General features: G+C 59.2%; 81 protein-coding genes and 1 pseudogene (1 of these 82 running past the window's edge). 42 read left to right on the top strand and 40 right to left on the bottom strand.

The genetic code is table 11. The annotated features are described in order from the left end of the window. Positions 1–127: 127 nt before the first annotated feature. On the bottom strand, positions 128–508 hold the full coding sequence (gene acpS, locus H6B51_RS00685) for a holo-ACP synthase (protein WP_158099467.1): 381 nt from the start codon (positions 506–508) through the stop codon (positions 128–130). Positions 509–540: 32 nt separating this feature from the next. Next, a complete protein-coding gene (locus tag H6B51_RS00680) occupies positions 541–2,094 on the bottom strand; it encodes a PucR family transcriptional regulator (protein ID WP_087327818.1) in 1,554 nt (517 codons plus the stop codon). 234 nt (positions 2,095–2,328) lie between these two features. Here H6B51_RS00680 and buk (H6B51_RS00675) point away from each other — a divergent pair, with 234 nt between their 5' ends. From buk (H6B51_RS00675) to H6B51_RS00635, 9 genes are all read left to right on the top strand, one after another. Next, positions 2,329–3,441 (top strand): butyrate kinase, encoded by a 1,113-nt coding sequence (gene buk / locus H6B51_RS00675; protein WP_087327821.1) that lies wholly within the window; start codon positions 2,329–2,331, stop codon positions 3,439–3,441. Positions 3,442–3,499: 58 nt separating this feature from the next. After that, positions 3,500–4,240, top strand: coding sequence for an acyl-ACP thioesterase domain-containing protein (locus H6B51_RS00670; protein WP_140397289.1), 741 nt, complete (start codon positions 3,500–3,502; stop codon positions 4,238–4,240). 60 nt (positions 4,241–4,300) lie between these two features. Beyond that, a complete protein-coding gene (locus H6B51_RS00665; protein ID WP_087327828.1) occupies positions 4,301–4,588 on the top strand; it encodes a 4Fe-4S dicluster domain-containing protein in 288 nt (95 codons plus the stop codon). Then, positions 4,588–6,339, top strand: a complete 1,752-nt coding sequence (locus H6B51_RS00660; RefSeq protein ID WP_087340252.1) for an FAD-binding protein — start codon at positions 4,588–4,590, stop codon at positions 6,337–6,339. Before H6B51_RS00665 ends, H6B51_RS00660 begins: the two co-directional genes overlap by 1 nt. Positions 6,340–6,353: 14 nt before the next feature. Next, entirely contained in the window at positions 6,354–8,105 is a 1,752-nt protein-coding gene (locus tag H6B51_RS00655) for an NADH-dependent [FeFe] hydrogenase, group A6 (RefSeq protein ID WP_204881835.1), read from the top strand. Between the two features lie 109 nt (positions 8,106–8,214). Then, entirely contained in the window at positions 8,215–9,513 is a 1,299-nt protein-coding gene (locus tag H6B51_RS00650) for a thiolase family protein (protein ID WP_087327837.1), read from the top strand. A gap of 19 nt (positions 9,514–9,532) precedes the next feature. Further along, a complete protein-coding gene (locus H6B51_RS00645; protein ID WP_070103852.1) occupies positions 9,533–10,606 on the top strand; it encodes a phosphopantetheine-binding protein in 1,074 nt (357 codons plus the stop codon). Positions 10,607–10,608: 2 nt separating this feature from the next. Continuing rightward, positions 10,609–11,619, top strand: coding sequence for a phosphate acyltransferase (locus tag H6B51_RS00640; RefSeq protein WP_087327840.1), 1,011 nt, complete (start codon positions 10,609–10,611; stop codon positions 11,617–11,619). Between the two features lie 65 nt (positions 11,620–11,684). Continuing rightward, positions 11,685–12,974 (top strand): MFS transporter, encoded by a 1,290-nt coding sequence (locus H6B51_RS00635; protein ID WP_087327843.1) that lies wholly within the window; start codon positions 11,685–11,687, stop codon positions 12,972–12,974. Between the two features lie 577 nt (positions 12,975–13,551). Here the strand turns inward: H6B51_RS00635 and H6B51_RS00630 are convergent. Next, on the bottom strand, positions 13,552–13,740 hold the full coding sequence (locus H6B51_RS00630; RefSeq protein WP_087327846.1) for a hypothetical protein: 189 nt from the start codon (positions 13,738–13,740) through the stop codon (positions 13,552–13,554). A 54-nt stretch (positions 13,741–13,794) separates the two neighbouring features. Next, complete coding sequence (locus H6B51_RS00625; protein WP_335342077.1) at positions 13,795–14,472, bottom strand: ParB/RepB/Spo0J family partition protein; 678 nt, start codon at positions 14,470–14,472, stop codon at positions 13,795–13,797. A gap of 126 nt (positions 14,473–14,598) precedes the next feature. On the opposite strand from H6B51_RS00625, the gene H6B51_RS00620 reads away from it, so the two are divergent. The 8 genes from H6B51_RS00620 to H6B51_RS00585 all read left to right on the top strand — a co-directional run bounded on the left by H6B51_RS00620 (position 14,599) and on the right by H6B51_RS00585 (position 22,802). After that, a complete protein-coding gene (locus H6B51_RS00620) occupies positions 14,599–15,291 on the top strand; it encodes a primase-like DNA-binding domain-containing protein (RefSeq protein WP_204881834.1) in 693 nt (230 codons plus the stop codon). 211 nt (positions 15,292–15,502) lie between these two features. Continuing rightward, the gene (locus tag H6B51_RS00615) at positions 15,503–15,817 is read left to right on the top strand and encodes a hypothetical protein (RefSeq protein WP_204881833.1); all 315 of its coding nucleotides are present in this window, start codon (positions 15,503–15,505) and stop codon (positions 15,815–15,817) included. Positions 15,818–16,232: 415 nt separating this feature from the next. Continuing rightward, positions 16,233–16,499 carry a hypothetical protein gene (locus H6B51_RS00610; protein ID WP_204881832.1) on the top strand — a complete coding sequence of 89 codons (267 nt, stop codon included), beginning with the start codon at positions 16,233–16,235 and terminating at the stop codon, positions 16,497–16,499. Between the two features lie 72 nt (positions 16,500–16,571). Beyond that, positions 16,572–18,080 carry a tyrosine-type recombinase/integrase gene (locus H6B51_RS00605; protein ID WP_204881831.1) on the top strand — a complete coding sequence of 503 codons (1,509 nt, stop codon included), beginning with the start codon at positions 16,572–16,574 and terminating at the stop codon, positions 18,078–18,080. A gap of 365 nt (positions 18,081–18,445) precedes the next feature. Further along, positions 18,446–19,828, top strand: coding sequence for an MATE family efflux transporter (locus H6B51_RS00600; protein ID WP_243421071.1), 1,383 nt, complete (start codon positions 18,446–18,448; stop codon positions 19,826–19,828). A gap of 121 nt (positions 19,829–19,949) precedes the next feature. After that, the gene (locus H6B51_RS00595) at positions 19,950–20,315 is read left to right on the top strand and encodes a BlaI/MecI/CopY family transcriptional regulator (RefSeq protein ID WP_204881830.1); all 366 of its coding nucleotides are present in this window, start codon (positions 19,950–19,952) and stop codon (positions 20,313–20,315) included. 37 nt (positions 20,316–20,352) lie between these two features. Continuing rightward, positions 20,353–22,248 (top strand): M56 family metallopeptidase, encoded by a 1,896-nt coding sequence (locus H6B51_RS00590; protein ID WP_204881829.1) that lies wholly within the window; start codon positions 20,353–20,355, stop codon positions 22,246–22,248. After that, positions 22,245–22,802, top strand: coding sequence for a hypothetical protein (locus H6B51_RS00585; protein ID WP_204881828.1), 558 nt, complete (start codon positions 22,245–22,247; stop codon positions 22,800–22,802). The genes H6B51_RS00590 and H6B51_RS00585 overlap by 4 nt, the downstream gene beginning before the upstream one ends. 104 nt (positions 22,803–22,906) lie before the next feature. Here the strand turns inward: H6B51_RS00585 and H6B51_RS00580 are convergent, their stop codons facing one another. The 15 genes from H6B51_RS00580 to H6B51_RS00510 all read right to left on the bottom strand — a co-directional run bounded on the left by H6B51_RS00580 (position 22,907) and on the right by H6B51_RS00510 (position 40,282). After that, positions 22,907–23,275: a cupin domain-containing protein gene (locus tag H6B51_RS00580; protein ID WP_204881827.1), complete on the bottom strand. Its 369-nt coding sequence runs from the start codon at positions 23,273–23,275 to the stop codon at positions 22,907–22,909. 30 nt (positions 23,276–23,305) lie between these two features. Continuing rightward, positions 23,306–24,817, bottom strand: coding sequence for an FAD-dependent oxidoreductase (locus H6B51_RS00575; protein ID WP_204881826.1), 1,512 nt, complete (start codon positions 24,815–24,817; stop codon positions 23,306–23,308). 45 nt (positions 24,818–24,862) lie between these two features. Continuing rightward, a complete protein-coding gene (buk, locus tag H6B51_RS00570) occupies positions 24,863–26,035 on the bottom strand; it encodes a butyrate kinase (RefSeq protein WP_204881825.1) in 1,173 nt (390 codons plus the stop codon). A 54-nt stretch (positions 26,036–26,089) separates the two neighbouring features. Beyond that, the gene (locus H6B51_RS00565; protein ID WP_204881824.1) at positions 26,090–27,703 is read right to left on the bottom strand and encodes an FAD-dependent oxidoreductase; all 1,614 of its coding nucleotides are present in this window, start codon (positions 27,701–27,703) and stop codon (positions 26,090–26,092) included. Positions 27,704–27,751: 48 nt separating this feature from the next. Next, a complete protein-coding gene (locus H6B51_RS00560; protein ID WP_204881823.1) occupies positions 27,752–28,999 on the bottom strand; it encodes an MFS transporter in 1,248 nt (415 codons plus the stop codon). 75 nt (positions 29,000–29,074) lie between these two features. Next, positions 29,075–30,307 (bottom strand): M24 family metallopeptidase, encoded by a 1,233-nt coding sequence (locus H6B51_RS00555; protein WP_204881822.1) that lies wholly within the window; start codon positions 30,305–30,307, stop codon positions 29,075–29,077. Between the two features lie 30 nt (positions 30,308–30,337). Beyond that, positions 30,338–31,579 (bottom strand): M24 family metallopeptidase, encoded by a 1,242-nt coding sequence (locus H6B51_RS00550; RefSeq protein ID WP_204881821.1) that lies wholly within the window; start codon positions 31,577–31,579, stop codon positions 30,338–30,340. Positions 31,580–31,623: 44 nt separating this feature from the next. Beyond that, positions 31,624–32,268 (bottom strand): NADH-ubiquinone oxidoreductase-F iron-sulfur binding region domain-containing protein, encoded by a 645-nt coding sequence (locus H6B51_RS00545; RefSeq protein WP_204881820.1) that lies wholly within the window; start codon positions 32,266–32,268, stop codon positions 31,624–31,626. Positions 32,269–32,272: 4 nt separating this feature from the next. Then, positions 32,273–34,408, bottom strand: a complete 2,136-nt coding sequence (locus H6B51_RS00540; protein WP_204881819.1) for an FAD-dependent oxidoreductase — start codon at positions 34,406–34,408, stop codon at positions 32,273–32,275. Between the two features lie 16 nt (positions 34,409–34,424). Continuing rightward, positions 34,425–35,021 carry a PduL/EutD family phosphate acyltransferase gene (locus H6B51_RS00535; protein WP_204881818.1) on the bottom strand — a complete coding sequence of 199 codons (597 nt, stop codon included), beginning with the start codon at positions 35,019–35,021 and terminating at the stop codon, positions 34,425–34,427. Continuing rightward, positions 35,018–36,208, bottom strand: coding sequence for a thiolase family protein (locus H6B51_RS00530; RefSeq protein ID WP_204881817.1), 1,191 nt, complete (start codon positions 36,206–36,208; stop codon positions 35,018–35,020). Before H6B51_RS00530 ends, H6B51_RS00535 begins: the two co-directional genes overlap by 4 nt. Beyond that, on the bottom strand, positions 36,205–37,125 hold the full coding sequence (locus H6B51_RS00525; RefSeq protein WP_204881816.1) for a 3-hydroxyacyl-CoA dehydrogenase NAD-binding domain-containing protein: 921 nt from the start codon (positions 37,123–37,125) through the stop codon (positions 36,205–36,207). The genes H6B51_RS00530 and H6B51_RS00525 overlap by 4 nt, the downstream gene beginning before the upstream one ends. 14 nt (positions 37,126–37,139) lie before the next feature. Continuing rightward, positions 37,140–37,934 (bottom strand): SDR family NAD(P)-dependent oxidoreductase, encoded by a 795-nt coding sequence (locus H6B51_RS00520; protein ID WP_204881815.1) that lies wholly within the window; start codon positions 37,932–37,934, stop codon positions 37,140–37,142. Between the two features lie 21 nt (positions 37,935–37,955). Next, entirely contained in the window at positions 37,956–38,825 is an 870-nt protein-coding gene (locus tag H6B51_RS00515; RefSeq protein ID WP_204881814.1) for a beta-keto acid cleavage family enzyme, read from the bottom strand. A 32-nt stretch (positions 38,826–38,857) separates the two neighbouring features. Continuing rightward, entirely contained in the window at positions 38,858–40,282 is a 1,425-nt protein-coding gene (locus H6B51_RS00510; protein WP_204881813.1) for an MFS transporter, read from the bottom strand. 353 nt (positions 40,283–40,635) lie between these two features. On the opposite strand from H6B51_RS00510, the gene H6B51_RS00505 reads away from it, so the two are divergent. Then, positions 40,636–41,547, top strand: a complete 912-nt coding sequence (locus tag H6B51_RS00505; protein ID WP_204881812.1) for a LysR family transcriptional regulator — start codon at positions 40,636–40,638, stop codon at positions 41,545–41,547. 169 nt (positions 41,548–41,716) lie between these two features. Next, entirely contained in the window at positions 41,717–42,415 is a 699-nt protein-coding gene (locus tag H6B51_RS00500) for a D-lyxose/D-mannose family sugar isomerase (protein ID WP_204881811.1), read from the top strand. Between the two features lie 102 nt (positions 42,416–42,517). On the opposite strand, the gene H6B51_RS17545 is transcribed toward H6B51_RS00500, so the two are convergent. The 3 genes from H6B51_RS17545 to H6B51_RS00490 are packed head-to-tail and all read right to left on the bottom strand — an operon-like array spanning position 42,518 to position 44,764. Further along, positions 42,518–43,621 (bottom strand): aldehyde ferredoxin oxidoreductase C-terminal domain-containing protein, encoded by a 1,104-nt coding sequence (locus H6B51_RS17545; protein WP_335342076.1) that lies wholly within the window; start codon positions 43,619–43,621, stop codon positions 42,518–42,520. A 20-nt stretch (positions 43,622–43,641) separates the two neighbouring features. Then, positions 43,642–44,217: an aldehyde ferredoxin oxidoreductase N-terminal domain-containing protein gene (locus H6B51_RS17540; protein WP_243421070.1), complete on the bottom strand. Its 576-nt coding sequence runs from the start codon at positions 44,215–44,217 to the stop codon at positions 43,642–43,644. A 1-nt stretch (position 44,218) separates the two neighbouring features. Continuing rightward, positions 44,219–44,764 carry a 4Fe-4S dicluster domain-containing protein gene (locus tag H6B51_RS00490; protein WP_204881810.1) on the bottom strand — a complete coding sequence of 182 codons (546 nt, stop codon included), beginning with the start codon at positions 44,762–44,764 and terminating at the stop codon, positions 44,219–44,221. A gap of 396 nt (positions 44,765–45,160) precedes the next feature. Here H6B51_RS00490 and H6B51_RS00485 point away from each other — a divergent pair, with 396 nt between their 5' ends. The 10 genes from H6B51_RS00485 to xdhC all read left to right on the top strand — a co-directional run bounded on the left by H6B51_RS00485 (position 45,161) and on the right by xdhC (position 58,301). Then, on the top strand, positions 45,161–45,460 hold the full coding sequence (locus H6B51_RS00485) for a putative quinol monooxygenase (RefSeq protein ID WP_204881809.1): 300 nt from the start codon (positions 45,161–45,163) through the stop codon (positions 45,458–45,460). Between the two features lie 113 nt (positions 45,461–45,573). Next, entirely contained in the window at positions 45,574–46,797 is a 1,224-nt protein-coding gene (locus tag H6B51_RS18275) for an MmgE/PrpD family protein (protein WP_204881841.1), read from the top strand. A gap of 574 nt (positions 46,798–47,371) precedes the next feature. After that, positions 47,372–48,370, top strand: a complete 999-nt coding sequence (locus H6B51_RS00475; protein ID WP_204881808.1) for a LacI family DNA-binding transcriptional regulator — start codon at positions 47,372–47,374, stop codon at positions 48,368–48,370. 160 nt (positions 48,371–48,530) lie between these two features. Beyond that, positions 48,531–50,489 carry an oxidoreductase gene (locus H6B51_RS00470; protein WP_204881807.1) on the top strand — a complete coding sequence of 653 codons (1,959 nt, stop codon included), beginning with the start codon at positions 48,531–48,533 and terminating at the stop codon, positions 50,487–50,489. Positions 50,490–50,689: 200 nt separating this feature from the next. After that, the gene (locus H6B51_RS00465; RefSeq protein ID WP_204881806.1) at positions 50,690–52,627 is read left to right on the top strand and encodes a beta-galactosidase; all 1,938 of its coding nucleotides are present in this window, start codon (positions 50,690–50,692) and stop codon (positions 52,625–52,627) included. A 156-nt stretch (positions 52,628–52,783) separates the two neighbouring features. Then, a complete protein-coding gene (locus H6B51_RS00460; RefSeq protein WP_204881805.1) occupies positions 52,784–53,740 on the top strand; it encodes an L-lactate dehydrogenase in 957 nt (318 codons plus the stop codon). A gap of 151 nt (positions 53,741–53,891) precedes the next feature. Further along, the gene (locus H6B51_RS00455) at positions 53,892–54,593 is read left to right on the top strand and encodes a Crp/Fnr family transcriptional regulator (protein WP_204881804.1); all 702 of its coding nucleotides are present in this window, start codon (positions 53,892–53,894) and stop codon (positions 54,591–54,593) included. Positions 54,594–54,606: 13 nt separating this feature from the next. Next, on the top strand, positions 54,607–56,892 hold the full coding sequence (xdhA, locus tag H6B51_RS00450; RefSeq protein ID WP_204881803.1) for a xanthine dehydrogenase subunit XdhA: 2,286 nt from the start codon (positions 54,607–54,609) through the stop codon (positions 56,890–56,892). A gap of 16 nt (positions 56,893–56,908) precedes the next feature. Further along, positions 56,909–57,796 (top strand): xanthine dehydrogenase subunit XdhB, encoded by an 888-nt coding sequence (xdhB, locus tag H6B51_RS00445; protein ID WP_204881802.1) that lies wholly within the window; start codon positions 56,909–56,911, stop codon positions 57,794–57,796. Next, a complete protein-coding gene (gene xdhC, locus H6B51_RS00440; RefSeq protein ID WP_204881801.1) occupies positions 57,789–58,301 on the top strand; it encodes a xanthine dehydrogenase subunit XdhC in 513 nt (170 codons plus the stop codon). Before xdhB ends, xdhC begins: the two co-directional genes overlap by 8 nt. A 50-nt stretch (positions 58,302–58,351) precedes the next feature. Here the strand turns inward: xdhC and H6B51_RS00435 are convergent, their stop codons facing one another. Next, on the bottom strand, positions 58,352–59,905 hold the full coding sequence (locus H6B51_RS00435) for an L-lactate permease (RefSeq protein ID WP_204881800.1): 1,554 nt from the start codon (positions 59,903–59,905) through the stop codon (positions 58,352–58,354). Between the two features lie 373 nt (positions 59,906–60,278). On the opposite strand from H6B51_RS00435, the gene larA reads away from it, so the two are divergent. The 10 genes from larA to H6B51_RS00385 all read left to right on the top strand — a co-directional run bounded on the left by larA (position 60,279) and on the right by H6B51_RS00385 (position 71,837). Continuing rightward, the gene (gene larA / locus H6B51_RS00430; protein WP_204881799.1) at positions 60,279–61,553 is read left to right on the top strand and encodes a nickel-dependent lactate racemase; all 1,275 of its coding nucleotides are present in this window, start codon (positions 60,279–60,281) and stop codon (positions 61,551–61,553) included. A 64-nt stretch (positions 61,554–61,617) separates the two neighbouring features. Next, positions 61,618–63,039 carry an FAD-binding oxidoreductase gene (locus H6B51_RS00425; protein WP_204881798.1) on the top strand — a complete coding sequence of 474 codons (1,422 nt, stop codon included), beginning with the start codon at positions 61,618–61,620 and terminating at the stop codon, positions 63,037–63,039. A 22-nt stretch (positions 63,040–63,061) separates the two neighbouring features. Further along, the gene (locus tag H6B51_RS00420) at positions 63,062–63,868 is read left to right on the top strand and encodes an electron transfer flavoprotein subunit beta/FixA family protein (protein WP_204881797.1); all 807 of its coding nucleotides are present in this window, start codon (positions 63,062–63,064) and stop codon (positions 63,866–63,868) included. Positions 63,869–63,882: 14 nt separating this feature from the next. After that, positions 63,883–64,887 (top strand): electron transfer flavoprotein subunit alpha/FixB family protein, encoded by a 1,005-nt coding sequence (locus H6B51_RS00415; protein WP_204881796.1) that lies wholly within the window; start codon positions 63,883–63,885, stop codon positions 64,885–64,887. 137 nt (positions 64,888–65,024) lie between these two features. Beyond that, positions 65,025–66,167: an acyl-CoA dehydrogenase gene (locus tag H6B51_RS00410; RefSeq protein ID WP_204881795.1), complete on the top strand. Its 1,143-nt coding sequence runs from the start codon at positions 65,025–65,027 to the stop codon at positions 66,165–66,167. A 207-nt stretch (positions 66,168–66,374) separates the two neighbouring features. Beyond that, positions 66,375–67,088 carry a FadR/GntR family transcriptional regulator gene (locus tag H6B51_RS00405; RefSeq protein WP_204881794.1) on the top strand — a complete coding sequence of 238 codons (714 nt, stop codon included), beginning with the start codon at positions 66,375–66,377 and terminating at the stop codon, positions 67,086–67,088. A 136-nt stretch (positions 67,089–67,224) separates the two neighbouring features. Beyond that, entirely contained in the window at positions 67,225–68,703 is a 1,479-nt protein-coding gene (locus tag H6B51_RS00400) for an S-layer homology domain-containing protein (RefSeq protein WP_204881793.1), read from the top strand. Positions 68,704–68,807: 104 nt separating this feature from the next. Beyond that, positions 68,808–70,244, top strand: coding sequence for an NAD(P)/FAD-dependent oxidoreductase (locus H6B51_RS00395; protein WP_204881792.1), 1,437 nt, complete (start codon positions 68,808–68,810; stop codon positions 70,242–70,244). Beyond that, positions 70,237–71,496, top strand: coding sequence for an NAD(P)/FAD-dependent oxidoreductase (locus H6B51_RS00390; RefSeq protein ID WP_204881791.1), 1,260 nt, complete (start codon positions 70,237–70,239; stop codon positions 71,494–71,496). Before H6B51_RS00395 ends, H6B51_RS00390 begins: the two co-directional genes overlap by 8 nt. Further along, on the top strand, positions 71,493–71,837 hold the full coding sequence (locus H6B51_RS00385; protein WP_204881790.1) for a DUF1667 domain-containing protein: 345 nt from the start codon (positions 71,493–71,495) through the stop codon (positions 71,835–71,837). The genes H6B51_RS00390 and H6B51_RS00385 overlap by 4 nt, the downstream gene beginning before the upstream one ends. A gap of 72 nt (positions 71,838–71,909) precedes the next feature. Here H6B51_RS00385 and H6B51_RS00380 read toward each other — a convergent pair whose 3' ends face one another. The 12 genes from H6B51_RS00380 to H6B51_RS00325 form a co-directional block, all read right to left on the bottom strand. After that, positions 71,910–72,863, bottom strand: a complete 954-nt coding sequence (locus H6B51_RS00380) for a phosphotriesterase family protein (RefSeq protein ID WP_204881789.1) — start codon at positions 72,861–72,863, stop codon at positions 71,910–71,912. A gap of 2 nt (positions 72,864–72,865) precedes the next feature. Continuing rightward, a complete protein-coding gene (locus H6B51_RS00375; RefSeq protein ID WP_204881788.1) occupies positions 72,866–73,750 on the bottom strand; it encodes a beta-keto acid cleavage family enzyme in 885 nt (294 codons plus the stop codon). Between the two features lie 93 nt (positions 73,751–73,843). Then, positions 73,844–74,857, bottom strand: a complete 1,014-nt coding sequence (locus tag H6B51_RS00370; RefSeq protein WP_204881787.1) for an enoyl-CoA hydratase/isomerase family protein — start codon at positions 74,855–74,857, stop codon at positions 73,844–73,846. 41 nt (positions 74,858–74,898) lie between these two features. Continuing rightward, positions 74,899–75,915, bottom strand: coding sequence for an enoyl-CoA hydratase/isomerase family protein (locus H6B51_RS00365; protein ID WP_204881786.1), 1,017 nt, complete (start codon positions 75,913–75,915; stop codon positions 74,899–74,901). Positions 75,916–75,964: 49 nt separating this feature from the next. After that, positions 75,965–77,137 (bottom strand): thiolase family protein, encoded by a 1,173-nt coding sequence (locus H6B51_RS00360; protein ID WP_204881785.1) that lies wholly within the window; start codon positions 77,135–77,137, stop codon positions 75,965–75,967. Position 77,138: 1 nt separating this feature from the next. Beyond that, a complete protein-coding gene (locus H6B51_RS00355; RefSeq protein ID WP_204881784.1) occupies positions 77,139–77,789 on the bottom strand; it encodes a CoA-transferase in 651 nt (216 codons plus the stop codon). A gap of 15 nt (positions 77,790–77,804) precedes the next feature. Beyond that, the gene (locus H6B51_RS00350) at positions 77,805–78,458 is read right to left on the bottom strand and encodes a CoA transferase subunit A (protein WP_204881783.1); all 654 of its coding nucleotides are present in this window, start codon (positions 78,456–78,458) and stop codon (positions 77,805–77,807) included. 1 nt (position 78,459) lies between these two features. Next, positions 78,460–79,689, bottom strand: a complete 1,230-nt coding sequence (locus H6B51_RS00345; protein WP_204881782.1) for an L-lactate MFS transporter — start codon at positions 79,687–79,689, stop codon at positions 78,460–78,462. Positions 79,690–79,701: 12 nt separating this feature from the next. Further along, entirely contained in the window at positions 79,702–80,664 is a 963-nt protein-coding gene (locus tag H6B51_RS00340; RefSeq protein ID WP_204881781.1) for a 3-hydroxyacyl-CoA dehydrogenase NAD-binding domain-containing protein, read from the bottom strand. A 250-nt stretch (positions 80,665–80,914) separates the two neighbouring features. Continuing rightward, positions 80,915–81,196: a hypothetical protein gene (locus tag H6B51_RS00335; protein WP_204881780.1), complete on the bottom strand. Its 282-nt coding sequence runs from the start codon at positions 81,194–81,196 to the stop codon at positions 80,915–80,917. Further along, complete coding sequence (locus H6B51_RS00330) at positions 81,180–82,457, bottom strand: DUF362 domain-containing protein (RefSeq protein ID WP_204881779.1); 1,278 nt, start codon at positions 82,455–82,457, stop codon at positions 81,180–81,182. The genes H6B51_RS00335 and H6B51_RS00330 overlap by 17 nt, the downstream gene beginning before the upstream one ends. Positions 82,458–82,488: 31 nt before the next feature. Then, positions 82,489–83,760 (bottom strand): MFS transporter, encoded by a 1,272-nt coding sequence (locus H6B51_RS00325; protein WP_204881778.1) that lies wholly within the window; start codon positions 83,758–83,760, stop codon positions 82,489–82,491. A gap of 190 nt (positions 83,761–83,950) precedes the next feature. Here H6B51_RS00325 and H6B51_RS00320 point away from each other — a divergent pair, with 190 nt between their 5' ends. Continuing rightward, positions 83,951–84,877: a LysR family transcriptional regulator gene (locus H6B51_RS00320; RefSeq protein WP_204881777.1), complete on the top strand. Its 927-nt coding sequence runs from the start codon at positions 83,951–83,953 to the stop codon at positions 84,875–84,877. A gap of 57 nt (positions 84,878–84,934) precedes the next feature. Here the strand turns inward: H6B51_RS00320 and H6B51_RS00315 are convergent. Further along, positions 84,935–86,360 (bottom strand): annotated as a pseudogene (locus tag H6B51_RS00315) (MATE family efflux transporter). Between the two features lie 373 nt (positions 86,361–86,733). Here H6B51_RS00315 and H6B51_RS00310 point away from each other — a divergent pair. After that, entirely contained in the window at positions 86,734–87,468 is a 735-nt protein-coding gene (locus H6B51_RS00310; protein ID WP_204881776.1) for a LytR/AlgR family response regulator transcription factor, read from the top strand. Then, positions 87,462–88,721, top strand: coding sequence for a sensor histidine kinase (locus H6B51_RS00305; protein ID WP_204881775.1), 1,260 nt, complete (start codon positions 87,462–87,464; stop codon positions 88,719–88,721). The genes H6B51_RS00310 and H6B51_RS00305 overlap by 7 nt, the downstream gene beginning before the upstream one ends. Positions 88,722–88,784: 63 nt before the next feature. Here H6B51_RS00305 and H6B51_RS00300 read toward each other — a convergent pair whose 3' ends face one another. From H6B51_RS00300 to H6B51_RS00285, 4 genes are all read right to left on the bottom strand, one after another. Next, positions 88,785–89,918, bottom strand: coding sequence for a S41 family peptidase (locus tag H6B51_RS00300; protein WP_204881774.1), 1,134 nt, complete (start codon positions 89,916–89,918; stop codon positions 88,785–88,787). A gap of 79 nt (positions 89,919–89,997) precedes the next feature. Beyond that, positions 89,998–91,266, bottom strand: coding sequence for a murein hydrolase activator EnvC family protein (locus H6B51_RS00295; protein WP_335342075.1), 1,269 nt, complete (start codon positions 91,264–91,266; stop codon positions 89,998–90,000). Positions 91,267–91,298: 32 nt separating this feature from the next. Next, complete coding sequence (locus tag H6B51_RS00290) at positions 91,299–92,705, bottom strand: murein hydrolase activator EnvC family protein (protein ID WP_335342074.1); 1,407 nt, start codon at positions 92,703–92,705, stop codon at positions 91,299–91,301. A 44-nt stretch (positions 92,706–92,749) separates the two neighbouring features. After that, positions 92,750–93,555: the 3' portion of a murein hydrolase activator EnvC family protein gene (locus H6B51_RS00285; RefSeq protein ID WP_204881773.1), read on the bottom strand. The gene runs 517 nt beyond the window's last position; the window shows 806 of its 1,323 coding nt (coding positions 518–1,323); its start codon lies off the right edge, out of view; it ends in the stop codon at positions 92,750–92,752.

Below are 93,555 nucleotides of genomic sequence, written 5' to 3'. Positions count from 1 at the left end.
GTAAAACGCCGTAAATATTTGGAGACCTCTGATTGCAAATAAACGAACCCGGTAGGATTGCAAGTCCTACCGGGTTTTGACTGTATACGGGTGGTTATTGAGCGCTTACTAATGTCAGGTCATAAATTCACGATTCTGCAACAACAAAAGCAGTGGCCATGCCGCCGGTTGTTGTGATGGAAACGAAAAGCGATGTGATCTCGGCACAGTCCAATATCGCTTGGAGAAAGCTGTCAACATAGATATATGGGCTTCCGTCCTCATTGTTTCTCGTCTCGATTCGGCGGTAGTCAAATCCCTTGTCAGCCAGCCTTGGGGCAATTGCTTTAAACGCAGCCTCTTTTACAGCAAATCGGGAGGCAAGATATTCTGCCGGGCCTGCCTTTTCTTGGGCGGCGGACAATTCTCCCTGGGTAAATACTTTGGACAGAGTGCCTTTGCTCATACGTTTTAACAGACCCTCGACGTCTCCGATGACGACCGTATCAATTCCGATCCCCCTGATCATGGCCATCTCCTCCTGCTCCCCTGTATGTTTACTCAACATTCCAGCGCGGAATTTTGAAACTGATACGAAAGGATATAATACTGCCGTTCTGTGGCAGATTCAGGTAGTTCTCCCAAAAGCTCGTTGATTTTTTCAAAACGATAATTGAGGGATGAACGGTGCATATTCATCGCCTTTGCCGTTTGGACTAGATTTCTGTCGTTCAAATAATACATATAGAGGGTATATGCCAGTTCAGTGTTGTTTTTTTGATCGTGTGCAGAGAGACATTTCAGTGTGGGGCAGAGGAAAACCTCCAGAGGCTCCTTTTGCAGGAACAAATTTTTCAAATGCACAAGATAATAATCTTCGTATCGGTAACAGCCGGGCACGTCGTGAATGGCCCGTGCCGCTTCCAAAGCCCTCAGTGCCTGAATATAGTAGGAACGGATCTCCATAATATTGGAAAAATGGTTGCTGAGGGAGGCATAGAGTTTATTTTTCACACAGAACGTGCAAAACGATTTGAGCGATGCTTCCGAAAGCCTGCCGTTGGGCATGACCGGGACCAAGGCGAGGAGCTTTTTCTCATAAACGACAATCCTGCTGTTGGCAAAGAGGTATTCAAGCTGATTGCGTATTTGCAGCATATTGACAGCGCCCGGCGTCAGCTCTGTTGAAATAACAAGGCAGCGCATATTGCCGGGGAAGGTGCGGTCCAGCTGATAAATAAATGCCTGATAGGCGCCGCTCACGACCACCGCCTCATCCAGCAGATCGAGGATAAAATGCTCAGACGGCCGTTTCCCATTTTGGTGCAGAAGCTCATCGTGTTTCATTTGCAAATAGATATAGCTGCGCAGAACCATCAGAAGCTCCCTGTCCATCTCAGTAAAGGTGTGCTCGAACTCATTGACCACGATATGGCCGTAATCCTTCTCGGCGCAGACAGATACCAGCAGCTGGTTGATCTGCATCTGCTCATGGAATGCCATGATCGGAATTTTGCTCTTTTTGACCCGGCTGTGGAGTGCCCCGCGATTTGCGAACGTGTAATCCCCGCTGGAAAATCCCCCGTTTTCAAGCAGCAGATCTGTAACCTGCATTTCTTGGGCCTGAAGTGCCTGTCTGGTAAGGCCAGCGATCCAGTAGGAGGAATCGAAAACCACGAGAGGGTTCCGCAGGAACGGATAGGCCGCATCCACCAGCGTCTGAACCCTTGCGCCCCCTGTCAAGGCATCCAAAAGCACAGCGCTCATGGCGCTTTTTTGATCCTCTATGAGAAAGCGTTCCCGAATGGTTTGGACGATGCGCCCTGTCTGTTCTGTTTGGATGAACAAAATGCAGCCCTGCCATGCGTTCAGCAACTGCGCTTTCTCAAATGCGGGGCCGGTGCAGAACACCAGATGGCCACAACCGCTCTGCGTCTGCCGCTTAACCGCCTCCAAGCTGTCGCTGATATACACCGTGTCCGGTAGCGGAGAGACATTCTGCTCCCGAAGGATCTCCCAGCGGGTCAGGCGGTCGTCTCCGAGGGGGGCGCCCAACAGCTCGGTTTTATCATGGGCGTCGAATAATTTCTGAAGCAAACTGACGGTAATACACATGAAACCTTCCTCCTCTGGAAAACTCTCATGCCGTTTTCTGTCGTATCTTTGTAATTATAGCAAATCGGTTGCCTACATTCATCGTACAAGTTTGTAGGAAACGGGTTTGCTTTTTCCAAAAGCTATGTATGTGGCATTTAGGGACAACCCGATTATAATTATATTATTCAAAAACGAACTGGTTCGCAACAAAAAATTCGTGGAAGTTTATAGGGGAACAGGAGGAACATGCTGATGAAAAACGCCTACACGATTCTAACGGTGAATCCCGGTTCGACGGGGACAAAGCTCGGGCTGGTCCGTGGGGACGAGATTTTGCTGGATCTGAACGTGGACACCCCGAAAGGGATGTTTCAGGACTGCCCGAATTTCGAGGATCAGGTACCCAAGCGTGAGCAAATGATTTGGGATATGCTGCGGGAGGCAAAGGTCGAACTGGAATCCATTGACGCCGTATCCGGTCGGGGCGTAGGCGTCCATTCCTGCACAGGCGGTACATATCTCATCAACGACCTCGCGTATGAGCACGCGCTGCACGACGTGGAAGGCATCAATCATCCTGCCACACTGGGCATCGTGCTTGCCGCCAAAATCGCGGCAAAGCTGAATGTGCCCGCCTACTTCGTAAATCCCATGAGTACGGACGAGTTGAGCGATGTGGCCCGGATGACCGGTATCCGAGATTTGTACCGGCCCTCCCACGCCCATCCGCTGAATATGAAGCAGGTGGCCATTCATCACAGCGAACTGATGAAGAAGCGCTATGAGGACTGCAATTATGTGATCCTGCACATGGGCGGCGGGACAAGCATCGCCGCCCACGAGAAGGGGCGGGCTGTGGACAGCACCCGCATCGGGGACGGCCAAGGTCCGATCTGCCCGAACCGGAGCGGTGATCTGTGCATTGACGATGTGATGACCCTGATCCGAAGGGGCATGACGCCGGAGGAGATTAACGAGATTGCCTCCCGCCGGGGCGGGCTCATGCAGCTGTGCGGTACCGACGATGTACGGAAAATCCGCAGCGAACTGATTCCTGCCGGAGATCAGCGGGCTAAGCTGGCGCTGGATGCCATGGAATATACGATGGTCAAATGGGCCGCCATGATGGCCGGGGCCCTGCGGGGGCAGGTGGACGCCATCCTGATGACGGGCGGCCTTGCCAACGACAAGGTCTTGGTGGAACAGCTCACCAAGGATCTGAGCTGGATCGCCCCCGTCTACGTCTATCCGGGCAGTTTCGAGACCGAGGCGCTGGCATCCGGGGCAATCCGTGTCCTGAGCGGCGTGGAGGAAGTCAAGACGTACACGGGCAAGCCGGTATGGAGCGGTTTTGCGTTTGACTGAGACAGGGCGGGCACAGTTTCCCGCGTTCACGGCGCACTGTCCCGAGGGTGTGCTGGAGATGAAGCTCACTGTCTCCCACTGTCACATAGACTCGTCCGGGCGGATGCCACCCCATGTGCTGGCCAAAGTGATGGAGGCCGCTGTAAAACGGCAGATGGAGGCGTACGGCTGGGACAGGGAAACGGTGGAGAAAAAGAATATCGCCTTGGTCGTCGGGTGGACCTCCATTCACATCAAGCGGCTGCCCCGTTTGGATGAGAACCTTTTGGTGCGGATCTGGCCGGGCCGGAAAAAATGCTCCATGCACGTTCGGAAATACGCGTTTTTCGCCGATACGGGCGAGACGCTGGTCAGTGCCGCGGTGTTGTTTCTGCCCATGGATCGAGCCAGTCGGAAGCTGACGGCGGCAGAAATCCCGGTTCTGCCGGAGGTGGTGATATCCGGAGAGGCAGATGTCCCCAGCCTGCGCAGGGCGTTCCCCGAGGAACTGCCCAACCGATTTGTACGGACAGTCTGTGCCTATGAAATCGACGAGAATGGGCATATGAACAACACTTGTTATCTGCAATGGGCCGATGAGCTTTGGGCGGGCGGTCACCATGGGCAGTATGAACCGCGCTCCATCTGGATGCAGTATATCAACGAGTTGATGGAAGGCCAGACGGTGGCGCTGGGCTACGCCGTAGAGGGACAGTGCCTGTATGTGCGCGGGAGCGTTAACCAAGTGGATTCGTTTCTCGCCGTGATCCAATATGAATCCTGTGACGTTCCTGCCGGCGGCAGGGATCGTCTACAGTAGATAAAATACACCGAAGGAGAAACACAAACAAAACTATTTTGAACGGAGGGGCAAGGAAGAATGGTCGTAGAAAACAGAGGTCAACAGCAGAGCGTGCGGTATGTGGTGGATACAGACCGCTGCTGCGGGTGCAGGCGGTGCATCCGCAGGTGTCAGGAGAACGTGTGGCAATGGGACGAGGAGCACCATCACGCATATCCGAAGTACCCGGATGAATGTGTCCTGTGCTATCAGTGTGAAATGGATTGCCTGAACAACGTCATTGACATTCAGGCAATCGCTACGCTGCAGGTCGATCCGCTGGAGTACAGTGCGGAGTTGATGAAGAAAAAGGAGGCGGAACAGTAATGGCAGATGTGAAGGATTACGGTGAACTGTTTACTGCGGATATCTTGGTTGTCGGCGGCAGCATGGCCGGCCTGACCACTGCCATCCGAGCCAAGGAAAAGAACCCGGAGCTGGATATTCTGGTGATCGACAAGGGCGTCATCGGCTGGAACGGGCAATCCACAAAAGCCGGCAACGGGATCCGAGCCACCTCAAAGCATCCGGACGGCGTGATGAACGCCTTGGGTTATCTGGTGAACGCCCACACCCCGTTTTTGAACGATCAGGAATTCCTCAAGCGGTACTTAGAGGTTCATCGGGACAACATTGACTACATGAAGCACTGCGGCGTCCAGCTCTCCTGCGATGAGCAGGGCAACGCCACGCCGCTGCCGTTTATCCCTGACGCACTGGATATGGCGGGCATCTCCATCAACGTCAACGCTCAGCTCCGGTCCTTTGCCCTGAAGCTGGGTATCCGCTTGATGAGCCGTGTCAACATTTTTGAACTGCTGACCAGCAAAACTGGCAAGGTCATCGGCGCCATCGGCTTTGATATGGACCACGGCGAATGCAAGATCTTCCACGCGAAGGCGGTAGCTATGGCCACGCAGGGCTGCCATTTCAAGAAGATCGGTTTGGAGTTTATGGGATACGGCACCGGCGTAGGCGCCATGTACCGCGTCGGCGCGGTGATGCGGAACGTGGAGTTCTCCACCCAAGTGGACGTGGTATTCAAAAAGACCAACACGCCCATCTATGGCGGTTTTAACATGATCTGCAACAAGCACGGGGAGAACCTGACCCAGAAATATATCGGCCACATCGAGTGGGAGGTGACCCCCACCTTGGTCAACGCCATGGTGCAGGAGATTGCGGCGGGCAATGGGCCGCTGTGGGTGGATCTGGAGAAGCCTGACGAGGTCCGTATGATGATCGGCGGCACGGACATGGACGAGTCCACCCAGCGTATGCTGCGCGACAAGATGGCGTGGGAGCATTTGGTGTTCACCAAGACGGCGAAAAACATCGGCGATGTGGGCACGAAACCGGAGGCCACCATCAAAACGGTCATCCAAGTGGAGCCAATCAAAGTGGATACCGACATCAAGACAGATGTGGAGGGCCTGTGGGCCCCCGGCAAGGTCTCCACCCAAGGCAACGCTTACTTCGGCTGGACCCGGGGCGACGGCTTGGGCAACGCCGCCACTACCGGCATGATGGCCGGCGACAGCATCGCTCCCTATGCGGCGGCCGCGGACTGGGATGAACTTGACCTTGCGCAGGTAGCCGCACTGAAGGAAAAGATTTACGCTCCGCTGAACCGTCCCAACGGGCGGCAGCCGAAGGAGATCTATGATATGATCGAGCGCTATATCTTCGATGTCAACAAGTGTGTCCTGAAAAGCGAGGCTGAGATCCATAAGGTCTATCAGGACATTGCGGAGATGAAAAAGCTGATCCCCCAGCTCACGGCGGACGACCCCCACACGCTCTCCAAGTGCTTGGAGGCGGCGGACACCATCCTGTGCTTGGAAATGATCTTCCGCTCCGCGGATATGCGCAAGGAGAGCCGCGGCATCATGTATCCCCACTACCGGACGGACTATCCCGAGACGGATAACGAAAACTGGCTGAAGTGGATCAATATCCGTCAGGGCAAGGACGGCGAGATGGAGCTGTTCACGGAGGACATCCCCATGTGGAGATATCCCATCCGCCCGGAGGGGTACCAGATCCCTGAAGGCCATGTGGAAGAATACTACAAATAAGGAGGGGTGCGGGAATGAACACAGTCAATATCAAAATCAACGGCTATGACTATACCATGAAGCGTGGGATCACAATCTTGGACGCGTCCTTTGAGACACTGAAATTCCAGCGGGAGTTTTTACAGCAGCCGATCCCCACCCTTTATTACCTGAAGGGCGTCGTCGATGTGGACGATTCCGGCGTCTGCGTGGTGGAAGTGGACGGCAAGCTGATGAACGCCTCCACCACCCGCATCCGTGAGGGCATGGAGATCCAGACCCGGAGTGACGCGGTGATGGCGGCGCGGCGGGAGGCGCTGGCCAAGATCTTGGCGATCCACAACAAGTCCTGCGTCTATTGTATGCGCTCCACCCAGTGTGAGCTGCAAAACCTGCTCCATGAGTACGGTTTTACAGACGAGGCGGAGCTGCCCATGAGCAGCATCCAGCCCTTAGACCTCTCCTCGGTGGTGCTGGTGCGGGACAACAACAAGTGCATCCGCTGCGGACGGTGTATCAACGTCTGCGCCAAGGTTCAGGCGGTGTCCGCCATCTGCGCCACCGGCGAGGGGCTGGACAAGACCATCGCCCCCGCCTCCCCCAAGGGCCTGGCCGCCGCCAGCTGTGTCAACTGCGGCCAGTGTGTGGCCGTGTGCCCAGTGGGCGCCCTCACTGAGAAGCCCCAGTGGGAGCAGGTGAAGGAGGCCATCGCCGATCCTGAAAAGTTCGTGGTTGTCCAGGTGGCGCCCGCTGTCCGGGCCGCTCTGGGTGAGACCTTCGAGTTCCCCCTAGGTGTGGACACCGAGGGCCGTATCGCCGGTGCGCTACGGAAGCTGGGCTTCGATAAGGTGTTCGATACCAAGGTGGGCGCCGATCTGACCATCATCGAGGAGGCCAACGAGCTGATCGAGCGGATTGAGAACGGCGGTGTGCTGCCTATGCTGACCTCCTGTTGCCCCGGCTGGATCAAGTACGCGGAGCACTTCTACCCGGATATGCTGGACAACCTGTCCTCCTGCAAGTCTCCCCACACCATGTTCGGCGCGCTCATCAAGTCCTGGTACGCGGAAAAGATGGGTATCCCCAAGGAGAAGATCGTCACCGTCAGCGTCATGCCCTGCACGGCGAAAAAGTTTGAGATCACCCGCCCCGACGAGTGCGGCGCGGATGTGCCGGACGTGGACTATGTGATCACCACCAACGAGCTGGGCACCATGCTCAAGGACGCCGAGATCCAGTTGGAGGCCATCTCCCCCTCGGAGCGATTTGATGAACCTCTGGGTGAGGGAACCGGCGCGGGTGTGATCTTCGGCGCCAGCGGCGGCGTGATGGAGGCCGCCCTGCGCACCGCTGTGGAAAAGCTCACCGGGAAGCCTCTGGAGAACCTGGAGTTCACCGACGTGCGCGGCATGAACGGCATCAAGGAAGCCTCTTACGACCTCAACGGCACCCAGGTCAAGGTGGCTGTGGTCTCCGGTCTGGCCAACGCCAACGCCCTGCTGACCCGTATCAAGACCGGTGAGGCGGACTATCAGTTCGTGGAGATCATGGCCTGCCCCGGCGGCTGCGTCAACGGCGGCGGACAGCCTCACCAACCGGCGGTGGTACAGGCACTGCAGGATGTCCCCGCAGTGCGGGCAGCCGCGCTCTATCTCAACGACGACCAGAGCGTCCTGCGCAAGTCCCATGAGAACCCGGAGCTGAACAAGATCTACGCGGACTACCTTGGAAAGCCCGGCAGCGAGAAGGCCCACAAGCTGCTGCACACCAGCTACATCATGCGGTAAATCAGGCAAGGCCGGAAAACTCAATGGAACCATGCGGCGATCCGACTTGCCGCATGGATCCATTAACTTCCAACCAATCAATTCTATCAGACAGGAGGCTAGAAACGAAATGAGTTTCAACGATAACGTCCCGAAACTGAAGCCCTATTCCAGAAGCGTATCCATCATCGGCGTGGGCGCCACTCCATTTGTGCGCGTCCTGGACGACCCCGCCGTAGACGGCCTGTGTGAACCGGAACTCTTTGGCTACGCCGCCCGGGACGCCATGAAGGACGCCGGGATCGACGGCAGCGACGTGGAGTTCTACATCCACGGTCAGGCCGGCCCCGGCTGGACCAGCAACTACGCCACCCCCAATATGCACGTCGCCAACTGGATCGGTATGAAGGCCAAGGGTTCCTACCACCACAGCGAAGCCTGCGCCACGGGCTATGTGGCTCTGGAGACCGCGGTGCAGTTAGTGGCCTCCGGGCAGTATGACATGGTGCTGAGCGGTTGCATCGAGATGCCCTACTCCATCGCCTATCCCACCCGCGTGCTCACCAAGCGCCGCTTCGGCACCGACGCCATCTTCCATGAGACGCTGTGCTCCACCCTGCCCCGGGATTATACCCTGTTCACCCGCGGCGCCCTTCCCTTCAACTCCGAGTCCTGGCTGGACTATTACGTCAAAGAGAACAATATCAGCCCCGAGGACGTGGACGCCTTTATGACGGCGCTGTCCATTCACAGCCGCCGGGCCGCCGCGCTGAATCCCCTGTCCGCCATCACCAGCAAAACCTACGACGAGCTGGCCGCCGAGGCGGGCATGGACTCCGCTTATGAGTACCTCCACTCCAAGTTCAACCCACTGATCGGCAAGTATATGCGGGGTGCTCACTTTGAGCAGCGATGCGACGGCGCTGCCGCCGTAATCGTCTGCCCGACGGAGAAGGCTTACCAGTACACAGACCATCCCATCGAGGTGCTGGGCGTGGGCCACTCCTGTCTGGAGAACAGCAACCCGAGGCTGGAGATGCAGGCCACCACGAACGCCTACCGCCAGATGAAAGAGCTGACCGGCCTGACCGGCGCGGATATGGATCTATTCCTGACCAACGATTTCTATAACCAGTCCCAGATGCTGGCCGCCGAGATCTGCGAGTATCTGCCCAAGGGAGAGGGCTGGCAGTATGTCCGGGATGGCCGTATCGCCTTTGACGGGGACCGCCCGGTGAACTCCAACGGCGGGCGCTGCCATTACGGCCACGCGGCGGGCGCCTCCGGTCTGCACGATCTCTACGAGGCCGTGCACCAGATGCGCGGCGACGCCGGGGCCACCCAGGTGAAGCACGAGGTGAAGCGCACCATGCTCCGCGGCTTCGGCGGCGCGCAGAACCTGCTGAATATCATGTTGGAGAAAAAGTGAGATGGGAGGAAACGCTGTCATGACAAAGTATGATTTGAAGCCCATCGTAAAGACCTTTTATGACGCACTGGAAGAGGGCACGATATTGGGCCGCAAATGCCTGCGGTGCGGACACATCGAGTTTCCCCCGTTCCTCTGCTGCAACGCCTGCGGCGGTCTGGACACCGAGTGGGTGGATCTGACCAATGTGCGGGGCGTGGTCAAGCAGGCCCTGCCCACCAAGGGTGCTTTCGGCGACCCTGATTTCCGCAATCAGCACGGCGACTACTTCGCCGTCGAAGTGGAGATCCCCGGCGCCGACCCCTTTAACACCAGCCTTCTGCATGTGGATTACGACAAATACGCGGAGTTCGACAAGGCGATCAGCGAAAAGCCCGTGGCGGTCAAGCCGCTGATCATCCAGGACGAGGATGTCAAGGTCGTGGTGTGGGAGATCGACGGGGAGAGCGAGTTCAAGAAGATCCCCGAGTTGAAGCCCGCGAAGAAGGCCGAGGAGTCCGCCCCCGCGGCGGTCCCAGTCCCAGCTGGACCCGCCGGCGCGGACGATGAGATCGCCCAGACCGTCATCAGCTGCGCGGCGGAGGCCTACGGCGTAGACAAAGCGGCCATCACCCTGGACACCGACATCCGCGAGGACCTCTCCAACGAGTCCATGAAGATGATCGTGATGATCTCCGAGATTGAGGAGCGGCTTCAGGTCACCATCGAGATCCAGGAGGCCAGCCTGCTCAACACCGTCGGCGAGTTCGTCGCCACGGTAAAGGAGCGGAAGGGCATCACTGTCGATCCTCAGCCCGCGGGGACGCCGAACGCACCCCAGGCCAAGGAAAGCGCCGCGAAACGCGCCGCCGCCCCCGTGGACGACCCGGTGGGCCAGACCGTTATCGAATGCGCGGCCGAGGCCTACGGCGTGGACAAGGAGACTATCTCTCTGGACACGGACATCCGTGAGGACCTCTCCAACGAGTCCATGAAGATGATCGTGATGATCTCTGAGATCGAGGAGAGGCTCCAGGTCACCATCGAGATCCAGGAGGCCAGCCTGCTGAATACCATCGGCGAGTTCGTCGCCAAGGTGAAAGAGAGGCTTTGAGCATGAGCTTTATTGATTCGATTTATGAAAAGGCGAAGGCCGATGTAAAAACCATAGCCATTCCTGAGTACGACAACGACTACATGATGAAGGCCGCTGTAAAGGCCCATCACGACGGGATCGCCAATATCCTCCTGGTGGGCCCCGCCGCCGAGGTACAGGCGCGGGCGGACGAGCTGGGCCTGGACATCGCCGGCATCCCCATTGCTGACCCGGGGGACGAGACCTTTGTCAGCGCCCTTCTGGATCGCTATGCCGCCCTGCCGGAGAAAGTGATGCCCAAGAGCTTCATTGCCAAACGGATCACCAGCCCCCTGTACCTGGCTCTGGTGATCGAGGCCGTGGGCGACGCGGACGGCACGCTGGCCGGGGTGAACGCCACCACCTATGAGTTCATCATGGCGGCCAACAGCACCATCGGCCTGAAGCCCGGAGTCCCCACCGCGTCCGGCATGCTGATCGTGGAGGCGGAGGACTTCGGCGGCCAGCAGGGTACCTGCTTCGGTATGTCCGACGGCGCGGTCTGCATTTCTCCTACGGTGGAGCAGCACGCCAGCATCGCCATTGCTTCCTGTGAGACGTTCCGCGCAATTACGGGCGTCGAACCCCGGTGCGCGTTCCTCTCCTACTCCACCGACGGCAGCGGCGGTTCCAGTGAACCTGTCAAGAAGATCCGCGATGCGCTGGCTTTGGCGCAAAAGCTGCGCCCGGATCTCAAGATCGACGGAGAATTCCAGACGGATGCCGCCATTGACGAACGCGTCGGGGCAAAGAAGGTGAAACGCCCCAGCGAGGTTGCCGGCAGGGCCAATGTGCTCATTTTCCCAGATGCGGCAGCCTGCAATATCGGCTCGAAGCTGGTGCTTCGCTTTGCGAAAGGCGTGAAGCAGTACGGGCCTCTATATCAGGGGTTCCGCCTTCCAATCTTGGATTGCTCCCGGAGCGATACTGATGTGACTCTCTACAACAACATTGCGCTGCTCAGTGTGCTTGCGGCGGATCAGCAATCGTAATAACGCAGTGTAGCGCCAATTTAGAAAGGACCGTCTGGATATCTTGACAAGGGAGGAACTTCACTATGGACAGTAAGCAGTTGACCAACAACCGCTTCGGCAAATGGGGCTGGAGCATGATCATCTACACACTCCTGCTCTACTATATTTACGCAGGACTCTGTGTAGACAGCATGAACCTTTACCCGGATGTGTTTGCGGGTATGTATGGAATGGACCGAAACCTGCTTCTGGGTTTGGCCACCCCTGCCGGTGTCATTGGTGTATTGGGCGGTGTGGTATTTGGCCACATCTGCATGAAAACAGGTGTCCGCCTGATGTCCGGCATATCATTGATTATCGCCGGTATCCTGTATATCATCTTTGGTTTTGCCAGCACCCCCGTTTTATATTTGATCGTACTCACTGCGCTGTGCTTTGTGGCCAACGCTTTCGGACTCATTTCTACCGCCACCCTGATGGGCAACTGGTTTCCCCGCAAGAAAGGCATTGCGCTGGGCTGGGCCACCATGGGCGCGCCTTTGGCCACAGCCACCTTTGTAGCCCTGTTGAGCACCCTGTACGGTGCCATCGGTCTGCCAATGACTTCTGCGGGCGTGGGTATCGTGGTGATGCTGATGGGAATCATCACCTTCTTCTGGGTAAAGGATTATCCGGAGGAGGTAGGAGTCTATCCCGATAACATCAAAGAAGGCGGCGAACAGCTGTCTGCTCAACTCAACGAGATGAAGTCCTACAAGAGCAGCTTCACTGTGGGACGTCTGCTGCGGGATAAGGATATGTGGCTCATTGCCGTCGGCTTTGGCCTCCTGTGGATGGTCACTGTAGGGATCGTGTCCCAGTTTGTGCCCCGGATGATCAGCGTGTGGGCTCCCGCTATGGGAGCTGAAGCGGCCCAAGGCAAGGCTATGCTCATGCTCACCGTAGCCGCGTTGATTGGGCTGGTCGGCTCCTATTTTTGGGGTTGGTTGGACCAGAAGGTGGGGACCAAGCCCGCTTCTTGTGTCTACTCCCTGTCTTATATCGCCGCCCTACTGTTGCTGATTTTTGCACAGGTGGAGATCCTCATCTATATTGCCGTTCTCTTTGTGGGCTTTGGCATCGGCGGCCTGCTGAATCTGATGCCTTCTCTGGTCATTTCCGTGTATGGCCGGCATGATTTTCAAGCTGCCAACAGTTTGGTATCTCCCATTGCCTCTCTGCTGCAAAAGGCTGCTTTCGCCTTGATGGCTGTTCTGCTCACAATTTCCAATGGTGATTACACACTGCCCTATGCTGTATTTATCGGGGTGGATGTGCTGGGATTGATCCTGCTGCTGTGTGTCACCAATCAATGTAAGGGCCGGCAGGATTGAATTGATTGACCAATCCTGTTCTCCTCTCTTAGCCCCCCGTATGCTCTTTATACGGGAGGGCACCCTTTTATCGAGCACAGCAGTTTCCGATTAACCAGAAAATCAATACCATGTGGTCTGGCCGGCAGCTCAGCATCCAATGCTATGATTAATACAAGAAAAATATAGCAATGAAAAGAGAAAAAATATATGGTGCTGCTGATATACGTGCATCCAAAACGCAGGTTGCTCTGCGAAAAAACATTATACGTCTGTTCCTTTCTTGAAATCCGATGTTTCTGTGAAACATCGGATTTCTGTTTTTGTCGAGTTTTGATGGTTCATGTCGAAAAATTGTGCAGCTGGGACGACACCACAGTGTGGCAGCCCTATATCGCCAAATACCCATGATCACCAGCCTCAGAGTTCCACCTAAGAGGTCTGAAGCTGGTAACCATGTGCAGGTTGGCCAGCGCAGACCCCACAGCCTTTTTGCCACGATCTCCAACCTCAGATCCTCCAAAATTCTGAGATTGGAGACTATACATATGAGCTATGACATAACTGAAAGTGGGAAGCGTATTCGCCAACTCTGCATTCAAAAAGGATGCACACAAGAAAAAATGCACGAACGCTGAATATTGACAGAAGTTTTTATGGCCGCATTGAATCTGGGAAAAAGGGTTGCTCTGTGGATCCCAAGACGCCGGGCCGCTGCCGCCCCGCCGATCTCGTCCGCCAGCTTCAATGCCTCTGCTCGCTCCTCCGCAGTGTACCTCTTTCCCATGTTGAGCCCTCCTCAGCTTTCTCTATTTTACCATCTTTCCTTGCGTTCCGGGACTCAACTTTTATGATAATACTCCATTTTGAATTGCTCCACCTGATTTGGCTTTTCCTCCTGCATGATGGACAGGATCACATCCGGGTTTAACTTGCCTTGCTCTGAAAAGCTCCGTATTTTGATGGCCTGGGCATGGGACGGAGTGCGGTCCTCGCCCTCCATAACCTCCAGCAAGGCGGTCTGCTCACTTTCTGGCAGATAGGACAGCTCCACGGCGGGGCGCAGGGCCATTTGCGGCTTGCCCGTTTCTTTCAGCACAGTATTGTCAACCATGCTCAAAATTAGGGGAATCAGGTTTATTAGGCGGATATAGCGGTGGATTTGCCTGGAACTATCGGGGGCTTCCGCGGCTAAATCGTTTCTGGAATTGATAGTAGCAGACTTTTGGCCCACTGGGCCAAAAGTTAAATCTGTGCATTCTCCCTGTCGCTTCATGGCATCCAGCTTCATTTTGTAGGCAAACGCTTTTTCTGATGGTAAGACCTGCTCCCGCTGAAGGTTGCTGTCCACCATGACGATGATGGCTTCATCGTCGGTCAGCTCCCGGACAAAGCAGGGAACCGTGGGCAGGCCCACCAGCTCTGCAGCCAGCTTGCACCGGTGGCCGGACACCATTTGATAGCTGTTGTCCGGCATGGGCCGCACCAGCACCGGGGAGAGGATGCCCCGTTCCTTCACACTATCTTCATTGACAGTAATTTTAGGCCATATATTCCACCCAGGGATACAGCAGCTTGGGGTAGGTTACGCCTATTCCCGTTTGAGCAGGTCATTACCCAAAAGGACCCCACCCTAAAAAGCAAGTTGGAGCAAGAAAAAGCAGGTATTTTCAACTGGATGCTGCAGGGGTTGTCCTTGGTCTTAGAGGAAAAAGAGATTTTTGAGACCGATAGTATGCAGGCTTATAAGGGTGAGTACAGAAAGGAAATGGATATAACAGAACAATTTATTGAGGATTGTCTGGAAAAAAGTGAAAATTCAACTGATAGAATACAGACCACATTGCTTTTCTCTACTTATAAAAATTGGTGTAGGGACAACAACTTTAAGCCCACTATCCGTAACAAATTCTATGAGGAAATAAGTAGGTCATTTGAAAAGAAAAAGAGTGGTATAGAGTATTTTGTTGGTGTGCGCCTAAATGAAATGGGTGTTCTATATGCTAATATGGAGGAGAAAACCTCACAGCAGTTTGCCAAAGACAAAAAGAAGTTACTTGGTGGAGAGGGTGTAGGACTGACTTATGAAACCCTGAAATACGCTCATTTCAACAATTCCAAAGGTTGGTTTATCCAAAATATCAGGTCTGAGTGTCAGTTTCACGATAAAGGCAGTATGTATGATAGGTACAATGAATGGTGTATAGAACATCACCTGATGCCCATAAAGAAACCTGATTTTATCGCAAAGGTCAGTTATCTGTTTGAAAATATGGCTGGCTCTACCGTATCAGCAGACGATTTGGAAAAGGTCAAGGAGATCTGGAGTCAGAGTTGAGGATTTGAATATGTATATTCAACACTAACCCCACGCCGGTACCGGCGTGGGGTTCATCTTTGTCAGCAGCACTACCCACTATTTGTTCTTTTCTCAGAAAAATGAAGGGCATAAATGGAAAAGAAAGACACAGTTATAGGAAATGTGGGACAGTAATTTTTATATTGAGTAGTGGTTCAGGAAGATGGACTAAGAAAAAGAGGTGGTGTTTATGGAAAAAGCGGTAATCGCTTTGAAAGTCAAGAGTGATAAAAGTGGTATTAGGACAGCAGTTTATCAGGCCTGTCAACTCGCTATGCAGGCTTGGAAAAGTAATATTGAGGTTATTGATTGTATTGTAACTTTTGGTGGTTCAAAAGATATTCTTAGGGAAGTCAAGGTAATTGACGCAAAAGCAAGGTTTGACACGCTGCTGATTTACTCACCCAGTCAGATATGTAAAGATAAGATTGAATTTTTAGAGTTTGAAAATTTTATGACTGAGTGTTTCAAAGTGCAGACTAAGTTTCTACGCTCAGGAACTTAATGAGTGTGTCAAAACCTTATGGGATTGGGGATGGTTCTGTTATCCTTTGGATTGTAGTCCTTCCCCTTTTCCCTGATGGGTTACGGGAAAGTGTCAAAGTCCATTGGGATTTTGGTCATAATTCAATTTATAACCAAAATGGGATGAATATGGGAATTTAAATTATTTCCGCATTCTCAAGGGAATAAAGGCAAAAATATTTATTTTTTGAGCATCTAAAGTGTTATTTACCTATATTTTATGGTGCTGAAAATATTAGATGCAAAAAATCAGCAAATATTTTTATTTATTACCAAAACCCCTTAGATTGTGGTCATAAATCCAAAATGTCAAGGGATTTTGATACAGTTTTCATTGTGTAGGGAATACGGGAAGTTCCCCTATTCCCTCTTAATAACAGGAAGGGGGTGTACCTATGGTTTGGGCCTATGTGATGGAAAATGGGAATGGTGTAGAAAAGCACAGCAATCAACCAGTTTTTCAACTGATCCAGAAGATGGGGCTTACAGATGAACAGCTTGTCTTTGACCAGGATAATAACAGGGGTGAATTCTGCAAACTTTTGGAGAGTATGGATGTAGGCGATAAGTTAATTATCAGGAGTGTCGCAGATTTGGCAGATGATTTGATGAATTTGACATATACACTTCAAAAAGAACACAAAAAACGAAAAACACACTAAAACGATGACAGTTTTCCTTAATCAATGCAGAAACAAGTGGTTTCTATAAAATTGGTTAAGGAGATTTGATATATGAATAATAGTTTATTGATAAGTGTACCTTCAGCAGCAAAGAAGTTGGGAGTTCCCAAGAAAGCAGTCCTGTCAATGATTAATACGGGTGTTCTGGTAGGTATCGCCGCAGCTGGCGATACCTACATTACCACGCAAAGCATAGAAAGCCTTGCGGGACAAAATTCAACTGTTGATTCTGGGCAACATCCCAGTGGATATCCAGAACCCCAGGAGGTATCATGCCTGTTGACCAAAGATGATGTAGTCGTTGAGCCAGAGAAAGCAGGTGCAGGTATGATTTATAAGGGGTATATTTCAGCCCTAAAAGATGGTAGGTTTATGGTGCAGATAGACCTTGGGAAGACCCCTGATGGCAAGAGGAAAAGAGAGAGCAAGAGTTCCAAGTCTCAGAAAGAGGCTGATGCCTACCTTGCTAAGAGGTTACAGGAATTGAATGGGGTTCAGGTAGTCAGCACACCTTTTGTTCCTGCTCAACCTATGGCATCCCTTGCCCTCTCCCAGTACACCCAACTGACCTTTGAGGAATACGCTATTGAACTGTTGAATTCTGGTGTTGGCAAAGCCACAACCCGCACGATTGAAAATTACAGACGAGGAAGCAAGATGATGCTGCCATACATAGGCAGCAAGAAGATGGTAGAGATTACAGAACAGGATATCAAAAAGGCTTTTGAAAAAATCAGGTACGCTTACGCTAAAAGTGGCGTAAGACACAGTTTCAATACAACCAAACTGATTTTTCAGACAGCCCTTGATAACAACGATATACCAGTAGATATTATGAGAAGATTAAGGTGTCCTACCAGTAAAAAGCCTGTCGCCAAAGACAAATATCCTACTTTCTCAGACGAGGATATAGATGTTCTGTTTCAAACCAGCAGAAAATACAGTCTGGAACTTTACACCATTTTTGCAGTTTTAGAGTGTACTGGAATGCGTCCTGGGGAATTGAGGGCTCTGGAATGGGATTCATTCGACCCACTCCAAAAGACAATCCGAATTCAGCAGGCTGCAACCGTGCAGTATGAAGAAATTACTACTTTGAAACGACAGGCAAAGCATAGGGACATCATCTCCACCCCTAAGTCTGAGTATAGTGTAAGGACACTCCGACTGTCTGATCTGGCCGTAAAAGCCTTACAGGAGTGGAAGCAATTTGTCAGTAGGAGCAGGAGTGCAGGCAAGCGTAACAGTCAATTTATTTTTTCAGATAAGGTAGGTAATGTCAGGTCAGAATCATCCTATCAATCTCTGATTCAAAGATACAGAAAGCAGTATCATATTGAGGATATGGGAATCAATCTCTATAAATTCAGACATACGATGTGTACTCGCTTGATCCTATCTGGTCAGCCAATCTCAGTCATCCAAAGAATAATGGGTGACAACACCCCAGATATTATTATGAAGATTTATACCCACGTCAACGATGAAATGGCTATGAAAGCAACAGAGGGTTTTTATGATGAACTCAATCGAAAAAATGCCAACAGGATGGTAGTGTGAGCATAAGGGTGGTCAACAGACCACCCTTCATTTTTTGTTGACATCCGATGTCAAAGACGGTACAATAAGTGTGATTTTTGACGCAATTTATGTCATCATGCCAACAAAAACACATTTTGTCAACAAGTTAATTTCTTTACCATATCTCCCCAAAAGGGTGTTTCAGGCAGCGCTCGTAATGAGAAGGTTGTGGGTTCGATTCCCACCAGTAGCTCCAAGAAGAAGGGCATCCGCCGGGGTGTCCTTCTTTTTGAATTTTTGGCGCTGATAGGTATTCCTTCTAAATGTAACAGATTACGGCAAGGCCGCATGCCACTCCCGGCAGGTAGTGACATCCAGCAACCGGAAAGCTCAGGTGGCACACGATGCAAGGACAAGCCAATCCCGCCCAAGCCGATGTATTCGAACGTCTCCCCATCCCCGCCGCCCTGCGGAAGATGATCTTCCCCGCGGTGGTCAGCCAGCTGATCGTGCTGATTTATAATATGGCAGACACCTTTTTCGTGGGGCTGACCAACAACCCCTATATGGTGGCCTCTACCTCCCTGATCCTTCCTGTGTTCAACATCACCCTCTGTCTGGCGGGCCTGGCGGGAATCGGCGGGGGCTCTCTAATCTCCCGCCTGCTGGGCCAGTCCAGACCGGAAGAGGCCAGGCGGGTGGGCACCTTCTCCCTGTACCTGGGGCTCTCCATCTCCGCCCTCTTTGCCACTGGGATCGGATGCTTTATGGATCCCATACTATACTTATTGGGAGCAGGAGAAAACACCTTTTCCTTCGCCAGGCAGTACGCCCTATGTGTCATCGTCATCGGCGGTGTGCCCACAGTACTGTCCAATGTGCTGGCCAACCTGATCCGCAGCATCGGCCGCTCCCGGGAGGCCAGTGCCGGCATCATTCTGGGCGGCGTCCTCAACATCGCTCTGGATCCCCTGTTTATGTTTGTGCTTATGCCGGACGGCTATGAGGTGCTTGGAGCCGGCATGGCCACCTGCCTGTCCAACTGCGTGGCCTTTCTCTTCTTCCTGACAGTACTGCTGCGGATGGGACGGGGCTCGGTGATCACCTTTTTCCCCAAACACGGCCTTCCCGCCAAAGCCAGCGTCATCGCCGTATTCGGCGTGGGCGTTCCTTCCGCCATCGCCACCTTTCTCTTTGACCTGGACTATGTGGTACTGGACAAGCTGATGGTTTCCTACCACGACCTGGCCCTGGCCGCCATTGGCATCGTTCTGAAGGTGGAGCGTTTCCCTCTCAATGTGGGAGTTGGCATCTGTCAAGGTATGCTGCCTCTGGTGGCTTACAACTACTCTGCCGGAAACGCGGCTCGCATGAATGAAGCCATCCGCCTTTCCCGCCGGCTGGGACTGGTGATCGCTGCCGTCAGCATTGCCCTATATGAGCTTTTTGCCGTCCAGTTCGCCCATCTGTTCATCTCCGACCCCCTGACAGTGGAGTTGGCTTCTCAGTTTCTCCGGGTTCGGGTATTGGCCACCCCCCTGATGTTCCTCAGTTTCTTTACCGTCTATCTCTTCCAGGCCTTCGGAAAGGGCCGGATCTCCCTGCTCCTGGGAGTCACCCGGTGGTTGGGCTTCAACATCCCCATGCTCTTTCTGCTCAACGCCATATTCGGCATGTACGGCCTGGTGTGGTCCCAGGTCACGGCGGACACCCTGACGGTACTTCTCTCCTTCTATGTGTACCGGCGCTTCCGGCCGGCCGTAGGCGTTCCTTCCCTTAACACCTGACCAAAAACCATGCCGGACAGCCTCAGCAGGGTTGTCCGGCATGGCTTTTTATTAACTTGACAAAGGCATCCTACACGTGTAGTATAATAAATAAATACGACAGTTGTAGGAGGTTTTGACCGTGAAGCTCAGCGACAAAGAGTGGAAGGTCCTGGAGGTCCTGTGGACGGGAGGGAACGGCCTGAGCCTGGGCCAGGCGGTGGAGGCTCTTCACCCCGCCACCGGCTGGAGCCGGAACACAGTGCTCACCTACCTTACCCGGATGGAGGCCAAGGGACTGGTACGCATCGATAAGAATGCCGCGCCCCACCGCTACCTGGCGGCAGTAGATCGGGAGGCCTGCGCCGCCCAGGAGCGGCGGGGCCTGTTGGAGCGGGTGTACCAGGGCTCGGCAGGCAAGCTGGTGGCCGCCTTTTTGAAGGAGGAAACGCTGACCCCCCAGGAGCGGGAGGAGCTGCGCAGGCTGCTGGACGATATGGAAGTGTAAGACCGCCCATCCCCACCCGCATGTTGGAGGTGCTCCTATGGAAAACATCTGGTCTTTTTTGCTCCAAACCCTTACTGCCTCGGTGGCGGCGGCGGTGCTGCTCATCGCCAAGCGGCTCTTTCTGGATAAGCTCTCCCCCCGGTGGCAGTACGGGATATGGGCCATTCTGGCCCTGCGGCTCCTGCTGCCGGCAGGGCTGCTGGGCCGGTCTCTCCTTCCCCTGGGCCGGGTGACCCTGGAGGCCGCCAAGGCCAGCATAGAGCTGCCCCTAGCCTCCGCCCTCACCGACCCCTACGGAGTCACGGCAGTCACCGCCCCCATTCCTCTGGTCCGGCTTGTGCCTCCCGCCAGCGTCACCGACTGGCTCTTTTTCCTCTATGCCGCCGGGGTGGCGGTGACGCTGCTATGGTTTTTCCTGTCCTACCTGGCCCTGGGTTGGCGGGTGGCAGGGGGGCGCAGCCCCTCCCCCCAGGCGCTGGAGCAGGTGGCGACGGTGGCCGCCCGGTACGGTCTGAAGGCCCCCAGGCGGGTGGTGGTACTGCCGGGGGTGGAGAGTGCCTTCGTGTGCGGCCCCCTGTCCCCGGTGCTGGTGCTGCCGGAGTGGACGGTGGACGACAAAGTGATCCTCCACGAGCTGCTCCACCTGAAATACGGCGACCTGTGGGCCGGGGTGGCCATGTGCGCCCTGCGGTGCCTCCACTGGTGCAATCCCCTGCTGTGGTACTGCTGGGACCAGGCCCAAAACGACTGCGAGTCCCTGTGTGACCAGCGGGTGCTGGAGCGGCTGGAGGGAGAGGAGCGCCGTCAGTACGGCGTGATCCTGCTGTCCATGGCGGACGACAAATACGCCCGGGCCCCCGGCACCACCTCCATGGCCAACGGCGGGCAGCACATCAAGGCCCGGATCCAGGCCATTGCCCGGTTCAAGCGGTATCCCCGGGGCATGGGCCTGGCGTCGGGCTGCGTGGCGGCGGTGCTGGCCATCGCCTGTCTGGCCGGGTCCGGCCAGGCGGCGGAGGTGCCCGACCCCAGGGAATCCGGTTCCATCCCCCTGGCGGCTGCCCGGCTCAACCGGCCCACCACCGTGGCCGGGGCTCTGGACACCTACGCCAAGGGGGTGCTCAGCAACAGCCCTCTCTACCTGTACATGGCGGCCCCGGCAGAGGCTCAGGCAGAGCTGTTTGGGACGGCCTCCCAATCCCCCAACGACAACGGCATGGAACTGGACCGCTTATTTGATCAGCTGGACTTTTGGATGAGCAGCGGCACCCGGATGGCACAGTGGTCGGTGATGAACCTGCTGCCAGACGGAGATGGGGGCTACACCGGCGCCCTGTTTTTCCTGCCCCTGGAGGGCACCAGTACCGAGGGCGGGGTGACCCAGCAGGTGGCAGTGCGCCCCGACGGGGCCTTCTGGACGGTGGAGCCCCTGAACGCCCTGGAGGTGTGGAGCGGCGAGGATCTCTGGCTGTGCCCCAGCCAGGACACACCTTATGTTACCTACCGGGCGGAGGCAGCCGGAGTGACCCTGGAGATCGACGTCCAGTGCCGGCTGTGGGTGTCCCAGCAATATCCCTACGCCACCCAACTGTTCACGCCCCATTCCGCCATGCCGGACCACACGGCCCAGCCCCACGCCGCCTTCGGCGGGATGCGGGACGGCTATGGCCTCCGGACAGACCCGGCGGTGGAACGGCTGCGGTGTGCCCCCATGACGCAGGGCCAGGACCCGGCGGCGGTGTTGGACAAAGCATCCTATTGGGTGGAGATGAGCCAGGGCAGTCTGGAGGACGATCACATTCTGGCCAGCGCCGGCTCCTATGAGGGAGAGGACCTGGGGCTCCGGGCCATGCCGGAGGCCCTGGCGGTCCGATTTACCTGCGAGGGCAGGGAATATACCTGTACTGCCCTGCTGAAGGAGGTAGTACCATGAGCGATACCTGCCGTGGCCTGGGCAAGATCGCCTGGGGCTATGTATTTCTCGTTTTTGATTTCAACCTGGGCTCCCTGAACGTCCTGCCCAACTGGGCAGCCTACCTGCTCTTCTTCTCCGCCATCGGGCTGTTGGAGGATGAGCTGCCCCAGCTGAACCTGCTGCGGCCCTTCTGCGGCCTGTTGGGGACGGCGGAGGGGGTGGACTGGCTGGCCGTGCTGTTCACCGGGCAGAAGCTCATGGATCGGTTTTTCCTGCTCCAGATCCTGCTGTCATGCGTGGGCATCTATTTCAGCTTTCAGCTGCTCACTGACCTGATCCAGTTGGCAGAGGACCACTACATCCGGGCCGACAGCCTGCGGGTCTGCCGCAATCTGGATGCGGTGTTCCAGGTGCTCTATCTTCTCCCCCTGCCCTGGACCTCCAGCGGCTCCCTGACCCTCTTTTCCCTGGGCATGCTGACCGTCAGCCTTCTCATATGCCTTTTGATCGTCTGTCAGCTTTTTCTACTACGGAAACACCTGCTCAACGAGGAGCTCTCCCACAGTGAATGAGCCATCCCAGGCAAAGCCTGCTTCAAAAAACACCATGACCGCCGGAGCCCGGGGACTGCCATACTGGTGGCAGTCCCCGGGCTCCGGCGGTGTTTGGGGGATCGTTATTTCTGGTCGGGAGGCGCGGCGTCGGCGCTGGGCAGCAGGCAGACCAGCAGCTTGCAGGTCTCCACGCCGGTGTTCAGGATGCTCTTGCCGGTGCCGATGCCGGAGTGGAGGCTGTCGCCCTCATGGAGCACAAACTCCCCATCCTCCGTCTTGACGGTCATCTCGCCGGAGAGCACATAGTAGATGGTCTCCAGAGGGGGCGCGCCGAACTCACAGCCGCCGCCGGGCAGGAAATGGGACAGGCCCATGACCATTCTGCCCTCGTTGACCTCGGGGGGAATGTGCAGGTGGGTGGGCAGGACCTTGAAGTGACCGGGGGCCTCGTAGGGCCGGGCTTCCTCTTTTCGAGTGATCTTGTAGCTCATATCCATACGCTCCTTTTTGTTCGGGCGGCCTCAGTCGCCAAAATCCAGATTCTGAATGTACTTTACCGATTCCATCCCGGCGATCCGGCCTGAATTCAGGGCAAAGCCCATCAGGCAGCCGGGATATCGGTGGTTATAGATCTCACTGTACAGGTTGTTGGCGTCGGTACCCACACAGTACAGGCCAGGGATGACCTCCCCCTCCTGGGTGAGGACGGACATGTTTTCGTCGGTCATCACGCCGCCCAGGGCCCCGCAGCCGCAGGGAGTGTACCGTGCCACGTAATACTTGCCGCCCCGAATGGGCTTCATGTACCGGGCAGGCTTGAAGAAGTCCAGGTCGAACTGGCCCGCCATGGAATTGTACCGCTCCAGAGTAGCCTCCAGGTTGGCCTGATTCACCCCCAGCTCGGCACACAGCTGCTCGATGGTGTCAAAGACATACAGCCCCTTGGGCCGGGGGTCGTCCTTGTGCATGAAGGCCAGGGGATTGTCCATGACCTCGCCGCGCTGGTACATATCCAGCTCCTTGTCCCAGGCGCTGATGTCCTTGATATTGTGCTGGACGGTGACATATTCCAGCCCGTGGGCCTTATAGCAGTCCAGGATCTCATCGTTGATGATCATCAGGAACTGCCGGCCCTTCCGGGCGGCGGCGATCTCATAGATGTAGTCGGCGTTGGAGAGCACCATTTCGTTCATGAACCGCTTGCCGTTCAGGTCCACGATCAGGTTGTACTGGTGCATGGTCTCCCCCAGGGTCTTGAAGATGTCGGTGATGCCCACCACAAAGCAGTCGCCCCGCTTGAACAGGTGGGTCTTACCGCCGCCGGCCTGCCAGCACATGCGCATACCATCGCCGGTCAGGCCGGGGATGCCCAGGCCCACGCCGTCCTGGGTACCGTCGTCTCCGAAGCAGAGCTGGGCCATCTCCGGACAGTTGACAAAGCAGCCACAGCCGATGATGACGGCGTCGCCGTAGGCCTCCAGCTCCTCCCCGTCGGCGTCCACGCCCCGCACGCCGATGGCTCTGCCGTCCTCCAGCATGATCTCCTTGGCGGTGACGCCAAACTCGTACTGCACCCCCAGGGCCTGGGCCCGCTCGGTAAGGGCCTTCTGGCAGATGGCCCCCGCCCGCTCGGTGGGCTTGTCAGAGCCAGGCACCTTGATGATATGCCAGGTCTGTCGGCTATCGTGGAAGTACTTGTACACTCCCACGAACTGCACGCCCATCTTCTCCACCCATTCGATGGTGGAGGCGGACATGCCAATGAACCGGCGCACCAGTAATGGGTTGACCTTCCAGTGGCTATACTCCATAAACTCCTCAAAGGCCTGCTGTACAGTGAGGGTATCCATGGCCGCCAGCTGATGATGGGACTCCACGGCGAAAAAGCCGTTGCCCATATTGGCCGCCCCGCCAGTGGTGGTGGATTTCTCCAGAATAATGACAGAGGCTCCCGCCTCTGCGGCCTGCACCGCCGCAGCCTGGCCGGACGCGCCGCCGCCAACGATGATGATATCAGCCTCGATCTGACGCATGTCCGATCTCCTCCTTAAATACTTGGTGGTCTGACAGCCCCGCTGTCAGGAAAGGGCCAGGATGGCCTGCACCGCAGGCTTGTCCAACAGGTCGGGCCGTCGGGCCATGAAGGCCGTCTTCAGCTCCTCCAGGCTCTCGCAGCCGTCGGGCAGGAAGGACAGGGTCTTCATCTTCTCTTCCCCGCGGAGTACCCGGACGCCTCCTCTAGCCAGGGCCAGCATCTCCCGCTCGCCGGGGACCACCCGCACCGGGGCCATCCGGCCCACCCGCTCCTCGATCCAGCCGGTGAACAGCTTGGAATTGGCGATGCCGCCGGTGAGGATGATGGCGTCCGCCTCTCCCTCCAGCACCGCGAAATGCTCGCCGATGGCCTTACACACCTGGTAAGCCATAGCCTTGTACATGAATTCCGCCTTCTCGTCCCCCTGGGCGATCCGGGCCTCCACCTCCAGGATGTCCTTGGCCCCCAGATAGGACAGCAGGCCGCCGCTGTCGGTGAGCCGCTGCATATCCGTCAGGGTATACTCCCCGGAGAAGCACATGCGCACCAGCTGAACAAAGTCCACCCGGCCACACCGCTGAGGAGACATGGGCCCCTCGCTGCTGGTACAGGCGTCGGTGATGATCCCGTGGTCGTGGGCGGAGATGGACATGCCCCCGCCCAGATGGGCGATAATGAACTTGCAGTCCTCATAGGCCTTGCCCAGGGTCTGGGCCACCTCCCGGCCCACCATGCGGGTGTTCAGGTTATGGCAGCCCACTCCCCGGCGCTTCCCGGGGATACCGGATACGTGGGCGATGGGGGGCGCCTGGTCTGCGTCGATGGCATCGTAGAAGATGGCCTGTTTGCCTGCCTGCCGGGCCAGGCAGAAAGCCATAACCACCGACAGCAGAGAGGCGTGATAGGTGGGCCGGTCGGCAAAGCAGATGGCGCTCACCATCTCCTTGTCGATGCGGTAGGCTCCGTACTCCACCGGACAGGGGGCCCCCGCCCGGGAAACGAACAGATCCATATCCTCCGGCTTTTTCCCCACCTTGTCCAGGAAGGCCAGAATGGTCTCCATCCGGGCGTCAAATTCGTCCAGTACGTGGACCTTACCTGGGACGAACTCCTTGCGGAAGGGGGTGTTTTCCTCCAGCACACAGGTATCGTTCTCGTAATAGCCGATCTTGGTGGAGGTGGAGCCCGGGTTGATGGCGAGAATGTGATAGCTCAAAGCAGTTCCTCCTCCCACGCCCGCCCCCAGGGGGAGCGGGCGGGTCATTCGATTTTACAGCTGGGCCATATACCGGCCCACGATGCGGCCCAAAGTGTGGCACATGCCGATACTCTGGCCGGGGAGCGCCGGCCAGTACTCCGCGCCGAACCGGCAACCGGAGCAGTTGCCGGTGGCAAACAAGCCGGGGATAGGCTCCAGCTCCTCATCCAGCACCCGCTGGTCGCTGTCGATCCACAGTCCGCCGTTGGTCACCGCCATATGGGGCCGCTTGATTTCCATGGAGCAACCGTAGTAGGGCGGATGATCCAGAGGCTTGAGCATGGCGGGCTCCTTGCCGAAGTCGTCGTCCTTCCCCTGGTAGGCAAACTGGTTGTACCGCTCCATGGTGGCCACAAAGTTGTCCCTGGCCTCCCCTTCAAAGCCCATGTATTCCGCCAGCTCCTCATAGGTCTCGCCGCAATAGATCAGAGGCAGATAGGGGGGATGGGGCACCTTGACCATATAGCCCTCCTTGCCGCTGCCCCGGGCGCCGTCGATCTTGGACAGCAGCTCCATGGTTTGGGGAGAGCGGGCGTCGGCGGTGCCGTGCTCAATGGCCTGGTACTCCAGCCGCTCCCGCCAGTTGGCGTCCCACACAAAATAGATATGACTGCCCGGCTGGCGCTTGCCCAGCACCCGGCCGTTGCACTCGTCGCAGAATCGCTTGCCGGTACGGTTCATAGCCACCGAGAACATGCCGCCGAAGGGACCGCCGATGGGCACATAGTTACCGCCCTCAGCGCCGATGGGTCCCGGATCCAGCCGACCGCCGGCCCACAGGCCCATGCGGATGCCCCGGCCATCCCAGCCCATACCCCGCACAGGCTGGCCGCCGCATACCCGGTCCACCTCGGGCATCAGATCCTTTACCATCTGGGGGTTGGCGGAGAAGTCGCCGGCCGCCAGCAGGACGCCCTTTTTGGCCAGGAATTTCACATAGGTACCGTCAGTGGACTGAGCGGCCACGCCCACCACCCTGCCGTTTTCCTTGAGCAGCTGGTCTGCGGGCATTTCAAAGAAGAATCTGGCTCCCATAGACTTGGCCAGCTCCTGGTTGAGCTTAACGGTCTCCCGCATGGAGCAGCCGTGCTCCGTCTTGCCGTCGCTGCCGTCGCCCCCTGGCATGATGGCGGTACCGCAGAAGGACTTGGCCCCGTTCACCGATTCGGGCGCGTGCTTGGGCGGCGGATTGAAGAAGATCTGGATATAGGACTTCTGCTCCTCAGACAGCGGCTCAATAAACCAGTCGAAGGTGTCGCCGCAATTGTAAGCGTATTGATGGATGAGCTCCACGTTGGGGCGGTACTGGTTGCGGCGCATAATCTCCCGCACCAGCTCGATGGGGTCATAGCGCTGTACTCCTCTGGAGCGGCCGAACTCGGAATTGATATGGCCGATCTGCCCTCCCAGGATGCGCTGCTTTTCCTCCCCCTGGGATTCAATGACGATGACGGAGGCCCCGTGCTCGGCGGCGGAACGGGCGGCGGCGGTGCCGCTCTGCCCGGCCCCGATGATGACCACGTCGGCCTCATAGGTCTGGGCATAGAGCTCCTCCGGTATGGGCACGGGGGGCTGGCGCCAGTCGTCGGCTTTTACGATGACTACCTCATTGTTCGCGTTGGCCATGGATGAATCTCCTTTCTTACGTCCTGCGCGGGAACAGGCCCGCCGGTCTCACGGCTTGCGGATGCACAGCCCCAGGACCAGGGCCCCGGCCGCCATCGCCATCATCATGTAGTAAACAGGAATGTAAGATCCATACGTCATGAACAGGGCCCCCGACGCGCTGGAGAACAGGGAGGCCAGCAGAGAACGCATGTTTACAATACTCAAATTCATGGCAAAGTTCTCCATTCCATAGAACTCCGCCACAAAGGCCGCGTTGGTGGCTCCCACGCCCCCTCCGGTGAGCCCCATCACGATCCAGCCCCCCACCAGCAGCAGAGGCGAGGCATAGCGGATACCCAGGAAGGCGATGAAAATGCCCACCAGCCAACCGATATTCTGGCACACCATGATGATCTTCCGGCCCAGCCGGTCATAGATCCGCCCGGCAATGATGGCCCCCACGCCGTTGAACAGCATGATAAAACCGATGCCCAAAGTGGCCAGGAAGGTAGGCGTCTGGATAGAGTCGGCCACCTGGCGGGCGCAGCCGGTCTGGGCTACTGTGACGCCGAACATCAGGCCGGTCCAAACAAAGAACATATAGAAGGAGGGACGGCGGAGCATTTGCAGGGGGGAATACTCCCGGTCCCCTCCCACTAGCTTGCGGCCAGGGCCCTTCTTAGGCGGCACCTCTCCAACCCGCGGCAAACGCATCAGGAAGGAGCACAGCACCAGCACACAGAAGGAGGCCACCCCGGCGATCTGGAAGGCCTGCCGCCAACCCACCGCCGCCACCAGATAGGAGGTGGCGGTGCCCAGGAAGAGTGAGCTGAGGCCGGAACCCAGCATCATGACGCCGGATACCGTGCCCACGTTGTTGGGGAACCACTGCACCACGCAATTGTTCATGGCGTTCATGGTCATGCCGCAGCCGGCGGCGGTGAACACGCCATAGCAGAGATAGAGGACAAAGGGCGTGTCGCTCTGGGTCAGGGAAGAGCCCACGTAACCCGCGCCGTACATCACAGCCGCCAGCAGCATCACAAAGCGGACCGGCTTGCGCTTGGCCAGATAGCCGCCCAGGATGGCGCCGAAGCCCATGCACAGGGACACAATGGTGTAGTTGGTGGAGGTGGTGGCAGCCGTCCACCCCAGGTCCTCCGCAATGGGGGTGGCAAAGTTGGTCCAGGTGTTGACCACTCCCACGATCAGGTACATCAGAAGGCCGATGATCAGATAGCGATAGCCTGATTGATATTGCTGGGGAGAGGATCCCGATTTGAAATCACCTTCGTTTGAGAGTGTCTGCAACATATAAGCCGCTCCTTCCGGGTGATAATTGTGGCAAACAAAGGACAGGTCCTGCCCTCCGCGGTGCCCTTCGGCCGATTACCGCAGCGGGCACTCGATAATCTGATCCACCGGATAACAGGTGATGGGCTTGCAGCCCTCCTTGGTGACCAGCACAGTTTCCTTGATGCTGGCGCCAAAGTCGGCGCCTTTGGGGCCATACCAGGTCTCCAGAGCCAGTACCATGCCCTCTCTGAGGGTCTGGCCCTCCCGGTCCCGGTCGGCGCAACTGAAGAAGGGACCCTCCTCAAAGATCAGGCCGATACCGTTGCCATGGGCAAACCGACGACACTCATCCCAATCGTCGTAGCCCCAGAAGGAGGGAGAATCGGGCCAGGCGGCCACGATATCGCTGGTGCTGGCCCCATCCTTGATGGCGGCCATGGCGTCCTTCATGAGCTTGAGCGCCACGGCGTAGGCATCCTTCTGCGCCTGGGTAGCCTTTCCGATTACGAAGGTACGGCCCAGGCTGGTCTTATAGCCGTTGAAGCACACCGCGTCCATGTGGACGGCCACAGTCTCCCCGGCCATGATAAGCTGGTCGGTATAGTCGCAGTGCATGGGATTGGTCCGCTTACCAGAGATGATGGCGGGAGGCACCACCTCGTCGGTGTCGTGGAAATATTGGCGCTTGATGCCCAGAGCCGTCATCATGTACTCGGGCACCCCGGGCCGCAGGGCCTTGTGCACATCGTACATGGCGCTCTCGGCAATGGCGGCGCTGATGTTGATACAGGCCAGCTCGTCCTTGCTCTTGATGGAGCGCAGCTCATACAGCTGCTCCACCGGCACCACCACCGTGGCTCCCCGCTCCTGGAACATGTCCCGCACCAACTCGGGGGCGGGGCAGGCATCCAGAGCGATGGGCATACCGGATACGCCGTTTTTCTCCATCATGTCCAGAATGGTCTGGACAAAGTTTTCCCACATGGGCCGGGTAAAGGACATTTTGCCGCCGCCGATGTCCTTGGTGACGTGATCAGCAGGCATCCAGGGATAGTAATCCTTCAACCGGAAGGGATCCATCACCGTGGTGGCGCTGAGCAGGGGCTCGTCGTTGCGGCAGAGGATGCTGAACATGGTGGCCGCCCAGCGGCAGGGGACCGTGGGGTAGCCGCCGTTGATGTAGCGCATGTTCCAGGCGTCCCAGGTAATGAATATCCCGTAGCCCTCACGGTCCATCATCTCCCGGACCCGGGCCAGACGATACTCCCGCATGGACGCGTAATCAATGCCGATCATCCGGTCGGTTCCGATCTGTCCGTATGGCATACTATGACCTCCCTTTCGATTCACTAAGGTTTACAGCGGGCATTCGATGATCTGGCCCACCGGATATTTGGTGAACAGCTCGTAGCCGTCCTTGGTGATGGCCACACACTCCTCCAACCGGGTGCCGTAGGGCCTGGGGCTATGGCGGTTGCCGTAATAGGTCTCGATGGCGATGACCATACCCTCCTCAAAGGTGACGCAGGGGGGCCGGCCGCCGTTGGGGCCGCCCACGCCAAACATGGGGTACTCGTGGAGCGACAGGCCGATGCCGTGGGCCAGGGCGTGGCCGCCCAGCCAGCGGACGCTGTCATAGCCCCAGTAGGCCGGGTCGCTGGGCCAGGCGTCCAGCACGTCGTCGGTGGTGCTGCCCGCCCGCATCTGGGCCATGCCATCATACATCATCTTGCGGCAGATCTCATAGCCCTCCTTCTGCTCCTCGGTGGCGCTGCCGCAGATGAAGGTGCGGTAATAGCAGGACTTATAGCCGTTGAAGGAGTTGCCGTTGATGTCGATGACCACATAGTCCCCGGGGCGCACGATGCGGTCGGTAAAGTCGATGTGCAGCGGCGAGGTGCGGGGGCCGCTGGCCACCACGAAATCCATGGTTTCGTCGGCGCCCAGCTCATAGAGGGCCTGCATACCGATGCCCTGGAGCTCGCACTCCTTCACGCCGGGGCGGATGGCCTGCTGGATGGCGCTGAAGGCCGCGTCGGCGGCATAGCAGGCGTAACGGGTGCAGGCCAGTTCGTCCTCATTCTTGATCATCCGGGCCTTGAACATCATCAGGGCCGGGTCGGTAACGGTGTAGCCGTCCTTTTTGAAGGCCGCCTCATACAGGTAATAGTTAGGGCAGGCATCCAGGCCCACCCTGCCGCCGGTGAGGCTGTGGTCGGCGATAATGCTGTTGACCCGCTTCATAAAGGGCTCCAGCTGGTGGGACCGAGTGATCAGCTTGCCCCCCTCGGGGGCCGCCCATACCTTACCGTTGAGCCAGGGCATCTCCTCCCGCAGGGCCTCGGTGTTGTAGCAGGTATAGGAGAACAGATGGGGATCTCCGTTTCGGGGGAGCACGGCAAACTGCTGGCTGCTCCAGCGGGTGGACATGGGCACATAGGCCGAGGCAATGTACCGCAGGTTCCAGGGCTCCCAGGTGATCAGGACGTCCAGTCCTTCCTCCTCCATGAGCCGCTTGGTGCGCTCCAGACGGTAAGCCCGCATCCGTTCATAATTGATAGTCTTGAGCCGATCGGTACCAAGTGCGCCGTATGGCATAGCAGTTTCCTCCTTTACATGACAGTGGGTGGATGGAATGGGCCCTACCCCCGGGGAATCCGGCTGCGCTTGCGCAGCCCTCCGGTGGCAAAGGAGCCCACAGGTACAGGCTGTTCGGGACAGCGGGGGAGCACATGGCCCGCCCGACGGATGCTGCCGGCAGGGCAGGCTTCCACACAGGCCCCACAGCGGCTGCACAGCCGGCTGTTGAGCACATGGATCAGCCCCGCCCCTCCCTGGATGGCCTTCTGGGAACAGGCCGCGGCGCAGGCGCCGCAGCCGGTGCATCTGTCGGGCGCCACATAGAGGGTGTACATACACACCAGCTCCTTGCAGCTGTGCGTGTCAACATGCTCTGCCCAGTCGGCCGGATGGGCCTCCAGGGATGCCAGCACCAGTCTGGCCACAGAGGCGGAGAGCTCGCACTCGTTGCACAGCTCCATGACCTGACACAGCTCCCGCAGCAGGGGCAGGTCCCCGCTGGAACCCTTGCCCTGTACAATGTGATTTAGAATGGTATAGACCTGATAGATCCCGTCCCGGCACATGACCCCCAGTCCGCAGGAGGCCCGGTGGGCCTGGCCCACCAGCTCCCGCAGCCGCCAGACGGGGCACTGGCCCGGGGCTTCCGCTCGGATCTCCTCCACCGTGGGCAGAGGGCAGACCTCCAGCTGACAAATTCGTTCCATGGCGTCAACCTCCCCCATAGGCAGACCACAGCTTTTCCGGCTGGATCTGCAATCTCAGGTCGCACTGGAGACAGCGGCCCGATTCACATTTAGCCTGCTGGCAGGTAAATCCCTGGGACAGCGGCAGAGCATCCTCTCTGCGCTCCTCCGGGGGCCGCAGCTCCATCTCCTGCCGGGGCAGCCGGGCAAAGCCCTCCACGATCCCGATGCGGGGCTGGGGAGGCTCGGGAGGCACCAGCTCCAGCGTGATGTCTCCGTCTCCGCCCAGCCAGCGGTCCATCCGGGCCGCCGCCTCCCGGGCCGCGGCGATGGCGTCGATGACGAACCGGGTCCCGGTGGTCACATCGCCGGCGGCAAAGACCCCCTCCACGCTGGTCAGATACCGTCCCTCCTGGCCCTCCTTCGGGGAAAGGGGGTACCCCCGGCGGTCCAGCGCCACGCCGAAGGCCTCAGTCAGGCCGGTGACCTGACCGGCGGCAAAGACCACGCTGTCACAGGGGAGAATCTGGGTGGAATTCGGCACAGGCTCCTCCACCACCGCTCCGGTCTCCGGATCAAACCGGAAATCCCGGATCCGGTGGAGCCGAAGGCCGGTCACGCCCTCCGGCCCGCCCAGGATGGCCTCGCTGGAGCAGCTGTCCCACAGCACCGCCCCCTCGGCCACGGCCAGGTCCCGCTCCTCCGGCGAGGCCTGGCTGGCATCCTTCTCCAGACACACCACATGGACCCGCTTGCCCATGCGAATCAAGGTACCAGCCACGTCGAAGGCCACGTTGCCCCCGCCGATGACCGCCGTATGCTCTCCCAGCTCCAGCGCCTCCCCCCGGCGGCTGGCCCGCAGCAGCTCCACCGCCGTGTACACCCGGGGCAGATCCCATCCCGGCAGGGAGCGGAGCTTTTTCCCTTCGCTGGTGCCCACCGCAATGAGCACTCCGTCATATTCTTCCTTCAATTGGGCGGCGTTTTCCACCGCCTGTCCGCACAGCAGGCGTACGCCCGCTTCCCGGATCAGGTCGATCTCCGCCAGCACGTCGGCGGTGGGGATGCGGTACTCCGGCATACCGCCGGTCATGTGCCCGCCGGGAACGGGCTGCTTTTCGTACACGGTCACCTCATGACCCTGGCGGTTGAGGTAGTAGGCCGCCGTCAAACCACAGGGGCCGGCGCCGATCACCGCCACCCGCTTGCCGGTAGAGGCTTTCCGGGCCAGATAGGCCGGCTTCCAGCTCTGTTCCCGGTCATGCTCCACCGCGTACCGCTTCAGGTCCCGGATGGACACCGCCAGATCCAGGCCGGCCCGCTTGCACTTGTTTTCACAGCGATTGTTACACACATAGCCCAGGGCGTGGGGGAAGGGCACCTTCTCCCGGATGACGCCCACCGCCTCGGAATACCTGCCCTCATTGACCAGGCGCACATACCGGGGGATATCGATGTGGGCGGGGCACTCGGCCTGGCAGGGGATAAGCCGCTCAGTGCGGGGCAGGTCGGGATCAAAAATACCTGTGCGATCCTGAAGGGCCCCGGTGGGGCAGATCTCCACACACGCTGAGCAGAACCGGCAATCCGTCTCAATCAGGGGCTTGTCGTCCAGGGTGCCGATGTAGCACTCCCCTTCCGGGGCCTTCCGGTATTTCAGCACCCCCACCCCCCGAACCTGCTCACATACTCGAACGCAGCGCCCGCATTGGACACAGCGTTCCAGTTCTCGGTCGATGAGGGGATTTTCAATGTTGATGCGGTTGGTATAGCGGTGAATGGTGTGCATCCGGCCGTGGGTCACGCCCAGGTATTGGATCAGGGATTGCAGCTCGCAGTTGGTGTAGGAGCGGCAGCCCATGCAGTCCTTGGGATGGCCCGCCAGCATCAGCTCAATGGCGATCCGCCGGATCCGGTCCAGCCGCTCCCCTTTGGTGGTCACTTCCATATCCTGCTCCACCGGCGTATTGCAGGCGGTGAAAGGCCCTTCCCGGCCCGCCACCTCAACTACGCACAGCTTGCAGGTGCTCTGCACCGGCAGGCATGGATGAGAACAGAGATGGGGAATATAGATGCCCGCCGCCAGGCTGGCCTCCAGTATGGACTGCCCCTGCTCCGCCTCCACCGCCACACCGTCGATGTGCAGCTGGATCGCGCACATGTCTCCACCCCGTTTCTTATGGTTTGCTCATGTATACATAGGGCTCCAGGAAAAGAGCCGCGGCATTCCACTCGTCATAATCCACATGGAAAGCCGACAGGGTCATGGGAACGAAGGGCGGGGGCACATGGGCCACCACCTCGTCAAATACCATTGCTCTTGGCCCCGCCACCCGGACACGAATGGGGTCTCCATCCTGGATACCCAGCTCCTGGGCGTCCTTTACACAAACATGGGCATGGCGGCGGGCCACAAAGAGCCCTCGCTCCAGCGCCACAGTACCGGCAGGACCGGTAAGCCGCACCGGGGCGGTACCCCCCAGCACCCCGCTATCCCCCAAGGGAGGCACCAGGCCGATGGCTCTGGCCTCCGTGAAGGAGAACTCCACCTGAGACTCCTTCCGCAACGGTCCCAGCACGGTGCACAGACAGGATTTCCCGTCCGCTCCTTCCACCGTTACTTTGTATTGTGAGATATAGCCGCCGCCGCCGTCACCCAGCAATCGTTTGGGCTCCAGTTCGGCTTCCGGGCCGAACAAAGCTTTCAGGTCGGCCTGACACAGGTGCACATGGCGTCCGGAGGCCTCAGCCAGAATTTTGATCTCCTTTGTCATTGGGTATTCCCTCCTTGTCGGGGCGTATCCAGCAGTTCAAAGACACCCGCGGCTCCCATACCGCCGCCCACGCACATGGTCACCAGGGCGTAGCGTCCGCCGTTGAGCCGCAGATAGTCCAGGGCTTTGCTCAGCAGGAAGCCGCCGGTAGCCCCCATGGGATGGCCCAGTGCCATGGCGCCGCCCCAAGGATTGACCTTCTCCTCCGGCATACCCAGGGTGCGGATACACACCAGGGCCTGGGAGGCAAATGCCTCGTTGAGTTCGATCACATCCATCTGGTCCATGGTGAGCCCGGCCAGCTCCAGGGCCTTGGGCACAGCATAGATGGGGCCCACCCCCATGATCTCCGCCGGGCACCCCGCCGCGGCAAAGGAAATAAAGCGGGCAATGGGCGTCACACCCAGGGCGGCGGCCTTTTCTCCACTCATCAGCACCACAAAGGAGGCGCCGTCGCTGGTCTGGGAGGAAGTGGCCGCTGTCACGGTCCCCCCCTCCTCCGGGGGCAGGAAGGCAGTCTTGAGCCCGGCGCAGATCTCCAGGCTGGTGTCCGGGCGGATCCCTTCGTCCAGGGTCACCACCCGCTCCCCTTCCGGGGTGGATATGGTAATTGGGATGATGGCCTGGTTGAGGCCACCTGACTGCTGGGCAGCCCAGGCTTTCCGGTTGCTCTCCACCGCCATGCGGTCCATTTCCTCCCGGGTGATCCCGTATCGCCTGACCACATTTTCCGCGGTGATCCCCATAGGCATATAGGCCCCTGGGTAGTGCTCCATCAGCCAGGGGTTGGCATATTCCATAGACTGGGGCGGTCCCTCGGAGGACATGTACTCAATGCCCCCCGCCACCATGACCTGGGCCTGTCCGGCCAGAATGGCGCAGGCGCAGGTAGCGACGGCCTGAAGGCTGGAAGAGCAGAACCGATTGATGGTCTGGCCAGGGATGGACTCGGGCAGACCGGCCCGGTTGATGAGCAGCCGGGCCACATTGCCCCCCAGCTCGTTGGCGGGGGTGGCAGTGCCCACCACCAGGTCGTCGATCTCTTTCACATCCAGCTGGGGCACCTTGTCCAGGGTCCCCAGCAGCGCCTGGGTCCCCCATTCCAGTGGATTCACTCCAGCGAAGGAGCCTTTGCGGGCCTTGCACACCGGCGTGCGGCCATAGGCCACGATGACAGCCTCTCTCATGGCGCGTCATCCTCCCCATGCAGCTCCAGCACACCCTGATCCCGGAGGATACGGGCAATAGCCCTGTCCCGGAACACCGCCACGCTCTCATGGTCCTGTCCAAGGGCCTTCGGCCTGTGGGCCAGTTCCTCATCCAGGCCGTCGGCCAGGATCAGGTCCTCCGGGTTTGCCTGGCCGTATTTGGCCCCCATGGCCCGCATACCGCCCTTGACACCCAGGCTGATGGTAAGTACCTGACCGGTCACCGCCATGCGCAGGCCGGGACCAAACATCAGGGCCTTGTCCATCTCTTCCACAGTGCATACGCCCCCCAGGATGGCCTTTTTGGCCGCGTCCAGGGCTGCCCAGGATACCATGTTGACGATCAGCCCGAAGGCCTCCTTCCGGCAAACGATGGGCATCTTGCCCATGGCGGTATAGAGCTCCACCGCCTTGTCCACATTGGCCTGGCTGGTCCGCTCCCCACCGCACACCTCCACCAGAGGCAGCAGATAGGAGGGGTTATAGGGGTGGCCCACCAGAATACACTCGGGATGGAGCGCCCCCTCCTGGAGCTTGCTGGGCAGCAGCATGGAGGTGGAGCTGGCAATGACCGCCCCGTCCCCGGTGATCTCCTGGATCTGCCGATACATCTGCTGCTTCAGCTCCAGATTTTCCGCCACGCACTCCTGGACGAACTGAGCTCCGGCCACCGCCTGGGCCAGGTCGTCGGTGTAGTGTCCCCGGTTGAAGGCCTCCTCAGCCTGAGCCCGGGTGCATACCCCGGCGTCCACCAGGGCATGGAGCGCGGCCCAGATATTGTGCTCCACCGGCTGAATATCGTACAGTGCCGTCTCAAAGCCCTGGAGCATGGCATTGACCGCCAGCCCGGCGCCAATCATGCCCACGCCCACAAAGGCCAGTTTTCCCTTTCCCATCCAGGACACCTCCGTCAGCCGCCGATGCAGTGGAGCCCGCCGTCAGGATAGATGATCTGGCCGGTAACGAAGCCGGAGGCGTCGGAGGCCAGGAAGAGAGCGGGCCCGATGTTGTCATCCGACTCCGCCCAGCGGCACATGGGTACCTTTTCAGCGAACTCGTTGTTGATCTTCTCGATGATCTCGGGAGGCGGACCCATCTTGAGCATCATGGGCGTCCAGGTGGCAATGGGGCCGATGGCGTTGACTGTGATGTTGTAGCGTCCCCACTCGCCGGCCAGATACTTGGTGAGCATATCCACGGCACCCTTGGTGGAGCCATAGCCGATGTTTCCGGGACCCTTCAGCGCGTGGGCTCCCCGGATGGAGGTAATGTTGATGATCTTGCCGTACTTTTTCTCGATCATTACCTTGCCGAACACGTTGCAGCAGATCATGATGCTCTTAACATTGGTAGCGTACATGTCGTCCCACTCGTCCAGATGCTCCAGGGCATCCTGAGCGGGGAACTTCTTGTTGAAGCCCTGGGAATTCACCAGAATATCCACCGTGCCAAACTGTTCCACCACGGCCTTGCACAGAACCTCCACGCTCTCCACATTGGTGGAGTCAGCGGTCATGCAGGTGACCCGCTTGCCGGTCTCCTCAAAAATCTTCCCGGCGGTCTCCTCCAGCGTGGCCTGGGTGCGGCCGGTAATGACCACATTGGCCCCGGAAAAGGCAAACCCCTTGGCAATCGCGCCGCCGATGCCGCCGCCGCCGCCGATGACTACCGCTACTTTCCCCGTAATGTCCCACAGATTTTTCATGAAGATACTCCTTTCCGTGTGTTATGACCTGACCAGCGGCTTGAGCCCCAGGATCTGCCGGGCTTCGGCGGAGGTAGCCACCTCATTGCCATAGGCCCGCACCGCCCGGACTGCCCGTTCCACCAGCATCTGGTTGGTCGCCATGATCTTGTTGCCGTTTTCGTCCACGCCGTAGACTACATTGTCCTCCAGGCCCACCCGAATGTGGCCGCCGTTGGCCAGGGCGGAGAAAAGGATGGGCATATGCCCCTTGCCGATGCCAAAGGCCGACCAGGTGGAGCCCGGGGGCAACTGGTCGATGAGATATTGCAGCTCAGCGGGAGTGGCTCCCATGCCGCCCAGTACCCCCAGGCAGAACTGGAAGTGGAGGGGCGCTTTCAAGGTGCCGTTTTTCACATAGGCGGATACCGCCCGCATCATGCCGGCATCAAAGATCTCGATCTCCGGCTTGATGCCCCGCTCCTGGTATAGCTTCCCCAGATCCATGAGGAACTTCTGGCTGTTGCAGAAGATGCCGCCCGGCACGCCCCAGTTGAAGCTTCCCGCGTCAAAGGTTCCCATCTCGATGCCGTCCACCGTGCGGTGGTGCTCCATCCGCCTGCCGTTGCCGTAATCGCTGTCGTCGGACACCCGGTGATCGCCGGAGGAGGTGCAGTTGATAATGACGTCGCAGTCCTCATGGGCACGGATGAGCCGGATGGTCTCCCGGAACCGCTCCGGATCCATAACGCCCATACCGTTTTCGTCCCGCATGTGCAGATGGACCACCGCCGCTCCCAGCTTCCAGCACTGGTATGCGGTCTCAGCGATGTCCTGAGGAGTCTCCGGGATTTGGTAGCCCGGCGGTGTAATGGCGCCGGTAAGCGCCGCAGTAATAATGGTTTTATTCATAATCAACCTCTGTTTCTGAAAAATTGAAAGGATTAACCTTTATCGTTTTTCGCGGCGGCGTCTGCCCGGGCCTGCATGGTCTTAATGTTGGCCTCATAGGCCACCTTGACCCGGTCCTCGCTGAGGCGATAGCCGAAGGCCATCAGCAGGGTGAACACCAGGAACATGGCGGCGGGCAAGCCGCCCACCAGCTTGATCATCATATCCACGTCCGCCACCGTCTTGTTGACCTCATCATAGCCGCAGCCAATGAGCACCACGGCGGTGAGGCCGCCCACGAAGATCCAGGAGAACTTGGAGGCGATGCCAAAAATGGAGGTCACGAAGGTACGGTTGTCCACGCCGGTCTTATACAGCTGGTATTCACCGGCGTCAATATAAAGGGTGGGTCCGTTGCATGCCAGGATGACGAAGGTAAACTGGGCAATGCTGTTGCAGATGATGTACACCAGCCAGGACCCGCCGGAGAAGAAGCCCAGGTAGATCATGGGGAGCATACAGCCCAGCCCGGCCAGAATGGCGGAGTTCTTCTTACCGATCTTTCGGGAGAAGGGAGGGCAGAGGAACGCCGCTGCCGCGGAGGCAAAGCCCTGCACCGTCATAGACACCGTCAGCATGCTGTAATTATCGGTGGCATAGGTGAAATAGTAAGCGCCCAGAGCGGAAATGACCTGCATGGCGGTAAAACGGATCACGTCAGACAGCAGCAGGATAAGCAACTGACTGTTGGTGACGGCGGTGCTTAGGATCTTGGTGATTTTCACACTGCCGCCCATGCCCTCGGCCTTGAAGTGGGGATCATACTTGTCCACTTCCCGCAGGGCCACGAAGAGAAATGCCTGACCTACCAGAGCGATGACCGAGAAGATGATCTGCACCATGGTATAGCCGTCCACCTTGCCCAGAGAATCAAAGAAAAGCACCATGGGCACCAGCATGGCGGAGGATAGCAGCCGGGCCACGTTCTGTCCCTGGGTAATACGGGAGGCGATCTTTTGTCTGGCCCTACCGTCAGCGCCGGCGATCTTGGGGATCAGACCGTTCTGTCCCAGCTGGACAAAGCTCATGCCGGTACCGTAGCCAATATAGCCGATGAACACCATGAACAGCTTTACGCCCATGGGCACGTCCAGGTTAATGAAGCAGAGCGTGGAGCCAATCGACACCATCAACGGACCATAGAGCAGCCAGGAGCGGTACTGGCCGAACCGGGGACACACCTTCTGTACCACCAGACCGCTCAAAGTGCCGATGACCAGGTCGCAAACCCGGGAGGCAGTGAGGATGCCCGCCATCATCGCCGCACTGAGCAGCAGCCGCTCTGTGGCATAGAAGGATACGAAGGAATTGATGACGGAGTTGCCGATCATTTGGCAGGTGAGCGCGATGAAGTAGAGCCAGGATATTTTATTGATATTCACGGCCGGCTTGCCCGCTATCTCTGTTTGCTGATTCATATTCAAACCTCCAACCTACTCAGATTCCTCGTTGTCCAATATGGACGTCTCCTTGTGCGAATATGGACCGCGCGGGAGATGCCCGTTATTTTTTCCTGATTTTACCCCTCCTTTTTTACATTATATGGGCAAATTAACCACATCCACTGTGTGTTAATTATAAAACAATGTCGGGCGCGCCGTAAAACAGTTAGTTTTCATGGATAGTCATTACAAAAATGTATAGGTCAATTTGTGCAACATTATATTGCTGAACTATGTTATATTAAGTTAAAATCCATGAAATCACGTCTGTGTCGAATTTGCGCAAAAAATGCGTCCGACGACGGCGCACCGGAAAGGAGGGCGGCGCTATGACGCTGCTGCAAATGGAATACTTTCTGAAAATTGTAGAGCGGGGCAGTTTTTCCAAGGCGGCAGCCGAGCTGTTTCGGGCTCAGCCCACCATCAGCCGCGCCATTGTGGCCCTGGAAGAGGAGCTGGGTGTGCAGCTGTTTTACCGGGAAAAGGGCGTTTCCCTCACAAGCGCGGGCCAGGTCTTTTACGATAAGGCCCAATCTGTGCTCTGCGCGGTGCATGAGTTATCCACCGCCATGGAGCAGTGCAAGGACTCCTGTTCCGCCTCTCTGCGTATCAGCTATCACCATCTGGATTCCGCCCTGTCCCCGGCACTGATGCAATGCCTGCGCAGCATGACGGTGAAACACCCCAACATTACCGTCTTTATTCGGGAATACGCCTCGGTGAAAGAATCCCTGCTGAGCAGCCGGAAAAGCTGCGATGTGGTATTTACCCTTGCCTACGACGTGAAGGGAAAAAGTAACGTGACCTATGAGGCTATCAGCCCGGATATGGTCATGGCGGTCCTCCCCGCCGGCCACCCCCTAAGCCACAGGGACTGCCTACATATGCGGGATCTCACCCGCAGCCGGATCCTGCTGCCGGGGGTGAATCTGTCGGCTCTCAGCGACGATATCATCTATGCCTTTTTTACCAACAGCGGTTTCCCCCTGAAGCATGTGCAGGTGGTTTCCAGCGCGGAGCTGCTGGCTCCTCTGATCCTCACCGGGGAAGGGATTGCGCTGGCTCCCATGTCTATTCTGCGGCAGAGCCGGCTGGACGGCACCCCATCCATCCAATGCCTGCCGGTGGTGGACTGCAAGGTGGGCCTGGATATCGTGGCCGCCTGGCGGGCGGACGATCCAAACCCGGCCATTCCACTGTTTATTGAGGAGATGAAGCACTGGATGGACCTGACCTGTTAAGGCGGGAGGCGAGGCCTGTCCGGGATTTACGGTTCCGCCCGTCTGGCGTACCATGAGAGCGGGAACACAGGCAACGAGCGACTCATGCAGATATAAAATACAGGGCCAAGCCGGCCAGCATGAGCGGTTCCGCTAAGAAGACCCCACGGGCCGCCAGGAAGGAGTGCAAATGAAACGATCTGAAATCAACCGGGCGCTGAGAGAAATGGAGGCCATGTGCCGGAAACACTGCTGCCACCTGCCTCCCTTCTGCCATATCACGCCGGAGGAATGGCGGCATCTTGGCCAAGAGTACGACGAAGTGCGAGAGTGTATGCTGGGCTGGGACATCACCGACTACGGTATGGGTAACTTTGACAAGCTGGGCTTTTCCCTGGTCACCATACGCAACGGCAACCGGGCCAAAGCGGACAAATACCCCAAGGTGTATGCCGAGAAGCTACTCTATCTGAAGGAAGGGCAGTACGCCCCCAATCATTTTCACTGGTTCAAGACCGAGGACATCATCAACCGTGGGGGAGGTAATGTACTCATCCGGGTGTACGGCTCTCTGCCCGATGAGGAGATGGACCGACACACCGATGTGACCGTCCACACCGATGGACTTACCCGCACTGTACCGGCAGGTACTCAGATCCGCCTCACGCCTGGGGAGAGCATTTACATTCCACAGCGCCTGTACCATGATTTTTCCGTGGAACCTGGTACCGGCCCTGTGCTGCTGGGGGAAGTGAGTCAGTGCAACAACGACAACACCGACAACCGGTTCAATCCCCCCATGGGCCGCTTCCCGGCCATAGAGGAGGACGAGCCTCCCTATCGGTTGCTGTGCAACGAGTACCCACAGGCCCCGGTTCTCAGGCTGTAACGCCAGCCGTGCAAAGCGGCTGCCATCTCCACAAAAAATATTTCGCAAAAAATGGCTGCCAGAGGCAGCCGTTTTTCGTTGCTTATAATACTTTTTCTTTATTCATCCTGGTTCGGATGACGATGCGGATATGAAGTCCGGTTCCAACCTTCTGTTCTCTACAAATTTTACATATGGAGGCTGGCCATAGTCCCTCCACCGCTTCTCAGGACGAACCGGCAGCAGGCCCAGCTTTTCCATGGTGTCCGCCACATCTTTCAGGCCATATTTCTCATAGGTCTCCCGATAGGGCCAGCCGGTTTCCAAATCCCAGCCCCTGGCCTCATAATAGGCATCCACCATCTCATTCCACAGCGTCCAATCGGCGGTCTCATTATAGGAATCAGGAATACTGATGGTTCGCCAGATGGCCTCCATCTCCTGCTTTCGGCTGCGGTGGCTGTCCCGGATCAGGATGGCCCGGAACAGGAGCTTGGAGCGATAGGCAGCCCGTTCCAACTCCTCCACCGTCAGTTGATAGCCGGTAGCGGCCTGATACATTTCACACTCCATGGTAGGCCAGCGAAAATCAGGGCTTTGCCACTCACAACTCATAATGGAATCCTTGATCTCAGAAAAATATTGCGTGTGGATGATCGCGTCAATGATATGGCGGCAGTGGTAGGGATCCTTGACCGCCTCGGCATGGTATTTGAATTCGCAATGGAAATGCTCCACTGTCTGCGCGTCCCGGCTGGAGGTCATATTGATCAGATTCATGGCCAGCCAGGTAGGCTTATCAATGGCGCCCTGGAATCCTCTCCCCTGCCAGTGCACCGATTGTCCCCACGCCGCCTCCAGGCTGACCGGCAGATCAATGCGCTTGCCGCCCAGCGCCATGGAATATCGTCCGTGATAAATGGTCTCGCTGAAGGTCTCATACCCCATTGTCCGGATAGCCCTGGACATGCCCTCCGCGAAAAGGTCGCCATAGTATCCCTTGCGGTAGACCAGATTGGTGATGAACCGCTTCATGAACTCCACATTGTCCACGTCCACTTCCATCCCGGTGCCCAGGTCGTTTCCGTCCAGCAGGTGCTCCTTTTTGCACATGGACAGCCAGGATTGCAGCCAGATCAGGATCTCCCACTTGTCAATGCCATAGTCGTTGCACATGTCGTTGACAATAGTGGCCCGGTCATAGTCAGGCCCCCAGTAGTTGAGCACATCCGGAGGAATGGACTGATTCAGCTGCTCCAGATAAGGGTCGGAAGTATCCGGCTTACCAGACTGCGGAACTCCCGTCCGTGGAGCTGCTCCAGTTTATCCTGCGTGGGATGCACCCTCAGCCCCCACAGCTCGCCGGCGGGCAAAAACTCCACCTTATCATCCTCGATCTTTACATAGGTTGGCTGGTCGGCCCGCCCTTCCAGGATAAAACCATCATAGCCCGCGTATTTCAGCTCCGTGGCAAAATATCCGCCGATATTGCCCCAGGTAAACATCTCCGGATTGTTGGCGCAGCCAATAGAACAGGCGGCGCTCCTGCCTCCGGCGGGAATACCTGTTCCCGTAGTGGGACCGGTCATGTAGATAAACTTGTTTTCCTCGTCAAAGGGTCCTGTCCCCATGGGCACCTCGTCCCAGAAAATGCGGTTGATGATCATCCGCCCGCCGATGTACTCCGGCACATAAGGATAGATGCTCTCCGTACTGACCCGCCGCTCCGTCAGGTTGATGCGGAGGATCTTTCCGCAGAAGCCATACAGACCCATTTTGTTTTCGGGATTGTCCAGTATGTCCTTTACCTTGAAATTCGGCATGTCAGCACTCCTCCCCCTTCACTCCGGGCACCAGCTGCTCGTCCACATACTGCGAATTGTCGCTCAGGCCCAGGCACCGCACAGGGCAATATTGCACGCAGGCAGGGCCCTCTTCCCGTCCGCGGCATAGGTCACACTTGGCCGCCTTCCACTCCTTGCGGACTTTATCCTTTATCATAGTAATACGTGATGGCGTAAATTTACAGTGTTTGGCACACAATCCGCACCCAATACAGTACGCCTCGTCAATGTAGACCACACCAAGCTTGTCGTCAATCTTCATCGCCGCCCCTTTTTTCGGACAGGCGTCATAGCAGGGATGATCCTTGCAGTGATAGCAGGTCAGCACACGGTGGAGCATGTGCCGCCGGTCGATCTCCACCTTGATCCTGCTGTTGCCCGGACCGGTAAATCCCTCATGGAGCAGTCCGCACATGATGGAACAGGAAACGCAGCCCGCGCAGATGGAATAATCAGGCGCATACTGTACCACATGATTGCCATAATGCTTCAGCTCTTCCCGTACCGCCGTTTTCTTGTCTTCCATGACATCAGCCCCTCCCTGATTTATAGATAGCTCCCATGAAAGTGCCAGAATTTTTTCACAATTATATCACACATCCCCACCAAAACACAATAAGCACAAGTAAAATAATTTGTAAGTTGTTGTTTAAATTTCGCAAGTTGTTTTATCTATAATTTCCAAATATATGCGCTATTTTGCCTTTATGCACTATTGTCCCTCTTTCTATCTATTTGGAGTTTATGTACAAATTTCTTTTTTCTTCTTGAAAGTATTTTTGAGCAGGTATATAATTTACCTATCAAGCGGGTGAAACACCGTCTTAGTTTGTTGTAAAACTCAATGAAACAAATTGGGAGTAAAATTTGCAATCAAGTTTCACCCCTTCACTTCTACACAAATTAAGAGGAGGGAATCGTCATGTGGATTGTAAGCGGCACCTATGTCATAAAGCCCGGCAAACGCGATGCGTTCGTGGAGCAGGTCATCGCCCAGGGAATCTTGGATAAAATCCTGAAAGAAGACGGCAATATAGGCTATGACTACTACTATCCCCTGGAGGATGCGGATCAGGTCTTTTTCGTAGAGCGGTGGACCAGCGAGGCCGCATGGAAGGCCCATCTGGAGGCACCCCACGTGGCGCAAGACCTGAAATCATTGAAGGAATCCTATCAGACCGGTTTTTATCCGGGCGTTTTGGGCGAACTGACCGAGCAATAAACAGTATTAAGGAGGGCAGCTTCCTCACAAGGACGCTTCCACCACATATCAGAAGATAAATATTTTTAATTTGAGGTGATACCGCAACGGAAAACAAAACCTACTCCCAGCAGATCGCGGAGATCAGCACCAAGCTGAGCCTTTCCGACATCGATCAGCGCACCCTTGACAACGCAAAGGTCTTCATGCTGGACTGTCTGGGCTGCATTCTCTCCGGCAGTCAGATCATCAACGCCAAGGTCATTCGTGAAGCGGTAAAGCACATCGCCCCCGACGGCGACTGCACTATTTTCGGCACCGGCGAAAAGACCAACACCATGATGGCCGCCCTGATCAACGGCACCACCGGCCACAGCCAGGACTATGACGACGACCACCGGGAAGGTACCCAGCACGCTTCCGTCGCTGTACTGCCTGCGGTTCTGGCACTGGCCGAAAAGTACGGTAAATCCGGGGCCGAGGTCCTCCTGGCGTACATCATCGGCTCCGACGTGACCATCCGCTCCGGCGAGGCCTTCCTTGGCACCTCCTATTACGCCGGCTGGCATTTGACCGGCACCTGCGGCGTTATGGGCGCGGCGGCAGGCGCAGCAAAGGTCATGGGGCTGGATGTCCAGCAGACAGTGGACGTCTTGGGCGTGGCCGGCTCTGCCGCCGGCGGTCTGGGCGCCTTTAACTCCAACGGCTCCTGGACCAAGCGGTTCCATGCCGGTCAGTCCGCCATGAACGGTGTACTGGCAGCCGAGATGGGCAAGGCGGGCTATTTCGCTCCCGCAGCCGTTTACGAGGACAAGGACGGCTGGCTCAACTGCTTCTCCTACAAGGGCGGCTCTGTCGGCTACGACCCCGTCCTCCCCGACGGCATCCAGGACGGCAGCAAGCTGGTTGAGAATTTCGGCAAGAAGTGGGAAATGGCCGACAACTCCATCAAACTCCACTCCTGCTGCCGCTTTACCAATAATTTCTGCGACTGTGCCATCGATATCCACAACCAGCCTGGATTCGACTGGACAAAGGTCAAGGCAATCCACGCCGAGTGCAACCGTTTCACCGACACCAAGCTGTGTCAGCCAGTAGATATGAAGCGTCATCCTCAGAACACCGTCAACGCGCAGTTCTCCCTGTTCTACGAAATCGCCTGCGGACTGGTGAAAGGGCGGGTAATTCCCGAAAGCTTTACGGAGGAGGCCATCAAAGACGAGCGGATCAACCATCTTTGCGATCTGGTAACCTGGGAGATCAATCCGGAGTTTGAGGCAGTCTATCCCGACCGGTATCCCGCCAAGGTCACCGTCACCATGGAGGACGGCTCTACTTATGTGGGCGAGGTCGCCTAGCTTACGTTGCCTTGTTCGCTTCGGATCTGTTCCACGATCCTGTGCTCCGCGGCAGCACTGGTAAAGTGTTCCCGCTGCCCCGGCAGGATCACATAGGTACCATTCACCACCCACACCGCTTTCTCCTCCTTTCCAAAAAGTTACTTTTTGTGTTACCACTTACTCTTCAGTCTTTTTATTTCATTTTATTGCACTTGTTATTTACCACTTATTTCCCCACTTTGTTAGTCAAAGTATATACCGTGGCGCTATTTTTTCAAGTAGAAATACAAGTTTATCAGTTTATGACAAACTTAATATTGTTTATATGTTTATTTTGACGAATTAAATTTTATGAAACTTTATTATGCACTCCGACTTCCTGTGAAACTTATTTGAAATATTGCAATCAACTTTCGTTTTGCTTGCATCCATTCCACAAGCATGTTATAATAGGGTCAACCATACAGCCCACGCTTTCTCTGTCAATCATTCCCTTACGCATCACGGAACTTATGCATCAGCGCCAAGCTCCGCTGAGAGCGGAGATGGTTTTCTGTGAATTTTGAATTATTTTGTTTGGGAGAGAGCGCCTATGAAATCAAAGACCATCTATGACATCGCCGATGCAGCCGGCGTATCTGCTGCCACTGTCTCTCGTGTGATCAACAATAAAAACCGGGTCTCCTCAGAGACCCGAAATAGAGTACTCAGCGTAATCAAGGAGTTGAATTATGAGCTGCCCTCCTCCGTCGCCAATCGGGGGACAAAGCCCTCCCTTGTAGGTATCGTCACCACGGATATCCTTTCTCCCCATTACGCCAGAGAGATCGACCGGCTTTCTCATTTCCTTCCTGAAATCGGCTACGCCCCGGTTTTTTGCAGCACCGGCCCCAGCGTAGCCAGCAAGCTGAAACACATCGAAATGCTGATCAGCCTGGGCTGTACTATTATTTTCTGCGTAGGATCCGTATTTCGAGATGTTTTCCAGGAAACTTCCGCCTTATCAGCGCACACCAACGTCAACTACATCATCAGCAACTGCGTGATTGTGGCGGATAACGTCTATTCCGTGATTAACGATGAGGAATATGCCATTAAGCTGTGCATTGATCATTTGATGCGTAAGGGACATCAGCACATCGCCTATGTAAAGGACGCCTCCTCCTTCAGCGGCCAGAACAAACTGAGGGCGTTCAAAAACAACCTCCTGCTCCGGGACAGCGCCATGCTGGATGAGCAGCTGATCGTCGAATCTCCCCGCGGCCTGGACGGTGGTCAGCAGGCCGCGGAGATGCTCCTGAATACCGGCAGGCCCTTTTCCGCCGTCATTTTCGGGGGCGATATCACCGCCATTGGTGGTATGAAATACTTCCAGCGGAAAGGCTATCGCATTCCGGAGGATATCGCGGTCATCGGCTTCAACAACAGCATTTCCTCTCAGTGCTGCACCCCCACGCTGACCACCACAAACGCCAATCTCACCTCCACGGTGGAGGCCATGATCAGCACGGTCAAGCAGCTGGAAAATGGCTCCACTCCTTCCCACCTGATTAAGGTCACCCCGGAGCTGATTGTCAGAGAAAGCACCTGATCCCCCAGTCAGGTCATACCGGCGGCCCGTCCCGCCCATGACGCGCCGCCTCTATTGAAACTTCCCCATACCCCATTCCCATATTCAGCCTTCATTTCTGTTCCACTTGCGTTTCCCCCCTTTGCGCCATAGTTGGAATCATGAAAGGAGCAGTATGAAAATGGGAAACTATGAGCATGTTCTGTCCCCCCTGAAGGTAGGAAAGGTCACCTTTAAAAACCGCATTGAATTCGCCCCTTCGTGCAATACCCTGGGCACAATGGACGGCATGGTTACCAACGAGATGATCGCTTATTACCGCCATATCGCCCGAGGCGGCGCCGGCATCATTACGCTGGGAGAATCCCCGGTCAACTACCGCGAGGCTAAGGGCCATCTGTTTGAGTTGGATCTGGGCAACGATCACGTCATCAAGGGACTGGCCGACCTGAACGAGGAGGTCACCCGCTATGGCGCCAAGCTCTCTCTGGAGCTCAATCACACCGGGCGGCACTCTCTGCTCAATCGGGATACCTGGGCCCCCAGTCCCATTCACGGAGAGATGGAGGTCCTGGCAGTCAAAAAGAACGGCGGAAAGTTCACCCACATCCGCACCATGGATCAGGACATGATCGACCAGACCATTGAGGATTTCGTCAGCGCCGTACTGCGGTGCAAGCGGGCTGGACTGGAAATGGTCATGATCCACGGCGCTCAGGGCCACCTGATCGGCCAGTTCCTCTCCCCCTTTACCAACCACCGCACCGACCGGTACGGCGGCAGTTTGGAAAACCGGGCCCGGTACGCCATCGATCTTCTGGACGCGGTGCGCAAAGCCGTGGGCCCCGATTTCATCATTGAATACCGCCACTGCGCCGACGAGCTGGTCAAGGGCGGTCTCGCCGAGGAAGAGTCCCTGGAATTCGCCCAGATGATCCAGGATAAGATCGACCTCATCCACATCTCCGCAGGGATGCACCAGGACTGGAGAGCGGCGGCAGAGACCATTCAACCCCAGTACTGGCCCCACAATTACCTGGTCCACTTTGCCGAGGACTTCAAAAAGGTCCTGCATATTCCGGTGGTCACCGTGGGCTCCATTAAAACCATGGAGGACGCCGAGGATATCATCGCCAGCGGCAAGGCGGACGTCGTGGCCATCGGCCGCTCTCTGATCGCCGATCCCTATATGGTGAAAAACGCTCAGCTGGGCCATACCGAACGCACCACTCCATGTATCCGCTGTCAGTTCTGCAACAACCGCTGCCGGGATATGTTTACCATCCGCTGCACCGTGAATCCGGTCATCGGCCGGGAACTCTTTTACGATCCCATCCCCGCCGCCCGTTCCAAAAAGAAAGTGGTCATCGTGGGCGGCGGTCCCGCCGGTATGGAGGCCGGCATCGTAGCCGCCCAGCGTGGGCATGAGGTCGTGTTGTTTGAAAAATCCGCCCAACTGGGAGGCACGCTCCGTTACGCCACCGGGCTGAGCATTAAATTCGACCTACGCAAGTACTTCAATTGGCAGGTTGAAAAGGCCATGAACACCCCTGGCCTGACCATAAAGCTCAACACCGAAGCCACCCCCGAGTTGGTAAAAGCGGAAAATCCGGATGCCCTGATCCCGGCGGTAGGCGCCAAGCCCATCATGCCCAAGGTTCCCGGCGTTGATCTGCCCCACGTGGTCTGGGTGGGTGATGTGGATACCGGTGCGGTCCAGGTAGGCAATAAGGTAGTGGTGGTCGGCGGCGGCACCTCAGGCGCTGAAACAGCTCTCCAGCTGCTGATGGACGGCCACCAGGTCACCATGATCGATATGCTGCCCTTTGACAGCATTACCCCCAATTATCCCCGGGGCCTCGCCTTTAAGCTGGAGGATTACCGATGCAATATGCTGGGCAGCGTTTGTCTGAAAGAGATCACCCCGCAGGGCGTATCTATCGAGGATAAAAATTGGCGGAGCACCCTGCTGGAGGCCGATACCGTCATTCTGTCCACCGGCTTCAAGGCGGATCAGGAGATGCTGGATCAGTTCAAGGATGTTCTTCCAGGCGAAACCTATCTTGCTGGCGACTGCGTCAAGCCCGGCACTGTTACCACCGCAAATCATGACGCGTTCAATATTGCGGTGGAGCTCTGAGCCATTCAGACAAAGCCCATTGTTCTCTTCTTCATCCATCTGGCAAAAGGCCGACCTGTCTGGGTCGGCCTTTTGCTATGTAAAGGTTGGAGCACGGACGTTCTATCCTTGCCATCCGCCCGAAATTCTAGTATAGTTTTCTCACCCTCCCACACCAACCGCCACACCCAGGGAGAATCCTGAAGAACGGAGCGCAAACCATGCTGTTAGGTGTTGATTATTATCCCGAGCAATGGCCCTCTCATATGCTGGAGGCCGATATGGACCGTATTCTTGAGTTGGGATGCAATGTGATCCGCATCGGTGAGTTCGCCTGGTGTCGGATGGAGCCAGTGGAGAATCAGTACGACTTCTCCTATTTCGACGGCGTCATCGCCATGGCCAGAAAGAAGGGCCTCCAGGTCATCCTGGGTACTCCCACCGCTACGCCTCCCGCCTGGCTCATTCGTAAACACCCCGATATCCTCTCTCAGTTTGAGGACGGTACTCCCCGTGCCTTCGGCGGCCGCCATGTTTCTTGCTACAGCAGCGTCCCCTACCGGGCGCACTGTGCCCAGATCATTACCCATCTGGCAGAGCATTACAAGAATGAGCCCGCCATCGCGGCCTGGCAGATTGACAACGAGCTGGGCCACGAGGGCAGCGACCAGTGCTGGTGTCCCCGGTGCCGGGCGGCCTTTCATAACTTCCTGAAAGAAAAGTTCAACGGGGACATTCAGGCCCTTAACCAGACCTACGGCACCGTCTTCTGGAGCCAGGAGTACGACCGCTTTGAGGATATCCCACTCCCATCCCCCACCATCACCACCCACAATCCCGCCCTGCGGCTGGACTGGGAGCGGTTTTGCAGTGAAAACCTCCGCTCCTTCGCCGCCTTCCAGGCTGATCTGCTCCGAGAGATCATTCCCGGGGCGGTGGTGATCCACGACTTCCCCGGCGGCGGCCTGAGCAAGCACGTGAGCTACGCCGACCTGGCCGCCTGCCTGGACCGCGTGGCCTACAACAATTATCCGGTGTGGGGTGGTCAAAAGGAACCCCTGCCTCCCAGTGAGATCGCCTTTGGACTGGACTACATTCGCGGCCTGAAGGGTGAAAATTTCTGGATCACCGAGGCCATTATGGGAGCCCAGGGCCACGACATCACCGGCTTTCTTCCCCGTCCCAATCAGGCCAAGCTGTGGAGCTGGCAGGCCATGGCCCACGGCTGCGATGGGCTGATGTACTTCCGCTACCGGGGTGCAACCAAGGGAGCCGAGCAGTTTTGCTACGGCCTTCTGGACGCCGACAATATCCCACGCCGCCGGTTCTTGGAGGCGCAGAGCTTCTTCCGGGAGGTCCGCCCCTATGAGGAAGCGCTTTCCACACCTGTCCGCAGTGAGGCCGCCATCCTGTACGATTACGACGCCCTGGCCTCCTTCCGTATCCAGCGGCAGAGCATCCTGCTGAACTGCCAGGCTGAGATGAAGCGGCTCCACGCAGTGTTCTTCCAGGCGGGCCAGAGCGTGGATGTGATCCCCGCCAGCCGGGACTTTTCCCGGTACAAGCTGGTGCTGGCGCCCAACATGATCGTGACTGACCCTGATTTTGCCGCCCGTCTGAAAGCCTTTGTGGCCGCCGGCGGGGTGGCGGTGGTGACCTACCGCACAGCGGTGAAAGATCGGGACAACAACCTGGTCTTCGGCAAGACCATTCCCGTGGATCTGGGAGATCTGCTGGGACTGTACGTGGAGGAGAGCGAGAGTCTTCAGGAATCTGACTGCATCCCCATTGTCGGGGAAACTGGTGGCGGCTCTGCCGGCGTCTTCCGGGACATGATCGTGCCCCAGGGTGCTCAGGTGCTGTGGCGGTATGACGATCCCTTCTACCGCCAGTACGCCGCCATCACCCGAAACCCCTACGGCCAGGGAATCGCCTACTATTTGGGCACCGCCCCAGACCAAACCGTCCTGGAACAGGTGCTCACCGAGGCCATGGCTCGGGCAGATATGGAGCGGCTGGACCTGCCTCAGGGGGTGGAGTCGATGCTCCGCGGCGAAGGGGACTGCCGGGTACGCATCCTTCTCAACCACAATGACGTCTCCGTCCACGCCCTGGGCCAGGCGCTGGACCCCTTTCAGGTCAAAATTCTCCCTCTATGACCCTCAAGCAGGGATAATGCGGGGACGCCGGGGAAAACTGAGATTCCGTTGCAAAAACAACAGAACTTCCAAGCAAGATTTGGTATGATGAGGCCATACCAAAACCACCCGGCGGCCGTATCACCGGACCGCTTTGTATGAGAAAAGGAGACAGATATGACGCATCCCAACCTCAATCCCCGGAAGGCCGCCATCATCGGCTGCGGCTTTGTAGGCTCCGCCACCGCTTTTGCCCTCATGCAGAGCCACCTGTTTTCCGAGCTGGTGCTCCTCGACGTGAATTTCGAAAAGGCTGACGGCGAGGCCAAGGACATTGCCCACGGCATCCCCTTTGCCGGGGCCATGAACATCTACGCCGGCACCTACGACGACATTGCCGACGCGGCGGTGATTATCGTTACCGCCGGGGCTAACCAGAAGCCGGAGGAGACCCGGCTGGATCTGGTCCATAAGAACGTAGCCATTTTCAAGGGGATCATCCCGGAGATTGCCAAGCGGGATTTCCAGGGTATCCTCCTCATTGTGTCTAACCCGGTGGACATCCTGACCTACGCTGCTTTAAAGCTCAGCGGCCTGCCGGAGCACCGGGTCATCGGCTCGGGCACCGTGCTGGACACCGCCCGGCTCAAGTATCAGCTGGGTCAGCACCTCCACGTGGACAGCCGCAGCGTCCACGCCTTTATCATCGGCGAGCACGGGGACAGCGAAATCGCCGTGTGGAGCAGCTCCAACGTCTCCGGCATCCCCCTCAACGATTTCTGCGAGATGCGGGGACACTATGACCACGCCGCCTCCACCAGAGAAATTGCCGAAAAGGTCAAAACCAGCGCCTATGAGATCATCTCCAAAAAACACGCTACCTACTATGGCATCGCCATGTCGGTAAAACGGATCTGCGAGGTCATCGTACGCAACGAAAAATCCATCCTGCCCGTGTCCACCATGATGCACGGGGAATATGGCATCGACGGTATCGCCCTGAGCATGCCCGCCATCGTGGGACTGGACGGGGTGGAGACCCATGTGCCCATCGTGCTGGACCAGGAGGAACAGGAACAGCTGCGCCGCTCGGCGGAGACCCTGCGGCAGGTTGCCGCCACCCTGGAGCTATAAGATCCGCGAAACGGCCGCCCTCGGGCGGCCGTTTTTGCATAGACGGCCCAGGCGCAGCAGATTCCTAAGAAAAAAATAGAGAAAAAGGACATATGGCCTTTTCTTTTGCGAGGCATTCCAGATATAATAGAGAATAAGGAGGTGCGGTCCTGTGGATATATTCAGCGCACTCCCGCTGCAGAAGCGCCGCGAGCTGGAGCTGTTGTTCCAAAACTGTACCGAGGAAGTCAAATACTACATGACCCTGCTGGAGATCGAGGCCGGTCAGACCTTTATCAAGGCAGGGACCGACTGCACCCATATCTTTATCATCCTCTCCGGCAAGGTTACCGGAGTGGAGTGGCCCATGCACGAGCGGCCCTATCCTTTCAAGGACTTTGGTCCTGGTGACTTTTTTGGAGAGATCGAATGCTTTGCCGGACTGACTCAGTACCGTATCAGCATCATCACCTCCACACGGTGCCGGGTGCTCTCCATCCCGGCGGATGTCTATATGGAGTGGATGCGGATGGATGTAGACGCCCTGTTCCTCCGTGCCCAGGAAAACATGCGCCGGCTCATCACCCAGACCGCCGAGGCCAGGAAATACCTCTTTATGGAAGGTAAGGACCGGCTGATGGTCCATCTGATCCGAAAATACGAGCAGCATATGCCCCCTCCCCGCCTGCTGGAGCTGCGGCAGACCAGACCCCAGCTGGCGGAAGAGATCGGCTTTTCCATCAAAACTCTTAACCGCAGCATTCAGAAGCTGGAGGAGCTGGGGCTCATTTGGCTCCAGCGTGGCAAGATCGTCCTTCCCCGAGAGGGCTACCTCCGGATGAAAGACCACATCGAACACCATATCAACGGCTAAGGAGGAACGCGCCATGTATGTAGGAAAAAGAGCCACCCGTGTGGACGCCTATGACAAGGTCATCGGGCGCACCCGGTATACCGACGACCTGTGCGACAAGGGTGCCTATGTAGCCCGGGTGGTCCACGCCACCATCGCCCACGGCCGGGTGAAGTCTATCGACGCCTCCGCCGCCCTGGCCATTCCCGGCGTGGTGGGAGTGTTCACCTGCTTTGATCTGAAAGAAAAGCACTACTTCCCCACCGCCGGCCATCCCTGGTCCACCGATGAGAGCCACCAGGACGTGGCCGACCGGCTGCTGCTCACCGACCGGGTCCGATTCTACGGGGACGACATTGCCGCCGTGGTGGCCGAGGACGAGGTGGCCGCCGCCCAGGCCCTCCGGGCCATCCGGGTGGAATATGAGGAACTGCCCTTCGTACTGGATGTAATGGAGGCCATGAAGGATGGCGCCCCCCAGCTCCACGACAACTACCCCAACAACATTCTCAAGCATACCACCATCCGCAAGGGCAATTATGAGGAGGCTATCAAAGAGCCCGGCCTCATCAAGGTGGAGGGCTGGTATTCCACCCCCACCGTTCAGCACTGTCACCTGGAAAACTTCATCTGCTTTGCCGAGATGACAGGCGACCGTATTAAGATCGTCTCCTCCACCCAAATCCCCCACATCGTCCGCCGTGTGGTGGGCCAGGCCCTAGGGATGGAGTGGGGCAAAATTCAGATCGTCAAGCCCTACATCGGCGGCGGCTTTGGCAATAAGCAGGACGTGCTCTACGAGCCTCTGTGCGCCTGGCTATGCACCCAGGTGGGAGGCCACCTGGTGAAGCTGGATGTGCCCCGGGAGGAGACCTTCGTATCCACCCGAGTGCGCCACGCCATCCGCAGCCATATCATCTCCTGGGTACGGCCTGACGGCACCTACGCCGCCCGAAAGCTGGAGGCCTTCTCCGACCAGGGGGCCTACGCCTCCCACGGCCACAGCATCTGCGCCAAGGGGGCGGGGGCCTTTCCCCAGCTCTACCCCTGCGACAATGTGGAGGTGGACGCCTACACCGTGTTCACTAACAAGTCGGTGGCGGGCGCCATGCGGGGCTACGGCATTCCCCAGGCCATGTGGGCGGTGGAATGCCACACTGAGGAGGTGGCCGCCCGGCTGGGCATGGACCCCATCGCATTCCGGCGGAAGAACCTGATGCCAGTGGGCTTTACCGACCCCTTCTCCAAAAATGAGCTGTACGCCGACACCTTTAACCAGTGCATGGACAAGGGCATGGAGGTCACCGACTACGCCCGCAAGTATCAGGAATACCAGAACCAGACCGGCGACGTGCGCCGGGGCATCGGCATGGCGGTGTTCTGGTACAACACCGCCGTGTGGCCCATCTCCCTGGAAACCTCCTCCTGCCGGATGGTACTCAACCAGGACGGCTCCCTCCAGGTCCAGGTGGGTGAGACCGAGATCGGCCAGGGAGCCGACACCGCCTTTGCCCAGATGGCCGCCGACGTGGTGGGAGTGCCCATGGACAAGATCCACATCGTCTCCTGCCAGGATACCGACGTCACCCCCTTCGGCACCGGGGCTTACGCCTCCAGGCAGACCTACACCGCCGGCTTCTCCATCCGCCAGACCGGTGCCCTGCTGAAGGAGCGCATTTTGAACTACGCCCAGGAACTCACCCGGATGCCCCCCTACAACCTGGATATCGTGGACGGGCAGATCGTCCGGTCCACCGACAGCCGGGTACTCATGAGCTTGGGAGATCTGGCCACCGAGGCTCTCTACTCCCTCACCCACAGCCAGCACCTCACCGCCGAGAGCACCGCCCAGATCAAGTCCAACGCCTACTCCTTCGGCTGTACCTTTGCCGAGGTGGAGGTGGATATTCCCATGTGCAAGGTGAAGCTGCTGGACCTGGTGAACGTCCACGACGCGGGCACCATCATCAACCCCGCCCTGGCGGAGGCCCAGGTCCACGGCGGCATGAGCATGGGCATCGGCTTCGGCCTGTCGGAGAAGCTGCTCTTCGACCCCAAGACCGGCAGGGCCCTAAACGACAACCTACTGGACTACAAGCTGTCCACCTTTATGGACCACCCTCGGCTGCGGGCCTTCTTTGTGGAAAATCCGGAGCCCACCAGCGCCTTCGGCACCAAGGCCCTGGGGGAACCCCCCACCTGCTCGGTAGCCCCCGCCATCCGCAACGCCGTCTATCAGGCTACCGGCGTCTTTGTGGAGGAGGCCCCCCTGAATCCCCACAACCTGTTCCGCTATTTCAAACAAGCGGGTTTGATTTGAAAGGAGGCTCCCGGCCATGTATGACATCAAAGCCATTTACGAGGCGGAGAGCGTAGCACACGCCGTCCAGCTGCTGATGGAGCACCCCCAGGCCCAGATCATTGCCGGCGGCAGCGACGTGCTGGTGCAGATCCGGGAGGGCAAGCAGGCCGGCGTGGAGCTGGTGAGCATCTACGGCCTGGATGAGCTGAGAGGGGTGTCCTTCGAGGCCGACGGTACCATCCGCATCGGCTCCCTCACCAGCTTCTCCCACATCACCAGAGACCCCATCATCCAGACCCACATCAACGTGCTGGGCCAGGCGGTGGACCAGGTGGGCGGCCCCCAGATCCGCAACATCGGCACCATTGGCGGCAACACCTGCAACGGCGTCACCTCCGCCGACTCGGCCTCTACCCTCTTCGCCTGGGACGCCATCATCGAGCTCACCGGCCCGGGGGGTGTGCGGCAGCTCCCCATCCAGGACTTCTACATCAAAGCCGGCCAGGTGGACCTGCGTCCCGGGGAGCTCCAGACCGGCATCCTCATCCCCAGGGCGGCCTATGAGGGCTACCAGGGCCACTACATCAAATACGCTATGCGAGAGGCTATGGATATTGCCACCACCGGTTGCTCTGTGAATGTGAAGCTGTCGGCAGACAAGGGTACCATGGAGGACGTGCGCATTGCCTACGGTGTGGCAGGACCGGTACCCATGCGGGCCCCCACCGCCGAGGCCTTGGCCAAGGGCAAACCCACCTCCATCCAAGCGGTAGAAGAAGTGGCCAAAGCCGTGCTGGAGGATATCCACCCCCGGGACAGCTGGCGGGCCGCCAAAGATTTCCGCCAGCACATCGCCGTGACCATGGCCCAGCGGGCCCTGACCCAATCCATCCAACTGGCAGGAGGTGCGGTCCATGAGTAAGCAGTACAAGCTGGTGCGCTGCACCATCAACGGCAAGCAGGTGGAAAAGATGATCGACGTGCGGGCCTCCCTCACCGATATGCTGCGGGACGACTACCGCCTCACCAGCGTAAAGAAGGGCTGCGAGGTGGGGGAGTGCGGTGCCTGCAACGTACTCATCAACGGGGAGTGTTTCAACTCCTGTATCTATCTGGCCATCTGGGCCGACGGCAAGGAGATCCTTACCCTGGAGGGACTGGCCGGTCCCAATGGCGAGATCTCGGACATCCAGCAGGCCTTCATCGACGAGGCGGCGGTCCAGTGCGGCTTCTGCACCCCCGGCTTTATCATGAGCGCCGCCGAGATCCTGGAGTCCGGCCGGGAGTATACCGACGATGAGATCCGCAAACTCATGTCGGGCCATCTATGCCGGTGCACTGGCTATGAGAACATCTTCCGGGCGGTGAAAAAGACTATGCTCCGCCGTCTTGGCAAACACGCTGAGGCTGACCAAATCCTGACCTAAACATAAAATGCCCGCCGCGGACAACCGCGGCGGGCATTTTGTGTCTGTGTTTAAATGACATAGGGAGCCAGCCACTGGAAGCAGCCTACGACAATACAGGCCAGCACCAACATGAGCAGGGCCCATTTCAGCACGGCGGAGAGCACCTTGCTGTCCTGGCCCACCAGATCCACCGCCGCCACGGCGGTGGCGATGCATTGGGGGGATAGAATTTTGCCGATGCCAGCACCCACCGAGTTGGCTGCTGCCAGCCAGTAAGGAGAGGCCCCGATGGCGGTTGCCGCCTCCGACTGAAGCCGGCCCAGCAACACCTCCGTGTTGGTACCGCTGCCGGTGACAAAAGCCCCGATGGCAGCGATGATGGGGGAGACGAAGGGATAGAACACTCCGGTGAGGGAGACAAACAGACCGGCCATATCAGAAATCATACCGGAGTAGGTCATGATCTTGGCCACCGCCAGCACCGCCATGATGGTGACGATGGTGCGGCTCATCTGCTTTAGGGTGGCCAGGAAGGTCTGCCACATCAGCTTGCCGCCGGCCTTCTGCACAATGCCGCCAATGATGGCTGCCACAAAAATGACCACGCCAGGGGTATTTACCCAACTAAAGGAAGTGAGGCCGGCGTTGGCGGAGGTGCTGATCTTCACCGAGGAGGCAAACTGAGCCAGGAAGCTGTTCACCGGCGGCACCAGTTTGGAAGTGAGCAGGAGGAGCACAAAGATGAGCACGAAGGGCAGGAAGGCCACCATAGGGGACATCTCTCCCGGCTTAGCTTTCTGCACCGCGCCGCCGGTCATGTCATACTCCTTGGGCACCGCTTTGCCTTTGCGCAGCCCAGCCAGGAAAAGGGTGCAGGCCAGGGACACCACGCTGCCCACCACCACGGTGAGCTCGGGGCCCAGGAACCGGGAGACCAGCAGCTCAGGGATCACGAAGGACAGTCCCGCTGCCAGGGTGATGCCTACCACCCCTTTCAGGGCACGGATCCCGCCGCCGCCGGCAATGACCATCAGGAAGGGCATCAGGATCATGAAGGGAGTCATCTCCACCACGGTGGTAAAGGACAGTGGGATGGCCTCCAGGCCGGTGACGTTCACCAGGGTGGTGGTGGGGATGCCTACGGACCCGAAGGCGGTGGGGAAAGCGTTTGCCAACATGCACACCAGGCAGGAGAGCACCGGGTCCATGCCCATGCCGGCCAGCATACCGGCGGGGATAGCCACAGCGGTACCGAAGCCCGCCATGCCTTCCAGGAAGCCACCAAAGCACCAGCCGATGAGCAGGATGATCACCCGCTTATCCCCGGATACGTTGGACAGCAGCCGCTTGATTACGTCCATTGCGCCGGTGCGCAGGGACAGGTTGTAGGTAAAGATGGCCGCGATGATGACCAGAATGATGGGCCACAGGGCAGCGGCAAAGCCCTCCAGCGCCGAGGTGGCGCAGTCTATCGCCGGCATCTGCCACAGAGTCAGGGCCAGGACGGCAGCAATGACCAGGGCAATGAGGCAGGCCCGGTGTCCCGGCATTTTCAACACCGCCAGGGCAATGACCAGCCACAGGATGGGCAGCAGGGTAAGTACGGACATGAGCAATTCCATGGAAACGGGACCTCCTTCGTCTCGCGCCGGAATATTCGGCGCTCTCGTTTTTTGGTGCTACCACTTTCAATAAAAAAAGATGCTCTTGCCGGTCCGCCCCCCTCCTGCCAGCGCAGATCAGGGGGCAGCACACTCGGGCTCCCCCTGCTATTGGTTACTGTCATTATAGGATTTTCTGTGAGAAATGTCTATCTTTTTTCTACTACACAGATTAAAATCGTCAATACGTCAAAACGCCCTCTTGTTTTTTGGGCATTTGTGAGAAAATGCAAACTGGGGATTGCAATTTTCCGAAAGTGTGATAAAGTGTTGTCAGTAAAAAGTGGTCACACCAATCCGATGCACACCACCACAGACCAAGGAGGTAATCCAGATGGCACTTACCATTCCCTTTGGCAAAGCCGGTATGACCCTTCACGCCGACCTGTCTCAGGCGGAGGTCCTCACCTCCCACATCGGGGAGCTCACCGCCGCCGACACCGAGGACGGCCTGGTACTGGCGGCTATGGCCGCCCCCATCGGCTCCAAGCCACTGGCCGAGCTGGCCGCCGGGAAAAAGACCTGCACCATCATCATCAGCGACCACACCCGCCCCGTCCCCAGCAAGCATATCCTGCCCCACATGCTGGCTGAGCTGCGGAAGGGCAGCCCCGACATCCAGATCACCCTGCTGGTGGCCACCGGCTTCCACCGCCCCACCACCAAGGAGGAGCTCATCGGTAAGCTGGGGGAGGACATTGTGGCCAACGAGGCCATCGTCATCCACGACAGCCGGGATGCCGCCGCCAATGTGAAGATCGGGGTGCTCCCCTCCGGCGCCGACTGCGTCATCGACCGGCTGGCGGTGGACACCGACCTGCTGGTAGCCGAGGGCTTCATTGAGCCCCACTTCTTCGCCGGCTTCTCTGGCGGGCGCAAGAGCGTGCTCCCCGGCGTGTGCGACCAGGTCACCGTACTGGGCAACCACTGCTCCAAATTCATCGCCTCTCCTTATGCCCGCACCGGCGTGCTGGACGGCAATCCCCTCCACGCCGACATGCTGGCGGCGGCCAAAATGGCCAAGCTGGCTTACATCGTAAACGTCATCATCGACGAGGACAAAAAGGTAGTGGCCGCCTTTGCCGGCGACCCGGAGACCGCTCACCGCAAGGGCTGTGACTTCCTGCTGGGCTACTGCCAGGTCAAGCCGGAGCGCCGGGGCGATATCGTCATCTCCAGCAACGGCGGCTACCCCCTGGATCAGAACATCTACCAGAGCGTCAAGGGCCTCACCGCCGCCGAGAGCGCCGCGGCGGAGGGCGGGGTGCTCATCATGGTCAGCTCCTGCATGGACGGGGCCGGCGGGGACAGCTTCTATCACGCCCTGCGGGACGCCTCCTCCCCCCAGGCCCTGACCCAAGAGATCCTGGCTACCCCCCAGGAGCACACCAAACCCGACCAGTGGGAGTTCCAGATCCTGGCCCGGGTGCTGTGCAAGCACCGGGTAATCTACGTCACCGTCCCCGAGCAGCGCCAGACCATCCTGGACATGAAGATGGAATGGGCCCCCGATGTGGACGCCGCCCTGGCCATGGCCCGGGCGGACAAGGGGGAGGACGCCCACCTGGTGGTCATCCCCAACGGCATTTCCGTTATGGTACGGGAGTAAGCCCCGTTTCAGGATCCATACAAATCAACAAACCTGATGCGAATATTGGAGGAGGTTCTACAGTATGGCTACGTACAATCCGGTCACCCCTGAGATCATCGCCCAGCTGGAGCAGATCGTTCCCGGCCGCGTGGTGGTGGGCGACGACGTCAATCCCGATTACGCCCGGGATGAGATGCCCATCTACGGCGTGAAAATGCCCGAGGTCTCCATCGACGTGCTCACCACCGAGGAGGTGGCCGGCATCGTCAAGATCTGCTACGAAAACAACATCCCCGTCACCACCCGTGGCGCCGGCACCGGCCTGGTAGGCGGCTGCACCCCCATCTGCGGCGGCGTGGTGCTATGCACCATGCGGATGAACAAAATTCTGGGCTACGACCTGGAGAACTTCGCCGTTACCGTCCAGCCCGGCGTGCTGCTTCAGCAGCTGGCTGACGACGCCTTGACCCACGACTGCCTGTATCCCCCCGATCCCGGCGAGAAGATGGCTACCCTGGGCGGCAACGTGGCCACCAACGCCGGCGGCATGCGGGCCGTAAAGTACGGCGCCACCCGTGACTATGTGCGGGCCATGACCGTGGTCCTCCCCACTGGCGAGATCACCCATTTCGGCAGCACCGTGTCCAAGACCAGCTCCGGCTACAGCCTGACCAACCTGATGATCGGCTCCGAGGGCACCCTGGGTATCATCACCGAGCTCACCCTGAAGCTCATTCCCGCCCCCAAGGCCACTGTCAGCCTCATCGCTCCCTTCGAGGATCTGGACGCTTGCATCTCTACCGTGCCCAAGGTGTTCATGAACCACTTCAAGCCCCAGGCCCTGGAGTTCTTTGAGAAGGAGATTCTCATCTCCTCCGAGGAGTACCTGGGCAAGCAGGTCTTCCCCCGCAAGATCGACGGCGTGGAGGCCGGCGCCTACCTGCTGCTCACCTTCGATGGGGACTCCATGGACGAGCTGGATCCCATCGTGGAGAGCGCCGCCGAGATGCTGGTGGAAGAAGGCGCCCTGGACGTGCTGGTGGCCGACACCCCGCCCAAGCTGAAGGACGCCTGGGCCGCCCGTTCCTCCTTCCTGGAGGGCATCGAAGAGCAGACCAAGCTGCTGGACGAGTGCGACGTGGTGGTGCCCGTGAACAAGATCGCCCCCTACGTGGCCTATGTCAACGAGATCAAGGGCGACTACGACTTTGAGGTCAAGTATTTCGGCCACGCCGGCGACGGCAACCTGCACATCTACACCTGCTCCAACGATATGGCCGAGGACGAGTTCCGGGCCCAGGTGGACAAGTTCCTCAGCTCCATCTATCAGAAGGCCATGGAGTTTGGCGGCCAGATCTCCGGCGAGCACGGCATCGGCCTGGGCAAGGTGAAGTTCCTGGCCGAGGCGGTGGGTCCGGTGAACATGGCCCTCATGCAGGGCATCAAGAAGGTCTTTGACCCCAAGATGATCCTCAACCCCGGCAAGGTCTGCTGCACCCTGTAAGCGCTGAGAAAGGAGCTTTGCTATGAATATTCTGGTATGCATCAAGCAGGTCCCCGATACCACGGAGATCAAGATTGATCCCGTTACCAATACCCTGGTCCGGGACGGCGTCCCCAGCATCATCAATCCTTTTGACGGCTATGCCCTGGAGGCCGCCGCCCGGATCAAGGACAAGGACCCCGACACCAAAATTGTGGTGCTCTCCATGGGCCCCTCTCAGGCGGAGGCCGCCCTGCGGGAGGCCCTGGCCATCGCCGCCGACAAGGCCTATCTGGTCACCGACCGCATCTTCGGCGGCTCTGACACCCTGGCCACCAGCTACATCCTCTACAACGCCATCACCAAGGTGGAGGAGCTGGAGGGGGCCAAGTTTGACGCCATCTTCTGCGGCAAGCAGGCCATCGACGGCGACACCGCCCAGGTGGGCCCCGAGCTGGCCGAGTACCTGGACTATCCCCAGGTGACCTACGCCCTGGAGGCCACCGCCGAGGCGGGCGCCCTCCGCATCCTGAAGGAGGGCGAGGACGGCAACTATGTGGTGGGCGTCAAGACCCCCTGCCTCATCACCTACACCAAGCCCTCCTTTGACCCCCGCTTCCCCACCATCAAGCGGAAGATGGCCGCCCGGAAGGCCACCATTGAGAAGCTGACTTCCGCCGAGCTCACCAGCATCGACCCCGCCCGGGCCGGTCTGAAGGGCTCCCCCACCAAGGTGAAAAAGACCTTTGTGCCGCCCCGCAAGGAGGCCGGCGTCATCATCAAGGAAGAGACCGGCGAGGAGTCCGCCCAGAAGCTGTTCACGCTGCTGAGCGAGTCCCACGTGATTTAAGGGAGGCGTGCAATATGGAAGCGAAGACCAAAGACCTGTGGGTATTTGTTGAGACCAAAGAGGACGGCTCCGCCAAGAACGTGGGCATCGAGCTGCTGAATCCCGGCCGGGAGCTGGCCGACAAGCAGGGCGGCAAGCTGGTGGCCGTGGTCATCGGCAGCGGCGTGGCCGCCGCTGTGGAGGACGCCGCCACCCACGGCGCCGACCAGGTGCTGTACATCGACGGCCCCGAGTTCGCCCAGTACTCCACCGACGCCTATGTGGCCGCCCTCTATCACCTGATCGACACCTACGGCCCCACCACCATGCTCATCGGGGCCACCCCCAACGGCCGGGACATGGGGCCCCGGCTGTCCAGCCGCCTGCAGACCGGCCTGACTGCCGACTGCACCGGCCTGGCCATCGACGAGGAGACCGGCTGCGTGGCCTGGACCCGTCCCGCCTTCGGCGGCAACCTGATGGCCACCATCCTGTGCACCGATCACCGGCCCCAGCTGGGCACCGTCCGCCCCGGCGTGTTCAAGAAGCCCGCCGCCGGCGAAGCCAAGGCCGAGACCGTGAAGGTAGACTACTCCTTCCCCGCTGAGAACATCCGCACCGAGATCCTGGAGGTCATCAAGGAGACCGCCGGGGAGCTGGTGGACCTGGAGGGCGCCGACATCATCGTCTCCGGCGGCCGCGGCGTGGGCAGCGCCGAGGGCTTTGCCCCCATCCGTGAGCTGGCCGAGGCCCTGGGCGCCACCGTGGGCGCCTCCCGCGCCGCCGTGGACGCCGGCTGGATCTCCCACTCCCACCAGGTGGGCCAGACCGGCAAGACCGTGGGCCCCAAGCTGTACATCGCCTGCGGCATCTCCGGCGCCATCCAGCACCTGGCCGGCATGAGCTCCTCCGATGTGATCGTGGCCATCAACAAGGACGCCGACGCCCCCATCTTCGGGGTGGCCGACTACGGCATCGTTGGCAACCTCTTTGAGGTGGTCCCCGCCCTCACCGCTGAGATCAAGAAGCTGAAGGGCTAAGCTCCCTCCACCACCCATCGGACAGCGGCGGCTGCCGCCGGCGCCCACCCGGCCGGGGCGTCCCCTCGCCCCTCCCCTTCACCCTTCCGCCGGTTTCCGGACCGCCCGCTGCCCTCAGTAATAAGGAGTGCTGCATTATGAATTTTAAGTTCAACGAAGAAGAGCAGGAAATCATTGACATGCTCCATGACTTTGCCGTCAAGGAGGTGGCTCCCCTGGCCGCCGAGATCGACGAGCAGGAGCGCTTCCCCGAGGAGACCTGGCACAAGCTGGCCGACATGGGCATGATGGGCATCGCCTACCCCGAGGAGTACGGCGGCGCCGGCCTGAGCTACCTGGCCTACATCGCCTGCTGTGAGGAGCTGGCCAAGCACTGCGCCACCACCTCCGTCATGGTGTCCGCCCACTCCTCCCTGTGCTGCTGGCCCATCGAGCACTTCGGCACCGAGGAGCAGAAGCAGAAGTACCTGCCCGGCCTGTGCTCCGGCGAGCAGCTGGGCGCCTTCGGCCTCACCGAGCCCGGCGCCGGCACCGACGCCGCCATGCAGAAGACCACTGCCGAGGACAAGGGCGACCACTGGCTCATCAACGGCTCCAAGATCTTCATCACCAACGCCGGCTATGCCTCCGTGTTTGTCATCTTCGCCATGACCGACAAGTCCCTGGGCACCAAGGGCATTTCCGCCTTCATCGTGGAGAAGGGCACCCCTGGCTTCTCTGTGGGCGCTCATGAGAAGAAGATGGGCATCCGGGGTTCTTCCACCTGCGAGCTGATTTTCGACAACTGCAAGATCCCCAAGGAGAACCTGCTGGGCGAGGTCGGCAAGGGCTTCAAGATTGCCATGATGACCCTGGACGGCGGCCGCATCGGCATCGGCGCCCAGGCTCTGGGCATCGCCCAGGGGTGCATCGACCAGACTGTGAAGTACACTCAGGAGCGCATCCAGTTTGGGAAGCGCATCAGCCAGTTCCAGAACACCCAGTTCCAGCTGGCCGACATGCAGACCAAGGTGGACGCCGCCCGGCTGCTGATCTACCGCGCCGCCCAGGCCAAGCAGGACGGCGAGCCCTACAGCCACCTGGCCGCCATGGGCAAGCTGTTCGCCTCCGAGACCGCCAGCGACGTGACCCGCCGCTGCGTGCAGCTGGTGGGCGGCTACGGCTACACCCGCGAATATCCCTTTGAGCGCATGATGCGCGACGCCAAGATCACCGAGATCTACGAGGGCACCAGCGAGGTGCAGCGGATGGTCATCTCGGGCTGGATGGGCGTCAAATAATTACCTTTGTGAATAAACCGCTTGCCCGGTTTATTCAGTGGAATTGTCTCCCTCCATATTCCAACTGCGGCGGCGCAGACGGGGCCTGATCCAACCCCGTCTGCGCCGCCGCGCCTGTTCTCCCCCGGCTTTCAGTTGTAAGAGAAATTTTTTTGTGCTACAATAATGGCTTGGTTACAAATGGACATCTCGGCAAGGAGAGTATTCATGAATGATCGATCAGAACGAACCTATGAAAAAGTAGTCAACTACATCCAGAGTGAAATCTGGAAGGGCAACCTGAAGCGAGGGGAGCGGCTGCCGCCGGAGAGGGAGCTGGCGGAGCTGCTGGGCGTAGGCCGTAACTCGGTTCGGGAGGCCCTGCGTACCATGAGCCTGATGGGCTTTGTCTCCAGCGTCCACGGGGCGGGCAACTACCTCACCTGCGACCTGGAGCAGAATCTCAGCGCCAGCTTTCGCATGATGCTGCTGTTGGGAGAGACCAACTATCTCCAGGTCAGCCAGCTCCGCCGGGGTCTGGAAAGCGAAACCGCCCGGCTGGCCGCAGGACGCATCCTGCCCGGCCAGGCAAACCGCCTGATGGACTTGGCAGTGAAAATGAAGGAGGAGCCTGATCCGCTGAAAGGGGGTCAGTACGATCAGGAATTCCACGACCTGATGTGCAACGCCTCGGGAAACAAGCTGATCCAGGCGGTGTTCGGGGCCATGCTGGCCACGGTGAACGACTTTATCACCACGGTCTACCAACGGATCATGGCAGACCAGGAACAGGCCCATGCCCTCCACCAGGCCCACATCCGGCTGGCCGAGGCCCTTGCCAGGCACGACGAGCTGGAGGCCATCCGTGCCACCTTCAATCACTTCGAGGTGGTCAACACCAACATCCAGAAGGACGAGCTGGCCGGCCGGCGTATCTTCTGAAGGGTTGATGCCCACCGGCCGTTTTCAGGAAAAAACTTGCCATCCGCCCCACAATTCGCTATACTTGAATTGCAGCAAGAACAAAAAGGAGACCCCCGGCAGACCCCGGGCCGGGACATTCAGAAGGAGGATAGCCATGAAGAAACGGCTTTTCAGCATATGTCTTGCCATGGCCCTGAGCCTGGGGCTGCTGCCCGGCGCTGCCGGGGCGGAAAGCGGAACCGTTCCATCCTATGACCTGACTGCGGTGGAAGCCCAGTCCCAGAGCATCTTTTCCCGCTGGGCCACCGCGCTGACTTTGAACCGCTCTGTTCTCACCCTCCACGTGGGGGATACCAGCCTGCTGTCCCTGGCCTCCGGCGGGGACGGCTCCGCCGTCACCTGGACCAGCAGCAACGCCATTGTGGCCTCAGTGAACAGCACCGGCCAGGTCACCGCCCGGTCGGCGGGCACCGCCATCATCACCGCCTCCGTGGGAGGCAAGACCGCCGCCTGCCCGGTGATCGTCAGCAAGCTCTACACCAACGACTCCTACCCCTCCGGCGGCTCCGGCTCCACCCAGCTCAACTGGACCATCATTGAGCAGCATCTGCTCAACGGCACCCTGGGCAACACAGTCACCGCCAACCTGTATCTGATCACCCAGCTGCCCGGCTCCGTGCTGACCACCCTGTCCACCCGGGAGGTCAATCTGGTCCTGGCCCTCAGCGACAACCTGAGCTGGACCATCCGGGGCAGCGACCTCACCGCCGGCGCCTCCTTCCCCAGCCTGGACATGGGGGTGAAATTCGGCACCGACACCATTCCCGCCCAGCTGATGGCCACTGTCACCGGAGCCCGGTCCGCCGTACAGATCACCCTGGCCCACTCCGGCTCCTATGGGTTCCCCCTGACCCTCAGCATCCCCATGGGGGCGCAGTACGGCAACTGCTGGGCCAATGTGTACGCCTATGACCAGACCGCCGGCGCCCTGGTCTTTGAGCAGGCCGTGCGCATCGCCGCCGACGGCTCGGTGGCCCTCCCCGTGACCCACGGCGGCCAGTACGCCATCGCCATCGACGACCGGGATCACACCCTCTCCTTCGCCGACGTGCCGGAGGGTGCCTGGTATGAGGACGGGGCGGCCTATGTGTACCGGCGGGGCCTGATGGAGGGCACCAGCGACACCGCCTTCTCCCCCGATCTCACCACCTCCCGGGCCATGATCGCCACCACCCTCTGGCGGCTGGCGGGCAGCCCCAAGGTGAGCGCCCAGACCTCCTTCTCCGATGTGGCCCAGGGCAGCTGGTACAGCGACGCCGTGGCCTGGGCCTCCACCCAGGGGATCATCAACGGCTATGACAACGGCACCTTCGGTGCCAACGATCCCATCACCCGGGAACAGCTGGCTGTCATGCTGTGGCGGCGGGCCGGTTCCCCCGCCCCCTCCGCGGGACTGGAATCCTATCCCGACGGCGCTTCCGTCAGTTCCTGGGCCGCCGACGCCATGGCCTGGGCGGTGGACTTCGGCTTTATCCAGGGGGACAGCGCCGGAGCCATCCGTCCCCAGGGCCAGGCCAGCCGGGCCGAGGTAGCCGTGATCCTGATGCGGTTCGCCGTTCAGACCCAGCTGTGACCCTTCCCGCCGCACCATCCGGATCCTGTCTGCGCAAGGCGACCTATGGTCGCCTTGCGTTCTTTTTCCGGTGCTTTCCCCATTCCTCACCCAGGAGGTCGCCTATGTACGACGTGTTTATCATCGGCTGCGGCATCACCGGCGCCGCGGCCGCCTTCCACCTCTCCCGCTATCAGCTGAAGATCGCCATCGCGGAGCGGGAAAACGACGTGGCCGCCGGCACCACCAAGGCCAATTCCGCCATCCTCCACGCCGGCTATGATCCCCGTCCCGGCACCCTGATGGCAAAGCTCAACCTGCGGGGCGCCCAGCTGGCCAGGGAGCTGTGCGCCGGGCTGGATGTGCCCTACCGGCCCTGCGGCTCCCTGGTGCTGGCCTTCTCCCCGGAGGATCAGGCCACCCTGCGCGCCCTGTATGACCGGGGGCGGGCCAACGGAGTGCCGGAACTGGCCCTGCTCTCCGGAGCGGAGGCCCGGGCCATAGAGCCCAACCTGTCCCCCCAGGTCACCGCCGCCCTGTGGGCTCCCACCGCCGCCATCTGCTCCCCCTGGGAGTACTGTCTGGCCCTGGCGGAGACTGCGGTGGCCAACGGCGCGGAGCTCCGCCTGGAGACCGCCGTCACCGGCCTGGAGCCCCTGCCCGGGGGCTGGCTGATCCACACCGATCGGGGGGATCTCACCAGCCGCTACGTGCTCAACGTCGCAGGGGTATCCGCCCAGGCCGTCCACCAGATGGCCGCCCCCAAGACCTTCACCATCCATCCCTCTCAGGGGCAGTACTACCTGCTGGACAAAAGCGAAGGAAACCGGGTGGGGCGGGTGATCTTCCAGTGCCCCGGCCCCGCCGGCAAGGGGGTGCTGGTGGCTCCCACCGTCCACGGCAACCTGATTGCAGGCCCCAACGCGGTGCCGGTGGCGGGAGAGGACCTGTCCACCACCGCCGACGGGCTGGCCTTCGTCCGGGACACCGCCCTGAAGTCGGTGCCCTCCATCCGCTTTTCCCAGTCCATCCGCAACTTTGCCGGGGTGCGGGCTGCCGCCGATACCGGCGACTTTGTCATCGGCTGGGCCGCGCCCCGGTTCCTGGACCTGGCGGGCATCTGCTCCCCCGGCCTTACCGCCGCCCCCGCCATCGCCGAGTACGCCGCCGGGCTGCTGGAGGCCGACGGCCTTTCCCTGACGGAAAAGCCGGACTTCCTCTGCCGCCGGACCAGGCTCCGGTTCCATACCCTCTCCCCCGCCGAAAAGGCGGAGCTGGTGGCCAGGGAGCCCGCCTACGGCCGGGTGATCTGCCGGTGCGAAACGGTCACCGAGGGGGATATCCTGGCCGCCCTCCGGGGACCCATTCCGCCCCGGTCGGTGGACGGCGTCAAGCGCCGGGTAGGGGCCGGCATGGGCCGGTGCCAGGGAGGCTTCTGCGGTCCCCGGGTGGTGGAGCTGCTGGCCCGGGAGCTGGACCTGTCCCCCGGGCAGATCGTCCAGGAGCGGGCGGGCAGCTGGCTGCTGGCCCGGGAGACCAAGGGAGGGGCAAGCCATGTATGAGCTCATCGTCATCGGCGGCGGCCCGGCGGGGCTGGCCGCCGCCTGCGCCGCCTGGGAGCACGGTCTGCGCCGCATCCTCGTTGTGGAGCGGGACAGGGAGCTGGGGGGCATCTTGAATCAGTGCATCCACAACGGCTTCGGCCTGCACTATTTCCGTGAGGAGCTCACCGGCCCGGAGTACGCCGGACGGTTCATCCGTATGCTGGAGAGCACCGGGGTGGAGGTCCGGCTGGACACCACGGTGCTGGAGATCACCCCCCAGCGGCAGGTCCACATGGTGGGAAAGGAGACCGGCTACCGGGTGGAGGAGGCCCGGGCCGTCATCCTGGCCATGGGCTGCCGGGAGCGCACCCGGGGCGCCATCGCCCTCCCCGGCACCCGGCCCGCCGGGGTGTTCACCGCCGGAGCGGCCCAGCGTTACGTGAATATGGAGGGCTGGCTGCCGGGCAGGCGGGTGGTCATCCTGGGCAGCGGGGACATCGGTCTCATCATGGCCCGGCGGATGACCCTGGAGGGCGCCAGGGTGCTGGCCTGCGTGGAGGTGCTGCCCTACTCCGGCGGCCTGACCCGGAACCTGGTCCAGTGCCTCCAGGACTATGATATCCCCCTCTACCTCTCCCACACGGTCACCGATATCCGGGGCCGGGACCGGGTGGAGCAGGTGGTGGTCGCCCAGGTGGATCAGGACCGCCGGCCCATCCCGGGCACCGAACTGGTCTTTGACTGCGATACCCTGCTGCTCTCGGTGGGCCTCATCCCGGAAAACGAGCTCACCCGCCAGGTAGGCATCCGGATCGATCCCCGTACCAACGGGGCGGTGGTGTTTGAGAATATGGAGACCTCCCTGCCCGGGGTCTTTGCCTGCGGCAACGTGGCCCACGTCCACGATCTGGTGGATTTCGTCACCGCCGAGAGCCGGAAGGCAGGGGCGGCGGCAGCCGACCATGTGCGCGATCCGCTCCGGGGGGAGGGTCCTGTGGTGGAGGTGGCCGCCGGGGCGGGGGTGAGCTATACCGTCCCCCAGCGCATCCGGCCGGACCGGGCGGCGGAGGGCTGCGGTCTCTTTTTCCGGGTGGACCGGGTGCTGGGACAGAGCCGGATCCTGGTCCGGTCCGGAGACCGGCTGCTGGCTGACGTTTCCCGCTCCCGCCTGGCCCCGGGGGAAATGGAGCATATCACCCTCTCCCCCGCCCTGCTGGCCCAGGCCGGGGACAGCATCACCCTTTCCGTTCAGGAGGTGGGATCCCAGTGAAGGAACTGATCTGCATCGTCTGTCCCCAGGGCTGTACCCTGCGGGTGGACGAGGACCATGACTGCGCCGTTACCGGCAACCGCTGCCCCAGAGGGGCGGAATACGGAAAGCAGGAGCTGACCCATCCCACCCGGGTGGTCACCTCCACCGTCCGCTGCGTGGGCGGCCTCCATCCCCGCTGCCCGGTGAAGACCGACCGCCCCATTCCCAAGGAACTGGTATTTCAGGCAATGGACTGTCTGAACAAGGTGACCCTCACCGCTCCCGTCCGCACCGGAGACGTGGTGGTGGCCGACGTATGCGGTACCGGCGCGGCCTTTGTGGCCACCCGGGATCTGTAATGGTCAAGAATCAAAACAGGGGGCCTGCCGCGCAAACTGCGCGGCAGGCCCCCTGTTGACAAGGAGGCGTATTCAGTTCCCTTCAAAAAACGCTCTGGGGTTGGCGGTGAGCATACTGTCCACCGCGGCGGGCTCCAGGCCCCGCTCCTTCAGGGCGGGGAGCACCCGCCGGTGGATGAAGGTGAAGTCCTCTTCCAGGTTGAGGTAGTCGCAGTTCTTGGTGGTCTCCCAGCTGTCCCAGAAAGCCAGATAGGCCGCCAGATCATGGCTGAGGAGAAGGCGATGCCCCCACCCTCTCTCGCACAGCGCCGCGATGGTGTCCACCCGGGGCTCCAACCCCAGGTCCCGGTCGCAGAAACCAAAGCGGTCCATGCCCAGCCAGCAGCCCCGCTCCAGCATGGCGGTGAGATAGCCCAGGTCAGTGGTATCGCCGCTATGGCCCAGGATGACCCGGTTGGGAGACATGCCACAGCTGGCAAACAGATCCAGGATCTCCCCGCCGTTGCAAATGGAGGGGTCGTGGTGGCAGAATACGGGCAGACCGGTCCTGGCTCCCACCCGGCCGGTGGCGTGAAGGATCTTCTGGAGGAGGGGCGTGATGCCTGCCCGGCCCACCCCGGCTTTCAGGATGCCCGGCTTGCTGTCGGTACCCTGGATGCCGTCGGTACAGTCCCCCATCAGCAGGTCATAGATCTGCTCCTCCTCCCGGAAGGCCAGCCAGGGCTCCTCCTGGTAGTAGAAGCCGGTGGAAGCGATGAGGTTCAGACCGGTGCGACGGGCGGTCTCCCGGATCAGATGGATGTCCCGGCCAAGATTCACCGGAGTGCCGTCCACCACGGTGCGCACTCCCATAGCCGCCGCCTTGCCCAGCATCCCCTGGGCCATCTCCAGCACCTTGTCCTCTTCATAGAATCGGGGGCCAAAGTTCATCCGCATAGACCAGTCGGCGCAGCTGATGTGCTCATGCATCAGCACCTGCCCCAGCTCCGCCGTGTCCACCGGACCCAATACGCTCTGGATGTACATGGTCAGTCGATCCCCAGGGCGGAGCGCACCTTCTGGCCGTCAAAGGCGGGGATACCTAACATCTCACGGGCCTGGGCGGGGGTGGCGGGGGTGTTGCCGAAGGCCTTGACAGCGGCCACAGCCCGCTCCACCAGCATGTGGTTGGTGGCCATGATCTTCTTGCCGTTCTCGTCCACGCCGAAGACCACGTTGTCCTCCATGCCTACACGGATGTGGCCGCCCAGGGCCAGCGCCGCGAACATAATGGGCAGATGGCCCTTGCCCACGCCAAAGGCGGACCAGGTGGAACCGGCGGGGATGTGATTGACCAGGTAGAGCAGGTTCTCCACAGTGGCGGGCATGCCGCCCAGCACGCCCAGGCAGAACTGATAGTGGCAGGGTGTGGGCAGGTGGCCCTTCTTCACAAAGTAGTCGGCAACGCCCAGCATACCGGCGTCAAAGATCTCGATCTCCGGCTTGGTGCCCTTCTCCATATACACGTCGCCCAGCTGCTGGAGGAACTGGGGAGTGTTGAGGAATACGCCGCCGGGCATCCAGTTGAAAGAGCCCGCGTCGTAGGAGCCCATCTCGATACCGGCCAACTCCTTGTGGTGGGCCATGCGCTCCTCGTCGGTGGCGGGGTGCTGGGGAGAGGCGCCGGAGGAGGTGCAGTTGATGATGACATCACAGTCCTTATGGCTGCGGATCAGGCGGATAGTCTCACGGAACTTCTCCTTGTCCATGGCGCCCAGGCCGTCGTCGGCCCGCATGTGCAGATGGACCACGGCAGCGCCCAACTTCCAGGCATCATAGGCCTCGTCGGCAATCTGCTGAGGGGTCTCAGGGATCTTGTAGCCCGCGGGAGTAACGGCGCCGGTGAGGGCAGCGGTAATGATGGTCTTTGCCATAGCTGTTCAGCTCCTTAACAGTGTAATATCCTGCTCTTGGGCAGGGAGAGGACAGCGGGAGGCGGAGGCAGCGCCCCCGCCTCCCGCTGTCAATCAAAATTCGTAGTCCTCAGGCTCGTTGCTGTGTTCAAACACATAGGGATTCTCAATCTCGCCAGCCTTGACCTTCTGCCACCACTCGGTAGCCTTTTTGGGCATGGTGCGCCAGGACTCGGCCGTCTGGGGCTCCTCCATATCGCAGGTAGCATAGCGCCAGTCGTTGACACGGCTGATGTACTTCTCGTCCTGCTGGGCGGAGTTCTCATCACCCAGCTCCCCGGCAGCGATGCGCAGCAGGGAACCGTACTGCTCGCTGACAGTGTGCAGCTTCAGGTCCTCCATCAGCAGCTTCTTCAGGGGGCGCTTGGCCAGGTTGGACATGATGGTACGGTTCTCATAGGGCATGGTCTTCCACATCCGGGCGATCTCCCAGGCACGCTCCAGCACCTTGCCCTTGGGCAGGACCTCGTTGACCATGCCCCACTCCAGCATCTGCTGGGCGGTAAACTGGCGGGAGGTCATCATGTAGTAGTTGCCCCGCTTGGTGCCGAAGTAGTGCTGGCACATCAGGCCCATGCCGTCGCCGGGTACCAGGCCGCCCTGGGCGTGGGGCACCTCCATCTTGGTATCTTCGGAGCAGAGAGTGATGTCGCACAGCATGGCGGAATCCCAGTGGAAGCCAGAGCCGGGGATGGCGCCGATGGTGGGCACGTCCAGGTCAAAGATCATGTTCTTGATCAGGTTGGTGTCGTCAAAATACTGGTGCTGGAACCGCTCGGTGGGCAGCTTGGAGTAGGTTTCCCAGCCGTTGGCATCGGACTCGATCATCCAGTTGTCGCCGATATGGGTGTAGATGATGATCTCGTTCTTATAGTCCAGGCTCAGCCAGCGGGTGAGCTGGCTCATGGCCCGGTGGGACATACCACTGTGGTGCATGGGGCCGTTGTTGGTCTTCCAGGTGACCTGCACAATGCCGTCCTCCCGCTTCAGATCAGCAAAATCCTTGAACCACTCTTTGTATTCGTCAAACTCGGGCAGCTTTACGTAATCAGCCATAGGCTTTCCCATGATCGTAACCTCCTGTATCTATTCTTTCGGCAAACCGGTCCTTATTTCTCGTCGGGGCGGTATGGCTTAACGGGACGGCTGGGATCAAAGGGATTAACCTCGCGGCCGGCCTCCACTTCCTTGAACCACTCGATGGGCTTGGTGCGGAACCCGGCCCAACTCTCCCGGGTGGGAGGCTGCTGCATCCAGTCGTGGCAATAGCGCCAGTCGTTGGTCTGGCTGATGTACTTCTCGTCCTGCTGGGCAGCGTTGCGGTCGCCCATATCGCCGGCGGCGATGCGCAGCAGGGAGCCGTACTGCTCGGACACGGTGTGCAGCTTCAGATCGTCCACCAGCAGCTTTTTCAGGGGCCGCTTGGCCAGGTTGGACATGATGGTACGGTTCTCATAGGGCATGGTTTTCCACATCCGGGCAATCTCCCAGGCCCGGGCCATGACCTGGTCCTTGGGCACCACCTCGCTGACCATGCCCCAGTCCAGCATCTGCTGAGCGGTCCACTGGCGGGCGGTCATCATATAGTAGTTGCCCCGCTTGGTGCCGAAGTAGTGCTGGGCCATCAAGCCCATGCCGTCGCCGGGCACCAGACCGCCGTGGGCGTGGGGGACCTCAATCCAGGTATCGTCGGAGCAGATGGTCACGTCGCTGAGCATGGCGGAGTCCCAGTGAAAGCCGGGGCCGGGCAGCACGCCGATGGTGGGTACGTCCAGGTCAAATACCATGTTCTTGATGAGATTGGTGTCGTCAAAATACTGATGCTGGAACCGCTCGGTGGGCAGCTTGGAGTAGGTATCCCAGCCGTTGGGATCGGACTCGGTCATCCAGCTGTCGCCGATGTGGGTAAAGATGATGATCTCGTTTTGGTTGTCCAGGGAAAGGATGCGCACCAGCTGGCTGATGGCCCGGTGGGACATGCCGCTGTGGTGCATAGGACCATCGTTGGTTTTCCAGGTAACCTGGAGAATGCCGTCCTCCCGGTACAGGTCGGCAAAATCCTTGAACCACTCCTTGTACTCATCCAGCTGGGGGAGTTTCACGTAATCAGCCAAAGGCTTACCCATATCAGTTACCTCCAATGATAATTTGTTATATTCAAGTAAGGTTGTTATATTATTCCGCCTGGAAGATCCCGGCGGCGCCCATGCCGCCGGCGATGCACATAGTCACCATAGCGTACTTGCCGCCGGTGCGCCGCAGCTCAGAGATGGCCTTGCAGGAGAGCACTGCACCGGTGGCCCCCAGGGGGTGGCCCAGGGCCATGGCACCGCCGTTGGGGTTAACCTTTTCAGGGTTCAGCCCCAGCTCCTTGATACAAGGGCTCACCTGGGCGGCAAAGGCCTCGTTGAGCTCAATGACGTCCATATCATCAGCGGTGAGGCCGGTGTACTCCAGCACCTTGGGCACGGCGTAGATGGGGCCCAGTCCCATGTAAGCGGGGTCCAGACCGCCCACACAGAAGCCCAGGAAGGAGGCCAGGGGCTGAATGCCCAGCTGGGCGGCCTTGTCCCGGCTCATGAGCACCAGGAAGGCGGCGCCGTCACTGGTCTGGGAGGAGGTGGCGGCGGTGACCCGGCCATTCACTTTGAAGCAGGGCTTCATGGATGCCATCTTCTCCAGGGTGGTGTCCCGACGGATACCCTGGTCCTTGTCAAAAACAATGGGATTGCCCTCGGCGTCCACCCCGGGCAAGGGGATGATCTGCTCGTCAAAGTAACCGGCGTCCTGGGCGTGGGCTGCCTTCTGATGGCTGGCCAGGGCCAGAGCGTCCATCTCCTCCCGGGTGACATTGTACTTCTCGGCCACGTTCTCAGCGGTCTCGCCGTTGGAGATGTACTGAGCAGGATCGTGCTCCACCAGCCAGGGGTCCCGGTCACCGCTCCGATCCAGGGTCATGGGCAGGGCAGTCATGGACTCGATGCCACCGGCCACAATGCAGTCAGCCTGGCCGGCCTCAATCTGCCAGGCGGCCAGGGCCACAGCCTGAAGAGAGGAGGCGCAGAACCGATCCACAGTGAGGCCGCAGGCGGTGTAGGGCAGGCCGGCACGGGCGGCCACCAGACGGGCGGGGTTGAGGCCCTGCTTGGCCTCGGGAATGGCGCAGCCCAGAATCACGTCCTCCACCATGGCGGGATCCAGTTGGGGGATCTTCTCCATTACCCCCTTCAGCACCAGTCCACCCATATCGATGGGGTGAAGTTCCCGCAGAGCGCCTTTCTTTCCGGATTTTGCCACAGCGGAGCGGCCATAAGCCACTACCACAGTTTTGCTCAGAGGTCTTGCCATGTCAGTCTTCCTCCATTTCAATGAGATTGGGAGCCACCAGAAGGGTGGGTTCCACCGCCGCCTGGATCTCCTCCACAGTGTGACCCTTGCGGATCTCGGAGAGCAGCAGCCCCTCCGGAGTCACGTCGATGACGCAGCGGTCGGTGACAATGTGGTCCACACAGTGGATGGCGGTGAGGGGCATGGTACACTGGTTGACCACCTTGGGCGCACCGTTCTTAGTTACCAGATCCATAGCCACGATCACCTTCCGGGCGCCGTTACACAGGTCCATGGCGCCTCCCATGCCAAAGGCCCGGCCTGGAGAGGCCCAGTTGGCCAAATCGCCCTTGGCGGACACCTGAAGGCCGCCCAGCACGGTGGCAGCCAGCCGGCCGGACCGAATCACCCCGAAGGACATAGCTACGTCAAAGGCGCTTGCGCCAGGCACAGGGATAAAGGGGATGCCGCCGGCGTTGACAAAGCGTTCGGTCTTCATCAGCCCCTCCTTCACAGTAGGACCGATGCCGATAAAGCCGTTCTCACTCTGGAAGAACACCCCGTCCACGGCGTAGCTGCCGCACAGGCTGGGGATACCGATGCCCAGGTTGACCACATCGCCGGGCTGGAAGTAGGCGGCAGCCCGCTTTGCGATAAAGTTTCTGTTGTCCATCTGCTTGCCTCCTCCTTACACCAGGATCATATCCACGAACATACCGGGCACCTTGACCTCGTCTGGGCCGATCTCTCCCAGGTCGCAGAAGTGATCGCACTCCACGATGGACAGGTCGGCACAGGTGGCGATGACCGGGTGGGAGGCGTGTCCGCTGCTCCCCCGGTAGGCCAAATTGCCCAGGGGATCAGCCTTGCGGCAGCGGGTAAGAGCCACGTCGGCATGGAGGGCAGTTTCCAGCAGATACTGCTGACCGTCTACCTCAATGATCTGCTTGCCCTCCTCCACCACGGTACCCAGGCCGGTCTTGGTAAGCACGCCTCCTAGGCCCATGCCACCGCAGCGAATGCGCTCGATGAAGGTACCCATAGGGATGAGTTCCGCCTTCAAGGAGCCATTCTGGATGCGGACATTGGTAAGCGGGTTGGTGCCCACGTGGGTAGTGATCATCTTGTCCACCGCCCCCGCCTCGATAAGTCGGCTGACCCCCATATTGGGATCGCTGGAGTCGATGGAATACACGGTCAGATGCCTGGCACCGCTGTCCAGCACGCACTGGATCAGCCGCTCGGGCATATAATGGTTGGTCTGGCCGCCGATGGCAATGATCTGGCCGTCCTTGAAGCTGGCCACGATCTGCTCGATGGTACGTACTTTACTCAGTTCCATGTCATTCTCCTTTGGAGGTTACAGGTTTCAAAAAGCGGGAGAGGATCAGCCCTACCACCGCCAGCACTGCGGCGGTGAGGTAGGCGCCGGTATAGCTGCCGCCTGCCATAGACTTGAAGGTAGTGGCCAGGCTAGGTCCGATGAGACTGGCCAGGCCGAACACCACGTACATCACTCCGTAGTTTTCAGTAATGTACCGGGGCCCGAAGGTTTTGGCGGTAAGTGGGGTGAGGATGGAGGCCAGCCCTCCGTAGCATGAGGCGGCCACCCCCATGAGTATCAGCACCGGCACCTCAGCACCCACCACGGCCAGCAGGCCCATGGACAGTATGCACAGCAGAAAGACCGCGCCGGCGGTGTTTACCAGTCCCAGCTTGTCCGACAAGCTCCCCCACAGGAATCGACCCGCCATGTTACAGGCGGAAAACACGCTGACGAAAATTGCCGCGGTAGCAGAGGAGTAGCCCAGAGATTGCTGGAGAATGGGTGATGCCTGACTGATAACGATGACCCCAGCCACCAGGCCACAGGTAAAAACGATCACCATGATCCAGAAGGTGCCTGTCCTCACCATCTGCCCCCGGCGGAGGTCAGAGATCCCCCCCTGGGTGCCGTTTGGGCTGGGGGCCATAGCGGTCTGGAATCCCTCGGGAGGATCGGCCAGCAGGAGGGAGCCCACCAGGATCACCGCCGCAAACAGAACGCCCAGCACCTGAAAGGCCCGGGTCATGCCTACCCCCTCCATGAGGGCGGCGGCGGTGGGGGCCCACAGGATGGCCCCGGAGCCGTAGGCGGCGGTGCCCAGGCCGGAGGCCATGCCCGACCGGTCGGGGAAGAGCCGCACCACATAGGCCATCATGCTGGGGTAGATAAAGCCCACCCCCAGGCCGGCGATCACGCCGTAAAACAGGTAGAGCTGCCAGAGTTGGGTCATCAGCCCGGTGAGGAAGAGGCCCACCCCGAAGAGCACCGCTCCCACCACCACCCCAAGTCGGGTGGACAGCCGGCGGATCACCCCTCCGAAGATCAGCGGCGCCATGGTGGAGCACAGCACCGTGATGGTGTAGGCTAAGGCCACGCCGGAGTCAGCCCAGCCAAAGCGGGTGATAATGGGGTTCTGGAGCACACTCCAGGCGTAGCCGAAGCCGGCACACACACAAATGACCATGGCGGCGATAAGACACACCCAGCGCCGCCGGGTAAAGGAAGTATGTACAGCAGAGAGATCCATCCGGTCCCTCCCTTACAGCTTCCGGTGGAGCTTGAGCAGTTCGATGAGCATCTGATCCCGGTACTTGGCGCACTCCTCATTGGTGTGGCCTACGTAGTCGGGGAAGTTGGCCATCTCCTTATCTACCCCGGGCTGAGCCACTTCCGCCCAGTTGTCGGGCTGGTGGGTCCAGGAGGCCATGTCGGCCAGCCAGCGGTCGCCGGAATTGCCCAGCATCTGCACCATGCCGGTAAGGCCGCCGGGATTGCCCATCTGCATGATCATGTTGTGCCCGAAGATAGCCCACCGCAGGCCGGGACCATACACCAGCGCCTTGTCTACGTCCTCCACGGAGCACACCCCCCGCATGACCAGGTCCTGTACCTCCCGGTAGAGGGCCAGCTGGAGCCGGTTGGCGATAAAGCCCGGGCACTCCTTCCGCAGAAGCACCGCCTCCTTGCCGATGGACTGATAAAAATCGTAGGCGGTCTGGAGGAGCTCCGGATCAGTCTTGTCTCCGGAGGTCAGCTCCACCAGGGGAATCAGATGGGGGGGATTGTAGGGGTGGGCCCCAACACACCGCTCCGGATGATCGGCCTGAGCGGCAATATCGCTGACCAGCAGGCCGGAGGTGGAGCTGGCATAAATGGCGTCAGAGGAGGCGTACTCCTCCACCTGAGCCAGGATAGACTGCTTGATCTCCAACCGCTCGGGACCGCTCTCCTGGATGAACTGGACACCGGATACAGCCTCCTCCATGGAGATAGTCAACTTTACCTGTCCGGCGATCTCCGCCCGGCGCTCCGGAGTGATAGCCTTGAACTGTTCCAGGGCGTCCAGGCTCTTGTGCATCTGGGCCTTGCTCTTGGCCAGCTGCTCCTCATTGATATCGTACAAGGTCACATCCAGACCCTTCATGGCAAACTGAATGGCCCAGCTGGAACCGATGACGCCGCCGCCCACACAGGCGACCCGCTTGATCTCTTCCGGTCTCATGGTTGGATCTCTCCTTTCACTGTGTGACCCGGCGGCTCGCCCCGCCGGCAGGCTGACTCGTATGGGAGAATAGAGCCATACCCCCGGGAAAGCCGGGGCTTTCAGGGGGGAAGGTGACTCTGTTCTCTGGACCTCCTCGGCCTTTGACCGATAGGTCCGGCATTCGCCGGGGTGTTGAGGGATACACCCCGGCGAATGCCTATGGGATGAGGGAATTGGGTTGAAGGGTTTGATTCAGGGAGTGGAGCACTCAGCTCCGATGATAACGGAGGTCTACCGCCGTGCGCACCATCTCGTCCCAGTCGGAAAAGTTGGTGCTCTCCTTGACAAAGCTGTTGAGCAGCAGAGGGGCGTAGACAATGGTGTTGGCCTTCCAGTTGACCATCACCGCGCTGGAGAACCGGAACCCGTCGAAGTCGTCAAAGCGGGTGTGCTGCCGCATGAACTCGTCAGTGAATACGTCCTCCAGCAGCTTCATCAGCTCCGGACCGTTGGCCAGGGACACGTAGCCCTGATTACTGTTTGCTTCCATAGAACTTCTCAGCCTCTTTCTCCACGTAGGAACGCCAGGCGGGGGCGTCGATCTCCATCCGCTCCCGGATCCAGCCCATCTGCTCGGGCTTGCCGGTCATGGCCTCCTTGCGGAGGACGGACATGTACAGGGAGCCCTCTCCGGGGGGGCACCCCTGCAGGAAGAAGGCGTTGGGGTGATCCTTCAGGTGCTTGCGGGCACAGTTGCCGTGGAGCATAATCTTCTCGTCGGGGGTGTCGGGGGACAGGGTGTTCTTGCCGCCGGCCACGATGACCAGATCCTTATTATCGTCATACACGCCGATGGCCTTCAGGGTCTCCATATTCAGGGTGAGCAGAGCCTGACAGCTGGAGCAGGCGCCCTCACAGTGGACCTCGTACTCCGGCCAGCGGCTGCGGATGTCCTCCAGATAGGGCACCCACATCTTGGTGGAGCAGGCGGCCAGATCGTCGCCAATGACCTCGATCTTGTCCCGGTCGGTGGTGCCCAGGCCGGCCTCCTGGGCTACCCGGAAGTAATCCACGCCGTCGGGATCGATGCCTACCAGCTCGCAGGCAATGCGGTCCAGGGCCACGGGATCATAGGAACCCATGACACAATCCACCTCGATGGGCACGGGGGTGTGGGGGGAGTAGCCGCTGGCAGCATGCATCACGTCCATAATGTTGATGTCGGCCCGGCAGGCCCACCACACGTCCATCATAGCCATGGTCAGGTTCTGCTGATGCATCTGCACGTGGACCTGGTCCTGCACCACGCCTTTGATGTTCTTCAGAGCACCGGAGAACACCATGCTGGCATGGGCCTTCAGGATGGGCAGGTTGATGATGTGCTCGGCCTCGATGAGCAGCCGGGGCAGCTTTACGTGGCTGATGTTGGAGCGGTAGCCGCGGACAGCCACATTGATCAGGTCTTTGTCCCGCTTGATATCGACCAGCTCCACGCCCTCTTCCCGGGCCACGTCAGCGATGCCGCAGGCCTCGTAGCACTCGATGGTGTCGCAGCCCACAGCGGCGGCCTCAGCGATGATGATGCGCTTGGGGTTGGCCTTCTTGACCTCACGGATGACCGCGCGGACAGTGTCGGGGCTGGTGCATACGGCGTACTCCGGGGGAGCCGCATGACCGGCGTTGGGCTTGAGCACCACAGTGGAGTTGGGCTCGATCATTTTGGTCACGCCGCCCAGCATGTCAAAGACCCGGGTGACGTTTTCCTGGGCATCCTTGCCATGGGCCAGTGCCACGGTAGAGTTCTTGCTCATAGGGTTACCTCCTTGTCTTTCTTACGGCCGCTTACCGCTTGTGCGCGGCCATATAGTCCTGATCGTATTTATGGTCCTGCAGGGCCAGGATCAGCAGGATGGAAATAAAGGACAGCACGGCGAAGACAACGTACGCGGCGCTGATGCTGTGGAATATGTTCTGCACGATGCCATTGACAGCGAAGTTGCACATATAGATGATGCTTGTGATGGGGAAAACCACGCTGTTGACCTTGGCATAGCCCACCCGGCCAAACACGGAACCGGGGATGGAATTCATCAGGTTGGGGGCGGCAGCGCCCAGGAATCCGATGATCACCAGGGATACCCACACCAGAGGCATGACGCCGCTGATGTTAAGCAGCAGGGCCACTACATACAGCCCGCCAGTCAGCACGCCAGCCTTCTTGACGCCTAGCTTGAACACGATGCGGCCAAAAATCACAGAGCCGATGACACCGATGACGGCGATGGCGCTCATCACGCCGGTGGCCAGGGCCTGGCTCATGCCCACCTCCATGTTGCGGCCCACCAGCTGGGTCATCAGACCCATCTGCACCAGCATCAGCAGGCCGGTAGAGAACACGCACAGCCAAGTCTCCTTGGTACGCAGCAGCTTACCCACGGTCCAGCCTCCGTCAGAGGCCTCGGGGGGCTTGGTGGAGTAGTTGGCCTTGAACTCAGCCTCGGTCACGTTGTCTGGATAGAGGCCCCGTTCGGTTGGGGTGTTGCGCAGCAGCACCGTGCCGATGATGCCGACGACAACAGCCACAGCGCCACAGATGATGGAGCTGGTGGCGATGCCGAGGCTGCCCACCAGTACGGTCAGCAGCGGGACGAAAACCATGGTGCCGAAGTTGGAGCCCATGGCCACCACGCTCATGGCCTGGCCCTGCTTCTTTGGAAACCACATGGCCACCAGGGTGCCAATACCCACAAAGGAACCGGCACTCAGGCCGCCGCCCACGCAGCACATGGCAATTAAGTACATCGGCACGCTCACAGCGTTGCCGGTGGCGATATGGCCCAGACCCGCCAGGATCAGGCAGCCGGCCGCCACCTTACTGGGACCGATGCGCTGGTTGACCTGACCCGCGATCAGGGCAATGATCACGCCGATGATACCGGCAACGGAGTTCATGCCCAAGATCACGCTCTGATCCACGTTCAGTCTGGCGGCCACGGCGGGGGCAATGACATTGGTGCCGTCGGCGAAGAAACCGCCGTTGCTGAAGAAGATCAGGAAGCCGAAGATCAGCAGAAACCAACCCCAGGCTCCGAAACCTCGCTTGTTTTGTTCCATACTTTCACATTCCTTTTGCACACAGTCCTTTGGGCCGGGGGTACCGCCCGCGCCCGCATTTGAAGTTCTGCCCCATGTTCCGGAACGCCCTGAAGCGATTATCAGTATAACCTTTACAAGTAAATTAGAAAAATATATAATATTTACAGCAGTATAAACAACTCATATACTTACCCGGAGGATACTTGGCATGGAACTTTCACAGCTTCGATACTTTACCGCCGTGGCGCAGTTGGGGAACATGTCAAAGGCGGCGGAAACCATGTTTGTCTCCCAACCCAACCTGAGCACCTCCCTCTCCCGTCTGGAGGAGGAGGTGGGCGTCCCCCTCTTTGAGCGCCGCCGGGGCAAGATCATCCTGAACCAGAGCGGCGAGTGCTTCCTGCACCATGTGGAGCAGGCCCTGGCCACCCTGGACAAGGGCATCCAGGAGGTACGTGGCCTCAACGTGGGCCGGTGTGAGCCTCTGTCCATTGCCTGCATGGTGGACGACACCATCCTCCTTCAGCAGTTCCTGCTGGAAAACCCGGATATCATCCTCAACCACCAGCGGGCCGACCTGCCTACCATTACCGACATGCTGGAACGGCAGGAAGTGGATCTGGCCTTTACGGTGCTGGAGCCCTCCGGAGAAAACCTGGCCTTTGAGCGGCTGTACGAGTGTCAGTTCATGCTCCTGCTCAACAAGGCCAACCCGCTGTCCCAACGAACCAGCCTCAGCCGGGATGAGTTGGCTGGAGAGCATCTTGCCATCGACGGTTCCCGGGTCAACAAAAATACCTTTTACGCCGCCGAGGGCAAGATGGGTAACACTCCCATCATCGACTACGATGTGCGCCATCTGGATCTGCTGCTCTCCCTGGTGGAGCTCAACCGGTGCATCTCCATCGTCCCGGCCATCAAGTATCGGGAGCTGGTGCTGACCGGTAAGGATGAGGGATTGGTATGCCGCCCTTATACCGATGGAGCCCCAGTGGCCTACTTTGGCATCGCCTACAACATCCGCAAGCCACTGAACGCCCAAGGCAAGCGATTCCGGGACTTTGTGCAATCCTACTTTCGGAGTATCGATCTGGAATACGAGACTCTGACCCGCCAGCTTAACGATGAACTGTAACCGAACCGCAAAAAACGAGGCGCTGTTCTGAACAGAACAGCGCCCCGTTTTTTATATTTATTCCGTTGTGCATATCTGGCCACCTGTCTCCGGCCCCCTCAAGGCGGCGTAGGTACGCCGAATGAGAAACAACGCCACCAAAAAGGTAAGCAGATCAGAATACCGGCATGGAGTAGAGCACCCCGTCCAGCCCGAAAAACAGGGGAAGCAGTAGGGCAAAGCCCACACCGAATACCACCTCCCGCACCATGGACAGAGCGGGGGAGGCTGCCGCCCTTCCCATAGCCTGGAGGAAAATGAAGCAAGCCTTATTCACACAGGCCAGTACCATCAGGCACAGATAGGTACGAAAAGCCCTGACGGCAAAGTCAGTGTAGCAGGCGCTCTCGTTGGCCGCCCCAAAGATAGCGATTAACTGCTGGGGAAAGCCTTCCGCCAGGACGAACCCCACCAATCCTACCGTCGCCTCTGCCAACAGCAGCATGGTAAGCAGGGTCTTTACCCGTTGCTGCTTCTCCGCGCCAATGTTGAACCCCACGATTGGGATACACCCAGCGGCCATACCCACCACCACTGAGATAATAATCTGGAAAAATTTCATGACGATACCCACTACTGCCATGGGGATCTGGGCATACTGAGCCTGCCCAAAAATGGGGTCGGCCGCCCCATAGACCCGAAGCATATTATTGATAGCCGCCATGGCTGCCACCAAGGAAATCTGGGAGAGGAAGCTGGTAATCCCCAGCAGCAGGGTCTTCCCCCACACCCGACGGCGGAACCAAAAGTCCCCAGCGGCGGGTCGGATAGTCTTCATCCGCAGCGCCAGGTACCACACCGCCAGAGCGGCTGTCAGTATCTGTCCCAACACGGTGGCTACCGCCGCTCCCATCATCCCCCACTGAAAGTTAAAAATGAACACCGGGTCCAGAACGATGTTTACCGCCGCTCCTGCCAGGGTAGAAGCCATGGCGAACCTCGGGCTGCCGTCGGCTCGAATCACCGAATTCATGGCCTGGCCAAACATGTAAAAGGGGATACCCAGAGTAATATAAAAGAAATACTCCCGAGCGCACTGAAAAGTTTCCTCATTTACGGTTCCTCCAAACAGGGAAATAATTTGAGTCTGAAACAGCAGATAGACTATTGTCAACGCCAAACCGCTTCCCAGACTCATGACCACCGCACCCCCCACGCTTGCCCGTGCGGTTTGGGAATCCTCCCGCCCCAGGCAAATGCTCACAAAGGCGCAGCAGCCATCCCCCACCATTACCGCAATGGCCAGAGCTACCACTGTCAGGGGAAAGACTACCGTGTTGGCCGCATTGCCATAAGAGCCCAGGTAGCTGGCGTTGGCAATAAAGATCTGGTCCACGATATTGTACAGAGCTCCCACCAGCAGAGAAATCACACAGGGTACGACATACCGCCCCATCAGCTTTCCCACCGGTTCAGTTCCCAGGAATTGATTGGTCTGTTCCAAAAAAAACCTCCCAGATATGATCTTTTTTCCATGTAAAAAACGCGCAGCCCCCACGCAACCGGAATTACGCATGAGAGCTACACGTTGTAATCTGATTATAACCAGTTTGGTCCAAATACGCAAAGGAACTTTTAAACAAATAAACAAAAACATTTATTGCGGCAACAGGAAAAATTCCATCCAATAGAGGCCGCACAGCAGGCAGAAACAGCTTTTCTGTTCCATAGGCGGCCACAGTGTGAAGCCAGCTTGACGATTTTAGGCCAATATGTTATTCTTATATTAAATTTATTATAATTTTGGGTGATTTTTGAAAAATTTGCGCATTTATGTGCAAATTTTGCGCTGGCAATAGAATGGGAGGGCAACCAACATGCTGAGGATCGCGGTATGCGACGACGATCAGGAGCAGTTAGAACAAATATCCAGGATGCTCCGCGCCTATCTGCTGGCCCGGCCGGGCTTGGATGGAACGGTTACTGTCTTCTCCGACGGGGAGACCCTGCTGGCGGGGTCAGGCCAGAACTTCGATCTGTGTCTGCTCGACGTTCTCATGCCCGGGTGCAACGGGATTCAGACCGGCCTCGCCCTGCGTGCCCTGGGGAAGGACTGTCAGATCATCTATCTGTCCGCCTCCGATGAGTATGCGGTGGAAAGCTATGAGGTGGGGGCTTTTTTCTATCTGCTCAAACCCGTTGAGCCGGAAAAGCTCTTCCAGGTGCTGGACCGGGCAGTGGACAAGCTGGACCGGCGACGGAATCAAGCGGTAATGGTACAGACCGCCGATGGCGTCCGCCGGGTGCTGCTGGCAAACATCCGCTATGTGGAGCGGACCGGTCGAAGCATACGATACCACTGTACCGACGGGACCGTGGACTCCCGGACCATCCGCACCGCTTTCCGGGAAGCTGTCGCCCCCCTGTTGACCGATCCTCGCTTTGCCCTGTGCGGAGCCAGCTTTGTACTGAATTTTCAACATGTTACCGCTGTCCAGGGCCAGGCCGCCCAGCTGGACGACGGCAGCTCCGTGACCCTGCCCCGGACGTCTGCGGCCGACTTCAAGCGGGCCTGGGGGCAATATTGGCTGGAGGAGAGCCCTTCATGCTAGAATTGCTGATGCTGGAGTATATGACCGGGATTGGCATGACCATCGTACAGCTGTTTCTGGACAGCCGCTATCCCAGGCGGCAAACCATTCTGGTATTCTATAGCACTACGATTCTGATCATGGCGGCGGTAGCCGGGCTGTACTGGATCTTTGGCCTGGATGCTGTCTTTCGCAGCTATCCCCTGGTGGTTCATCTTCCGTCCTTGCTGCTTCTCTTAGCACTCAGCCGCCATCGTGGATGGCGGCTGGTTTTTCAGTTTTTATCCTCTTTCCTGTTTTGCGTGTTGATTCAGCATGGCGCGGGGCTGATTTTTTACCTGTCCGGCAATTGCATCTTGGCATTGGGCCTGGCCTATGCCGTACTCACTGCGGGGGTGATCTGGTTTCTCCTCCGGTTTCTGCGCCCTCTGTTTCTTCGTGTCCTGCCGGAACTTCGCCAGGGCTGGTGGCTTATGTGTCTGGTCATGGCCGTCTATTACGGGATTATCTTCTACCTGATTCCAGGTTATGTGGGCTTTTCTTTGCCCAGCACGATCCTCAAGCCCGCCATCTCCCTCTTAATGGTTGGCTTCTATTGGATCCTGATCTATTTATTCTCCACCAGCCGAAAGGAGGCCGAGGCCAGGCACAGCGCCCAGCTGTCTGCGTTGCATTTGTCCGCCCTGCAAAGCCGAATGGAGGCAGTGAAGTCTGCCGAGGATGCTGTCCGTACCCAGCGCCACGACCTGCGCCACCGGCTCCAAACCGTCACCCAGTTGGTGGCCCAAGGAGACCAGGAAACCGCCCTGGCCTTTCTGAATGCCGCCCAAAGGCATCTGGATGAGCAAAAGCCGGTGCGTTGGTGCAAGTCTCCGGTGCTGGGCGCAGTCTGCGCCTCCTACTTTGATCAGGCCAGGCAGCAGGGCATCCGGGTGGAGGCCAGGCTGTCCCTTCCGGAGGCCCTTCCCGCAGAGGAGGCGGAACTGGCCATCGTTCTGGCCAACGCTCTGGAAAACGCCATCCACGCCAATCTGGAGCTTCCGCCGGAGACGCGAGTGATCCGGTGCAGGGCAGTGAGCAGCCCAAGCGTCATGCTGGAGATCTCCAATCCCTGCAACGGCCCGGTCACCTTTGACGACCGGGGCCTGCCGGTAGCCCGGCGAGAGGGGCACGGCTTGGGCAGCCAGTCCATCGCCGCCTTCTGCCAAAAATATGGCGCTGTCTGTCAGTTCAACCAGAGCGACGGCTGGTTCCGGCTGAGAGTGATTCTGTAAACGAGCACATAAACAGTCTGTTGCGACATCGTGCAACAGACTGTTTTTCTGACTGCTATCAGGTCACGGCTTCTGGGTCAGCAGCTCCAGAGCGGTTTCCAGCTGAGCGTCGCCCTCCTCGGTCAGATAGACTTCCGCGTCCAGGGTCAGCCCGGTACCGATGAGGGAGGTACCGTTTCCGGTAAAGTAGGCCCCGGTGGAGATAGCCATGGCTCCTCCATGAGGGAGGGCAAAGGTCTGCTGGGAGTAGCCCTTACCGCTGGTAGGCTCGCCCACAATAAGCGCCACCCCCCACTCCTGGAGCTCGGCGGCAAAAAATTCGGCAGCGGAATAGGTATTGGCATTGACCAGCACCGCCATGGGGAGATCCACGCAGGAAGCATCCGACCAGGTGACCTCCTCATTCCCCGCCTTGTCTCTGGTGATGAAGATAGGCCCTTCAGGCAACAGGAAGTCCAGCATATCGGTGAGCTGGGTGAGATAGCCGCCGCCATTGTTACGCATATCGAACACCAGGGCGGTGGCTCCCTCCTCCTGAAGCCGGGTCACCTCTTCCTCCAGCCGGTCGGCGCTATGGTCATAGAAATTGGCCAGAGCCACATAGCCCACATTGTTTTCCAGCATTTTGGCGGTCACCGGGTCGTTGTCCAGGCTGGCCCGCACCACCTCCACGGTGCGGGAAAGGCCGTCGGCTCCAGTGACCTCCAGGGTGACAGCGGTCCCCTCCTCCCCCTGGATACGCTCAGCGCCCTCATATTTGGCCTCTCCCGCCAGGGAGAATCCATCCACAGAGGTAATGATCTCCCCTACCTGGAGCCCCGCCGCTTCCGCCGGGCCCCCTTCGGTCACCGTTACGATCTTCAGTCCGGCCTCTTCGGTATAATCCACTGTTACTCCAATACCCACATACTGGTTGGTGCGGCGCTGGTTCTGGGCGGCCAGTTCCTCCGCCGTCAGGTAGTAGCTCCACCGGTCGCCCAAACCCTCTACCATACCCTCCAGGGCGGAGTCCACCATCTCGGTCTGGTCATACTCCCCCACAAACCGGCTGTTCACCAGGTACAACCCCTCCAGCAGGGAGAGCCCGGCGTTGCCAAAGAGGCCCCAGAACACCGCAACAAGGATCCCCCCTGTCAGCAGTGCGGTCAGCGGGATCAGGATGATAAGATGGATCCAGGAAAATCTCTTTTTGGTCATGTTTGTCCCTTCCTTTCCGGAGGATAAGATGATATGCAGCAGGGCGGAGGGAATTCTCCCTCCGCCCTATGTATCGTTCTTACCATGGATGGGTCAGGCTCAGGTTGGGGAATTTAGCCTCCGGGTCCACCCGGGTATAGTTGTCCCGCACCTCAAAATGGAGGTGGTTTCCAGTAGAGCTGCCGGTAGTGCCCACATAGCCGATGACCTGGCCCTGAGTTACCATTTCACCCTCGCTCACCGCCCGGGCGCTCATGTGGGCATACAGGGTGGAGTTGCCGTTGCCATGGTCAATGACCACATAATTGCCGTAGGAGTAGTGATAGGCGGAGGTGACCACCTGGCCGCTCTTGGAGGCCAGGATAGGCGTACCACCGCTGGCGGGGATATCAATGCCGGTATGGCTGTGGGCTACACCGGTGATGGGGTGGATGCGGTAGCCAAACAGAGAGGACAGGCTATACCAGCCGGGCAGGGGCCACAGATACCCGGTCTCGGAACTGATGGTGACGTTGTTCTGCTTCCGCTCCTCCTCCAGCTGCTGCTGCTTCTGGGTGATCTCCGCCTGGATCTCGGCGGCGGCGGCGCTTTCCGCGTCCAGTTGGCGGTTGACCTCCTCCACGTCGGCGTTGATCTGCTCCACCAGGGCCTGGGCCTCAGCCACCTTGGCCTGCTGCTCAGCCTGCTTGGCCTCCTGCTGCTCCTTGGCGGCCTGCTCCTCCGCCCGGGCGGTCTCCAGGTCAGCCTGGAGCCGCTCCAGCTCTTCCCGGGTGGCAATGAGCTCCTCCATGATTTGGTTGTCCCGCTCCATCACCGCGTCCACGTCGGCTACCCGGTCCAGCAAGTCAGAAAAACTTTCAGCATTAAAGAGGATGGACCAATAGGACACGGTACCCTCTTCCTCCATAGCCCGTACCCGCTGGCAGAAGAGCTCGTACTGTGCGGCCTCCTGGGCCTCCACTTCCTTGCGCTCTTCCTCCTTCTGTGCGATCTCTTCGTCATAATAGGCGATCTGGGCGTTGATGGTATCGATCTCGTCATTGATGGCTTCCAGCTGCTGGGTAAGGATCTGCCGCTGCTCCTGGGCGGCAGCCTGATCCTCCTTCGCCTCGGCCAGTTCCTCCTTCAGCTCCTCCTGCCGGGCCTGGCTGGCGGCCTGCTCTTCCTTCAGGGCGTCAATCTCACTCTGGGTCACCGCCCCCACGTTCTGCACGATCATGCTGAAGATGGGCAGAAGCAGCAGCAAGGCCATGGCCCCGGCCAGCACGCCCACGAAGATCCGACGGCTATCTATCTTCTTCCCCTTACTTCTTGAGGTGGAATTTCCTTTCTTGCCACGATATGCCACGTTTTATCTCCTTTTCATGTACATCTGGGGTTTTACCAATTATATGCCCGGATAAAGGAATTGTACAGCTCCGGGAAGCACTTTTCCGGATCCACCCGCTGGCCTCCCTCCCGGATTTCCAGATGCAGGTGATTGCCGGTGGAGCTGCCGGTGCTGCCCACATATCCGATGGTCTGGCCCTGAGCCACCGTCTCCCCTTCGCTCACAGCCCGGCGGCTCATGTGAGCATACAGGGTGGAGTCACCATTGCCATGGCTGATGACCACATAGTTGCCATAGGACCAGTGGTAGGCCGAAGTGATCACCACGCCCGCCTTGGCGGCGGTGATGGTAGTTCCTCCGGTGGCGCTGACGTCAATGCCGGTATGGCTCTGGGCTACACCGGTGATGGGGTGGATGCGGTAGCCAAAGGCGGAGGTGAGGGTCCTACAGCCGCTGGGCAGGGGCCAGCTGTAGCCTGAGCTGGTTACCGACGGGGTGCTGGTATCCGGCTGCTGGGTTGTCTGCTGGGGCTCCTGGGTGGTCTGGGGCTGCTGGGTCTGCTGGGCCTGCTGTTGCTGCTGCTCCAGCTCCTCCTGGCGCTTGCGCTCCTCCTCCTGGCGTTTCAGTTCCTCCTGCCGGATCTGCTCGGCCAGGGCGGCCTGCTTCTGCTCGATCTCCGCCTGAATCTCGGCGGCGGCTTCATCCTCCGCGTCCAATTGACGGTTGACCTCGTCCACATCGGCGTTGATCTGGTCCAGCAGGTCCTGGGCTTCGGCAACCTTTGCCTGCTGTTCGGCCTGTTTGGCGGCCTGCTGGTCCCGGGCCTCCTGCTCCTCCGCACGGGCGGTTTCCAGATCGGCCTGAAGCCGCTCCAACTCCTCCCGGGTGGCGATGAGCTCCTCCATGATCTGATTGTCCCGAGCCATCACCGCATCCACGTCGGCAATCCGATCCATCAATTCGGAAAAGCTCTTGGCATTGAACAGGATGGACCAATAGGACACGGTCCCCTGTTCCTCCATGGCCCGCACCCGCTGGCAGAAGAGCTCATACTGCTCCGCCTCCCGGGCCTCGGCCTCCTTTCGCTCCTCTTCTTTCTGGGCGATCTCCCCGTCATACCAGGCAATCTGAGCGTCAATGTTTTCGATCTCGTCGTTGATGGCCTCCAGCTGCTGGGTGAGGATATACCGCTGCTCCTGGGCGGCGGTCTGATCCTCCTTCACCTCGGCCAGCTGAGCCTTCAGCTCCTCCTGCTTGGCCTGGCTGGCGGCCTGCTCCTCTTTCAGCGCGTCGATCTCGCTCTGAGTCACCGCCCCCACGTTCTGTACGATCATACCAAATACAGGCAACAGCATCAGAAGGGCCATGGTCCCCGCCAGCATGCCCATGATGGCGCGACGGCCCGTCGGCCCCTTCCGTTTCCGGTCAAAATAGTTCCCCTTACAATGATTTGCCACGTTCTGCCTCCCCTACAGGTACCTTAAGGTGTACGTCTGCTGTGTTACCAATTATAGGCTCGGATAAAGGAATCATACAGTCCGGGGAAACATTTCTCCGGGTCCACCCGTTGCCCTCCCTGCCGCACCTCCAGGTGAAGGTGGTAGCCTTTGGAGCTGCCGGTATTGCCTACATATCCGATGGTCTGGCCCTGGGACACCGTCTGCCCCTGGCTTACCGCCCGGCGGCTCATATGGGCATAAAGAGTGGAATCCCCTCCGCCATGGCTGATGACCACATAGTTGCCGTAGGACCAGTGGTAGGCCGAGGTGATCACCGTACCTCCCTTGGCGGCGGTAATAGTGGTCCCCCCGGCAGCGCCAATATCAATACCGGTATGGCTGTGTGCCACGCCGGTAATGGGGTGGATCCGGTAGCCGAAGGCGGAGGTCAGGGTCATACAGTTGCCCGGCAGAGGCCAGCTGTAGCCCGAACCGGTGGCCGGCGGCGTGCTGGTTTCCGACCCTGGGGTCTGCTGCGGCTTCTGGGGCTGCTGCTGTTGCTGTTGTTGCTGCTGTTGTTGCTGCTGTTGCAGCTCCTCTTGCCGTTTCAACTCCTCCTGCCGCCGCTGCTCCTCCAGGGCAGCTTCCTTCCGTTCGATCTCCGCCTGGATCTCAGCGGCGGCCTGGTCCTCCGCGTCCAGCTGGCGGTTGACCTCGTTTACATCGGCGTTGATCTTCGCCACCAGGGCCTGTGCTTCGGCCACCTTGGCCTGCTGCTCAGCCTGTTTGGCGGCCTGCTGGTCCCGGGCGGCCTGCTCCTCTGCCCGGGCAGCCTCCAGATCGGCCTGAAGCCGCTCCAACTCCTTCC

It is taken from the genome of Pseudoflavonifractor phocaeensis (genome assembly GCF_016901955.1).
GTDB classification, from domain to species: Bacteria; Bacillota; Clostridia; order Oscillospirales; family Oscillospiraceae; genus Flavonifractor; species Flavonifractor phocaeensis_A.
This window is presented reverse-complemented; position numbering and strand designations above follow the sequence as displayed.

Excerpts from the sequence above, each read along its gene's own strand:
- H6B51_RS00500 (WP_204881811.1), top strand. The coding sequence starts at position 41,717 with ATGAAACGATCTGAAATCAACCGGGCGCTGAGAGAAATGGAGGCCATG.
- H6B51_RS00550 (WP_204881821.1), bottom strand. The coding sequence starts at position 31,579 with ATGCCATACGGCGCACTTGGTACCGATCGGCTCAAGACTATCAATTAT.
- H6B51_RS00425 (WP_204881798.1), top strand. The coding sequence starts at position 61,618 with ATGGCTACGTACAATCCGGTCACCCCTGAGATCATCGCCCAGCTGGAG.
- H6B51_RS00665 (WP_087327828.1), top strand. The coding sequence starts at position 4,301 with ATGGTCGTAGAAAACAGAGGTCAACAGCAGAGCGTGCGGTATGTGGTG.
- H6B51_RS00475 (WP_204881808.1), top strand. The coding sequence starts at position 47,372 with ATGAAATCAAAGACCATCTATGACATCGCCGATGCAGCCGGCGTATCT.
- H6B51_RS00585 (WP_204881828.1), top strand. The coding sequence starts at position 22,245 with ATGAGCGATACCTGCCGTGGCCTGGGCAAGATCGCCTGGGGCTATGTA.
- H6B51_RS00605 (WP_204881831.1), top strand. The coding sequence starts at position 16,572 with ATGAATAATAGTTTATTGATAAGTGTACCTTCAGCAGCAAAGAAGTTG.
- H6B51_RS00650 (WP_087327837.1), top strand. The coding sequence starts at position 8,215 with ATGAGTTTCAACGATAACGTCCCGAAACTGAAGCCCTATTCCAGAAGC.
- H6B51_RS00375 (WP_204881788.1), bottom strand. The coding sequence starts at position 73,750 with ATGGCAAAGACCATCATTACCGCTGCCCTCACCGGCGCCGTTACTCCC.
- H6B51_RS00660 (WP_087340252.1), top strand. The coding sequence starts at position 4,588 with ATGGCAGATGTGAAGGATTACGGTGAACTGTTTACTGCGGATATCTTG.
- H6B51_RS00535 (WP_204881818.1), bottom strand. The coding sequence starts at position 35,021 with ATGACAAAGGAGATCAAAATTCTGGCTGAGGCCTCCGGACGCCATGTG.
- H6B51_RS00360 (WP_204881785.1), bottom strand. The coding sequence starts at position 77,137 with ATGGCAAGACCTCTGAGCAAAACTGTGGTAGTGGCTTATGGCCGCTCC.
- H6B51_RS00520 (WP_204881815.1), bottom strand. The coding sequence starts at position 37,934 with ATGAAAAATCTGTGGGACATTACGGGGAAAGTAGCGGTAGTCATCGGC.
- H6B51_RS00680 (WP_087327818.1), bottom strand. The coding sequence starts at position 2,094 with ATGTGTATTACCGTCAGTTTGCTTCAGAAATTATTCGACGCCCATGAT.
- H6B51_RS00405 (WP_204881794.1), top strand. The coding sequence starts at position 66,375 with ATGAATGATCGATCAGAACGAACCTATGAAAAAGTAGTCAACTACATC.
- H6B51_RS00510 (WP_204881813.1), bottom strand. The coding sequence starts at position 40,282 with ATGAATCAGCAAACAGAGATAGCGGGCAAGCCGGCCGTGAATATCAAT.
- H6B51_RS00355 (WP_204881784.1), bottom strand. The coding sequence starts at position 77,789 with ATGGACAACAGAAACTTTATCGCAAAGCGGGCTGCCGCCTACTTCCAG.
- H6B51_RS00515 (WP_204881814.1), bottom strand. The coding sequence starts at position 38,825 with ATGAATAAAACCATTATTACTGCGGCGCTTACCGGCGCCATTACACCG.
- H6B51_RS00300 (WP_204881774.1), bottom strand. The coding sequence starts at position 89,918 with ATGACCAAAAAGAGATTTTCCTGGATCCATCTTATCATCCTGATCCCG.
- H6B51_RS00395 (WP_204881792.1), top strand. The coding sequence starts at position 68,808 with ATGTACGACGTGTTTATCATCGGCTGCGGCATCACCGGCGCCGCGGCC.
- H6B51_RS00340 (WP_204881781.1), bottom strand. The coding sequence starts at position 80,664 with ATGAGACCGGAAGAGATCAAGCGGGTCGCCTGTGTGGGCGGCGGCGTC.
- H6B51_RS00610 (WP_204881832.1), top strand. The coding sequence starts at position 16,233 with ATGGTTTGGGCCTATGTGATGGAAAATGGGAATGGTGTAGAAAAGCAC.
- H6B51_RS17540 (WP_243421070.1), bottom strand. The coding sequence starts at position 44,217 with ATGCCGAATTTCAAGGTAAAGGACATACTGGACAATCCCGAAAACAAA.
- H6B51_RS00645 (WP_070103852.1), top strand. The coding sequence starts at position 9,533 with ATGACAAAGTATGATTTGAAGCCCATCGTAAAGACCTTTTATGACGCA.
- H6B51_RS00640 (WP_087327840.1), top strand. The coding sequence starts at position 10,609 with ATGAGCTTTATTGATTCGATTTATGAAAAGGCGAAGGCCGATGTAAAA.
- H6B51_RS00490 (WP_204881810.1), bottom strand. The coding sequence starts at position 44,764 with ATGGAAGACAAGAAAACGGCGGTACGGGAAGAGCTGAAGCATTATGGC.
- H6B51_RS00335 (WP_204881780.1), bottom strand. The coding sequence starts at position 81,196 with ATGGAAGCAAACAGTAATCAGGGCTACGTGTCCCTGGCCAACGGTCCG.
- H6B51_RS00325 (WP_204881778.1), bottom strand. The coding sequence starts at position 83,760 with ATGGAACAAAACAAGCGAGGTTTCGGAGCCTGGGGTTGGTTTCTGCTG.
- H6B51_RS00410 (WP_204881795.1), top strand. The coding sequence starts at position 65,025 with ATGAATTTTAAGTTCAACGAAGAAGAGCAGGAAATCATTGACATGCTC.
- H6B51_RS00370 (WP_204881787.1), bottom strand. The coding sequence starts at position 74,857 with ATGGGAAAGCCTATGGCTGATTACGTAAAGCTGCCCGAGTTTGACGAA.
- H6B51_RS00505 (WP_204881812.1), top strand. The coding sequence starts at position 40,636 with ATGACGCTGCTGCAAATGGAATACTTTCTGAAAATTGTAGAGCGGGGC.
- H6B51_RS00415 (WP_204881796.1), top strand. The coding sequence starts at position 63,883 with ATGGAAGCGAAGACCAAAGACCTGTGGGTATTTGTTGAGACCAAAGAG.
- H6B51_RS00655 (WP_204881835.1), top strand. The coding sequence starts at position 6,354 with ATGAACACAGTCAATATCAAAATCAACGGCTATGACTATACCATGAAG.
- H6B51_RS00580 (WP_204881827.1), bottom strand. The coding sequence starts at position 23,275 with ATGAGCTACAAGATCACTCGAAAAGAGGAAGCCCGGCCCTACGAGGCC.
- H6B51_RS00530 (WP_204881817.1), bottom strand. The coding sequence starts at position 36,208 with ATGAGAGAGGCTGTCATCGTGGCCTATGGCCGCACGCCGGTGTGCAAG.
- H6B51_RS00525 (WP_204881816.1), bottom strand. The coding sequence starts at position 37,125 with ATGGGAAAGGGAAAACTGGCCTTTGTGGGCGTGGGCATGATTGGCGCC.
- H6B51_RS00345 (WP_204881782.1), bottom strand. The coding sequence starts at position 79,689 with ATGGATCTCTCTGCTGTACATACTTCCTTTACCCGGCGGCGCTGGGTG.
- xdhC (WP_204881801.1), top strand. The coding sequence starts at position 57,789 with ATGAGTAAGCAGTACAAGCTGGTGCGCTGCACCATCAACGGCAAGCAG.
- H6B51_RS00560 (WP_204881823.1), bottom strand. The coding sequence starts at position 28,999 with ATGTTGCAGACACTCTCAAACGAAGGTGATTTCAAATCGGGATCCTCT.
- H6B51_RS00635 (WP_087327843.1), top strand. The coding sequence starts at position 11,685 with ATGGACAGTAAGCAGTTGACCAACAACCGCTTCGGCAAATGGGGCTGG.
- xdhA (WP_204881803.1), top strand. The coding sequence starts at position 54,607 with ATGTATGTAGGAAAAAGAGCCACCCGTGTGGACGCCTATGACAAGGTC.
- larA (WP_204881799.1), top strand. The coding sequence starts at position 60,279 with ATGGCACTTACCATTCCCTTTGGCAAAGCCGGTATGACCCTTCACGCC.
- H6B51_RS00400 (WP_204881793.1), top strand. The coding sequence starts at position 67,225 with ATGAAGAAACGGCTTTTCAGCATATGTCTTGCCATGGCCCTGAGCCTG.
- H6B51_RS00615 (WP_204881833.1), top strand. The coding sequence starts at position 15,503 with ATGGAAAAAGCGGTAATCGCTTTGAAAGTCAAGAGTGATAAAAGTGGT.
- H6B51_RS00390 (WP_204881791.1), top strand. The coding sequence starts at position 70,237 with ATGTATGAGCTCATCGTCATCGGCGGCGGCCCGGCGGGGCTGGCCGCC.
- H6B51_RS00565 (WP_204881824.1), bottom strand. The coding sequence starts at position 27,703 with ATGGCCAACGCGAACAATGAGGTAGTCATCGTAAAAGCCGACGACTGG.
- H6B51_RS00575 (WP_204881826.1), bottom strand. The coding sequence starts at position 24,817 with ATGCGTCAGATCGAGGCTGATATCATCATCGTTGGCGGCGGCGCGTCC.
- H6B51_RS00485 (WP_204881809.1), top strand. The coding sequence starts at position 45,161 with ATGTGGATTGTAAGCGGCACCTATGTCATAAAGCCCGGCAAACGCGAT.
- H6B51_RS00350 (WP_204881783.1), bottom strand. The coding sequence starts at position 78,458 with ATGGAACTGAGTAAAGTACGTACCATCGAGCAGATCGTGGCCAGCTTC.
- acpS (WP_158099467.1), bottom strand. The coding sequence starts at position 508 with ATGATCAGGGGGATCGGAATTGATACGGTCGTCATCGGAGACGTCGAG.
- H6B51_RS00555 (WP_204881822.1), bottom strand. The coding sequence starts at position 30,307 with ATGCCATACGGACAGATCGGAACCGACCGGATGATCGGCATTGATTAC.
- H6B51_RS00590 (WP_204881829.1), top strand. The coding sequence starts at position 20,353 with ATGGAAAACATCTGGTCTTTTTTGCTCCAAACCCTTACTGCCTCGGTG.
- H6B51_RS00420 (WP_204881797.1), top strand. The coding sequence starts at position 63,062 with ATGAATATTCTGGTATGCATCAAGCAGGTCCCCGATACCACGGAGATC.
- xdhB (WP_204881802.1), top strand. The coding sequence starts at position 56,909 with ATGTATGACATCAAAGCCATTTACGAGGCGGAGAGCGTAGCACACGCC.
- buk (WP_087327821.1), top strand. The coding sequence starts at position 2,329 with ATGAAAAACGCCTACACGATTCTAACGGTGAATCCCGGTTCGACGGGG.
- H6B51_RS00380 (WP_204881789.1), bottom strand. The coding sequence starts at position 72,863 with ATGTACATCCAGAGCGTATTGGGTCCGGTGGACACGGCGGAGCTGGGG.
- H6B51_RS00600 (WP_243421071.1), top strand. The coding sequence starts at position 18,446 with ATGCAAGGACAAGCCAATCCCGCCCAAGCCGATGTATTCGAACGTCTC.
- H6B51_RS00460 (WP_204881805.1), top strand. The coding sequence starts at position 52,784 with ATGACGCATCCCAACCTCAATCCCCGGAAGGCCGCCATCATCGGCTGC.
- H6B51_RS00630 (WP_087327846.1), bottom strand. The coding sequence starts at position 13,740 with ATGGGAAAGAGGTACACTGCGGAGGAGCGAGCAGAGGCATTGAAGCTG.
- H6B51_RS00330 (WP_204881779.1), bottom strand. The coding sequence starts at position 82,457 with ATGAGCAAGAACTCTACCGTGGCACTGGCCCATGGCAAGGATGCCCAG.
- H6B51_RS00470 (WP_204881807.1), top strand. The coding sequence starts at position 48,531 with ATGGGAAACTATGAGCATGTTCTGTCCCCCCTGAAGGTAGGAAAGGTC.
- H6B51_RS00465 (WP_204881806.1), top strand. The coding sequence starts at position 50,690 with ATGCTGTTAGGTGTTGATTATTATCCCGAGCAATGGCCCTCTCATATG.
- H6B51_RS00540 (WP_204881819.1), bottom strand. The coding sequence starts at position 34,408 with ATGTGCGCGATCCAGCTGCACATCGACGGTGTGGCGGTGGAGGCGGAG.
- H6B51_RS00435 (WP_204881800.1), bottom strand. The coding sequence starts at position 59,905 with ATGGAATTGCTCATGTCCGTACTTACCCTGCTGCCCATCCTGTGGCTG.
- H6B51_RS00365 (WP_204881786.1), bottom strand. The coding sequence starts at position 75,915 with ATGGGTAAGCCTTTGGCTGATTACGTGAAACTCCCCCAGCTGGATGAG.
- H6B51_RS00320 (WP_204881777.1), top strand. The coding sequence starts at position 83,951 with ATGGAACTTTCACAGCTTCGATACTTTACCGCCGTGGCGCAGTTGGGG.
- H6B51_RS00310 (WP_204881776.1), top strand. The coding sequence starts at position 86,734 with ATGCTGAGGATCGCGGTATGCGACGACGATCAGGAGCAGTTAGAACAA.
- H6B51_RS00305 (WP_204881775.1), top strand. The coding sequence starts at position 87,462 with ATGCTAGAATTGCTGATGCTGGAGTATATGACCGGGATTGGCATGACC.
- H6B51_RS00670 (WP_140397289.1), top strand. The coding sequence starts at position 3,500 with ATGAAGCTCACTGTCTCCCACTGTCACATAGACTCGTCCGGGCGGATG.
- H6B51_RS00545 (WP_204881820.1), bottom strand. The coding sequence starts at position 32,268 with ATGGAACGAATTTGTCAGCTGGAGGTCTGCCCTCTGCCCACGGTGGAG.